This is a genomic window from Streptomyces sp. NPDC005438 (assembly GCF_040606315.1).
Lineage (GTDB): Bacteria > Actinomycetota > Actinomycetes > Streptomycetales > Streptomycetaceae > Streptomyces.
Genome location: NZ_JBEXEP010000010.1, coordinates 1 through 115343, shown reverse-complemented (window position 1 = coordinate 115343; position 115343 = coordinate 1). Strand labels below are relative to the sequence as shown.

General features: G+C 72.8%; 95 protein-coding genes and 1 pseudogene (1 of these 96 running past the window's edge). 48 read left to right on the top strand and 48 right to left on the bottom strand.

Translation table 11 applies throughout. The features are described 5' to 3' along the window. The 3 genes from ABZT14_RS20855 to ABZT14_RS20845 all read right to left on the bottom strand — a co-directional run. Positions 1–621, bottom strand: partial view of a BtrH N-terminal domain-containing protein gene (locus ABZT14_RS20855; protein ID WP_356304921.1) — the 5' portion only. It extends 417 nt beyond the left edge of the window; 621 of the gene's 1038 nt are visible here — the first part of the coding sequence; the start codon lies at positions 619–621; its stop codon lies off the left edge, out of view. Beyond that, on the bottom strand, positions 614–1138 hold the full coding sequence (locus tag ABZT14_RS20850) for a PadR family transcriptional regulator (RefSeq protein WP_356304919.1): 525 nt from the start codon (positions 1136–1138) through the stop codon (positions 614–616). Before ABZT14_RS20850 ends, ABZT14_RS20855 begins: the two co-directional genes overlap by 8 nt. Before the next feature lie 355 nt (positions 1139–1493). Then, entirely contained in the window at positions 1494–2150 is a 657-nt protein-coding gene (locus ABZT14_RS20845) for a maleylpyruvate isomerase family mycothiol-dependent enzyme (RefSeq protein WP_356304917.1), read from the bottom strand. Positions 2151–2837: 687 nt separating this feature from the next. Here ABZT14_RS20845 and ABZT14_RS20840 point away from each other — a divergent pair. Further along, positions 2838–3293, top strand: coding sequence for a VOC family protein (locus ABZT14_RS20840; RefSeq protein WP_356304915.1), 456 nt, complete (start codon positions 2838–2840; stop codon positions 3291–3293). A 565-nt stretch (positions 3294–3858) separates the two neighbouring features. Here ABZT14_RS20840 and ABZT14_RS20835 read toward each other — a convergent pair. Then, entirely contained in the window at positions 3859–4713 is an 855-nt protein-coding gene (locus ABZT14_RS20835) for a hypothetical protein (protein ID WP_356304913.1), read from the bottom strand. A gap of 782 nt (positions 4714–5495) precedes the next feature. Beyond that, entirely contained in the window at positions 5496–6404 is a 909-nt protein-coding gene (locus tag ABZT14_RS20830) for an arginase family protein (protein WP_356304911.1), read from the bottom strand. Between the two features lie 527 nt (positions 6405–6931). Between ABZT14_RS20830 and ABZT14_RS20825 the strand changes: the two genes are divergently transcribed. Together ABZT14_RS20825 and ABZT14_RS20820 are read left to right on the top strand one after the other, a co-directional pair. Continuing rightward, positions 6932–7849 carry a hypothetical protein gene (locus ABZT14_RS20825; protein WP_356304909.1) on the top strand — a complete coding sequence of 306 codons (918 nt, stop codon included), beginning with the start codon at positions 6932–6934 and terminating at the stop codon, positions 7847–7849. 680 nt (positions 7850–8529) lie between these two features. Next, on the top strand, positions 8530–10113 hold the full coding sequence (locus ABZT14_RS20820) for an adenosine deaminase (RefSeq protein ID WP_356305172.1): 1584 nt from the start codon (positions 8530–8532) through the stop codon (positions 10111–10113). A 320-nt stretch (positions 10114–10433) separates the two neighbouring features. On the opposite strand, the gene ABZT14_RS20815 is transcribed toward ABZT14_RS20820, so the two are convergent. After that, the gene (locus ABZT14_RS20815) at positions 10434–10808 is read right to left on the bottom strand and encodes a hypothetical protein (protein ID WP_356304907.1); all 375 of its coding nucleotides are present in this window, start codon (positions 10806–10808) and stop codon (positions 10434–10436) included. A gap of 656 nt (positions 10809–11464) precedes the next feature. Beyond that, the gene (locus ABZT14_RS20810; protein ID WP_356304905.1) at positions 11465–13159 is read right to left on the bottom strand and encodes an AMP-binding protein; all 1695 of its coding nucleotides are present in this window, start codon (positions 13157–13159) and stop codon (positions 11465–11467) included. A 339-nt stretch (positions 13160–13498) separates the two neighbouring features. On the opposite strand from ABZT14_RS20810, the gene ABZT14_RS20805 reads away from it, so the two are divergent. Continuing rightward, entirely contained in the window at positions 13499–14494 is a 996-nt protein-coding gene (locus ABZT14_RS20805) for an endonuclease/exonuclease/phosphatase family protein (protein WP_356304903.1), read from the top strand. A 17-nt stretch (positions 14495–14511) separates the two neighbouring features. Here the strand turns inward: ABZT14_RS20805 and ABZT14_RS20800 are convergent, their stop codons facing one another. From ABZT14_RS20800 to ABZT14_RS20785, 4 genes are read right to left on the bottom strand one after another with little or no spacing between them, the layout of a single operon-like run. After that, positions 14512–15672: an XdhC/CoxI family protein gene (locus ABZT14_RS20800; RefSeq protein WP_356304901.1), complete on the bottom strand. Its 1161-nt coding sequence runs from the start codon at positions 15670–15672 to the stop codon at positions 14512–14514. A gap of 37 nt (positions 15673–15709) precedes the next feature. Next, on the bottom strand, positions 15710–18082 hold the full coding sequence (pucD, locus tag ABZT14_RS20795) for a xanthine dehydrogenase subunit D (protein WP_356304899.1): 2373 nt from the start codon (positions 18080–18082) through the stop codon (positions 15710–15712). Continuing rightward, entirely contained in the window at positions 18079–18639 is a 561-nt protein-coding gene (locus ABZT14_RS20790) for a (2Fe-2S)-binding protein (RefSeq protein WP_356304897.1), read from the bottom strand. Before ABZT14_RS20790 ends, pucD begins: the two co-directional genes overlap by 4 nt. After that, positions 18630–19511, bottom strand: a complete 882-nt coding sequence (locus ABZT14_RS20785; RefSeq protein WP_356304895.1) for a xanthine dehydrogenase family protein subunit M — start codon at positions 19509–19511, stop codon at positions 18630–18632. Before ABZT14_RS20785 ends, ABZT14_RS20790 begins: the two co-directional genes overlap by 10 nt. A gap of 270 nt (positions 19512–19781) precedes the next feature. Between ABZT14_RS20785 and ABZT14_RS20780 the strand changes: the two genes are divergently transcribed. Together ABZT14_RS20780 and ABZT14_RS20775 are read left to right on the top strand one after the other, a co-directional pair. After that, positions 19782–21398 carry a PucR family transcriptional regulator ligand-binding domain-containing protein gene (locus ABZT14_RS20780; RefSeq protein WP_356304894.1) on the top strand — a complete coding sequence of 539 codons (1617 nt, stop codon included), beginning with the start codon at positions 19782–19784 and terminating at the stop codon, positions 21396–21398. Between the two features lie 225 nt (positions 21399–21623). Then, positions 21624–22379 (top strand): hypothetical protein, encoded by a 756-nt coding sequence (locus ABZT14_RS20775; protein WP_356304893.1) that lies wholly within the window; start codon positions 21624–21626, stop codon positions 22377–22379. Positions 22380–22924: 545 nt separating this feature from the next. Here the strand turns inward: ABZT14_RS20775 and ABZT14_RS20770 are convergent. Continuing rightward, the gene (locus ABZT14_RS20770; RefSeq protein WP_356304892.1) at positions 22925–23632 is read right to left on the bottom strand and encodes a GntR family transcriptional regulator; all 708 of its coding nucleotides are present in this window, start codon (positions 23630–23632) and stop codon (positions 22925–22927) included. 201 nt (positions 23633–23833) lie between these two features. Here ABZT14_RS20770 and ABZT14_RS20765 point away from each other — a divergent pair, with 201 nt between their 5' ends. Beyond that, positions 23834–24691, top strand: a complete 858-nt coding sequence (locus tag ABZT14_RS20765; protein WP_356304891.1) for a (2Fe-2S)-binding protein — start codon at positions 23834–23836, stop codon at positions 24689–24691. 228 nt (positions 24692–24919) lie between these two features. Then, positions 24920–26089 carry a DUF2637 domain-containing protein gene (locus ABZT14_RS20760; RefSeq protein ID WP_356304889.1) on the top strand — a complete coding sequence of 390 codons (1170 nt, stop codon included), beginning with the start codon at positions 24920–24922 and terminating at the stop codon, positions 26087–26089. Positions 26090–26208: 119 nt separating this feature from the next. Here the strand turns inward: ABZT14_RS20760 and ABZT14_RS20755 are convergent, their stop codons facing one another. The 4 genes from ABZT14_RS20755 to ABZT14_RS20740 form a co-directional block, all read right to left on the bottom strand. Beyond that, positions 26209–27984, bottom strand: a complete 1776-nt coding sequence (locus ABZT14_RS20755; protein ID WP_356304887.1) for a hypothetical protein — start codon at positions 27982–27984, stop codon at positions 26209–26211. A 126-nt stretch (positions 27985–28110) separates the two neighbouring features. Then, positions 28111–29253 (bottom strand): MFS transporter, encoded by a 1143-nt coding sequence (locus ABZT14_RS20750; protein ID WP_356304885.1) that lies wholly within the window; start codon positions 29251–29253, stop codon positions 28111–28113. A gap of 224 nt (positions 29254–29477) precedes the next feature. Next, on the bottom strand, positions 29478–30626 hold the full coding sequence (rsgA, locus tag ABZT14_RS20745) for a ribosome small subunit-dependent GTPase A (RefSeq protein ID WP_356305169.1): 1149 nt from the start codon (positions 30624–30626) through the stop codon (positions 29478–29480). Between the two features lie 302 nt (positions 30627–30928). Beyond that, entirely contained in the window at positions 30929–31420 is a 492-nt protein-coding gene (locus tag ABZT14_RS20740; RefSeq protein WP_356304883.1) for a MarR family winged helix-turn-helix transcriptional regulator, read from the bottom strand. Positions 31421–31513: 93 nt separating this feature from the next. On the opposite strand from ABZT14_RS20740, the gene ABZT14_RS20735 reads away from it, so the two are divergent. After that, positions 31514–31948, top strand: coding sequence for a MarR family transcriptional regulator (locus ABZT14_RS20735; RefSeq protein WP_356304881.1), 435 nt, complete (start codon positions 31514–31516; stop codon positions 31946–31948). A gap of 263 nt (positions 31949–32211) precedes the next feature. On the opposite strand, the gene ABZT14_RS20730 is transcribed toward ABZT14_RS20735, so the two are convergent. After that, positions 32212–33360 (bottom strand): YihY/virulence factor BrkB family protein, encoded by a 1149-nt coding sequence (locus ABZT14_RS20730; RefSeq protein ID WP_356305167.1) that lies wholly within the window; start codon positions 33358–33360, stop codon positions 32212–32214. Positions 33361–33464: 104 nt separating this feature from the next. Here ABZT14_RS20730 and ABZT14_RS20725 point away from each other — a divergent pair, with 104 nt between their 5' ends. After that, the gene (locus ABZT14_RS20725) at positions 33465–35105 is read left to right on the top strand and encodes an acyl-CoA dehydrogenase family protein (RefSeq protein WP_356304879.1); all 1641 of its coding nucleotides are present in this window, start codon (positions 33465–33467) and stop codon (positions 35103–35105) included. Between the two features lie 3 nt (positions 35106–35108). Here ABZT14_RS20725 and ABZT14_RS20720 read toward each other — a convergent pair whose 3' ends face one another. Beyond that, on the bottom strand, positions 35109–36080 hold the full coding sequence (locus ABZT14_RS20720; protein WP_356304877.1) for a carbohydrate kinase: 972 nt from the start codon (positions 36078–36080) through the stop codon (positions 35109–35111). Positions 36081–37033: 953 nt separating this feature from the next. Beyond that, the gene (locus tag ABZT14_RS20715) at positions 37034–39214 is read right to left on the bottom strand and encodes a 2Fe-2S iron-sulfur cluster-binding protein (protein WP_356304875.1); all 2181 of its coding nucleotides are present in this window, start codon (positions 39212–39214) and stop codon (positions 37034–37036) included. Between the two features lie 273 nt (positions 39215–39487). Here ABZT14_RS20715 and ABZT14_RS20710 point away from each other — a divergent pair, with 273 nt between their 5' ends. After that, positions 39488–40108 (top strand): TetR/AcrR family transcriptional regulator, encoded by a 621-nt coding sequence (locus ABZT14_RS20710; RefSeq protein WP_356304873.1) that lies wholly within the window; start codon positions 39488–39490, stop codon positions 40106–40108. Between the two features lie 196 nt (positions 40109–40304). Here ABZT14_RS20710 and ABZT14_RS20705 read toward each other — a convergent pair whose 3' ends face one another. Continuing rightward, positions 40305–41054, bottom strand: coding sequence for a hypothetical protein (locus tag ABZT14_RS20705; RefSeq protein WP_356304871.1), 750 nt, complete (start codon positions 41052–41054; stop codon positions 40305–40307). Between the two features lie 341 nt (positions 41055–41395). On the opposite strand from ABZT14_RS20705, the gene ABZT14_RS20700 reads away from it, so the two are divergent. The 13 genes from ABZT14_RS20700 to ABZT14_RS20640 all read left to right on the top strand — a co-directional run bounded on the left by ABZT14_RS20700 (position 41396) and on the right by ABZT14_RS20640 (position 53106). After that, positions 41396–42421 (top strand): LacI family DNA-binding transcriptional regulator, encoded by a 1026-nt coding sequence (locus tag ABZT14_RS20700; RefSeq protein ID WP_356304869.1) that lies wholly within the window; start codon positions 41396–41398, stop codon positions 42419–42421. 336 nt (positions 42422–42757) lie between these two features. Then, on the top strand, positions 42758–43357 hold the full coding sequence (locus tag ABZT14_RS20695) for a GNAT family N-acetyltransferase (RefSeq protein ID WP_356304867.1): 600 nt from the start codon (positions 42758–42760) through the stop codon (positions 43355–43357). A 93-nt stretch (positions 43358–43450) separates the two neighbouring features. Continuing rightward, positions 43451–43534, top strand: a complete 84-nt coding sequence (locus tag ABZT14_RS20690; RefSeq protein ID WP_356305165.1) for a putative leader peptide — start codon at positions 43451–43453, stop codon at positions 43532–43534. A 180-nt stretch (positions 43535–43714) separates the two neighbouring features. Beyond that, complete coding sequence (locus ABZT14_RS20685; protein WP_356304865.1) at positions 43715–45412, top strand: nitrite/sulfite reductase; 1698 nt, start codon at positions 43715–43717, stop codon at positions 45410–45412. Between the two features lie 57 nt (positions 45413–45469). After that, positions 45470–45685 (top strand): hypothetical protein, encoded by a 216-nt coding sequence (locus ABZT14_RS20680; RefSeq protein ID WP_356304863.1) that lies wholly within the window; start codon positions 45470–45472, stop codon positions 45683–45685. Next, on the top strand, positions 45682–46389 hold the full coding sequence (locus ABZT14_RS20675; protein WP_356304861.1) for a phosphoadenylyl-sulfate reductase: 708 nt from the start codon (positions 45682–45684) through the stop codon (positions 46387–46389). Before ABZT14_RS20680 ends, ABZT14_RS20675 begins: the two co-directional genes overlap by 4 nt. Continuing rightward, positions 46389–46964 (top strand): adenylyl-sulfate kinase, encoded by a 576-nt coding sequence (gene cysC, locus ABZT14_RS20670; protein ID WP_356304859.1) that lies wholly within the window; start codon positions 46389–46391, stop codon positions 46962–46964. Before ABZT14_RS20675 ends, cysC begins: the two co-directional genes overlap by 1 nt. Then, on the top strand, positions 46961–47908 hold the full coding sequence (cysD, locus tag ABZT14_RS20665; RefSeq protein ID WP_356304857.1) for a sulfate adenylyltransferase subunit CysD: 948 nt from the start codon (positions 46961–46963) through the stop codon (positions 47906–47908). The genes cysC and cysD overlap by 4 nt, the downstream gene beginning before the upstream one ends. Beyond that, positions 47908–49281: a GTP-binding protein gene (locus tag ABZT14_RS20660; protein WP_356304855.1), complete on the top strand. Its 1374-nt coding sequence runs from the start codon at positions 47908–47910 to the stop codon at positions 49279–49281. The genes cysD and ABZT14_RS20660 overlap by 1 nt, the downstream gene beginning before the upstream one ends. Positions 49282–49519: 238 nt before the next feature. Next, on the top strand, positions 49520–50596 hold the full coding sequence (locus tag ABZT14_RS20655) for an aliphatic sulfonate ABC transporter substrate-binding protein (protein WP_356304853.1): 1077 nt from the start codon (positions 49520–49522) through the stop codon (positions 50594–50596). Between the two features lie 37 nt (positions 50597–50633). Beyond that, positions 50634–51425, top strand: a complete 792-nt coding sequence (locus ABZT14_RS20650) for an ABC transporter ATP-binding protein (protein ID WP_356304851.1) — start codon at positions 50634–50636, stop codon at positions 51423–51425. Beyond that, a complete protein-coding gene (locus ABZT14_RS20645) occupies positions 51412–52329 on the top strand; it encodes an ABC transporter permease (RefSeq protein WP_356304849.1) in 918 nt (305 codons plus the stop codon). Before ABZT14_RS20650 ends, ABZT14_RS20645 begins: the two co-directional genes overlap by 14 nt. 12 nt (positions 52330–52341) lie before the next feature. Next, positions 52342–53106, top strand: a complete 765-nt coding sequence (locus ABZT14_RS20640) for a sirohydrochlorin chelatase (protein ID WP_356304847.1) — start codon at positions 52342–52344, stop codon at positions 53104–53106. 847 nt (positions 53107–53953) lie between these two features. Here ABZT14_RS20640 and ABZT14_RS20635 read toward each other — a convergent pair. The 6 genes from ABZT14_RS20635 to ABZT14_RS20610 form a co-directional block, all read right to left on the bottom strand. Beyond that, a complete protein-coding gene (locus ABZT14_RS20635; RefSeq protein WP_356304845.1) occupies positions 53954–55432 on the bottom strand; it encodes an FG-GAP repeat protein in 1479 nt (492 codons plus the stop codon). 195 nt (positions 55433–55627) lie between these two features. Further along, positions 55628–57091 (bottom strand): glycoside hydrolase family 30 beta sandwich domain-containing protein, encoded by a 1464-nt coding sequence (locus tag ABZT14_RS20630; protein ID WP_356304843.1) that lies wholly within the window; start codon positions 57089–57091, stop codon positions 55628–55630. A gap of 148 nt (positions 57092–57239) precedes the next feature. Beyond that, complete coding sequence (locus tag ABZT14_RS20625; RefSeq protein ID WP_356304841.1) at positions 57240–57809, bottom strand: winged helix-turn-helix domain-containing protein; 570 nt, start codon at positions 57807–57809, stop codon at positions 57240–57242. Between the two features lie 127 nt (positions 57810–57936). Further along, complete coding sequence (locus ABZT14_RS20620; protein ID WP_356304839.1) at positions 57937–58833, bottom strand: TauD/TfdA family dioxygenase; 897 nt, start codon at positions 58831–58833, stop codon at positions 57937–57939. Between the two features lie 554 nt (positions 58834–59387). Beyond that, complete coding sequence (locus tag ABZT14_RS20615) at positions 59388–59462, bottom strand: putative leader peptide (protein WP_356305163.1); 75 nt, start codon at positions 59460–59462, stop codon at positions 59388–59390. Between the two features lie 468 nt (positions 59463–59930). Then, the gene (locus ABZT14_RS20610) at positions 59931–61148 is read right to left on the bottom strand and encodes a S8 family peptidase (protein WP_356304837.1); all 1218 of its coding nucleotides are present in this window, start codon (positions 61146–61148) and stop codon (positions 59931–59933) included. A gap of 500 nt (positions 61149–61648) precedes the next feature. Between ABZT14_RS20610 and ABZT14_RS20605 the strand changes: the two genes are divergently transcribed. The 4 genes from ABZT14_RS20605 to ABZT14_RS20590 all read left to right on the top strand — a co-directional run bounded on the left by ABZT14_RS20605 (position 61649) and on the right by ABZT14_RS20590 (position 67251). Then, positions 61649–62635, top strand: a complete 987-nt coding sequence (locus ABZT14_RS20605; RefSeq protein WP_356304835.1) for a glycosyltransferase family 2 protein — start codon at positions 61649–61651, stop codon at positions 62633–62635. Then, positions 62632–63978 carry a polysialyltransferase family glycosyltransferase gene (locus ABZT14_RS20600; protein ID WP_356304833.1) on the top strand — a complete coding sequence of 449 codons (1347 nt, stop codon included), beginning with the start codon at positions 62632–62634 and terminating at the stop codon, positions 63976–63978. The genes ABZT14_RS20605 and ABZT14_RS20600 overlap by 4 nt, the downstream gene beginning before the upstream one ends. A 118-nt stretch (positions 63979–64096) precedes the next feature. Next, positions 64097–65362, top strand: coding sequence for a hypothetical protein (locus ABZT14_RS20595; RefSeq protein WP_356304831.1), 1266 nt, complete (start codon positions 64097–64099; stop codon positions 65360–65362). Then, on the top strand, positions 65359–67251 hold the full coding sequence (locus tag ABZT14_RS20590) for a tetratricopeptide repeat-containing glycosyltransferase family protein (RefSeq protein WP_356304829.1): 1893 nt from the start codon (positions 65359–65361) through the stop codon (positions 67249–67251). The genes ABZT14_RS20595 and ABZT14_RS20590 overlap by 4 nt, the downstream gene beginning before the upstream one ends. 232 nt (positions 67252–67483) lie before the next feature. On the opposite strand, the gene ABZT14_RS20585 is transcribed toward ABZT14_RS20590, so the two are convergent. Next, positions 67484–68971: an MFS transporter gene (locus tag ABZT14_RS20585; RefSeq protein ID WP_356304828.1), complete on the bottom strand. Its 1488-nt coding sequence runs from the start codon at positions 68969–68971 to the stop codon at positions 67484–67486. Beyond that, on the bottom strand, positions 68971–69387 hold the full coding sequence (locus ABZT14_RS20580) for a hypothetical protein (protein ID WP_356304826.1): 417 nt from the start codon (positions 69385–69387) through the stop codon (positions 68971–68973). Before ABZT14_RS20580 ends, ABZT14_RS20585 begins: the two co-directional genes overlap by 1 nt. Positions 69388–69480: 93 nt before the next feature. Between ABZT14_RS20580 and ABZT14_RS20575 the strand changes: the two genes are divergently transcribed. After that, positions 69481–70056 carry a TetR/AcrR family transcriptional regulator gene (locus ABZT14_RS20575; protein ID WP_356304824.1) on the top strand — a complete coding sequence of 192 codons (576 nt, stop codon included), beginning with the start codon at positions 69481–69483 and terminating at the stop codon, positions 70054–70056. Here ABZT14_RS20575 and ABZT14_RS20570 read toward each other — a convergent pair. Together ABZT14_RS20570 and ABZT14_RS20565 are read right to left on the bottom strand one after the other, a co-directional pair. Continuing rightward, entirely contained in the window at positions 70044–71135 is a 1092-nt protein-coding gene (locus ABZT14_RS20570; RefSeq protein ID WP_356304822.1) for an acyltransferase, read from the bottom strand. The genes ABZT14_RS20575 and ABZT14_RS20570 overlap by 13 nt on opposite strands. Positions 71136–71396: 261 nt before the next feature. Further along, complete coding sequence (locus ABZT14_RS20565) at positions 71397–72638, bottom strand: SAV2148 family HEPN domain-containing protein (RefSeq protein ID WP_356304820.1); 1242 nt, start codon at positions 72636–72638, stop codon at positions 71397–71399. A 193-nt stretch (positions 72639–72831) separates the two neighbouring features. Between ABZT14_RS20565 and glgX the strand changes: the two genes are divergently transcribed. After that, on the top strand, positions 72832–74964 hold the full coding sequence (gene glgX, locus ABZT14_RS20560) for a glycogen debranching protein GlgX (protein WP_356304818.1): 2133 nt from the start codon (positions 72832–72834) through the stop codon (positions 74962–74964). Between the two features lie 75 nt (positions 74965–75039). Further along, positions 75040–77448: a malto-oligosyltrehalose synthase gene (gene treY / locus ABZT14_RS20555; protein WP_356304816.1), complete on the top strand. Its 2409-nt coding sequence runs from the start codon at positions 75040–75042 to the stop codon at positions 77446–77448. Between the two features lie 88 nt (positions 77449–77536). On the opposite strand, the gene ABZT14_RS20550 is transcribed toward treY, so the two are convergent. From ABZT14_RS20550 to murC, 4 genes are all read right to left on the bottom strand, one after another. After that, positions 77537–78145, bottom strand: a complete 609-nt coding sequence (locus ABZT14_RS20550) for a DUF1707 and FHA domain-containing protein (RefSeq protein WP_356304814.1) — start codon at positions 78143–78145, stop codon at positions 77537–77539. A gap of 342 nt (positions 78146–78487) precedes the next feature. Continuing rightward, positions 78488–79114: a LysE family translocator gene (locus ABZT14_RS20545; RefSeq protein WP_356304812.1), complete on the bottom strand. Its 627-nt coding sequence runs from the start codon at positions 79112–79114 to the stop codon at positions 78488–78490. A gap of 90 nt (positions 79115–79204) precedes the next feature. Beyond that, the gene (gene msrB / locus ABZT14_RS20540) at positions 79205–79612 is read right to left on the bottom strand and encodes a peptide-methionine (R)-S-oxide reductase MsrB (RefSeq protein ID WP_356304810.1); all 408 of its coding nucleotides are present in this window, start codon (positions 79610–79612) and stop codon (positions 79205–79207) included. Positions 79613–79620: 8 nt separating this feature from the next. After that, a complete protein-coding gene (gene murC / locus ABZT14_RS20535) occupies positions 79621–81018 on the bottom strand; it encodes a UDP-N-acetylmuramate--L-alanine ligase (protein ID WP_356304808.1) in 1398 nt (465 codons plus the stop codon). A gap of 190 nt (positions 81019–81208) precedes the next feature. On the opposite strand from murC, the gene ABZT14_RS20530 reads away from it, so the two are divergent. Continuing rightward, on the top strand, positions 81209–81742 hold the full coding sequence (locus tag ABZT14_RS20530; protein ID WP_356304806.1) for a GNAT family N-acetyltransferase: 534 nt from the start codon (positions 81209–81211) through the stop codon (positions 81740–81742). A gap of 111 nt (positions 81743–81853) precedes the next feature. Next, positions 81854–82867: a hypothetical protein gene (locus tag ABZT14_RS20525; RefSeq protein ID WP_356304804.1), complete on the top strand. Its 1014-nt coding sequence runs from the start codon at positions 81854–81856 to the stop codon at positions 82865–82867. Positions 82868–82970: 103 nt separating this feature from the next. On the opposite strand, the gene ABZT14_RS20520 is transcribed toward ABZT14_RS20525, so the two are convergent. Next, on the bottom strand, positions 82971–83438 hold the full coding sequence (locus ABZT14_RS20520) for an indole-3-glycerol phosphate synthase (RefSeq protein WP_356304802.1): 468 nt from the start codon (positions 83436–83438) through the stop codon (positions 82971–82973). 118 nt (positions 83439–83556) lie between these two features. After that, positions 83557–84339 carry a pyrimidine reductase family protein gene (locus ABZT14_RS20515; protein ID WP_356304801.1) on the bottom strand — a complete coding sequence of 261 codons (783 nt, stop codon included), beginning with the start codon at positions 84337–84339 and terminating at the stop codon, positions 83557–83559. Between the two features lie 77 nt (positions 84340–84416). On the opposite strand from ABZT14_RS20515, the gene zapE reads away from it, so the two are divergent. Both zapE and ABZT14_RS20505 read left to right on the top strand, forming a co-directional pair. Beyond that, the gene (gene zapE / locus ABZT14_RS20510) at positions 84417–85514 is read left to right on the top strand and encodes a cell division protein ZapE (RefSeq protein ID WP_356304799.1); all 1098 of its coding nucleotides are present in this window, start codon (positions 84417–84419) and stop codon (positions 85512–85514) included. Positions 85515–85642: 128 nt separating this feature from the next. Beyond that, on the top strand, positions 85643–87025 hold the full coding sequence (locus ABZT14_RS20505) for an alkaline phosphatase PhoX (RefSeq protein ID WP_356304797.1): 1383 nt from the start codon (positions 85643–85645) through the stop codon (positions 87023–87025). Positions 87026–87109: 84 nt separating this feature from the next. On the opposite strand, the gene ABZT14_RS20500 is transcribed toward ABZT14_RS20505, so the two are convergent. Then, positions 87110–87778, bottom strand: coding sequence for an ABC transporter (locus ABZT14_RS20500; protein ID WP_356304794.1), 669 nt, complete (start codon positions 87776–87778; stop codon positions 87110–87112). Then, the gene (locus tag ABZT14_RS20495) at positions 87775–88641 is read right to left on the bottom strand and encodes an ATP-binding cassette domain-containing protein (RefSeq protein ID WP_356304792.1); all 867 of its coding nucleotides are present in this window, start codon (positions 88639–88641) and stop codon (positions 87775–87777) included. The genes ABZT14_RS20500 and ABZT14_RS20495 overlap by 4 nt, the downstream gene beginning before the upstream one ends. Positions 88642–88713: 72 nt before the next feature. Here ABZT14_RS20495 and ABZT14_RS20490 point away from each other — a divergent pair, with 72 nt between their 5' ends. Beyond that, complete coding sequence (locus tag ABZT14_RS20490; protein ID WP_356304790.1) at positions 88714–89433, top strand: peptidyl-tRNA hydrolase; 720 nt, start codon at positions 88714–88716, stop codon at positions 89431–89433. 643 nt (positions 89434–90076) lie between these two features. Here ABZT14_RS20490 and ABZT14_RS20485 read toward each other — a convergent pair. Continuing rightward, complete coding sequence (locus tag ABZT14_RS20485; protein WP_356304788.1) at positions 90077–91543, bottom strand: FG-GAP and VCBS repeat-containing protein; 1467 nt, start codon at positions 91541–91543, stop codon at positions 90077–90079. A gap of 134 nt (positions 91544–91677) precedes the next feature. After that, complete coding sequence (locus ABZT14_RS20480; RefSeq protein WP_356304786.1) at positions 91678–93048, bottom strand: helix-turn-helix transcriptional regulator; 1371 nt, start codon at positions 93046–93048, stop codon at positions 91678–91680. 460 nt (positions 93049–93508) lie between these two features. On the opposite strand from ABZT14_RS20480, the gene ABZT14_RS20475 reads away from it, so the two are divergent. Continuing rightward, a complete protein-coding gene (locus tag ABZT14_RS20475) occupies positions 93509–94612 on the top strand; it encodes an NAD-dependent epimerase/dehydratase family protein (RefSeq protein ID WP_356304784.1) in 1104 nt (367 codons plus the stop codon). Between the two features lies 1 nt (position 94613). Here the strand turns inward: ABZT14_RS20475 and ABZT14_RS20470 are convergent, their stop codons facing one another. After that, the gene (locus ABZT14_RS20470) at positions 94614–95489 is read right to left on the bottom strand and encodes a glycosyltransferase (RefSeq protein WP_356304782.1); all 876 of its coding nucleotides are present in this window, start codon (positions 95487–95489) and stop codon (positions 94614–94616) included. A 134-nt stretch (positions 95490–95623) separates the two neighbouring features. On the opposite strand from ABZT14_RS20470, the gene ABZT14_RS20465 reads away from it, so the two are divergent. Then, complete coding sequence (locus tag ABZT14_RS20465; RefSeq protein ID WP_356304779.1) at positions 95624–96301, top strand: transferase; 678 nt, start codon at positions 95624–95626, stop codon at positions 96299–96301. A gap of 118 nt (positions 96302–96419) precedes the next feature. Here the strand turns inward: ABZT14_RS20465 and ABZT14_RS20460 are convergent, their stop codons facing one another. From ABZT14_RS20460 to ABZT14_RS20450, 3 genes are all read right to left on the bottom strand, one after another. Next, positions 96420–97262 carry a hypothetical protein gene (locus tag ABZT14_RS20460; RefSeq protein WP_356304778.1) on the bottom strand — a complete coding sequence of 281 codons (843 nt, stop codon included), beginning with the start codon at positions 97260–97262 and terminating at the stop codon, positions 96420–96422. Positions 97263–97508: 246 nt separating this feature from the next. Continuing rightward, positions 97509–97682 carry a DUF397 domain-containing protein gene (locus ABZT14_RS20455; protein WP_356305161.1) on the bottom strand — a complete coding sequence of 58 codons (174 nt, stop codon included), beginning with the start codon at positions 97680–97682 and terminating at the stop codon, positions 97509–97511. Positions 97683–97742: 60 nt separating this feature from the next. Beyond that, positions 97743–98123 carry a MerR family transcriptional regulator gene (locus ABZT14_RS20450; RefSeq protein ID WP_356305159.1) on the bottom strand — a complete coding sequence of 127 codons (381 nt, stop codon included), beginning with the start codon at positions 98121–98123 and terminating at the stop codon, positions 97743–97745. Between the two features lie 122 nt (positions 98124–98245). Between ABZT14_RS20450 and ABZT14_RS20445 the strand changes: the two genes are divergently transcribed. The 3 genes and pseudogenes from ABZT14_RS20445 to ABZT14_RS20435 all read left to right on the top strand — a co-directional run bounded on the left by ABZT14_RS20445 (position 98246) and on the right by ABZT14_RS20435 (position 101696). Beyond that, on the top strand, positions 98246–99319 hold the full coding sequence (locus tag ABZT14_RS20445; protein WP_356304776.1) for an alkene reductase: 1074 nt from the start codon (positions 98246–98248) through the stop codon (positions 99317–99319). Between the two features lie 206 nt (positions 99320–99525). Next, positions 99526–100834 (top strand): annotated as a pseudogene (locus ABZT14_RS20440) (DUF692 family multinuclear iron-containing protein). A gap of 1 nt (position 100835) precedes the next feature. Beyond that, a complete protein-coding gene (locus ABZT14_RS20435) occupies positions 100836–101696 on the top strand; it encodes a TIGR04222 domain-containing membrane protein (RefSeq protein ID WP_356304773.1) in 861 nt (286 codons plus the stop codon). A 71-nt stretch (positions 101697–101767) separates the two neighbouring features. On the opposite strand, the gene hemQ is transcribed toward ABZT14_RS20435, so the two are convergent. From hemQ to hemG, 3 genes are all read right to left on the bottom strand, one after another. After that, complete coding sequence (gene hemQ / locus ABZT14_RS20430) at positions 101768–102508, bottom strand: hydrogen peroxide-dependent heme synthase (protein ID WP_356304771.1); 741 nt, start codon at positions 102506–102508, stop codon at positions 101768–101770. A gap of 104 nt (positions 102509–102612) precedes the next feature. Beyond that, on the bottom strand, positions 102613–103029 hold the full coding sequence (locus tag ABZT14_RS20425; RefSeq protein ID WP_356304769.1) for an NUDIX domain-containing protein: 417 nt from the start codon (positions 103027–103029) through the stop codon (positions 102613–102615). A gap of 17 nt (positions 103030–103046) precedes the next feature. After that, positions 103047–104441, bottom strand: coding sequence for a protoporphyrinogen oxidase (hemG, locus tag ABZT14_RS20420; protein WP_356304767.1), 1395 nt, complete (start codon positions 104439–104441; stop codon positions 103047–103049). 136 nt (positions 104442–104577) lie between these two features. Between hemG and ABZT14_RS20415 the strand changes: the two genes are divergently transcribed. Beyond that, entirely contained in the window at positions 104578–105711 is a 1134-nt protein-coding gene (locus ABZT14_RS20415; protein ID WP_356304765.1) for a DUF4349 domain-containing protein, read from the top strand. A gap of 407 nt (positions 105712–106118) precedes the next feature. Then, the gene (locus tag ABZT14_RS20410) at positions 106119–107489 is read left to right on the top strand and encodes an FAD-dependent oxidoreductase (RefSeq protein ID WP_356304763.1); all 1371 of its coding nucleotides are present in this window, start codon (positions 106119–106121) and stop codon (positions 107487–107489) included. 7 nt (positions 107490–107496) lie between these two features. On the opposite strand, the gene hemE is transcribed toward ABZT14_RS20410, so the two are convergent. Beyond that, complete coding sequence (gene hemE, locus ABZT14_RS20405) at positions 107497–108552, bottom strand: uroporphyrinogen decarboxylase (protein ID WP_356304761.1); 1056 nt, start codon at positions 108550–108552, stop codon at positions 107497–107499. Positions 108553–108729: 177 nt separating this feature from the next. On the opposite strand from hemE, the gene ABZT14_RS20400 reads away from it, so the two are divergent. The 5 genes from ABZT14_RS20400 to ABZT14_RS20380 all read left to right on the top strand — a co-directional run bounded on the left by ABZT14_RS20400 (position 108730) and on the right by ABZT14_RS20380 (position 115264). Next, complete coding sequence (locus ABZT14_RS20400) at positions 108730–109413, top strand: DUF3000 domain-containing protein (protein WP_356304759.1); 684 nt, start codon at positions 108730–108732, stop codon at positions 109411–109413. A 215-nt stretch (positions 109414–109628) separates the two neighbouring features. Further along, positions 109629–110294, top strand: coding sequence for a response regulator transcription factor (locus ABZT14_RS20395; RefSeq protein ID WP_356304757.1), 666 nt, complete (start codon positions 109629–109631; stop codon positions 110292–110294). 110 nt (positions 110295–110404) lie between these two features. Further along, positions 110405–111697: a ribonuclease D gene (locus ABZT14_RS20390; protein WP_356304755.1), complete on the top strand. Its 1293-nt coding sequence runs from the start codon at positions 110405–110407 to the stop codon at positions 111695–111697. 220 nt (positions 111698–111917) lie between these two features. Next, the gene (locus ABZT14_RS20385; RefSeq protein WP_356304753.1) at positions 111918–113138 is read left to right on the top strand and encodes an acetyl-CoA C-acyltransferase; all 1221 of its coding nucleotides are present in this window, start codon (positions 111918–111920) and stop codon (positions 113136–113138) included. Next, positions 113135–115264, top strand: coding sequence for a 3-hydroxyacyl-CoA dehydrogenase NAD-binding domain-containing protein (locus ABZT14_RS20380; protein ID WP_356304751.1), 2130 nt, complete (start codon positions 113135–113137; stop codon positions 115262–115264). Before ABZT14_RS20385 ends, ABZT14_RS20380 begins: the two co-directional genes overlap by 4 nt. The last annotated feature ends 79 nt before the right edge of the window (positions 115265–115343 follow it).

Below are 115343 nucleotides of genomic sequence, written 5' to 3'. Positions count from 1 at the left end.
CTCGGTGATCGCGCTGACGACGGCCGGGACGAGTTCCCCGGGACCGGTGCCGGCCGCCTCCCGCACGGTGAAGGACCTGTGGCGGGCGGCCATCGGACCCCGCGCGGCTCGCGCTCGGGCCAGGCTCTCCAGACTGGTGGACACCGCCCCGCCCTGCCGCGCGGTGTCCACCAGGTACGCCCGCTCCTGGTCGTAGCCGTACAGGGCGACGACGTGACCGGCGAAGTGCACCCGGGAGCCGAAGTACTCCAGGTCGTGACTGTCGAGTTGCAGCCCTACGGGCGTCCCCTCGTCGATCCGGGCACGCACCTGGTCCCAGGCCCTTCGCGCGGAGGTCGTCTCCCGCACGTCCAGCTCCCACCCCAGCCGCCGCGCCAGGTTCCGGGTGATCTCAAAGGGCTTCACCCTGCCACCCAGAAACGGCACCGCCTGCCGCTTGGAGTCCCAGTAGACGAAGGACAGCCCGCTCCCCAGCCCGAAGATCATGGGTTCGGACAACTCCAGCCCGGCGTGGGCCAGGAGCACACCCAGCGCCGTGGTCTCGCAGTGTGAACCACCGGAGGTGGGGAGCCCGTCGATGATCGTCCCCAGGGGCGCATCCGACTCGGTCCTGTCACTCATCGGGCAACCGGACTCGTTCGGCGAGCCACGACCTCTCCGCCTCCAGGAGGCTCAGGGAGTACGAGAAGACCTCACGCGCGGCACGCGGCAGAGGGGCCTGCGACCGTTCGGCCTCCGTCACCTCCGCGATGCGGGCCTCGACCCGCCTCAACCGGCCGCGCAGGGCCTCGTCGTAGGTCCGCTCCGAGATCAGCGGCAGGTTGGCCAGCCCCACCAGGACCGGGTGCGAGACCGCCCGGAGGTCGGCGATGAACGCGAGGGCCTGGTCCGCCGCGACCCGTTCGCCCTCCTCGGTGGCCTGGAACACCCGCCTCGACGAGCCACCGGTACGGTCGCCGTCGTCGCGGACGAGGCCACGCTTCTCCAGTTTGGCCAGCACGTAGTAGATCGACGAGAAGCCGATGTCCGTCCACCGCCGGACACCGCGCCGCTCGATCACCTGCTCCAGGTCGTAGCCGTGCCGGGGCTCCTCCACGATCAGGCCCAGCACGGTCAGTTCGGCGGGGGTCAGTTCCACGCGACTATTCTAGTGCTAGAAGTCCGGGGCGGCACCGCCAGAAACCGGAACCTCCCCCCTGTCCCCTGCCGGATGGTGCCGACGCGGACCGATGCCGGTACGTGCCCCCGCCCGAGGGTGGTGAGCCGCTGTCCGGCCCGTTCACCCCCGCCAGGGAGCCGGCCCCACATGTCCATGAACTGGGCCGAGGAGACCGCAGTCGCCCCAACCGCCCCCGGACGAGGGCGGGTTGGGGCGTGGGGCCGGGAGGGGCCGGCGACTTTCCCCTGGACGCTCACCCCTGGTCGGTACCACGGGCGTCCCCCGCGCGAGGTCCGCTCAGCCTGTTCCCGGGCTCAGCCCCTCGGCTCGTACCTCAACCTGAGCGCAGTCGGGCGCGAAGGACCTCCGCGCCGTCGCCCCCGAGGTCCTCGCAGACCGCCGCACGGCCTGCCATGGCCATCACCAGGGAGAGGGTCGGCCCCCGGAGCAGGTCACCCGAGCCGGTGGTGAACGGTCCGTCCGTGGCCTCGATCCGCAGGCCCGCGACGGCGGTCCTGCTCGCCACGGTGAAATCCCGGCTGGCGAAGAACCGGGCCACGGCGGTCGTCGTGGCCACCGGGGGTGTCCGCACCAGACCCAGTGGCCGACGGATGTCCTCGCCGTGGACGACGATCTCGCCCAGCCAGGCCGCGGTATGTCCCGTCGGCCCCGCGTGCCCGTCGACGACGTCGCGGAACCGCCGCAGGGTCTCCTCGGGTGTGGCACCACGGTGCTTCGCGAGCCGTCGGTCGTTGTGCAGACCGGGGTCGAACCGCGCGGCCACCATACTCAGCAGCCAGCGCCACATCCTCGTACGGGCACCTGCCGTCAGATGGGCCACCACCTCCTCCACGGTCCAGCGTTCACACAGCGACGTTCTCGCCCACTGGGCCTCGCTCAGCCCGGCGAGGTCCCGCGCGAGCGCGGCTCGCTCGACGTGGATCGCCCGTTCCAGAGCCTCGCGGGTTTCCAGCACGTGCGGTTCAGCCATGAGGCGCCTCCAGAGATCAGGTGTCCCCCATCAGACCCCTCTCACCGCCCAAACTCATCGACCACGCACGAGTAAGCGAGCCCCGCGCGGCCTTCCGGTAGCGAAACGGGTCCCGCCCTCGCACGGGATCGATCGCCGACCTGGGCGTTTTTCGCGACTGAGGCGGCCGTGTCTGACCACTCGGGGCGAGGGGGCTGACCGCGCCGGCGGACGCGGTGCTGTGTGCGCCAGGTGCGGTACACCCGAGCTGACGCTCCTGCCCGGGGAGACCGCCGCCGACAGGGAGGGGCGCCCCCTCTCCCGTACGACGGCTCCTCAGGCGCTCCTGAGGACGGCCACCACGAGCGGAGTGACTTGGTGGCCCGCCGAAGAAGGCTCGGGTCAGCCCAGGTCCCGGAACGCGTTGCCCTCCGGGTCAGCCGTCACCGTCCACGGCACCTCGGTCTGCCCCGGGTCGACGGTCGCCCGCCCTCAACTCCCCCAGACGCGCGACCAGTTCCCTCCGATGGGTCTCGGGGGTGGTGGCGATTCCGAGGTGTACGCGGTACCGCCTCGCCAACGGGGCCGACCCGTCGGAACCGAGCGGTTCCCGATGGGCGACCTGTCCAGAACCGGCCGAGTACCGCCTCGTCCCGGGCCCGGTGGGGAAAGGGGGCGCCTGTCCTACCCGGCTGGAATGCTCCACGGATGGAGATGACCGTGCAGCTGACCATCGACTGCTCCGATCCTCAGCGGATGGTGGCCTTCTGGGCCGAGGCCCTGGGCTACGTGCCCGAGCCTCCGCCGGACGGACACACCAGCTGGCGCGCCTACTGGGCGGCGACGGGAGTGCCCGAGGAGGAGTTGCCGGACAGCGCCGGGGACCTGCCGGAATCGATCGTCGACCCCGAGGGGCGCGGACCACGGATGTGGTTCCAGCAGGTTCCCGAACCGAAGACCACCAAGAACCGGTGGCACCTCGACCTGAAGGTGGGCGGAGGCCGTGACGTTCCCCTGGACGTCCGCGCCCAGCGGGTCAGGGACACCGTGGAGCGGCTGGTCCGAGCCGGCGCCACCGTGCTGCGGATCAACGACGACCCCGACGCGGGGTTCTACGCCACCGCCATGCGGGACCCGGAGGGCAACGAGTTCGACGTCGTCTGAGGGCGCGGGAGCGGCACGACCTCAGCCGTCCGTCGCGGGTCACGACCCGTACGGACGCTTCGCGACCGATGCGGGGCCGTGGTGTCGGGTGGTGACAACCCCGGGGGGAACGGGGGCGGTTGGGCACGCACCCCGACCGGGTGCCGTTGCTCGTGGTCGCCCTGGCCCCACTCCTGGGGTCACCCGTAGGCCGGGCCGGGCCGCCACCGGGGGCGGCCCCGGACTACGGGACCGTGGCCCGGGTTCCATGGCCCGCGCGGGTCCCGGCCGGTGGCGGCGGGGTCATACGGGGTGGCCGTCGGGCCCCGGTACGAGCCGAGTCAGGTACCCGTACCCCTTCCAGCAAGGGCACGCTCCGGGGATGCCATGCCACGGCACGTTGGGCACCACGTCCCCGACCACTAGGGCGCGCCGCTCACGGCTATGCCGCCACGGTGGGCACGAACCCCACACGCGGACGGCCGGCTCGTCGAGGTCCCCTGAGCCGGCCGCCCGTGGAACCCTCGCCACGGACGACCGGGTGCCACCGTGGGCCGGAGTGGCCCTCGGACCGGGGTGGCGGGGGCTACTTCTCCGACTTCGCGGACTCGCCGACCGTCGGGTTCTGGCCGGCCAGCAGGAGGGCGATCTTCCTGCCCAGGTCGAGGAGTTCGTACTTGTCCACGCTGTTCAGGGTCCGACCGAACTCCGCGAACGTGTGCAGCACGCTCTTGAACTCCGCCGTCCGCAGCTCCTTGGGAAGAGCGCGGAAGATCTTGGCCCCGTCCTTGCTGGCCGGGTCCAGGAGGTCGAGCACGTCGGCGACCTGCGGCAGATTCGGGCTCGCCTCGTACATGTGCAGCGCGGAGATGAGCAGGGTCAGGGTGGCCGCCCCGACCATGCCCCCGCCCTTCACCGCGTTCGCGATGCTCTCCAACCGGGGCGGCAGGTTGGCGGCACTGCTCGCGGCGATGTCGGCGATGGCCGCCGCCAGGAGGGCGCCTCCCTCGCCGAGTTGGGCGAGTTGCCTCGTGTCGAGCTTCACGGCGATGCCGGCGAGGTCGCCGATCGCGGCGGCACTCTTCTTGACCAGTTCGGGCGACAGCGAGGGGTCCTTGCTGGCGATCTGGTCCGCGATGAGCGTGGTGAGCTTCTTCTTGGATATCTGGACGTCGTCCTTCGGGGCGACGTTCGCGCCGGAGAGGAAGGTCTTGACCAGACCGTTGAGGTTCTCGGTCTCCTTCTCCAGGTTGGCGAGCGGGTTGTCGGCGTGGGCCCGGTGCGCCCGCTCGCTTCTCACCTGCTCGCTTCCCGCCTGCGCGGGCAGCGTGGTCAGCACGGTGGTCGCCCCGACACCGAGGACAAGCGAACCGGCCACGATGGCCGTGGCGCCCTTCTTCCTTATCCCCAGCCCTTTGATGTATCCGATAGTGGCCTTCATCCGAGTCCTTTCACTTCACATGGCAGGGCGGCCCCCGCCTCGACGCGAGAGAATTCGATGACCGCCCGGAGGGGGCGGCGTTCGACCACTGTTTTAGGAACGCACTCTCGTGGGATTCCGTTGAGAATTCGACGACCTCGACCCTCGGGGTTTCCGCACCTCCCAGGCGCTTCTTCCACGAGCGCGAGAAGGGAATTCCGCCCACCCTCCGCCGCCCCGAATTCCGCCCGAGACAACCGAGTTCACCTCGCCGCCGGCACGATACACGAGCGTATCGAGCAGGAACAGCCCCCGTAAGAACCACCCGTATCCACGAAAGAGAAGCACTCGCGCTTGAAAATTCCTTCCACCGGCGTAAACCAATAAAGAACGATTACGCGGCTGGCCTTCGGCGACCTTTCCCCATTCGGTTCACCAAAACCGACCGAAGAGACAAAACGGCTGATACCGCATCCGTCCATCCGCCCTCCGTGCCCTCACCCCTTCCCGACAGACGGCAGCGGACGGGCCGACCCGTCGCCAGACAAGGCCGAGGTCACGCACTCGTCATGCGTGGGTCGCCGGTTCGACTCCGGCAGGAGGCTCGGGCAAGGGTCAGGTCAGACGGTGTCTGGCCTGACCCTTTCTCGTGGAACGGGGCGACCGGGGGTGGGAGCACCACTGTCCTTCGGCGTAGAGGTAGAGGTTCTTCTCCGTTGTGCCGGCGCCTGGCCCATGGGCCAGGCGGCCACGCTCGCCAACCCGCTCACGCTCGCGATCAACGCCCCCGCCGGGCCGAGTTCCTAGGCGGGTCGCCCCAGTGCGGTGCCCAGTCGTCCCAGGCCACGGACGATGACCTCGGCGACGGTACGGGCATACAGGCCTTCCGGGTCCAGGTCCGGGTCGAACACCGTGACCGAAGCGCCGAGCGCGGCCGGAGCCAGCCGGTCCAGGAGCGCGACCAGTCCGTCCACCGGAAAGCCGCCCGGGTCCGGGCTGTCCACGGCGGGCATGACCTCAGGGTCCAGGACATCGACGTCGACCTGTAGCCAGTACCCACGGCCGACAACAGCCTGAACGCGTTGGGCGAGCCGCGCGGGAGGCTCGGCGAGGGCGTCAGCGGACGAGACGACGAGGCCGAGTAGACGTCGCGCCTCCTCCGCTCCCTCATCGTCGTCCCGGTGTCCGACATGGGCGGTGCGATCGGGGCTGAAGTAGGGCCGGTAACCGTCGACATCGGCGATCGCGTCCCAGTGCAGGCCGACGGCGGCGGCGAGGTCCTCGCCCGCGACACTCGCGCATTCGTCGCTGTTGCCGGGGTGCCGGAAGTCCGTATGGCCATCGACGTGCACCAGCCCCACACGCCCTCGACGCGACAGGGCGAGTCCGGCACCCACGAGGAGACTGCAGTCGCCGCCGATGACGAGCGGCGCGTCACCGGCATCCCACACCGCGTCGAGCCGGTCCGCGAGGAGTCGGGAGTGCGCGACGATCGCCCGCTCGTTGCGTACGTGACCCGGCCCTCGCGTGGCGTCGTCATCGACGTACCGCCCGGGGAGGACGACGCCGGCATCTCGCGCCCCCGTACGCGCGAGCCGCTCGTGAAGGCCGGCTTCTCGCAGCGCTTCCGGGGCCTTGTGGGTGCCCGGAACCGCACCGGTCTGCGGTGGACGCAAGCCGAGATTGGTCGGTGCGGAGACGAGAGCGATCATGCCGCAATGGTGGCAGAACGTCCTGGATCGTCGAAGTCCGCCGCGATGACGTCGAGTTGGCCTCCCCTCGGGCCACCACGCGTACACGCTCGGGCCCGGACGCCCACACCGGTGTCCGTCGCTGAGTATCCGTCCTTGGCCTTCGGTCGCCGCCCAGCGCCCTCACCGCCGACAGACAGGCCCCACTGGAACGCCAGGACCCAGGTCAGGACAGGTGTGCCGAGCGGGCGGGGGCGGTGGCCGTCGACTGGGTGCCGGTGAACCGTCGAGACGGGACCACGACGGACGTACCCGGTACCGGGGCCGTCTGAGACTGGGCGGACGCGCGTACGCCGGGCAGCGGGCCACGGCCCTCCGCAGAGTGGGACCTCTCCGCGAGCGACACCGGGAACGTGTCGGCATCCCCTCGTCCAACCCCGACCACGGGAACCTCCAGACCCTCAGGACTCGGGAAGCCCCCGTAGCCGTAGGGGCTGGCCTCGTGGCTCCGGGAGCGGGTTGTCAGAGGGGTGTGCCAGAGTCCCCCCATGCTCGAAATCGTGGTGAAGACGGAGAACTGGGAGCGGCACGTCCGTGTGTCCGCCGGGGAGTTGGCGGGGCTGGTCCGGCGGATCGGTGGTGGCGGAGACCGGTTCCTGGTGGTCCAGCGGATACCCGACCTGCCCGATGTCTTCGTCCAGGTGTGGCACGAGGCCGGTGGTGACTACCAGTTGGAGTACCGCGACGGTGCCCCTGACCGGCACTTCCAGGCGATGGTCGCCGGGCCGGAGACCGTGATCGCGGTCCTCACCGGTTGGGCACACCAGGAGGCCGGATGGAACGCTGGTCTGGCGTGGTCGTCGCTTAACCTGCCCCCCAACCGTGAGGCGCCGCCCCTCGACCTCGACGATGACGAGCGCGAGGAGTTGGAGGAGGAGGTCCGTGGGGCGTTGGTGGGCGGCTACGTCTCCCGTGCCGAACTGGCAGAGATCGCCGAGGAGTACCTGGTCACCAGCGACCGTCGGCCCGTCTCCCGCGAGCAGGCACAGGCGCTGGCCGACCGGCTGTGGCTGGAGCGGGTCGCGGAGCAGGCCGAGTTGGAGGGCGAGACCGACCCCGAGCGGCTGACCCGCGCGTTCGCCGCTCTGGAGGAAGCCGGTGTCACGGCCCGCGAGAACTTCGCCTGTTGCCGAAACTGTGGCCATGCCGAAATCGGCGGCGAGGCCAGGCCCGACGCACGGGGCTTCGTCTACTTCCACCGTCAGTGCACGCCCACTGCCCCGGTCGGCCAGCGACTGACGCTCCTCTACGGCAGTTTCGACGGCTCGTCCGAGACCACCGTGGCCATAGGCCACGAAGTCGTGGCCGCACTCGAAGCGGTCGGGCTCCACACCGAGTGGGACCGTGACCCCGCCCGGGCCATCACCGTCACCCCCCTGCACTGGCTACGTCGCCTGGTGGGCTAGGGACTGCCCGACAAGGACCAGACCCACGGGAAGTGAGGCGAGAGGGACGGCGCCCTTGGCACGCCCTGCCGCCCCGCCGTGTCCCGTGGCGAGGCCGCGACCTGGGATACGACCGGTGAAGGCGTCGTTCGACGACCTTCCGGCCCCTGCGGGGTTGCTCGTCGTATGACGGCGGGCGGCCACCGACAGGGACGGGTCGCAGTCGGTGAGAGGGCTGATCCGCGCGCCCGGGGAGGTCGGGGCGATGTCGCGCCGCCGTAGCCGGGTGCGGATCGCCCCGGAGCTGTCGTTCCCCTTGCCGGGTACCGAGGACGTACGGCGACTGCCGCCAACCGGCTGCCGTGGGAGGGGTGCCCGAGCCCGGACGTTCCCGTTCGCCGTGCTCACCTTCGCCGGTGGCACCGCCCGCGCCCGGACCGTCGCCGGGACCGAGGCGCGGGACCGACCCGTAGTCCTCGGGTGCCGAACTGCCGGGCCGGGTAAGGGTGGTGAGCGAGTGGACCGTAGCCCGTCGTGCCCGACCCGCTCACCTGGCTCTTACCACCGGAGGCCGGCCCACGCGCCGCTCCGACCCGGAACAATCCCACGATCGAATGACATCCTCGCGGCCTCCGTCACACAGTGCCCGGCCCGTTGATCATGTGGGGGTGACTCATCGATTCCGAATCGGCCGCCGTCGGGTGCTGTACCCGACCGGCGCCGCCGCACTCTGTCTGCTGACCGCGCTGTCCGCGCTGCCGGCCGCCGCCCAGCCCGACAGCCCCCGGTCCGACCAGGCCGGTCCCACCGCCCGGCCACCCGCCACGCCCGCCGAGGCGCGCACCGCCGCCCATCTGGAGTCCGTACGCGACGACTCCGACCGGCTGCGGGACTTCTTCCAGAAGCTGCCCAAGGGCGGCGACCTGCACAACCACCTTTCCGGTGCCGTCACCACCGAGTACCTCATCAAACTCGCCGCGCAGGACGGGCTGTGCATCGAGACGAAGACGATGACCGCGGTGCCGCCGCCGTGCGGGGACGGCACCCGCCCGGCCGCCGACGCGCGTACCGACAAGGCGTTCCACAAGGAGCTGGTGCGGGCCTGGTCCATGGAGGACTTCCCGCAGGGCGAGTCCGGGCACGACCACTTCTTCGCCACCTTCGGCAAGTTCGGCGAGGTGACCTGGCGCCACCCGGGCAAGCTCCTCGCGGAGGTGGCCGAGCACGCGGCCCAGCAGAACCAGTCCTACCTGGAGACGATGGCCACCCCCGCCTCCGACGGGGCGAAGAAGCTCGCCGCGGAGGTCGGCTGGGACCCGAACCCGGCACGGATGCACCGCAAGCTCCTCGCCGGGGGCAAGCTGGACCGGCTGGTGACGCAGGCGCGGAAGGAGGCCGACAGCACCAACGCCGAGTTCCGTGCCGAGGCACGCTGCGACACCGCGCACCCCGGCCGGGCCTGCCAACTGCCCGTCCGCTGGATCTCGCAGGTCTCGCGCGGCAGTTCACCGGAGCGCGTCTTCACCCAGATCGCCCTGGGCCTGCGGCTGGCCGAACGCGACTCCCGGTTCGTCGCGGTCAACCTCGTCCAGCCCGAGGACGGGGAGAGCGCACTGCGCGACTACCGGCTCCAGATGCGGATGCTGAACCACCTGGGCGAGCAGTACCCGAAGGCCCACATCACCCTGCACGCCGGGGAGTTGTGGCCCGGGCTGGTCAAGCCGGAGGACCTGTCCTTCCACATCGGCGAGGCGGTCAACGTCGCGAAGGCCGAGCGCATCGGCCACGGCGTCGACCTCGTCCACGAGGACGACTGGCAGCGACTGGCCCGCACCATGGCCCGCCGGGAGACGGCCGTCGAGGTGCCGCTCACCAGCAACGCGCAGATCCTCGGTGTCAAGGGCGACGACCACCCGTTCCAGACCTACCGCGCCCACGGCGTACCCGTCGTGCTGGCCACCGACGACCCGGGCGTCTCCCGCATCGACATCAGCCACGAGTACCAGTACGCGTCCACCACCTACCAGCTGCGCTACCCCGAGCTGAAGGACCTGGCGCGGGCCTCGCTGGAGTACGCCTTCCTGCCCGGCCGCAGCCTGTGGCGCGGCAACCCGACGCGCGACGGCTACCGGCCCACCTCGGCCTGTGGGAAGGAACGCCCCGGCAACGGCAGGCCCGGCGGTGCCTGTGGTCGTCTCCTGGCCGACAGTCCGAAGGCTGCCGCCCAGTGGCGTCTGGAGTCCGCCTTCACCACCTTCGAACGCGCACACTCCAGCAAGCACTGACCCCGACCCCACCACGCGCCCCGACCCCGGCCAAGGAGCCGGGGTCGGGGCCCCTCAGTCCCGACACGACAGACACCGGGGGCACCACGGGGCGGGGCCTCCACCAGGGCACGGGGCACCAGCACCTGACCGCAGCCGGGATCGAGTACCGAGGCACGGCCCGCACACTCGCCCGTGCCCACTGACCCCGGGCAACGGCGCGGTCGAACGCCCCACCACACCCGGTTCGACGCATCGGCCCCACGCCCCTCGACGCACTCGGAAGCCCTCCGCCCGTCAGCCCGTGGCCAACCGCGCGAGCCACCGCACCTGGAGGGTCCTCAGGGACCGGTCAGGCGCCGGCCCCACCACGGTCGGCGGGACCGATAGGGGTGGAGGTGGGCGAAGGGGTCGGGCAGTGTTCGGCGTTCCAGTTGCCGGTCCAACGGGGCCACGAGGGCGGCCAGTTCACGCCGTGGCCTGCGGGGCAGTCGTTCCAGTACCTGTTGGATACGGTCCCTGGCCACCGCCACGTCCTCCAGCTCACAGTCGGGGCACGAACAGTCGGACAGCGGAGTGTAGCGGTACCGCCCGGGACCGGCGAGGAACCGCCGATACGTCTGGAGTGCGGCGTGGGTGGTGCCGGGGTCGAGGGAGTCGACCGCCTTCGCCTCCCGCTCGATCCGTGCGATGGCCGCGCGGGTCCGAGCGGACACCCCGTCGATGTGCGGGCGCGGGAAACGCGTCCCGCCTCGTGGCGCACGCGGCGCGTGGGGCCGTCTACGCGGCATCGCTCCCGTGGTGGTGGGTCATGGCGCCGATGGTGCCACCGGCCCCAATCGGCCGTCCACGCCATTGTGTTGGCGGGCAGGACGCTCCCTCACTCCTGCTCCGGGTGGCCACGGCGGACCTGACCAGTGGAGAGCCCGAGGTGCCCCTGGTCGAGGTGATCCCTGTCGGCGACGACGGGGCGCGGGTCGGCGTGGGTGTCCGTGACGAGCGGAACGGGACGAACGCGACGGGCCGCCACGAGGGGGTTCGCCGAGTGCGTCGTCCCGTGCCGTGACGAACGGCGCCGGTCGCCCGTACGCCTCCGGGTGCCTGGTCGGCCTCCGCCTCCCGGGCGTGACCCGGGACGTCGCGGTACTCGACGTCCCGCCAGGGCGATCCCGGTCGCCGCCCCGTGCCACGAAGGAGCTCCCTTGGGGTCGTCCGAGCGTCCGACACAGGTGAGGTAGCCGTCGTCGTCCAGGGAACCCATGCCGCCGGTGCGCCACTACCGGCGGCATGGGCGTACGGCGGCGGACCCGCCAACCCGCCCACGCCCGGGGCGAGTTGGCGCGCCGTCGGGACCCGGTGACGCCCAGCCGGGCTACTCGCGGTACTCGGTGCTGACCGGGCCGGTCGACTCGGCGGAACGAGCCGCGTGGGCGCGCAGCTCGACCCGTCGGATCTTCCCCGAGATCGTCTTGGGCAGGTCGGCGAACTCCAGCACCCGTACCCGCTTGTACGGGGCGAGGGTCTCCCGGGAGTGGGCGAACAGGGTCCGCGCGGTCTCCTCGTTCGGCTCCCAGCCCTCGGCGAGCACCACGTAGGCCTTGGGCACGGCCAGGCGTACCGGGTCCGGGGAGGGCACCACGGCGGCCTCGGCCACCGCCTCGTGCTCCAGCAGGGCGCTCTCCAGCTCGAAGGGCGAGATCTTGTAGTCCGACGCCTTGAAGACGTCGTCCGAGCGGCCGACGTAGGTGAAGTAGCCGTCGTCGTCCAGGGAGCCGATGTCACCGGTGCGGTAGTAGCCGCCGGCCATGGCCTCGGCGGTGCGCTCCGGGTCGCCGTGGTAGCCGGTCATCAGCCCGACCGGGCGGGGGTCCAGGGCGAGGCTGACCTCGCCCTCGCGGACACCGGGCTGGCCGGTGACCGGGTCCAGCAGCACCACCTCGAAGCCGGGGGCGGGTTGGCCCATGGCGCCGACCCGGGGTTCCCGGCCGGGGAAGTTGGCGATCTGCACACTGGTCTCGGTCTGGCCGAAGCCGTCCCGGATGGTGACGCCCCACTCGCGCCGTACGTGCTCGATCACCTCGGGGTTGAGGGGCTCGCCGGCGGCCAGCAGTTCGCGCGGGGGCTGGCGCAGCTCCTTCAGGTCCGCCTGGATCAGCATCCGCCACACGGTGGGCGGGGCGCAGAAGGTGTCCACCCCGGCCCGGTCCATCTCGGCCATCAGTCGGCCGGCGTCGAAGCGGGCGTAGTTGAAGACGAACACCGTGGCCTCGGCGTTCCAGGGGGCGAAGAAGTTGGACCAGGCGTGCTTGGCCCAGCCCGGGGAGGAGATGTTGAGGTGGACGTCTCCCGGGCGCAGTCCGATCCAGTACATGGTGCTCAGGTGGCCGACCGGGTACGACAGGTGGGTGTGCTCCACCAGCTTGGGCTGCGCGGTGGTGCCGGAGGTGAAGTACAGCAGCAGGGGGTCCTCGGCACGGGTCGGCCCGTCGGGCTGGAAGCCGGCCTCCATGGCGTAGGCCTCCTCGTAGGCGAGCCAGCCCTCGGGGGGCGGGCTGGACTCCCCCACCCGGATGCGGCCGTAGTCGCCGGGGAGGTCGGCGAACTTGGCGGTGTCCTCGGCGCGCACCATCACATGGCGGGCGGCTCCGCGCTCCAGCCGGTCCCTGAGGTCGGCCGGGCCGAGCAGGGGGGTGGCCGGGATGACCACGGCGCGCAGCTTCATCAGGGCGAGGAGGGTCTCCCACAGTTCGATCTGGTTGCCCAGCATCACGATGACCCGGTCGCCGCCGGCCACTCCCCTGGCGCGGAGCCAGCCGGCCAACTGGTCGGAGCGGTGCCGGAGTTCGTCGAAGCTCAGCTCCCGGGTGGTGCCGTCCTCCTCGACGATGCGCAGCGCGACCCGGTCGTTGCCCTCGGCGATGTGGTCGAACCAGTCCAACGCCCAGTTGAAGTGGGAGGGGCGGGGCCACTCGAAGCTGGCGCGGGCGGTGTCGTAGTCCTCCCGGTGTCGCAGCAGGGTGTCCCGGGCCGCGCGGAAGGCTTCGGTACTGGCCGAGGGTGTCGACATGGCTCCTCCGTTGATCAGTGTGCTCTGCGAGCATCGTCCGTCCGGTGTGGTGTGATCCGCCACCCCGGGGACGGGGTTTCGCCCTGCCGTCACCCGGTGAGGTCCGTTCACCGGCGGGGGGTGACGGTCCGCGCCACGGCCCGCCCGGGGTGGGTCCCGCCGCCCGCCGGGGCGCCGAGTCCCTTGCCTCGCGGGCCACTTGGGGCACCGGCCCACCCCGGTCCCGACACCCTCGGCGGGGCGTTCGAGGCTCCCGCCCGGTCACCGCCGCGCACCGAACCGCTACGGTCTGGCGTACGGCAAGGCGGCGGGCGTGTGGAGCACGGGGGAGGACAGCAGGTGGTGACGGACCAGGCGGCGGGGCCGACGCGGGGGGCCGCCCGGCGGCGGGGCGGGGGCTGGCCGGTCCTGTGCGCGCTGACCCTGCTGGGGCTGAGCGCGCTGCTGGGGGTGCGGGCGGCGGACCTCGACGGGCCCACCCCGGTGCCCCAGCTGCTGGCCTTCCTGCCGTGGCTGCTGGTGCCCGGCTGGGTGGCGCTGCTGTTCGCGGTGCTGTCCCGACGCACCCTGCTGGCGTTGTGGGCGGTGGTGGTCCTGGCGTTCACCGGCTGGTACGTCCAGCCCTACGGGGACGACGCGCGGGCCCGGGACGGTGAGGAGCGGGCCCGGTTCCGGGTGCTGACCGCCAACCTCGGACGCGGGGGTGCCACCGAGGAGTTGCGCCGTTTCCTGCTGCGGGAGAAGCCCCAGGTGGTGGCGGTACAGGAGTGTGAGCGGCGCTGTGTGCGGATGCTGGCCGACTCCCGGGTGCGGGAGGTGTACCCGTATCGACTCGTCGACACCGACGGGCGCACCACGGCCGCCGGCTCGGCCCTGCTGAGCGCCTTCCCCCTGAGCGACCGGGGACAGGTGCCGGCCACCATGGCCCAACCGGGGGCCACCCTGGAGATCGGGGCGCTGACCGTACGGGTGCAGGTGGTGCACCCGATGCCGCCGATGCACGACGACGTACCGCGCTGGGAACGGGAGTTGACCACCCTGCGCAAGGTGGCCGCGAGCCGTTCGGCCGGCACCCCCACCGTGTTCGCCGGGGACTTCAACTCCTCCCAGGACCATGCCGTCTTCCGCCGGCTGCTGGACACCGGGCTGCGGGACTCGGCGCGGCTGCGGGGGCAGTCGCGGACCCCGACCTGGCCCACCCACACCGCTCCCCCGCTCGGCGCCCAGATCGACCATGTGCTGGTCAGCCGCCAACTGGAGCCCGCCGAGGCCCGGTTCGTGGACCTGGCGGGCAGCGACCACCGGGCCCTGCTGGTGGACCTCAAGCTGTACTGAGCGCGGCGCCCCGGGGCTCAGGCCACCGGGTCCAGCCGGCGGGAGGCGTGGTGGATGGGCAGTCCGCCCCCGGTCAGCGGCAGCCCGCTGCCCCCGTAGCGGTCCGCCACGATCTGCGCGGCGATGGACAGCGCGGTCTCCTCCGGGGTACGGGCCCCCAGGTCCAGTCCGATCGGGGAACGCAGTCGGGCGAGTTCGGCCTCGGTCACCCCGGCCGCCCGCAGCCGCCGCGCCCGCTCCTGGTGGGTACGGCGGGACCCCATGGCGCCCACGTAGCCGACCGGCAGGCGCAGGGCCCGTTCCAGCAACGGCAGGTCGAACTTGGCGTCGTGGGTGAGCACGCAGATCACGGTGCGCCCGTCCACCGGGGTGCGCTCCAGGTAGCGGTGCGGCCACTCCACCACGACCTCCTCGGCCTCCGGGAACCGCTCCGGGGTGGCGAACACCGGCCGGGCGTCACAGACGGTGACCCGGTAGCCGAGGAAGGCGCCGGCCCTGGTCAGGGCGGCGGCGAAGTCGATGGCGCCGAACACCAGCATCCGGGGCGGTGCCTGCCGGCACTCCACCAGCAGCGCCCGCCCGGGCGCGCACCGCTCCCCCCGGGCCCGGTCGTCCTCCGTGCCGTCGTCCCGGGTCGGCGCCTCGCCGACCAGCGGCCGGAACACCTCGGTGCGGCCCATGGCCAGCCGGGCCCGTGCCTCGGCCACCGCGAGCCGCTCCTCCTCCGGCCCCTGTCCCAGGTCACCCCGGTGGTGGCCGTCCTCGCCCACCAGCAGGGCGCCCGGGCCACCGTCCAGGGGGCGCACCAGCGCCCAGCCGGGCCCGGGCTCCGCCGCGCGGGCCAGCAGGTCCCGCAGCGAGCTGTCCCGGGGTACCGGTTGGACCAGCACCTCCAGGGTGCCGCCGCAGCTGAGGCCGACCGCCAGGGCGTCGTCCTCGCTGTAGCCGAAGCTCTCCCGACGGGGACGTCCGTCGGCCGTCGCCTCCTGGCACAGCGCGTGGACGGCCGCCTCCACACAGCCCCCGGAGACGCTGCCGAGCACCTCGCCGTCGGCGTCCACCGCCATGGAGGCGCCCGGGCCCCGGGGCGCGCTCCCGCTCACCCCGGTCACGGTGGCCACCGCGAACTCCCGCTCCTCGGCGCACCAGCGGCTCAACTCCCGCGCCAGATCCAGCATGGTGGGCCTCCTTCGCTGGGCTCCCCACGGCCACCGCTCAGGTGCCGGTGAGGTGTTCGGGACGCACCGGCACCCGCCGCAGGTCACGGCCGGTGGCCTGCCGGATGGCGGCGACCACCGCCGGGGTGGACGACAGGGTGGGCGCCTCGCCCGCGCCCCGCAAGCCGTACGGGGCGTGGGGGTCGGGCAGTTCGAGGACGTCCAGCGGCATGGTCGGGGTGTCCAGGATGGTGGGGATGAGGTAGTCGGTGAAGGAGGGGTTGCGGACCAGGCCGTCCACGACCTGGATCTCCTCCATCACCGCCAGGCCCAGCCCCTGGGCCGAGCCGCCGTGGATCTGGCCCTCCACGGCCTGGGGGTTGACGGCCTTGCCGACGTCCTGGGCGGCGGCCAGCTCGATGACCTTCACCAGGCCCAGTTCGGTGTCGACCTCCACGACCGCCCGGTGGGCGCAGAAGCTGTACTGCACATGTCCGAAGCCCTGTCCGGTGACCAGGTCGAAGGGCTCGGTGGGGCGGTGCCGGAACTCCCGGTCGGCCTCCAGGGGCTCGGGTCCCAGCACGTCCGCCAGGTCGGCCAGCACCCGCCCGTCGACGGCCACCAGCTTGCCGTCCTCCGGTCGGGGCGCCAGCCGTTCCCACTCGGCGGCCTCCACGTCCAGCGTCGTCCGGGCCCTCTCCAGCAGCTGGTCCCGTACGGCCAGGCAGGCCACCCGTACCGCGCCGCCGGTCATGTAGGTCTGGCGGGAGGCGGAGGTGGAACCGGCCGATCCCACCTCGGTGTTGGCCGGGTGGATGCTGACCTGGCTGACCCCGAGTTCGGTACGGGCGATCTGGGCGTGCACGGTCACCCCGCCCTGACCGACCTCGGCCATGGCGGTGTGGACCATCACGACCGGTTCCCCGCCCATCAGCTCCAGGCGTACCCGGGCGGTGGAGTAGTCGTCGAAGCCCTCGGAGAACCCGACGTTCTTGATGCCGACCGCGTACCCCACGCCGCGTACCACTCCCTCGCCGTGGCTGGTGTTGGACAGTCCGCCCGGCAGTTCCCGTACGTCCACCCCGTCGTCGGGGGTGGCCCACTGGCGCTCGGGGGGCAGGGGGCGTTCGCTGACCCGGCGGAGGATCTCCTCGACCGGCGCGGAGGAGTCGACAAGTTGACCGGTGGGCATGATGGTGCCCTGGCTCATGGCGTTGCGGCGGCGCAGTTCCACCGGGTCCATGCCGAGCCGTTCGGCGAGCCGGTCCATCTGCGACTCGTAGGCGAAACAGGCCTGTACCGCGCCGAAGCCGCGCATGGCCCCGCAGGGCGGGTTGTTGGTGTAGAGGGCGATCGCCTCGACGTCCACGCAGTCCACCACGTACGGGCCCACGCTCAGCGAGGCGGCGTTGCCGACCACGGCCGGCGAGGAGGAGGCGTAGGCGCCGCCGTCCAGCACGATCCGGGCGCGGACGTAGGTCAGGGTGCCGTCGGCGGTGGCGCCGTGCTCGTAGCTGAGCTTGGCGGGGTGGCGGTGGACGTGGCCGAAGAAGGACTCGTAGCGGTTGTAGACGATCTTCACCGGGCGTCCGGTGTGCAGGGCCAGCAGGCAGGCGTGCGCCTGCATCGACAGGTCCTCGCGGGCGCCGAAGGCACCGCCCACCCCGGAGAGGGTCAGTCGCACCTTCTCTTCGGGCAGCCCGAGGACCGGGGCGAGTTGGCGTTGGTCGACGTGGAGCCACTGGGTGGCGATGTACAGGTCGACGCCGCCGTCCTCGGCCGGCACCGCGAGGCCCGACTCCGGGCCCAGGAAGGCCTGGTCCTGCATCCCGACCTCGTACTCCCCGCTGACCACCACCTCGGTACGGGCCCGGGCGGCGTCCAGGTCGCCCCGCACGATGGGCTGGCGGTGCACCACGTTGGGGTGCGGGGCGTGGCCGGCGTGGTGGTCGTCGCGGCCCGGGTGCAGCAGCGGCGCGTCCGGGGCGACCGCGCTGGGCTCGTCGTGCACCAGGGGCAGCGGCCGGTAGTCCACCCGGATCTTCTCCGCCGCCCGGCGGGCGGTCTCCGGGTGGTCGGCGGCCACCAGGGCCACCGGCTCGCCCTGGAACCGCACCCGGTCCGAGGCCAGCACCGGCTGGTCCTCGATCTCCAGGCCGTAGTGGGTGGCCGCCGGCAGGTCCTGGTGGGTGAGCACCGCGTACACCCCCGGGTGCCGCAACGCCTCGGTCACGTCCACCCCGAGGATCGCCGCGTGGGCGTGCGGGCTGCGCAGGGTGTGCCCCCACAGCATGTCCTCGTGCCACAGGTCGGAGGAGTAGGCGAAGTCGCCGGTCACCTTCAGGGTGCCGTCCGGCCGGGGTGAGGAGGTGCCCACCCCGTCCCGGGTGCGCTGGGTGAGGCTGTCGGGGACCCGGGTCGGGGCGCTCACGCGTCCTCCCCCCTGCTGCGGGAGGCGGCCAGCCGCACCGCGTCCAGGATCTTCTCGTAACCGGTGCAGCGGCACAGGTTGCCCGACAGCGCCTCGCGGATGTCGGCGTCGGAGGGGTCGGGGCGCCGCTCGATCAGTTCGTCGGCGGCCACCAGCAGGCCCGGGGTGCAGAACCCGCACTGTACGGCGCCGGCGTCCAGGAACGCCCGCTGCACCGGGGCGAGCGGGGGCCCGTCCCCCTGTGGGCTGGCCTCCCAGCGGCTCTCCTCGCCGGCCGGGGTGACCGGGGCCTCCCCCTGTCCGGCCGAGGCGTGCCGCTCGGCCAGCCCCTCGACGGTGACCACCTCGCGGCCCTCGGCCTGGCCGGCGGCGACCAGGCAGGCGCACACCGACTCGCCGTCCAGGCGCACCGTGCACGAGCCGCACTCGCCCTGTTCGCAGGCGTTCTTGGAGCCGGGCAGGCCCAGCCGTTCCCGTAGTACGTACAGCAGGGACTCGCCCTCCCAGACGTCGTCCGCCTGGCGTGGGCGTCCGTTGACGGTGAGGTTCACACGCACTGTCGCTCTCCCTGTCGGTAGGCGTCCCAGGTCCAGCCGAGGGTGCGGCGGGCCATCACCGACACCGCGTGCCGGCGGTAGTCGGCACTGCCCCGTACGTCGTCGATGGGCCGGCAGTCCCGCGCGGCCAGCTCGCCGAAGCGTCGCACCAGGCTGTCGGGCAACGGGTCCAGGCGGTGCCAGGCGTCCTGTTCCTCCAGGGCGCCGGCGAGGAACTCCTCCGCCTCTCGGGCCCGGACCGGGGTGGGGGCGGCCGAGCCGATACCGGCGCGCACCGAGCGTTCGTCGGGCCGCAGGGCGACGGCGAAGGCGCAGACGGCGATCACCATGGCGTTGCGGGTGCCGACCTTGGAGAACTGCTGGGGGCCGGTCGCCCGGCGTACCCGTACCGCCCTGATCAGCTCGTCCTCGGCCAGCGCGTGCCGTTTGACGCCGGTGAAGAACTCCTCCACCGGGATCAGCCGACTGCCGCGCACCGACTCCACCTCCACCTCGGAGCCCGCCGCCAGCAGCGCCGGATGGCAGTCGCCGGCGGGTGAGGCGGCGCCCAGGTTGCCCCCGACGGTGCCCCGGTTGCGGATCTGGGGTGAGCCGACCGTGCGGGAGGCCAGGGCCAGGGCGGGCAGCGGGTCGGCCAACTCCCCGATCACCCGGGTGTAGGGGACCGTGGCGCCCAGCCGTACGGCGTCCCCGTCCTCCTCCCACTCCGCCAGCTCGGCCACCCGGCCGAGGTCGAGCAGCTGTGGGGGGCGGCGCTGGTCGAAGTTCAGTTCCACCATCACGTCGGTACCGCCCGCGAGGGGCAGGGCCTCGGGGTACTCGGCCTTGGCGGCGAGCGCCTCGGGCCAGCTGCCGGGGCGCAGAAACTCCATGGGTAACTCCCCTAGTCACGAACCGCACGTGTCACGTTACGCCCGGCCCGGGGACCCGGCGCCGTCGTACACGATCACCCGCCGGTGAGGGGCGGGCCGGATGGCCGAACCTCCAGTAGACCGCGCCCGGGGCGACCAGGGGCAGTCGCCGAAAACATGAAGCGGGCCCCCCGGGCCCGGCGCGCTTTAGTAGATTCGAACGAAGGGGGCGCTCACCCCCTGTCAGACGCCCGGCACGGCCCGCGCGGCCCACCGGAGGCGAGGGGATTCATGCGGCTGAGGACCCTGTTGGAGACCGAGGCCCTGGGGCTGCGGCTGCTCGGCGGCGAGGAGGGCCTGGACCGCGCCGTCACCGGGGTGATGACCACCGACCTGCGGGACCCCAGCCGCTACCTGGACGGTGGCGAACTGGTACTGACCGGGCTGGCCTGGCTCCGCGCCCCGGACGACAGCGAACGCTTCGTGGCCCTGCTGGCCCGGGCCGGGGTGGCCGGGCTGGCCGCCGGCGAGGCCGAGTGGGGCCGGGTACCGGAGGACCTGGTGGCGGCCTGCGCCCGCCACGGCCTGCCGCTGCTGGCGGTCTCCGAGGAGGTCGCCTTCGCCACCATCACCGAGCACGTCTCCCGGCACACCACCGGCGAGCGGGCCGGCGACCTGGCCGCCGTGGTGGCCCGCCACCGTCGTCTGCTGGGCGTCGGAGAGGGCGGCCTGGAACCGCTGCTGGACCTGCTGGCCACCGAACTGGACCTGCGGGCCTGGGTGCTCTCTCCCCTGGGACGGGTGCTGGCCGGGGGCGAACTGCCCGAACCCCGGGGCGTGTCGCTGGCCGGCGAACATCTGGCGTCGCTACGGGAACCCTCCCGCGTCACCGGTCAGCCCCGGGTGGTTCGGGTGGACGGCCTCCCCCACACCCTGTTGCCGGTGCCCGACCGGGAGGGGCTCACCCCCGGGCAACGGCTGGAGCGCGGCGGCTGGTCCCTGGCGGTACGCGGGGACGTCGCGGACTGGTCGCTCACCCACCGGACCCTGCTGTCGGACGTGACCGCCCTGGTGGAGGCGGAGCGCGAGCGCGGCGGGGCGCACCGGGCGGTGGGCCGGGAGATGGCCAGCGAGGTGGTACGGCTGCTGCGCTCGGCGGCCCCCGGCTCGGAGGTGGAGGCCCGGCTGCGGCTGGCGTCCCCGGTGTTGCGCCCCGCGCCCCGGGCGGTGACCGGCTGGCGGGTGGTGGTGGCCCGGCTGGCCGGGCTCGGCGCACCGGAGCGGGGGCCCGAACCCCTGGCCGCCGGGGCGCTGTTGGAGGAGGCGCTGACCCTGACCGGCACGCCCTCGGCGGTCACGGTGGACGGCGAGGAGGCGGTGGCCCTGGTGGCCCCGCCGGAGTCGGCCGGATCGGCGGCCGTGGGCTCGACCGCGCTGCGTACCGCGCTGGCGGCCCCACTGGAACGGGGCCTGTCCGGGGCCCGGCTGTCGGTGGGGGTCAGCGGGGTGGTGACCTCCGGGGAGGCGCTGCGCGGGGCCTGGGCCGAGGCGCGGCACGCCCGGGGTGTGGCGGCGGCGGGCGGGGGCACCGTCGCGGTGGCCAGCCACCGTGAGCTGGCCTCCCACGTACTGCTGCTGCCCTTCGTCCCCGAGGAGGTGCGGCAGGTGTTCAGCTCCCGGCTGTTGGAGCCGCTGGCGGAGTACGACCGGCAGCACCGGTCCGGTCTGGTCGAGACCCTGGAGACCTTCCTGGACTGTGACGGCTCCTGGTCGCGCTGTGCCCGACGGCTGCACCTGCACGTCAACACCCTGCGCTACCGGATCTCCCGGGTGGAGCGGCTGACCGGTCGGGACCTGTCCCGGTTGGAGGACCGGGTGGACTTCTTCCTGGCGCTCCGGCTGCGCTGAACGGGGCCCAACCCGCTTGCGCCCTCGGCTCGTTGGCGGGTGAGCGCTGGTCATCGGCCACCGACGACGGGAATCGGACGTTCCGTACGCTGGGACGACACGGTTTGTGAATTCGTTCACCCAGCCTCTTGGCGTAGCACGCGCATTCGTGCTGAGATTCCGCCACAGATCACCGGCTTCCAGCTCGATGGCGCGCTTGGGGAGGGCAAGGTGGCGGATACCGCCATGGCAGATTCGGTACAGCAGGCGGGAGAGGACCTTTTGGAACGGGACGTGTGGCGGTTGCGGTCCCGTGGCTGCTGGGAGGACGCGGCGGCACTGCTGGCCCCCCGCGCGGAGCGGGAGGCGGAGGTCGCGGTACGCCGCGTGGGGTTGCTGGTGGAGCGGTGCATGTTCACCGCGCAGGGCTGGGAGCGGGCCGAGGAGGCCCTCCGCGCCGCCGAGGCGCTCGCCTCCGACGACAAGCAACGCGGGCTGGCCGCCTGCGAACGTGGCCAACTGGCGTACGCCTCCACGGTGTTGGGCGTACGCGACCGTGCCGACGAAGCCCGGGCCGCCCTCGGCCGGGCGGCGGCACTGCTGGTGCCGGGAGCACCCGGACGGGCCCTGCTGGACTACCGCCGGGGGCTGGTCGCCGAGCACGTCTCCGAGCACCCCGAGGCGGCCGAGGCCGCCTACCGCCGCGCCCACACCGGCGCGCTGGCCCAGAAGGACGCGCTGCTGTGCTCGTTCACCTGGCGCCACCTGGCCGGGTTGGCCGTACGCAGCGGGGAGTTGGCGGAGGCCCGGCACGGGTTCGCCGAGTCGCTGCGGATCCGCGAGGAACTGGGGTACCTGATCGGCATGGCCCCGGCGCTGGTGTCCCTCGCCGAGGTGCACCAGGACCCCGAGGAGGCGGCACGGCTGCGCCAGGAGGCGCGGCGGCTGTTCCGGTCGCTGGGCGAGGTGCCCACCTGGCTGGCTCCCCAGCTGGCGGACTGAGCCGGACCGGGACCCGGGCCTGGGCCTGGGGCACCGCCCGTACCCGCCCGGGTGGTCCGGGGCCCGTCCACCCGGGGCGACCGATCCTGGCGGGTGCCCATCGGGCGCCGCCGGAGCTGCCCCCGCGGGTGCGGGTGCCGTGTCGACGACGGCCACGACGACGCTCGGTCGCAGGGGGTCAGCCGTGTCGGAAGCTGCCCACCGGGCGCGACCACAGGAGGGCGCGTGGGCGACCGCAGGAGTGCGCGGCCAGGTTGCCCACGACGTCGACAGCGCCCTTCCGCCGAGGCCATCCAGCACGGGCGCAGGGGGCGACCGCAGGAGTGCGCGGCCTCGGGCGGTGCCGGAGCGGCCCGCTGGGCGCCCGGGCTCCGTAGCGGCTTGGCGGCCCCCAACCCCCGGTGCCGTCACGGGAGTTCGGCCAGGGTGGCGGGAGTGAGCACCCGCCCGGTGCCCTGCCGGAGAACGGGAACGCACCGGGGCGCTCGCGGTCACCCGGGCCCGAGGCCGCCCGGTCACGGTCGGCGGGGCCGGTCAGGAGCCGGTCAGAAGCCCTCGGAGGTGAGGTGCTCGCGTACCAGGACCTCCACCAGTGGCAGGTCCTGACTCACCAGGGCGTCCAGCAGGTTGTGGTGCTCGTCGGCGTGCCGCAGCATCAGCGAACGGCGGGGCGCCGGGGAGCAGGCCCAGGCCAGTACCGCGCGGCGGTGCAGGGTGTCGGCCACCAGCCCGAGCTGCCGGTTGCCGGTCAGGGACAGCACCCCGCCGTGGAAGGCGCGGTCGGCCTCGGCGTAGGCGACCCGGTCACCACTGGCGGCCACCTGGCTGGCCCGGTCCGCCAGGGGACGCAGCTCCTCCCAGCGCTCGGCGGGGAGGGTACGGGCCAGCCGCAGCACCACGCTCTCCGCCAACAGGGCGCGCACCTCGCCGAGTTCGGCCAGGTCGCGGGGGGTGCGCTGGGCCACCCGGAACCCCCGGTTGGGCACCGTCTCCACGGCACCCTCCACCGCCAGCTGCTGCATGGCCTCCCGCACCGGGGTCGCGGAAACCCCGAAGTGCTCGGCGAGTTGGGGCGCGGAGTAGACCCGGCCGGGGGTCAGCTTCCCGTTGGCCAGGTTTCTGCGCAGGGCGCCCAGCACCTGGGCGCGTACCGAGTGCCGTCGGGGCGCGGGCGGCCGGTCCTCCGACCGACCCTCCTCGGCGGGCGGGTGCGCGGCGTCGACGTGCACGTGCTCGCCGCGCGCCTCCGTCACCCGGCTCCCGGACCGGGCCGACTCATGGGTGCGCGACGCGGCAGTCCCCGCTTCGGTGCGGGCTTGCGTACGGGTCCGCTCCATCTGGTCCCTCCTGGTGTGTGGAAGCACCTTAGGCGTCAGCACCCTGAGATCACACACCCCGAGAGTGAAGTAAGGTAAGCCTTCCCTAGTCATCGACCGTGGATTCGGGGCCGCACCATGCCCATGCCCGCACCCGACAGTGCGACGCTGAGCACCGAGCTCTCACCGTTCAGCACGGCCTACGCGCGGCTGCATGAGGTCTTCCCCCCGCTACGCGTCGTCGAGGGGCCGCCCCGGCAGGGCAACGGCTGGATCACACCCTCCGAACTCACCGAGGACGGCCCGGCCACCGCCGCCTTCCTCGCCCACGACGCCGAACAGGTCCGCCGCGACTACGGCCAGGAGGCCCTCCCCCACGTCGTCGCCGCCTTCGCCCTGCACCGCTACGCCTGGCCGGTCAGCCTGCTGGTGACCCTCCCGTGGTTCCTGCTGCGCCGGGTACCGCACCTGGACGCCGACGCGCTCTCCTTCCACCGGGGCTCGGGCCAACTCACCGTCGCCGTCGAGCGGTTCAGCTGTCTGCCACGGGACCCGGCGGCCGGCCTGCCCGGAGCCCTGGTGGTGGACGACGAGGAGGAGCTGCGCGCCCGGGTTCGGTCCCAGGTGGCCGACCAGTTGGCGCCGGTGCTGGATTCCTTCCGCGTCCGTACCCGCCGGGGCACCCAGGCGCTGTGGGGCATGGTCACCGACGCCATGACCGAGGGGCTGTGGTACGTGGGCGGGCTGTTGGACGAGGAGGAGCGGGCGATCCAGGACGCCGGCCGGCTGCTGCCGGGGCGCACCACCCCGTTCCGGCGCGGCGCCGCGTTCCGCGAGCTGGCCGCCCCCGACGGCCGGGCGCTGACCACCCGGGACCGGGCCAGTTGCTGCCTGTTCTACACCCTGCGCCCCGACGACGCCTGTGTCACCTGCCCCCGCACCAGGGACGGCGAGCGGCTGCGACGGCTGCTGGCCGCCACCGCCGAGGCCGGCTGAGGCCCGTCAACTCGGGGCCACTCGGGAGCCCGCCGTGAGCGGTGGAATCCCGTACCCGCTCACCGCGTTCTAAAGCGGCTCCCCGCCCTCGCACAGGCACCACGTTCGGGTGGCTTCGCGGCGAAAAACCCCTAGACACCCCCGAGTTTCGGTCAAGCTGCTCCGCGACACCCAAGTCGAGACGAGCACGGCGCCGACCATCCACGGGCCGGGCAAGGGGTATGCCCGATGAAACTGACGGAACTCTCGCTGAGCTGGCTGCTGCCGGGCGTCGGCCTTCTCGCCGTCGCGCTGATCGGCGCGGTGGTGCTGGCGAGGAGCCGCAGGGACAACGACCCGGACAAGGGCGGGCTCGCCGACTCCTGGGAACGCGCGGAGCAACGTCGCCGCCGCAAGGAGACGATGTTCGCCACCGCCTCCTACACCCTGCTGTTCTGCTGCGCCGCCGTCGCGGCGGCCTTGTCGTTCCACGGGCTGGTGGGCTTCGGTCGGCAGAACCTCGGACTGTCCGGCGGCTGGGAGTACCTGGTGCCCTTCGGACTCGACGGCGCCGCCATGTTCTGCGCGGTGCTGGCCGTACGGGAGGCCAGCCACGGCGACGCCTCCCTCAGCTCCCGGATGCTGGTGTGGGCCTTCGCCGGGGCCGCCGCCTGGTTCAACTGGGTCCACGCGCCCCGGGGGTTGGGGCACGACGGGGCACCGCAGTTCTTCGCCGGGATGTCCCTGTCGGCGGCCATCCTGTTCGACCGGGCGCTGAAGCAGACCCGCCGGGCCGCCCTCCGGGAACAGGGCCTGGTGCCGCGCCCCCTCCCCCAGATCCGGGTGGTGCGCTGGGCCCGGGCTCCCCGGGAGACCTTCGGCGCCTGGTCGTTGATGCTGCTGGAGGGCGTGCGCACCCTGGACGAGGCGGTGGACGAGGTCCGTCGGGATCGCCGGGAGCGGGAGGAGGAGCAGCAGCGGCAGCGGGAGCGCGAGCGGCTGGAGCGGGCACAGCTGAAGGCGCTGCGCCGTTCCCCCTGGCCCTGGAACCACCCCGCCGACCGCGTCCCGCCCGAGCAGCCCCGGGCCCTGCCCGCGCCCCGGACCACCGGGGCCGCCGAGGACGAGGCCTCCGGGTCCCGGCTGCCGGTGGCGGTCGACGAACCGGCGTCCCGCCGCGAGCAGCGGTGGGAGAAGCAGCCGGAGAAGCGGTCGGAGGGGGACACCGCCGGGAGCGCCGGGAGCGCTGGGAGCGGAACCTCCGGCCGGCGCTCCTCCGAGGAACGGGACGATACGGAGGCCGACCCCCGGGACAGTTGGCGTGAGGGGACGGAGTCCCCGGACGAACTGTCGGCCAGCGGCCCCCGGTTGGACTCACTGGAGGAGAAACTCGCCGCCATCGAGCGGCAGTTCGGCTGACCTTCCCCGAACCCGAACCCCGCCCGTGGGTGTCGGGCCGGGGTGGCGCGGACGGAACAGGCGGCGCACGGACTCCTTGGGGCGGGTCGCGACAGCCGGGCGCCCCGCCCCAAGGTCACTCACTCCACGGGCAGTTCCCACACCACGGCGACCGTACGGTCCCCCGGGTGCCCCTCCACCGGGGTCAGCACGTCGTCCAGGAACTTCGGCAACCTCGGCGCCCGGGGCACGTCGGCCCACCGCCCGGCCAGGTCGGAGGCGAAGTCCCGGTCGGCACGCAGGGGTTCGGCGAAGCCCGGCCCACACAGCAGCAGGGTGTCCCCCTGTCGGGCGATTGAGGCGCGGAAGCGGAACGGCTCGGTGGGGCCCGGTTCCCGGACAGGCAGCCCCGGGCTGGTGTGTCCGGGGCCCGAGGTTCCGGCGTCCGGGGCCAACGACACCTCCCCGGTGACGGCGCCCCGGGGGTCGGCGGGTCCCCTGGCGCGCCCGTCGTCGACGCTGGCCGCGTCCTGGAGGCTGGGTTCGATGTCCCGCCAGGCTCCCGCGCGGAGCCGGAAGAGTCCCCCGTCGCCGAAGCCGAAGTAGATGCGGTTGTGGCACTCGGGGTCGGCGGGCAGCAGCAGTGCGCGCAGACCGCTGGGCAACGGCACGTGGGGGCCGGCCAGTTCGGAGGTACGGGCGCGCAACCGCGCGTAGCAGCGGTTGGTCAGTCGGTGCAGCCCCGACTTCAGGGCACCGTTACGGCTGGCCCGCAGGTCCTGGGTGAGCCGCTCGTGGCTGCGGCCGATGGCGGCGGCCAGGTTGGCGCAGGCCTCCATCGGCAGCCCGACCAACCGGGGGTCCAGGCAGGAGTGGGGCGAGGCGCCGGCGACCACCGCCAGCAGCAGCCCGCTCTCCCCCTCGCCGAAACGAGCGGTGAACACCGCGTCCTGGCGCGGCTGTTGGGCCTCGTCAGCGGTACGTCCGCGCACCGAGGCGGTGCGCACCACGCTGGTGCCGCTGCGCGCGCCGTCCAGCACCGTGTGGGGCACCAGGGCGTACAGCGCGTGCGGGTCGGCCAGTGGAGCCAGGTCGAGGCCGGAGGGGTCGCCGAGGGAGGCGCCGGCGAACGGCGCGGCGGCCCCGCCACCGGACTCCGGGGCGGCGGTCGGTGCCGTGGGGGGCGGCGGGGAGGACGCCTCGGAGGACCCTGAGTGGGGCGCCGTGGGCCGGCGTACGGTCGCCAGCACCCTGGTACGGGGGGACTCGCCGGGCAGGGGCGCGTCGGGGTCGTGGGGGTCGCCGTCGGGATCGGCACCGGTGTCGGGGCCCGGGTCGGGACCAGGGTCGCCGTGGGGCTCCTCGGCCGGGGCCTGTTCCACCGGCCCGGTGGGGGGCTGGGCCGGGGGTTCGGGGACGGGCCGTTCCTCGGGCATCGCCTCGTCCGGCACCTGGCGCAGCCGCAGGGTGGCCCGGGTGGTGTGGCCCCGCTGGTCGGGGCGGTCCTCGGAGGGTGCGGGCTGGCCGTCGGGGTCGGGGTCCCCGTCCGGTGGGCCGGGCGGGTCCTCCTCCGGGGCGCCCCCGCCGGCCGTGAGGGGACCGTGGTGGACGTCCTGACGGGCGCTGTCGTCACCGCTGTCGTGGGCCCTGTCGTAGGCACCGGCTCGGTCACCACCGGTGTCCTCGGCGCTGTCGGACCGGTCGGGCCCCTCGTCGTAGGCACCGTCCCGGGCACCGTCGGGCCCGGCTATCGGGGCGCCCAACACCTCGGCGGCGGAGGCGAGATGGCCCTCCACGGTGTCCCCGGTGCGGCTGCCCCCGGTGTCCGAGGCGTCGTTCGCGTACAACTTCCCCCACCAGTCGCGTGGTTCGCCCTCGCCCTGGTTGTGGCCCTGCCGGCCCCCCTGCTCTGTCATGCGCCCCATTCTCCACGGGTACCGCAGGGCCCACCGCCTCATCGCGGTTCCCAAGTTGGTTGCGGTACGGCCACGGGTGCCCCGTCCACCGGGGCGGTCCACCGGGACACTCCACGGGGAGGAGGGTCAGGGCGAGCGGCGGGCGGTGGCCCAGCGGAGGGCCAACAGGCCGTAGGGCAGCGCGCACAGGGCCATCAGCGGGCCCGGCCCCGTCCACAGCGCGCCGAGGGTGAACCCCCCGATGATCAGCAACGACACCGTCTCGGTGCCCAGCCCGGCGAAGGACCCCAGGGTCGCCCGCGCCCGGTCGTCGACGGCGTCCTGGAGGCGGGCGTCGGCGACCACGGCGGCCCACTGGAAGATCCCGAAGGCCACCGCGACCAGCACCATGCCCGCCGGGTGGCCGCTCAGCGCGCCCAGCGCCAGGGACGCCGCACCGGCCACCAGCAGCCACGGGGCCCGGTGCTGTCCGTACTCCGCGCACCAACTCCCCACCAACCCACCCACACTGACCAGCAGCAACAACGCGGGCACCCGCGCGACGTCGACCCCGAAGGAGCGCGCCAGCAGGGGCAGGTACTCGTCCAGGGCGTCGACGGCGGCCAGTACCGACACCAGCAGCAGCGCCCGTCGCAGGGCCGGTGACCTCCGGGCCGCGTCCACTCCGCGTCGCCAGACCTCTTTCATCCCGGTCGACGTCTCCCGGGGCGCCGCCTCGGGCGGCTCGTCGGAGGTCGCATCGGCCGGCGCCCGGCCCGAGGGGGGATGGTGCCGGTGATCGGGCAGGCCGCTGGCCACCAGGGCGGCGCCCAGGCAGACCAGGACGCTCAGCGCCCCGACCGCCGGGTAGCCGGCGAGGGCGAACACCGGGCCGGCCAGCCCGGTGGCCAGCAGGATCGCGAGGTCGCCCCCGGCCTCCGCGCGCCCGACCAGCCGGGCGTAGGAGCCGCTACGCCCCAGCCGCGCCAACTCGGCGTAGACCAGGGCCTGGAGGGTGCCCGAACGCAGGGCGCTGCCGGCGCCCCAGAGCACGAAACCGGCCAGGAAGGCGCCGTAGCTCGGCCACCAGGTCCACAGCGCGAAACCCGTCGCCTTGAGCAGGGGCGCGAGGGTGACCAGCCGGCGTCGGGAGAAGACGTCCGCCCAGACTCCCGAGGGGACCTCCAGCAGCACCCCGGTCAGCGACCAGACGAGGAAAAGCGAGGAGATCTGGGCCTCGGACAGTCCGACGTCCGCGAACAGCAGGGCGTACAGCGGATAGAGGAGCACCAGCTCCTTGAGGAAGGAGTAGGCGTACAGGCGGCGGCTCAGGGAGCGCAGCGCGCGGTCGCCCTCCGGTCCACGAGGACGCGGGAGGAGCGGGAGGAACCGTGCGGGGAACAGCCGTGAGAATCAATGTCGCCAGGTCATACCGCGAGCGTACGGCGGGAAACGGCGAGCCGCCAGTGAGTTTCGCCGGCGGGGGCGGGGCCGCCGGCCCCGCCCCCGGGAACTCACGCCCAGCGCACGCCCCGCTTACGCGCCAGGTCCTCCTGGCCCTGACGTTGCCGTTGTCGGGTCTCCCTGCGGCGTTCGGCTCTGAGCCGGGCGTCGGTGCGGGCGGCCAGCCGGGCGTTCTCCCGTTGCAGCTTGCGGTGGGACTCCAGCCGGCGGGGCGCCAATTCGCCACTGTCCACGGCTTCCCGTACCGCGCACCCCGGCTCGGTACGGTGCTCGCAGTCCCCGAACCGGCACTCGGCGGCCAGTTCCTCGATCTCCGCGAAGGCCCGGCTCAGCCCGGCCTCCGCGCCCCACAGGCCCACTCCGCGCAGCCCGGGGGTGTCGATCAGCAGCCCACCGCCCGGCAGGGGGAGCAGGTCACGGGTGGTGGTCGTGTGCCGGCCCTTACCGTCCACGTCCCGGATGGCGTGCACCCGCTGGGTCGCCCTCCCGGACAGGGTGTTGGCCAGCGTGGACTTGCCGGCACCGGAGGGCCCCAGCAGCACCGAGGTGCCGCCGGCGAAGAGTTCGGCCAGTCGCTCCACCCCCGTCCCGCCCAGGGCGCTGACGGCGTGCACCGGCACCCCGGGGGCCACCTCCCGTACGTCCTCCAGCAGGTGGTCCAGGGTGCCGGGGTGGTGGATGAGGTCGGCCTTGGTGAGCAGCACCAGGGGTTGGGCGCCGCTGTTCCAGGCGAGGGAGACGAAGCGTTCCACCCGGCCCAGGTCCAGTTCGGCCGCCAGGGACACCGCGATCACCGCCCGGTCCACGTTGGCGGCCAGTACCTGGCCGTCCGACCGCTTGCTGGAGGTGGACCGTACGAAGGCGGTGCGCCGGGGCAGCAGCGCGCGGATCACCGCGTCCAGACCGGCCCGGGTCGGGCCGAGTTCGAGCGCCACCCAGTCACCGGTGCACGGCACCCGCAGGGGGTCACTGGTGGCGACCGGTCCGGTGTCGGCCAGGACGGTACGCAGTCCCGGCAGGTCGGGGTCGTGTTCACGGGTGGCGTCGGGCACCACCGCGTCGACCCGGCCACGGTCGACGCGCACCACACGGCCCGGGGTCAGGCCCCGCCGGGCGTGGGCGGCGAAGTCGGTGGCGTAGCCGTCGTCCCAGCCGTAGGGGACGAGCGGCGCGAAGGCAGGGGTTTCCTGGGACAAGATCGTGAGATCCCTTGAACGGGTGCCACGACCGGGGAGCGCGGGATGTCGGTGGCGTTCAGCCGGCGGGCACGGAAGTGAGGTCGGACTGCGTGAGACGGGTCAGCCCCGCTCCGGGAAAGGCCGTCATGGTCCCCACCTCCTTCGACGACCGGCTCCCACCGGTCGCTCGCCGTACGTCACGGCGCCTCGCGCGCCGACGCGGTCACCGTAGAGCCTCCGGTGTGGCGGGCGCCACCGTTTTCCCGACGCCGACGCGGTGGTGGGTCCTGGTGCCGCCCCGGGTGCCCGTGCCGGCCCGTCGGTCAACGGTGTTCCCTGAGCGCGGTCACCCGCGCGTAGTCCCGTACGAAGCGGGTGAGCAACTCGGCCAACGCCTCCCGGTCGGGTGAGGGCCAGCCCGCCGTCGCCTCGGAGATGACCCGGCGCCGGAAGCCCCGGACGGTCGCGAGGACGTCCACCCCGTCCTCGGTGAGGGTGAGCAGGGAACGGCGCCCGTCACGCTGGTCCGCTTCGCGCCGGAGCAGCCCCGCGTTCAGCGCCTGTGCCACCAGTCGGCTGGCCCGGGGTTGGTCCACGGCGAGTTCACCGGCGACCTCGGTCACGGTCGGCGCCGTGTCGGCGGCCTCGACCACGTCCAGGAGTTCGAAGACCGCGTCGGGCAACGTGGCGTGGGGGCCGGTCCGCTCGCCTCGCCGTTCGGACAGGCGGGCCAACGCGTGCCGCTTCCGCGCCCGCCACAGTCCGGTCAGGGCGAGTTCGACCAGTTCCTCGGGTGCCTTGGGTTCGGGCTCCACGCTCTCTCCGTACCTGCCTATGTATGGCGGAAAACAATCGCATGTTAATTTACATGCATCACGTCGAAGAGGCACGGGGTCGAAGGAGTTCCGATGGACACACCCAGGCCGATCGGCTACTGGCTCAAGCACCTGCACGATCTGCTGGAGACCCAGCTCGACACCACCCTGGCCGACCTGGACCTCAGCCGGCGCCACTGGCAGGTGCTCAACACCCTCGGCCAGGGCCGGCGGACCACACCGGAGCTGCGCGAGGCGCTGGCCCCCTTCCGGCAGGAGGGCGCACGGCACCTGGACGACGTGCTCGACGACCTGGCCACCCGGGGCTGGATCCGCGTCGAAGACGACGACCTGGCGACCCTCACCGATGCGGGCCACGCCGCCCACGCGCAGGTCGCGGCCCGCATCCACCAGACCCGGGCAACCGTGCTCGACGGTCTGACCGCCGAGCAGTACGCGGAGACGGTGCGCGTCCTGTCCGTCATGTCACGGAACGTGGAGACCGCGCTCGCCGCCCGCCCGGCGTGAGTCCCACGCCCGCTGACGTCCGCCAACGTCCGCCGCCAGGCGGGTCAGCGCCCCAGGAAGGCGGGCCAGCCTCCTCGACGTACGGGCTGGTTCGCCGGCGGTGAGCTGTCCCTGAGCCCCCGGCCCGTACGGGTTCGCCCCCTCCGACCCGGTCCCTGGCGGCGGTCTCCCCCGCTGTCCCGCGCGGCGGTGCGCCAGGGCACCCCAGCGCGTATGGGCCACCGTCCACGGGGAGCGCGCGCACCACGAGCCCCCAGCCCGGCTCACCGATCCCGGTCCGGCCGGTCCCCCTCTCCGGCTCCCGGCCCCTCCGGGTCGCCGCGGCGGTCCCAGTCGTCGCGGCGGTCCCAGTCGTCCCGTTGCCCGGAACCCCCCTGCCCGCCCTGCTGCTTGTGGAGCAGCGTCTGGAGGCGGTCCCGCAGTTCGCGCTTGTGCAGATAGCGGGTCCAGCGCTCGTGGTGGGCCTGGCCGTTCTCCTGCCGGGCCTCCTCTCCCCGCTCCTCGTGCCGGGCCGCCGCGGCGGCCAGCAGCTCGGCCGCAGCGGCCTCCTTGGCCTGCTCGTTCAGGCGGCGGGCGGCGGCGGTGGCCACCGAGGGCCACACCCGGTCCAGGGCGGCGTTCACGGCGGCCCCGACCAGTACCGCGAAGGCGGAGATGCCGATCCACAGCAGTACCGCCACCGGGGCGGCCAGTGAGCCGTACAGGGTGGGCCCCTCCACGGTGCGGCCCAGGTAGACGCGGAGCAGGAAGCTGCCCAGCACCCACATCGCCAGGGCCACCACCGCCCCGGGCAGGTCCTCCCGCCAGGGCGAACGCACCGGTACCGACACGTGGTAGAGGGTGGTCAGGAACACCACCGACAGCAGCAGCACGGTGGGCCAGTAGAAGCTGTTCACCAGCGACTCCGCCTGCGGCACCAGCCGCAGCACCGCGTCCGGGCCGGCCACCATCAGGGGCAGCACCACCGCCCCGATGGCCAGGGCGACCAGGTAGAGCACGAAGGCCAGCAGCCGGGTCTTGACGATGCCCCGGTGCCCGTCCAGCCCGTACATCACGGTGATGGTGTCGATGAAGACGTTCACCGCCCGGGACCCCGACCACAGGGCCAGGGCGAACCCTATGGAGATCACGTCCGGCCGGCCGCCCTCGATCACGTCGTCGATCAACGGCCTGGCCAGCTGGTTCACGCCCCGGTCGGAGAGCACGGTGGCCGAGGCGTCCAGGAAGTTGGTGCGGATCGAGTCGATGGTGTCGGTACCGATCCAGGCGTCCAGGTAGCCCAGCAGACCGATCAGGCCCATCAGCAGGGGCGGGATGGAGATCAGCGTGAAGAAGGCCGCCTCGGCGGCCAGACCGAGGATCCGGTACTCGATGCAGGAGTTGACGGTGTCCTTCAGCAGCAGCCAGGCCATCTTGCGCTTGGGTACGTGCTGGTAGATCACCCGGGCACGGCGGAACGCGCCACCGTCCGGTTCCGGTCTTTCCTCTGCTGGTCGCACCCGCCTAACGTATCGGCATGTCTCCCGCTACCCACACGGTGACCAACCAACCGCCTCCGCTGACCGGCGACAACGTCTTCACCTCGGATGTCGCACTCACCCAGGCGCTCCAACGTGAGCTGGCCGAAAAGCATCGGGACACGGTGCTGCCGGAGCTCACCGAGCTGGGCCGGGTCGCCGGCTCCGAGGAGGCCCGGGAGTGGGGCCGACTGGCCAACGAGCACCCGCCACAGCTGCGTACCCACGACCGTTACGGGCACCGGGTGGACGAGGTGGAGTTCCACCCCGCCTGGCACCGGCTGATGGAGCAGGGGGTGGCCGCCGGGCTCACCGACGCCTGGTCACCGGGCGGTCAGCTGCGGCGTACCGCCGGCTTCTACGTCTGGAGCCAGGTGGAGGCCGGGCACGGCTGCCCGCTGTCGATGACCCACGCGGCGGTGCCGGCCCTGCGCGCCGAACGTGAGCTGGCCGAACGCTGGGTGCCGCTGCTGACCTCCCGCTCCTACGAACCGGGGCTGACCCCGGCCGGCACGAAGGCCGGCGCGCTGGCCGGAATGGGGATGACCGAGAAGCAGGGCGGCAGCGACGTACGGGCCAACACCACGGTGGCCCGGCCCACGTCCACCCCCGGCGAGTACGTGCTGACCGGGCACAAGTGGTTCTGCTCAGCGCCGATGTGCGACGTGTTCCTGGTGCTCGCCCAGGTGCCCGACGAGGGGCTGAGCTGCTTCCTGGTACCGCGCGTCCTGCCGGACGGCGCGCGCAACACCTTCCGCATCCAGCGACTCAAGGACAAGCTCGGCAACCGCTCCAACGCCTCCAGCGAGGTCGAGTTCGAGGACACCGTGGCCTGGCGGGTGGGCGAGGTCGGGCGCGGGGTGGCGACCATCATCGAGATGGTCGCGGCCACCCGGCTGGACTGCGTGACCGGCTCGGCCGCCCTGATGCGCCAGGCACTCAGCCAGGCCCTGCACCACTGCGCGCACCGTTCCGCCTTCGGCGGACTCCTGCTGGAGAAGCCGCTGATGCGCAGCGTGCTGGCCGACCTGGCGCTGGAGTCGGAGGCGGCCACCGCCCTGGCACTGCGGCTGGCGGTGGCCCAGGACCGGGCGACGGAGGGCGACGCCCTAGAGCGGCACTTCCTGCGGCTCGCCCTGCCCACGGCAAAGTTCTGGGTCACCAAGCGCTGTACGCCCATGGTGGCCGAGGCCCTGGAGTGCCTGGGCGGCAACGGCTACGTCGAGGAGTCGGGCCTGCCCCGGCTGCTGCGCGAGTCCCCGCTGAACTCGCTGTGGGAGGGGTCGGGCAACGTCCAGGCCCTGGACGTACTGCGGGCCCTCCAGCGCGAGCCGCGCTCCCTGGAGGCGTTCCTCGCCGAGATCGGCCGTGCTCGCGGGGGCGACCACCGGCTGGACGCGGCGATCAAGCAGGTGCTCACCGAACTGTCCGACCTGGACGGCCTGGAGGCCGGCGCCCGGCGGCTGGTGGAGCGGATGGGGCTGCTGCTCCAGGCCTCGCTGCTGGTGCAGCACGCGCCGGCCGAGGTGGCCGACGCGTTCTGCGCGGCGCGGCTGGGCCCGGACGCCGGGCTGGCGTTCGGCACGCTGCCCCGGGGCCTGAACGTGGACGCGCTGGTGGAGCGGGCGCGCGGCCACTGAGCCTCACAACTGGTGCCGCCAGGGCGGGTTGGCGCCACGGACCGAGACGGTGAGGGCGGCGACCCTGGTGCCGTGCGCCAGGGCCTCGCGCAGGGTCGCCTCCTCCAGTCCGTCCAGCCGCCCGCCCAACTCGCCCGAGCGGTGCAGGGCGTCCAGCAGCCCGGCCATGAAGGAGTCGCCGGCCCCCACGGTGTCCACCACCTCGGTCCGGGGGGCCTCCACCCGCAGTCGGCTGCCCCGCAGGGAGGCCAGCACCCCGTCACCGCCGAGGGTGATGACCACCAGCGGGGCGCCCAGCCGGTGGAAGTGGTCGGCCGCCGCGTGGAGTTGGGTCTCGGAGGCACCGCCCGGCCACAGGTGCGCCAGGTCGTCGTCGGACAGCCGCAGGATGTCCGTCAGCTCGCACCACCGGTGCAGCCGTTCGCGGTAGACGGACGGGTCCACCAGCAGGGGGCGGACGTTGGGGTCCAGGGAGACGGTGGCCCGCTCGCGGATCCGCAGCAGCGCCTGTTCCACCAGGGCACCGCCCGGAGGCCGTACCAGGGCCAGCGAACCGGTGTGCAGGGCGGCCACCCGGGGGCGGGTGGCCTCGGCCAACTCCTGGGCGGTCCACTGCCAGTCGGCGGCGCCGTCGGCGTAGAAGGAGTAGTCGGCGGCGCCCTGGGGGCTGAGCGAGGCCACCGCCAGGGTGCTGGTCTGGCTGGCGGTGACCGTCCCGTCCAGGTCCACCCCGGACTTGGCGAGGTGGTCGTGGAACAGCCGCCCGAAGACGTCCCGGGACAACCGGCCCAGGAAGCGGGTGGGGGTGCCCAACCGGGCGAGGGCCACAGCGGTGTTGGCCGGACCACCCCCCGGCAGCACCTCCAGGTTGAGGGCGTCCGCCTCCCCGGAGGAGACGAAGGCGTCGGCGACACATTCGCCCAGTACGGCGAGGGGGAGGGTCTCCTCACCGGTGGGCGGGTTCGGCGGGGTCATCTACGGGGCCTTTCGGTACCGGCGCTGGGGAGCGGTGCTGGTCTCCAGACTGCCTGACGGTCACCCCCGGTGGTGCCGAGCCCACCGACGGGGCCTGGCATCACGGGAGTTGCGGGGTTCCGGCTCCCGGGAGCCGGAGGGCGGAGGCGGGCTCACGTCAGCCGGGGTTCCGGCGCCGGAGGCGCCGCCTCGGCGGCTGGCGCACCGCCCATGGAGCGCTCGTGGAGCGGTGCCGTACGCCGCGCTGGTCGGGCCGGCCTCGGCCGGCCCCGAGCGCCGGGTGCCCGGAGGTGCGGCGGCGCCCCGGGGGTGGGCGCGGTTCGGCGTACCGGGCTCACTCGGCTCGGCGGGGGCGCGACCCCGTCCGTGGGCGCTCCACGGGGTAAGGGGTCGCCCTGTTGGCCGGCCCTCGTGCCGGCCAACCTGCCGGTCCGGTCAGGGTGTTCACCGCCGGACCGGTCACCGGGGTCGCCGTACCGGGAAGCGGAGGAGAGCGGAGCATCGGTACCCGCCGGCCGGCCGGTACGGGTGGGGGCCGGCGTCGACGGCAGGGCGGGAGTTCGGTGACGGCTGATGTCGGTGACCTCCGTGTCGACCCGGTTCCGGCGCGGGGCGCTGACCTCCGTGTGCCAGGGGCCCACCATCGCGGGCATGGTATGTCAACGTTGACATCACTGTCGACGGGTCCACGCACCACTCCCCGCCAGCCCGTCCGACCTCCCGCTCCCCCGGTTCCGTACCCGTGGCCCGCCCCTTGGTGGGTGCCGCGGGGGCCGCGCGCCCGGACACACCCGCGCTCCCGGTCGGGCGGCCACCTACGGGGCGCCGCCCGACCGGAGGGGAACCCGTCGAACTGTCCGACAGCGCCGGCAGGTTGAACGGCACCCGGGGCACGGACCTCCACCGTCCCCCACGACGAGCGGCCACCGGGGAGCGCCTCCACCCGGGCACCGTCAGCCCTCCGCTCCGGGCTGGCCGATGTCGAGGGTCACCCGCGACAGCGGACCTCCCACACAGGTCAGTACATATCCCTCGGCCTCGCGCTCCGGCGTCAGACAGTGGGGTTCGGCCTGTGACACCTCGCCGCTTAGCAGGCGGACCACACACTCGCCACAACTGCCCACCGTGCAGGAGTACGGCATCGGCAGTCCGGCGGCCAAACCGGCGTCGAGGAGGGTCTGCCCCGGCTCCACGACGGCGTCGCCCACCAGGTCGCCGTTCTCCTCGATCCGCATCCGCCGGGGTCCGGTCGCCTCCGCCCCGGCACCGGGAGCATGGGAGAAACGCTCCTGGTGCAGGCACTCCTCGGGAACACCGAGTGCGTGGACCACCTCCCGGACGGTGTCCATCAACGGGCCGGGCCCGCAGACGTAGTAGTGCGCTCCGTCAGACACCGACAGCGCGGTGACCCACCGCCGAACGCCTTCCGCGTCGAGCCGCCCCGCACTCCGGGTCAGGACGTGGGTGACCGAGAGACGGTCGGGGTGCTCCGCCTCCAACCGGGACAGGTCGTCGGCGAAGATGACGTCCTCCCGGCTACGGCTGCTGTAGAGCAACGCGATCCGGTCACGGCCGCCCTGGTCGGTCAGACGGGCGCGGATCAGGCTCATCAGGGGGGTGATCCCGCTGCCGGCCGCGACGAGGACGAGGTGGGGCGGCGTCCGGTCACCCGCGTGGAAGGTACCCGAGGGGCCACGCAGCGCGAGCCGGTCACCGACCTCCAGCCCCCCGTGCACGTGGGAGGAGAAGCGCCCGCCCTCCACCTGCTTGACGGTCACCTCCAGCCGCGTAGCGCCAGGGAGGGAGGACGCGGAGTAGGCCCGTCGTACCGGGTGGCCGTCCACGTCCGCGACCAGGGTGAAGAACTGTCCGGGACGGAAGTCGAAGGGCCTGGCCTCCTCCGGGTCCTGGTCCTCCAGTACGAGGGTGCGGGCGGTCGCCGTCTCCTGGCGTACCTCCACCACACGCACCGGGCGGAGTCCGCCGCCGGTCACGTCCTGAGGCGCGGTACCGCCCTGTCGGGAGGCGGTCGGCGGCCTGACGTCCTGGTAGCCCTCCTTACGCAGGGCGGTGCCGTAGGCGCGGTCCATCACCCGACGCATCAGGCGGTGTATCCCCGGGATCGAGGTGAGGGCCCGCAGCAACCGGGCCGAACCACCGGTGGAGTCGGGGGACTCGGCGGTCAGGTGCGCGCTGCCCAGGGCCATCATGTCCGGCGCCTCACCGCCCGGCGGTCGGCCGGCCACGGACCACAGGCGGGCGTTCGCCAGCGCGGCGTTGGCGGCCAGTTCCGCGTACTCGACATCGACGACCAGGGCCAGGTGAGGTGGTACCCCTCGGAGCGCCAGGGTCTCCAGCAGCGCGGCGTCGTCGGTGATCACGGCACGCCCACGGACGTGCAGCACCCCGCTACGGCCGGGTACGAGGGCGGCGAGGGAGAGCCGGTCGTCCCGGAGCAGGTTGTACAGGGTGTCCGCACGCCTGTTGCCCCTGCGGTCGGCCATCACCAGTGTGCGGCCGTCCACGATCCGGGCCACCGCTCCCCGTTCACCGCGCGGACTGGTGTCGCCGCCACCACTGGCGTCCCCGCTGGAGACGGCCAGGAAGGGGGAGGCGGCCAGGAAGTCGGCCACCCCGGGGCCGGCCAACGGACCCTCGCCCACCACCGGTTCGGCAGTCGGCACCGGGGGCGGGGGTTGCCACAGACGGGAGCGCATGACGGCCTGGGCGCAGTGGACGTACGCCTCCGCCACCTGCACCAGTGTCTCCCCGCCCTTGCGGCCGGCCACAGTCCCGTTGACGCGGAGCACCTCCCCCACCCCGGGGAGCAGGAAGAACAGGGAGGCGGGGCCACGGGCGACGTCCGGTTCCGGTACGGCGAAGGAAATCCGCGTCGGGGTGTGCGGCCGGGCGAAGCCGGGGGCGCCCCCGACGAAGGTCGTCCGCGTGGCGCCGGAGCCGTCCCGGTAGCCGAAGGCCGCGACCGGGCTGTAGGCCAGGACCCGGCGACAGCCCTCGTCCAGGGCGCCGACCTGCTTGCGGAGGATCATCGCGGCCGGTCGGCCGATGATCTCCTCGACCTCCTGAGTCGTGGTGAGCCGGTGGAGGGCGTCCGAGGAGGACTCGTGCCGCATGGGGTTCCCTTTCCGAGATCGGCCAGGCGTGGAACGGACGGGACACCCGGGACCGTTGGCGGACGCGTCCCGGCCGGACATGGCGGGTGTCGACGCGGTTGCCGTTGCCCGCGCGGACGGGAGGTCCCGGCCAGCCCCGACAGGACCGGCCGGCAGCCTCACCGCTCGACCCCCGGATCACAGAGGACTGCGTTTGCGCAGCTCATGGCACCATTGTGAGCAAAAGCTCAGCTCCTTGGCTACTCGCCTTTCCCGCGCCGGAAGGACCACCGGATGGCATCGGCCGACCGTCGTCTCACCCCACGTCGCAAGCCCCGACAAGTGCGCGCCGAACTCACCCGTGACCGCATCCTCGTCGCCGCTGCTCACGTTTTCGCCGAGTACGGCTACGCCGCCGGCACCACCAACCGCATCGCCGAGCGGGCCCGCCTCTCCATCGGCTCGCTGTACCAGTACTTCCCGAACAAGGACTCCATCCTCGCCGAGTTGCTGTTGCGCCACATCGACCGGGGACCCTGGGTCGAGGCCGACCAACTCCCGTTGTCCCCGGGCAGTCTCGGGGAAACGGTGCGCTCCCTGGTGCGTGACGCGATCGACCACCACCGGGACGACCCGCAGCTGCTGCGGATCATGTTCGAGCAGGCGCCGATCTCCGGGGAACTGGTCGAGGCGATCGACCGACATGGCCGGGAACGGGTCGCCCACCTGCGCGACCTGCTCGCCCGCCACCCGGACGTCCGGGTGCGGGACCTGGACATGGCCGCCCAACTCATCGTGGGAACCATCGAGTTGAACACCCACCAGCTGATGGCGGCGCCCGGGCCCGTAGAGGTCGAACGACTGGAAGGGGAACTTGTCGACATGGTCACGCGCTATCTGCGCGCCGACCGGTAGCCCAGCCGGTGACCGTACCCCCTACGGAGCCGGACCCTCCGATGCCGGCCCGCCCACGAGTGGGGCGGAGGACCGAGGGCGGTCCCGTCGACGCGGCGACAGGCCGGGGCCGGCCCCGCCAGCGCAACCGTGCCGGTTCCCTCGCCCACGCGTCGAGGAACACCTCGGTTGCCTCAGGGAGAACCGCCAGGGAGCGTCAGGCTCCCCGGCGTCGCCGCGTCCACGGGTAACCGAGCTGTCTGGCGTACTCCCACGACCCACCGCAGACCTCGGCCGACTGCCGTGGGTCCCCCGCCAGCAGTCGTTCGGCGAGCCTCTCGGCCTGCTCGTCAGGAGGGTCGCCCGAGACGTCGAGCACCATGCGGAACTGGAGCCAGGCACCCTCCGTCCTCATGTCTGAGTGACCTGGGTGGAGGAGGAACAGGTTGATCCGCTCGGGCTCCCAAACCCAGGCGGCCACACCTTCCAGTTCACAGTCCCACCGTGCGGGCCAGTCGGGCCGGCTCCTGAGCCTCGACTCCAACAGCCGGGCGACCGTGTGGGCCGGCCACTCCCAACTGTGGTCCGCGACGGCCCGCTCGACCTCGGCCTGGTACTCCCGGGCGTCGAACCGGAACTCCGGCAGATCCGGGCCGGCTTCGGCGGGGTTACGCCACGCGCTCCAGACCACCTGGTCGTCGTCCCTGCGGACCGTCACGTAGAGCGCGCCGCAACACCCCTCGGTACACCCCGCCTCGGCCAGCCGCACCTCGTGCGGCTCGGTGGCGGCCAGGAGCGGGCTCTCTCCCCGCAGGAGGTCACGGGGCTCTCCGGCCGGCCCCCTGGGGAACGCCCCAGCCAGGATGTCCGCACCGTCGACCAGCGGGCGAACCTCCACGGTGGCGCCCCTTCGGGGAGCGTCGGGAACGACAACGCGGAGGGTGAGGCGGCTCGTCCTGGCAGTCATCGCACGATTGTCGGCCTGGCGGACCGGGGTGTCACACCCTTACTCGGTACGGGTCCCCGGACACCACCTCAACTCGACGTACCCGTCGACCCGTAGCCGGGGGCGGGCCGGCGGCGTACCGCCCCACGGGGCGGGTGGGCCTGACCGTACGCGGGCCGGCGCGGTGTCCCTTCCAGAGGCGGCCCTTCGGGAGCCGTCGGGGGTGGGGTGCCCCACGGGTGGAGCGGAGGGTCGGGAACGGTACCGTCGACGCGGCGGGAGCACGGCCCGGTGTACGGACCGGAGCCGCAGGTGAGGGACCGACCCCGGGCAGGGTGACGGTCGGCGGGAAAGCGAGGACCATGGCCAGCTCGCGGCGACCCACACTGACCGACGTGGCGAAGAGGGTCGGGGTCAGCGCCAAGACCGTCTCGCGCGTCCTCAACGAGGACGGGCCGGTCTCCGCCGCGACCCGGGACCGGGTGCGGGAGGCGGTCGCCGAACTCGGCTTCCAGCCCAACCTCATGGCCCGCAACATGCGGGTGGGCGCCCGGGACTCCACGGTCGGCCTGGTGGTGCCGGAGATCGGCAACCCCTTCTTCGGTTCGGTGGCCGGCGGGGTGGAGTCCGCCCTCGGGGACCGGGGGCTGACCCTGCTGCTGGGCTCCTCGGACGAGTCGGTGACCAAGGAACGCGCCCTGGTGGCCGCGTTCCTGGCCCGGCGGGTGTCCGCGTTGATGGTGGTACCGGCGACCGGGGGCGACCACCGGGCGCTGCGCAAGGAACGGGGCAGCGGGCTGCCGGTGGTGTTCGTGGACCGGCCGGGCGCGGGGATCACCGCCGACGCGGTGGTCAGCGCCAACCTGGAGGGCGCCCGGCGAGGCGTGGCCCACCTGATCGCCGGGGGACACCGACGCGTCGCCTTCGTCGGTGACCGCCCCGCGAGTCTCTACACCCGCAAGCAACGGTTCCGGGGCTACCGGCAGGCTCTGGACGAGGCCGGGCTGCCGTTGGACCGCTCCCTGGTGGCCGACGCCCACACCCCGGACGCGGCCGGCCGCGCGGTACGGCGCCTGCTGTCCGGCGGTGATCCGCCGACGGCGGTGTTCACCGCCAACAACTTCGCCTCCCAGGGGGTGATGGAGGCGCTGTCCGAGGACGGGGTACGGGACCGGGTGGCCATGGTCGGCTTCGACGACATGCCGTTGGCCGACCTGGTGCGGCCCGGGCTGACGGTGATCGCCCAGGACCCCCGGCAGGTCGGGGTGGAGGCGGCGCGGATCGCCCTGGCCCGGCTGGACGGTGACCGCGCGGCGGCGGCCACCACCACGGTGCCGGTACGGCTGCTGCCCCGGGGATCGGGCGAACTGCCCGGTCCGGGTCGGTAGTTCGGCCGTTACGGCGTACCGGGGGTGACCCGTGCGGGAGACCCGTACGCGCGGCGGGGCCGCGCACGTCTCGCGGGTACCCACGCGCCCCCTTGCGGCGGCGCCCGGTGGGCGGTTTCCGGCTGCGGCTGGTTTCTTGGTGACCGGGCGCCGTCGTGGCCGTTGTCGTTGCCGTGGCCGCTGTTGTCCGCCGTCGTCGCCCCCTTCGGGAACCTCGCGCCCTCGACGCCGCACCCGCGTCTGGACGTGGCCCGTGGCGGAAAGCCCTGGTCCAGGGGGCGTTCCAGTCGGTGAGACGCTGGGCCGGAGGGCGGCGGGTGTGGTGCACTGAGCGCCATGGAGACCGTCACCGTCACCACCTGGTACCTGGAGCAGACCGATCCCGCCCAGTTGAGGACGGACGAGCCCGCCGAGCGGTCGGCCCCGGCGCCCACCGGGCTGAGGATCGCCCGCGCCGAGGTGCCCTCCCCCGAGTTCAGCCGGTTCCTCTACACCGCCGTCGGGCAGGACGTGACCTGGACCGACCGCCTGGACTGGAGCCGGGAGCGGTGGCGGGAGTTTGTGGAGCGTCCCGGAGTGGAGACCTGGGTCGCCTTCGTACGGGACACCCCGGCCGGTTTCTGCGAGTTGGACGGCTCCCAGCCCGAGGGGACCGTGGAGATCAGCTACTTCGGACTGCTGCCCGCCTTCCGTGGCCGGGGCGTCGGGGGACGGCTGCTGTCGGTGGCCACCGCGCGGGCCTGGGACCTGGCCGAACGGTGGGAGGGCCGGGTGCCGACCCGGCGGGTGTGGGTGCACACCTGCAGCAAGGACGGGCCGCACGCGTTGGACAACTACCGGGCCCGGGGCTTCCGGCTCTACGACACCACCACGGCCGAGGAGTCATGGCGGCCGACACCGGGCCCCTGGCCGGACGCCGATCTCACGGAGCGGTGACCCAGACCACCCCGTCTCACCCAGCGAGCCACTCTCGTCCGCATTCTGGAAGCTCATGGACGCCACGGATCGGCACATGGGATTCTCTGCCTCATGCCTGCCGCTGGAATCGCCTTGGTGAGTCGACGCCACGTCGACCTCGGTCGCCTGTCCAGCTCCTTCTGTCCGGTGAGCTGACACCGCCGCAGCACCGCCCAGCCTCTTAGCAGCCCTCACCGTCGCGGGCCCGCGCCCCCTGTCGTACGCACCCCCTCCAGCCCCCAACGGGCCCTCGTGTCATGCCCGTTGAGGTGCAGGTCAGAGCTGTACCAGCCAGGACGAGCCGCCCATCCCCGTCAGCCCGAAGGACGAACCGCCATGGCCGACACCCCAGCCCCGACCCCTCGCACCCCCGCGCGCCGCAAGGCGGGCCGGCATCGTGGCGAGGGGCAGTGGGCAGCGGGACACCTGACGCCGCTGAACGCCAACGAGCAGACCAAGAAGGACGATGACGGTCTCAATGTGCGGACGCGTATTGAGACGATCTACTCCCAGCGGGGGTTCGACTCCATCGACGGGGCCGACCTCCGGGGGCGGATGCGTTGGTGGGGCCTGTACACCCAGCGCAAGCCCGGCATCAGTGGCGGCAAGACCGGAGTGCTGGAACCGGAGGAGCTGGACGACGAGTACTTCATGCTCCGCGTCCGCGTCGACGGCGGCCAACTCACCACCCAGCAGCTGCGGGTGATCGCCGAGGTCTCCCAGGAGTTCGCCCGGGGCACCGCCGACATCACCGACCGGCAGAACATCCAGTACCACTGGATCCGCATCGAGGACGTACCGGAGATCTGGCGCCGGCTGGAGGGCGTGGGCCTGTCCACCACCGAGGCCTGCGGGGACACCCCCCGGGTGGTGCTGGGCTCCCCGGTCGCCGGCATCGCCGCCGACGAGATCGTCGACGGCACTCCCGCCGTGGAGGAGATCCAGCGGCGGGTGGTCGGCAACAAGGCGTATTCCAACCTGCCGAGGAAGTTCAAGTCGGCGGTCTCCGGTTCGCCCCTGCTGGACGTCGCGCACGAGATCAACGACGTGGCCTTCGTCGGCGTCCACCACCCCGAACTCGGGCCCGGCTTCGACGTGTGGGTGGGCGGCGGACTGTCCACCAACCCCAAGATCGGGGTACGGCTGGGCGCCTGGGTGCCGGTGGAGGAGGTCGCCGACGTCCACGAGGCCGTGGTGTCCATCTTCCGCGACTACGGCTACCGGCGACTGCGGAACCGCGCCCGGCTGAAGTTCCTGGTCGCCGACTGGGGACCGGAGAGGTTCCGGCGGGTGCTGGAGGAGGAGTACCTGCTGCGCCGGCTGCACGACGGCCCCGCGCCCGAGGCCCCCCTTGAACGGTGGCGGGACCACGTCGGCGTACACCCCCAGCGGGACGGCCGCTTCTACGTGGGCTTCGCCCCCCGGGTCGGCCGGGTCGACGGCACCACCCTCGGCAAGATCGCCGACCTCGCCGAACAGCACGGCTCACGCCGGGTCAGGACCACCGTCGAGCAGAAGATGCTCATCCTGGACGTCACCGAGGACCAGGTCACCCCGCTCACCGAGGGCCTGCACGCCCTGGACCTGACCACCACCCCCTCGGTGTTCCGGCGCGGCACCATGGCCTGCACCGGTATCGAGTTCTGCAAGCTGGCCATCGTCGAGACCAAGGCGCGCGGCTCGCACCTGATCGACGAACTGGAGCGCCGGCTCCCGGACTTCGACGAACCGTTGACCATCAACATCAACGGCTGCCCCAACTCCTGCGCCCGCATCCAGGTCGCGGACATCGGGCTCAAGGGCCAGCTGGTCACCGACGACCGGGGCGAACAGGTCGAGGGCTACCAGGTCCACCTGGGCGGCTCGCTCGGACTGGAACCCGGCTTCGGCCGCAAGGTACGCGGACTCAAGGTCACCTCCCGGGAGCTGCCCGACTACATCGAGCGGGTCCTGCGCGCCTACCAGGAGGACCGCGAGGAGGGCGAACGCTTCTCCCAGTGGGCCGCCCGCGCCGACGAGGGGGCCCTCAAGTGACCGCCCACCAGCGCCCGTCGAGCCCCCCGAACCCGTCGAACCCTACGGGGGCCCGCCATGAGTGAACGCGCCGCGCCCTTCTACTGCCCGTACTGCGGCGACGAGGACCTGCGTCCCTCCGAGGCCGCCCCGGCCGCCAAGGGCACCGGAGCGGCCTGGGAGTGCGCCGCCTGCAACCGCGCCTTCCGGCTGGCCTTCCTCGGACTGCTGGCCTCGGGGCTGACTCCGACCCCGGGAGCGACCCCGGGAGCGGCGCCGGAGGAGGAACGATGACCACCACCGTGCGACGGGACGCCCGGACCCTGCGCGCCCTCGCCGAGGAGGCCGGCCGGGAGCTGGAGGACGCCCCGGCGCTGGACGTCCTGCGCTGGGCGGCCGACACCTTCGGGTCCCGCTTCTGCGTCACCTCCTCCATGGAGGACGCGGTGGTCGCCCACCTGGCCTCGCGGGTGTTCCCCGGGGTGCCGGTGGTGTTCCTGGACACCGGCTACCACTTCCCCGAGACCCTGGGCACCCGGGACGCGGTCGAGGCGGTCATGGACGTCACCGTGGTCACCCTGCGGCCCGAACTGACCGTGGCCGAGCAGGACGCCCGCCACGGCCCCCGCCTGCACGACCGGGACCCCGACCTGTGCTGCGCGCTGCGCAAGGTGCGGCCCCTGGAACAGGGCCTGGCCGGGTACGACGCCTGGGCCACCGGGCTGCGGCGGGACGAGTCCCCCACCCGTGCCGGTACCCCGGTGGTGGGCTGGGACGAGCGCCGGGGCAAGGTCAAGGTGTCCCCGATCGCCCGCTGGACCCAGGCGGACGTGGACGCCTACGTGGCCGAGCACCAGGTGCTCACCAACCCGCTGCTGGAGGACGGTTACGCCTCCGTGGGCTGTGCCCCCTGCACCCGTCGGGTGCGGGCCGGGGAGGACGCCCGCGCCGGACGGTGGGCCGGTACCGGCAAGACCGAGTGCGGACTGCACGGCTGATGACCGATCACGACCGAACGACCCACCGGGAGCGGGAGATGGAGCAGGGAGCCACCGTGTGGCTGACCGGGTTGCCCAGCGCCGGGAAGACCACCCTGGCCAGGGAGTTGGCCTCACGACTGACCGCACGCGGACGGCGCGTGGAGGTGCTGGACGGGGACGAGGTACGCGAGTTCCTCTCCGCCGGACTGGGGTTCAGCCGGGAGGACCGGCACACCAACGTCCGCCGCGTCGGCTTCGTGTCCCGGCTGCTGGCCTCCCACGGGGTGGTCACCCTGGTGCCGGTGATCGCCCCCTACGCCGACTCCCGGGAGGCGGTGCGCAAGCACCACCAGGCCGGCGGGGTCGGCTACCTGGAGGTGCACGTGGCCACCCCGGTCGAGGTCTGCGCCGCCCGGGACGTCAAGGGGCTGTACGCGCGGCAGGCGGCCGGGGAGTTGAGCGGGCTGACCGGGGTGGACGACCCGTACGAGCCGCCCGCCCACCCGGATCTGAGGATCGAGACCCACACCCAGAGCGTGTCGGAGTCCGCCGCCGCGCTGGAGTCACTGCTCGTCGAGAGGGGACTGGCATGACCACGGCCGCCGAACGCAGGGACCCCGGCCCAGCGGTGCCGGAGAGCCCGTACGCGCTGTCGCACCTGGACGCCCTGGAGTCGGAGGCGGTGCACGTCTTCCGTGAGGTCGCCGGCGAGTTCGAACGTCCGGTGATCCTCTTCTCCGGGGGCAAGGACTCCATCGTGATGCTGCACCTGGCGCTCAAGGCCTTCCGCCCGGCGCCGGTGCCCTTCGCGCTGCTGCACGTGGACACCGGCCACAACTTCCCCGAGGTGATCGACTACCGGGACCGTACGGTGGCCCGCCACGGGCTGCGGCTGCACGTGGCCTCGGTACAGGAGTACATCGACGACGGGCGGCTGCGCGAACGCCCCGACGGCACCCGCAACCCGCTCCAGACGGTGCCGCTGCTGGAGGCCATCGAGGGCAACCGTTTCGACGCGGTGTTCGGCGGCGGGCGGCGGGACGAGGAGAAGGCCCGGGCGAAGGAGCGGGTGTTCTCCCTGCGTGACGAGTTCGGCGGCTGGGACCCCCGCAGGCAGCGACCGGAGCTGTGGCAGCTGTACAACGGGCGCCACTCCCCCGGCGAACACGTGCGGGTCTTCCCGCTGTCCAACTGGACCGAACTGGACGTGTGGCAGTACATCGCCCGCGAGGGCGTCGAACTGCCCGCCATCTACTACGCCCACCACCGCGAGGTCTTCTCCCGGGACGGCATGTGGCTGGCCCCCGGTGACTGGGGCGGCCCCCGCCGGGACGAGCCGGTACACCGCCGCCTGGTGCGCTACCGCACGGTCGGCGACATGTCCTGCACCGGGGCGGTGGACTCCGACGCCACCACCATCGACCAGGTCATCGCCGAGATCGCCGCCTCCCGGCTCACCGAGCGCGGAGCCACCCGGGCCGACGACAAGCTGTCCGAGGCCGCCATGGAGGACCGCAAGAGGGAGGGGTACTTCTGATGGGCACCCCCGCGTCCGGTACGCCCGCCTCGGGCGCCCTCGGCACCGACCCGCTGGCGCTGTCCGCCACCTCTCTGCTGCGCTTCGCCACCGCCGGATCGGTGGACGACGGCAAGTCGACCCTGGTGGGCCGGCTGCTGCACGACTCCAAGTCGGTGCTGGCCGACCAGTTGGAGGCCGTCGAGCACGCGTCCCGTTCCCGGGGTCAACAAGCCCCGGACCTGGCCCTGTTGACCGACGGACTGCGTGCCGAGCGGGAGCAGGGCATCACCATCGACGTGGCCTACCGCTACTTCGCCACCCCGCGTCGCCGTTTCATCCTGGCCGACACCCCCGGCCACGTGCAGTACACCCGCAACATGGTGACCGGGGCCTCCACCGCCGAACTGGCCGTGGTGCTGGTGGACGCCCGCAACGGGGTGGTCGAGCAGACCCGGCGGCACGCGGCGGTGGCCGCGCTGCTGCGGGTGCCGCACGTGGTGCTGGCGGTCAACAAGATGGACCTGGTGGACTACCACGAGGAGGTGTTCGCCGCCATCGCCGAGGAGTTCACCGCCTACGCGACCTCCCTGGGCGTACCAGAGGTCACCACCATCCCCATCTCCGCCCTGGTCGGCGACAACGTGGTGACCGCCTCGGCCCACATGGACTGGTACGGCGGCCCGACCGTGCTGGAACACCTGGAGACCGTCCCGGTCACCCTGGACCCCGCCCGGGATCCGGCCCGGTTCCCCGTGCAGTACGTCATCCGTCCCCAGACCGCCGAGCACCCCGACTACCGGGGGTACGCCGGCCAGGTCGCCTCCGGGGTGCTGCGGGTCGGACAGCGGGTCACCGTCCACCCCTCGGGCCTCGGCTCCACCATCGAGGCCATCGACCGGCTCGGCGAGCCGGTCGACGTGGCCTGGGCCCCGCAGTCGGTGACCGTACGGCTGGCGGACGACCTGGACGTCTCCCGGGGCGACCTGATCGCCCCCGCCGACGCCGAGCTGACGTCCAGCCAGGACCTGACGGCCACCGTCTGCCACCTGCACGACACCCCGCTGACCCCCGGTGCCCGGGTACTGCTCAAGCACGCCACCCGCACCGTGAAGGCCATCGTCCGGGGCATCCCCTCCCGGCTGACCCTGGGCGACCTCTCCCAGCACCCCGAGCCGGGGCGGCTGGAGGCCAACGACATCGGCCGGGTGGTGATCCGTACCTCCGAGCCCCTGCCGGTGGACGACTACGCCCGCTCCCGACGTACCGGCTCCTTCCTGCTGATCGACCCGGTGGACGGCACCACCCTGACCGCCGGGATGGCCGGTGAGGCCTTCGACCGCCCCGACCAGGACGCCAAGTCCCCCACCGACGACGACGGGTGGGACTTCTGACCATGCGACCCACCGTGGTGGCCTACGCCACCTTCGACCAGCGCGGCGGCCGTATCGGCTCCGGCGCGCGCGGCAGTGGCCAGGGAGGTGTCGACCGATGCCGGCGTTGATCCCGCCCACCGCCGTGGCACCGCCCCGGCGCTCCCCCGCCCACCAGCCGTAGCCCCGAACGTCCGGGGCGCCACACCGTCGAAAAGGAACCGCCTCCGTGTTCACCGCCCCCGTCAGACGTTCCCGCGTGACCGCTACCGCCCTGGCCGTACTGCCCCTGCTGCTCGCCGTCGGCTGCGGCTACGGCTCCCAGGCCGAGGAGTCCTCCGGTGAGGACACCAAGGCCGAGGGTGAGAAGCTGTCCGCCGCCAAGGTCAACATCGGCTACTTCGCCAACACCACCCACGCCTCCGCCCTGGTCGGCAAGGAGAAGGGCTTCTTCCAGAAGGAGCTGAAGGGCACCCAGGCCGACTACAAGGTGTTCAACGCCGGCCCCTCGGAGATCGAGGCGCTCAACGCGGGCGCCATCGACATCGGCTGGATCGGCCCCTCCCCAGCCATCAACGGCTGGTCCCAGTCCAAGGGCAAGGGGCTGAAAATCATCTCCGGCTCCGCCTCCGGGGGCGTGGCCCTGGTAGTCAACCCCAAGAAGATCAAGAGCCTGGACGACCTGAAGGGCAAGCGGATCGCCACCCCGCAACTGGGCAACACCCAGGACGTGGCCCTGCTCAACTACCTCGCCGACAAGGGCTTCAAGGTCGACGCCAAGACCGGCAAGGGCGACGTGACCGTACAGCGCACCGAGAACAAGGTGACCCCGCTCGCCTTCGAACAGGGCGAGATCGACGGCGCCTGGGTGCCCGAGCCCACCGCCTCCAAGCTGGTGGACGTCGGGGGCAAGCGGCTGTTGGACGAACGCAAGCTGTGGAAGGACGGCAAGTTCGTCATCACCAACGTGATCGTCTCCCAGAAGTTCCTGCGCCAGCACCCGGACGTGGTCCAGGCCGTGCTACGCGGCTCGGTGAAGGCCAACGACTGGATCGGCGGGAACCCCGCCGACGCCGCCACCACCATCAACGCGGCGCTGAAGAAGGACACCGGCGAGGCCCTGCCCGACAAGATCATCAAGCCGGCGGTGAAGGAGGTGGACGTCACCGACGACCCACTGGCCTCCACCCTCCGCGAGGAGGCCGAACACGCCGTCACCGCCGGCCTGTTGAAGAAGCCCGACCTGGACGGCATCTACGACCTGCGCCCCCTCAACAAGGTGCTCAGGGCGGAGGGCAAGAAGCCCGTGGACGCCGCCGGACTGGGCCAGCAGTGATCCCGTGCCGACCCCGACCACACCGGAGGTGACCCCGATGGCCTCGACACTCGTCAAGCCCACGACCGAGGAACCCACCGTGGCCCACGCGGCACGGCTGCAGAAGGTGTCCAAGTCCTTCGGCCGGCCGGGCTCCGCCCAGTCGGTACTGGAGGACATCACCCTCGACGTCCGGCCGGGTGAGTTCGTGTGCCTGCTGGGCGCCTCCGGCTGCGGCAAGTCGACCCTGCTCAACCTGGTGGCCGGCCTCGACCGGCCCACCAGGGGCAGTATCGACACCCCCCACGGCCGGCCGGCGCTGATGTTCCAGGAGCACGCGCTGTTCCCCTGGCTGACCGCCGGCCGCAACATCGAGCTGGCCCTCAGGCTGCGCGGACTGCCCAAGTCCGAGCGGCGTACCGAGTCCGAACGGCTGCTGGAACTCGTACGGCTGAAGGGGGCGCACCGCAAGCGGGTGCACGAGCTGTCCGGGGGGATGCGGCAACGGGTGGCGCTGGCCCGGGCGTTGGCGCAGAACAGCCCGCTGCTGCTGATGGACGAACCGTTCGCGGCCCTGGACGCCATCACCCGGGACGTGCTGCACGACGAACTCACCCGGGTGTGGGAGGAGACCGGACTGTCGGTGCTGTTCGTCACCCACAACGTCCGGGAGGCGGTACGACTCGCCCAGCGGGTCGTCCTGCTCTCCTCCCGGCCGGGCCGGATCGCCCGGGAGTGGGAGGTCGACATCCCCCAGCCCCGCCGTATCGAGGACGCGGCGGTCGCCGACCTGTCCGTGGAGATCACCGAACAACTCCGGGGGGAGATCCGCCGCCATGGCCAGCACTGACACCACCTCCCGGCCGGACACCCCCGACCGTCCGAAGGGCGACAGCGGCGACCAACTCGCCGGCCTGGAGGCCGGGTTGGACGCCCTGGAGTCCCGGACCACCGACCGCCCGCCGTTGGGCCGGGTACTGCTGGACAAGGCGGTGCCCCCACTGGTGGCCGTGCTCCTGGTGCTGGCCCTGTGGCAGCTCGCCTACGTCCTGGAGGTCAAGCCCCACCACCTGCTGCCCGGCCCCGCCGACGTCGCCGCCTCCCTGCGGGAGAAGTGGCTGGACGGCACCCTGCTGGGCTATGTGTGGACCAGCCTGTCCCGGGGGGCGCTCGGCTTCGCCGTCTCGGTGGTGATCGGCGCCCCGCTGGGGCTGCTGGTGGCCCGGGTGCGCTGGGTCCGGGCGGCCATCGGGCCCATCCTGTCCGGGCTCCAGTCGCTGCCCTCGGTGGCCTGGGTACCGGCGGCGATCATCTGGTTCGGGCTCAGCGAGGCCACCATCTACGCGGTGGTGCTGCTGGGCGCCGTACCGTCCATCGCCAACGGGCTGATCGCCGGGGTGGACCAGATCTCGCCGCTGTACCTGAGGGCCGGCCGCACCCTGGGCGCCACCGGCTGGGCCGGGATACGGCACGTACTGCTGCCGGCCGCCCTCCCGGGCTTCCTGGCCGGGCTGAAACAGGGCTGGGCGTTCTCCTGGCGTTCCCTGATGGCCGCCGAACTGATCGTCAACGTCGCCTCGCTGGGCACCGGCCTGGGCCAACTGCTGGAGCAGAGCCGGGAGTTGCAGGACATGTCCTCGGTGCTGGCGAGCATCCTGCTGATCCTGTTCGTCGGGATCTTCGTCGAGCTGCTGTTGTTCGCACCCGTCGAGCGCCGCGTCCTGCGTGGTCGCGGCCTGCTGGTCAGCCGCTGAGAGCCGGTACCCATGAACCGACCCACCCTGCTGCTGATCGCCCACGGCAGCCGCGACCCCCGACACGCCGCCACCGCCTGGTCGCTGCGTGAACAGCTCCGGGCCCGACCCGACGCGCCCCGCGTGGAGTTGGGCTTCCTGGAGTTCAACGCCCCCTCGGTGCCCGGGCTGCTGGAGCGGCTCTGGCACGAGGGGGAACGGGAGGTGGTCGCCCTGCCGTGGCTGCTCACCCACGCCTACCACTCCAAGACCGACATCCCCGGGGTGCTGCGCCAGTCCTGTGCCCGGCTCCCCGGACTCACGGTCACCCGGGCCGGCGTGCTGGGCCCGCACCCGCTGCTGGTCTCGGCCCTGGAACGGCGGCTGGGCGAGGCCGGCCACGGTCACGACCGGTCCGGTACCGGGGTGGTGCTGGCCGCCGCCGGCACCAGCGACCCCCGGGCCGCCGCCGTGATCGGTGAGGTGGCCGAGGACTGGGCCCGCTCCGGTGGCTGGTACGCGGTACGGCCGGCCTTCGCCACCGGCTCCCCGCCCTACGGCGCCCCGGAGGAGGCGGTGACCGCCCTGCGGGCCCGGGGCGCCTCCCGGGTGGTGGTCGCCCCGTACGTCCTGGCCCCGGGCCGGTTGCCGGACCGCATCGTGGCCTCGGCACGGCGGGCCGGCGCGGACGGGGTGGCCGAAGTGCTGGGCGCCGGCCCGGAGTTGGTGGACCTGACCCTGCACCGCTACACCGCAGCCCGAGCCAGCCGGCGGGTCGGGACGGCGGCCTCCGCCTGAGCCCCGAGGCACCAGGGGTCCCGCCCCGGCGCCTCGAACACGCGGGACCGAGCGCACGGGGGCACCCCGACACGACCGTCCACTGAACCCACATCCCACCCCCGGCCTTGCCCCGGCACAACCGGCCGGCGCGGACCGGATGCCCGACGCCCTCGGCGCCGCACCGGAGTTGGTACGTCTCGCCCAACACTGCTACACCGCCGCCCAAGCCAGCCGGCGGGTCGGGACGGCGGCCTCCGCCTGAGCCCCGAGGCACCAGGGGTCCCGCCCCGGCGCCTCGAACACGCGGGACCGAGCGCACGGGGCCGCCCTGACACGGCTGTCCACTGAACCCACCGCCCACCCCTGGCCCTTCCCCTCGCCCCTCCCACCACGGGCGCCCCTCCCACCACGGGCGAACCCCGGTCGGTCGAAGAGGGCCGCATGGCCGGGTGGTCGGAGCAACGCCGGGCGCGCGCCCCGCATGGAGGCAACCTCTCGGCCCCCGATGCTGGACAGGGTCACCGGCTCGCCCCGTACGCGGTCACCGCGCACCAGTCCCGTTGGCCCCGGTCGCGGCCCTCCACGGGTGCGGCCCGGTGGTGGGCCCGAGCCCGTCGTAAGGGGCCTGGTGGCGAGGGCGCCACCACCGGGGAGAGGCCCGAACAGGGCGGGTACGCCCAGGCGGCTCGCTCCCCGGCCGGGGTCGAGCCGGCAACTGGGGCTGCGTGACGCCCTGGTGAGTCCCCCCCCACGCGGGACCACGCGACACCCACCCCGACAGCGGTCGGCGACCGCGCCGAACCGGAGCCCGGCCCTCAGGCCGGGTGGTGGGCGCGATGCCCGACCACCCGGCCGAGTGGTGGCGTCAGCCGGCCAGTACCTCGCCGAAGCGGGACACACCGGCACCGGGGCGCAGAGCCACCGAGCCCTCGGAGCGTGGGCCCTCGGCGCCACCCGGCAGCACCCAGACACCGCCGGTGTCCTCGTTCTCCCCCGGGGCCCCGACCAGCAGTTCGGGCGCGCCGTCCTGGTTCAGGTCACGCAGTTCCACCGCCGCGCCGAACACGTCCTCGGCCTCGGCGTTCCCGGGCACCGGGTGGGTGTCCTGGTGGAAGAAGGTGGACCGGGCCCTGCCGGAGGAGTCCAGCAACCCGTTCCCGCCTCCGTACAACACGAAGACCTGGCCGGCCTCCCGTTGGCTGCCGACGGCCTTGCCGGGGCTTCCCACGGCCAGTTCGGCCCTGCCGTCACCGTCGGTGTCGCGGGCGGCGAGGGAGGCGCCGAAGGCGTCGTCCCGCGTCGCCCCACCGGGCAGGCCGGGGGTGTCCTGGTCCACGGTCTGGGTCCGGTCGCCCAGCTCGTCCCTGGAGCCGAACAGCAGGTGCACCCGGCCGCCCAGCGACTCGCCCTCTCCGCAACGGCCCGGCTCCTCGGTCACCCGGCATCCGCCCACCGCCAGGTCGTCCAGTCCGTCGCCGTCGAAGTCCCCGGCCGCCACCGAGCTGCCGTGGTTGGCCATGCCCCAGAGGTGTTCGGGCTTGCCCTTGACCCAGTCGTAGACCCCGGTGCTGGGGACGTCCATGGCCCCGGCGGTGGCGGCCAGTTCCGGGGTGCCGTCGCCGTTGAAGTCCCCGGCGGCGAGCCGCGCCACCTCTCCGCCCATCGACAGTCGGGCGATCTTCCTCGCCGGCTGCGGCTTCCCCCCGGGCTTCAACGGGCCGGAGACGTAGGCCAGTCCACCGGACTCCTCGGTGTGGGAGTCGAAGGCCACGTCCACCGCGCCGTCGCCGTCGAAGTCGCGGGCGATCACCGCGCCACCCAGGTGCCCGTACGGTGCGACGTCCTTGGTGACGGTGGTCGCCCCGTCCAGTCCGCCGTCTCCGCCCCACACGACGGTGACGATGCCCCGTCCCTCGGCACCGTGTTCCTCGCCGGGGCTGCCCACGACCAGGTCGGTGTAGCCGTCGCCGTTGACGTCGGCGGTGTCCACCGAGGCGCCGAACCGGTCACCCTTCTCGGCGGTGCCGGGCACTCCGGCACGGCCCTGTCGTACGGCCTCCCGCTGTCCGTTGCCGGGGCCGTCCGGGCCGCCCCAGTGGACGGTGACCTGGCCGGCCTCCTTCGCTCCCGCGACGGTGGTCTCCGGTGCTCCGACGGCCAGGTCGCCGTATCCGTCGCCGTTGAAGTCGGGTGCGTCGGCCGTGGGCGCCTTCCGGCCGTCGTCGGCCGAGGCGACGGTCACCACACCGGTGGTGGCCCCGCTCACGACCACCAGGGTGGCGGCGCCCCACAGGGTCCATCGGCGGGGTCGTCGTCGGCTGTGCTGGGGTGCTGTACCTGCCAAGGGGGATCTGCTCCTCGTGCCTCGGGTGCGCGGGGGTAAGCGGCCCCGGACGGGGCCGTCTCCGGTGTCCGCGCGCTCGCCCCGACCGTGGTCGACCGGCCCGGGGGAACGCCTACGCACAGAGGACAACGTTGCCGGGGCGGAGGTTGTGCGGCACCCCTACGGCATCTCCGAACACCTGGAGGGCGGGTGCCGTCAACCGGTGGGCGGGCCGGGCCACTTGAGGGTGGCGACGCCCCCGGGAGGCAGCTCGTAGCGGGCCGAGGCGCCGTTCTCGGTCACCGAGAAGGTGCGGGCCTCCTCGCCCTTGTTGAGGACCAGCAGTACCCGGGAGCCGTCGGGGTTGCGGAAGGCGACGCTGTGCGGCGCGTGCGGGCCCCGACCGTCGGAGGCGATCCGCCGGGCGCCGGGGCGTACGAACCTGCCGAGGTGGCCCAGGGCGTAGTACTCGGCGTTGCGGTGCACCTTCTCGCCCCGGACCTCGACCACGCCGTTGCAGTCCTGGCAGTACCCCGCGTGGGGTCCGCCGTCCTGGTCGAGGGCGAGGTTCCACAGCACCACCGTCTCCGCCCCGGCCCGGAGCGGGCGGATCACCCAGTTCTCGGTCTGCCAGCGCAGGGCGGCGGCCAGGTCCTGGGTACCGTCCTCCCCGTCGGTGCCGCTGCACTCGGTGAACAGCACCGGATAGCCGGCCCGACGGACCTCCGACTGCCGCTCGGGTTCGCCCTTGTAGCAGTGGAAGGCGGCTCCGCGTACCCGGGACAGGTCGGAGGTCTTCCGCAGGACATCCAGCGGGTACTCCGGGTGGTCCCAGTTGTGCTCGAAGACGTAGAGGGTGGTGTCCAGGCCGGCGGCGGTCAGCTTCTCGTCCACCACCCGCAGCAGCCGGGCCTGTTGGCCGGAGGACATCGCCATGGAGGGGTAGATCGCCTCGAACATCGGCTCGTTGGCGACGCTCAGGTCCTGCACCGGCACCCCGGCCTTGGCGTAGGCGCGCAGGGAGCGGACCAGGTAGTCCGCGAAGTCGTCGTAGTGGTCAGGGCTCAGCCGGCCGCCGGAGAGGGTCCCGTTCTCCTTCATCCAGGCCGGGGCGGACCAGGGGGAGGCCATGATCCGCAGCCCGGGGTTGACCCTCCGGGCCTCGCGCAACAGGGGGAGGATCGCCTTCTCGTCCCTGGCCACGGAGAACGTCCCGCGCTCGTCCTCGTAGGTGTAGTACGGCAGTCGGGCCACGAAGTCGCTGGCGCCCAGCGGTTGGCGCAGGTAGCTGAGGCCGAGGCCCTCGGTGGTGAACAGCTCGGTCACCAGTTTCCGGCGCCGTTCCTCGGGGAGCCGGCCCAGCAGTTCGGCGGAGGACTCGGTCACCGAGGCCCCGGCGCCCTGGAACCGTTGCCCGCGTCGGGCCGGGTCGACCAGTACGTCGTCGTCCAGGCGCTCGGCGTCGAAGTCGGTGGGCGGGGCGGGGCTCAGCGCCCGGGTGCCCTCACCGTCGGTCACCCAGGACCGTACGGTGACCTCGGAGGCACCGGCCTGCGAGCCGGACAGCAGGGCGGCCACCAGCGCCAGCACCAGCAGCCGGGCCAGGGGTCGCACCACCCTCGCCGCCCCGGGGTGGGCGCCGCCCACCAACGACCTCGGCCCCTTCGCCGGCCACGGCACGGCAACCCCTCTCCGCTGTCCCTACGGTCACGAGGCCCCCGGGTGGTGTCCGACGGCCTGGGGCCATCGGACACCCTCGCTGTTGCCCGTGGATCACGTGGTGGTGAAACCCCGGTGGCTTCACGGGAGTTGGGTCCCTGGAGGGGGCCTACGGGACGTACTTGTACCCCACTCTGCGCACCGTAACGATGCGATCGCGGAAGGAGGGGCCCAACTTGCGCCGCAGCCGGGCCACATGGACGTCCACGGTGCGGCCGTCCCCGATGTGCCCGTAGCCCCAGACGGTGCTGACCAGCTGTTCCCGGGAGTGGACCCGGTGGGGGTGGCGCACCAGGTGCTCCAGCAACTGGAACTCCAGGTAGGTCAGGTCCAGGGGGCGGCCGTCGACCTCGGCGAGGTGCCGGCCGCTGTCGACCCGGACCGGGTCACCTCCTCCCCCCGCCGGCTCCTCGGGGCCGGTGTCGGGGGCGGTGTCGGCCTCGTTCCCGGTGGCGCCGGTATCGGGCGAGGTCGGTCGTCCTCCGAGGCCGACCGGCCGGATCTCGACGGGCACCCCACCGGGGTCCAGCAGGCTGCGGGGGTCGACGCCCTCGGGGACCAGGATCAGGTAACCGGACAGCCCTCCTGCCGGGGCGGCCTGGGCGGCCCGCTCCCGCACCACCCGGAGTCGGGGTGAACGGGCAGCCAGCGCGGGCGGTTCGGACAACGGAACGGTCATGACTACTCCTTGGGACGGGGCCCACCTCGGGGCCGCGGTGTCGGAACGAACGGGCGTGACAGGAGGTGACGGGGTGTGAGGGGGTGTGGGGTTCGGACGTCGGCGGCCGTCCCCCGAGGGGCGCGGTTCAGGCCGCGACCGGGGTGTAGTGGACGGCGTCGTCGCCCTCGACCAGGTGGCTGTGCCGCCCGTCGACGCCCACCGGGACGTCGCCGGCCACGGTGACCCGGTGCAGCTCGCGCGGCAGGTCGCCGAAGTCGTCGGGCGCGTAGTGCTGGGTGATCCGGTTGTCGAACAGCACCAGGTCGCCCGGCCGCCAGGAGATCCGTACGACGTTCTCCGGCCGGGTCACGTACGCCTGGAGGAGACGCAGCACGTCCCGGGACTCGGAGTGGCTCAGCCCCACCACGGTCTGGGCGAACCCCCCGATGAACAGGCCGCGTTCACCGCTGACCGGGTGCACCCGCACCACCGGGTGGGCGGTCTTCCAGGTGCGGGAGGTGAAGATCCGCCGTTGCTCGGCGGCCTTGGCGCTCCGGGGCTCGGCGTAGTCGTGGTCGTTGGTGTGCACCGCCCACAGCCGGTCCGCGAGGTCCCGCAGCGGTTCGGGCAGGTCCTGGTAGGCGGTCGCCGCGTTGGCGACGAGGGTGTCGCCGCCGTACGGAGGCACCACGAGGGCGCGCAGGGTGCTGACCCGGGGCGGGGTGCGTAGGAAGGTGACGTCGGTGTGCCAGTGGTTGGAGCGCACGCCCTCCTCGGCGTCCACCGGCAGGACGTGCGGCTGGCCCTCCACCGAGGGCACCGTGGGATGGGCGGTGGTCAACTCGCCGAACAGGCGGGCGAAACGGAGCTGGTCCTCGTCCTCCAGCCGCTGGTCGCGGAAGACCAGGGCCTTGTGTGCCAGCAGGGCGGAGTCGATCTCCGCCACGGTTCCGGGCTCCAGTCGACCGGAGAGGTCGACGCCCAGGACCTCCGCTCCGATACGGCCGCCGATGCGGCGGACCTCAAGTCGGTTCTCGGACATGGTGGTTCCCCTTCTGTGGCTGCTCGTGTGGCTGCTCTTACGGCTGCGGTGCGGGTCGCTCGGTGGCAGGCGGTACGCCATCCCGCGCGGCACGCGGTGCCGGTCCCGGGCCGTCACCGGCGGGTCGGGGGCCGTGGTGCGCCGGGGTGCTGCGCCGGGGTCGCGAGGTCCGCGACGGGCGCTCAGGCTCCGGGCGTGCGCGCCGACTTCGGCGTACACCCCGGACAGCGGGGCCGACAGCGGCCGTCGTTCTCCCACGGGGCGCGGAGACCCATGGCGGGGGAAACGGCGACAGACACGAGGAACTCCCAGGAGAGGGCGGAGGGGGTGGAGATCCGACCGGGACGGGGTGCCCGGATGTTCGGGAAGCGTTCCCGAACGTCAGCGGGCGGCCCTGGTCAGGCTGGGTGACCGGCGAAGGAGGGGCGCGGAACCCGCATCGCCCTCCGCGTCAGCGCGTGGCCGTAGACCGGGAAACACGGCGCCGGGTGCGGCGGCGTGGACTACGGGGCTACGGGCCTACGAGAAACAGTGAGCGGGATTCGCGCGCCGGCTCAGAGGGCGCGCGCACAGAGGGCGCTGGCATGACGTCGAAGATCGACGTGCCGACGCGTCACAAGAATCTCCACCAGGCTCACGCTTCCGAGCGTGCCAGCCGGCTCCGGCGTTCGTCAATGACGGCCGGAGGGCGTCTCGCATGGCGGAAGGACGGATGGCTCACGGCGACCGCCACCCGGTTGTCTGACGAACCGTCACCGTACGAGCGAGGACCCGCCGGGCCCCGGAGGCCGCCCCGGAACGTACGGCCCACCGCACGCGCACCCGTGTCCCGGGGGAACCCCCGCGCCGAGGGCCAGCGGGTGGGACGGGCCGGCCCCGAACAGTCCCCGGAGAACCGGAGGTTGACGACGGCACCGGAGGCGGGGTGCTCCGGCAAAGCTGTGCCCCACCTCCCACGGACCGGCCCCGGTACCGCGTGGGAGCGCGGGTCCGGGGCCGAACAGCCGTCGGCCCGGCTTCCCCCCGAGAGGATGCCGGGCCGACGTGTTTCCTTATGAAGTTGTACGAGCCAAGGCTCTACCGAAGGGAGGCGGTGGTCACTCGCCAGCCACGTTCAGCAGCTTGTTCGGGGTGCCCTCGCTCGGGTTGGTGATGGCGTCCGGGGTGGCGTTGTCCACCAGGCCCTTGGCCACGTCGTCCGGGGTGGCGTCCGGGTTGTCGCCCAGGTACAGGGCGGCGCCGCCCGCGACGTGCGGGGAGGCCATCGAGGTGCCGGACAGGGTGGCGGTGGCGTCGTCACCGGTGTTGGTGGCCGAGACGATGTCCACGCCCGGGGCGTAGATGTCCACGCCCTCACCGAAGTTGGAGAAGTCCGCCTGAGCGTCCTGGTCGTCGCTGGCCGCGACGGTCAGGGCCTCGGGCACACGGGCCGGCGAGGTGGTGCTGGCGTCCGAGCTCTCGTTGCCCGCGGCGACCGCGTAGGTCACGCCGGCTTCGATGGACTTCTGGACGGCGGCGTCAAGCGCCTCGTCCTGCGGGCCACCGAGGCTCATGTTGGCCACGGAGGGGCCCTCGTGGTTCTCGGTCACCCAGTCGATGCCCTTGACGACGCCCTCGGTGGTGCCGGAGCCGTTGTCGTCCAGGACACGGACGGCGACGATGTTGGCCTTCTTGGCGACACCGTGCTCGGCACCGGCGATGGTGCCGGCCACGTGGGTGCCGTGACCCTGGCCGTCGTCCGCCTCGTCGTCGTCGTCCACGGCGTCGTAGCCGTAGGTGGCGCGGTCCTCGAAGTCGCTGTGGCTGATGCGCACACCGGTGTCGATGACGTAGGCGTTCACGCCCTCACCCGCGGTGTCGGGGTAGTTGTAGGCGTCGTCACCTTCGGTCTCAGCCTGGTCGATACGGTCCAGGCCCCAGGACGGCGGGCTGTCCTGGGTCTCGCTGATCTTGACCGTCTTGTTCTGGACGACCTTCTCGACCTTGCTGTCGGCGGCCAGCTGCTTGGCCTCGGTCTCGCTGAGACCCTTCACGGCGAAGCCGTTGACGGCGGACTTGTAGGTGCTGGTGACCTTGCCACCGAACTCCTTGGCCAGGTCCTTGCTCTCAGCGGAGGCCTTGATGCCCTTGGCGTCCTTCAGCAGAACGATGTAGCTACCGTCGATAGCGGTCTTGGCGTTGGTGCCGTAGACGGTGCCCTCGGCGGGGGCGGCGCCAGCCGCTCCGGCCATCACGGTCACACCGGCGGTCATCGCCGCGGCTGCCGCGACTGCGACGCCTATACGAACCTTGTTGCTCCGCTTGCGAGTTGCCATGACGAGGGATCCTCTCCTCGTGTTGGTTGTGGGGGGAAGCTCGCACCAGGTGCGAGCGACCCGAACGGCCAGCGAAAGATCCGCTCGGGTTGGTTCGAAACCATGTCGGATTGGCGCGCTCAGCTCAAGCGCTTGAGAGTTGTGTGAGATACACAACACTTGCCACGCCAGCTATGTCGGGATACGTACGGGCGAACGGACGGTTCCGCTGCAACGTGCCGGCAACGTTCGAGGTCCGGGGGGTATATAGCCCCGGGCGATAGCTTCGCGGACCGAGTGTCCGCATGACGGCGTGGACCGTCCGCCTCACGACTCGTGGTATACGCACTGCCCACCCCGGGTGAGCGGTACGGGCCGGTCCGGTTCGGGGGCCGTACGCGCAGAGTTCACCGCCACGTTCCCTCAGCGGCATCCGCCGTGGTGAACGGCTGGTTACGCTCCAGCACGGAGCCGGGTCACGCCCGACTGCTCCCGCTCTGTCCGCAGCGTCTGGAAGACCCGTGCCCAAGCTCTCTGTCATCATCCCCTGCCGCAACGTCCAGGAGTTCGCGCCGGACGCCCTCCGCGGACTGGCCAACAACGTCGGCCCCGACGTGGAGTTCCTCCTCGTGGACGACCGCTCCACGGACGCCACGCCCCAACTCTTCGAACGGGCGGCAGCCGAGCTGCCGCGTACCCGGGTCCTCCACCACCGCACCAACCTGGGCATCTCCGCCGCGCGCAACACCGGTATCGAGGCCGCGCGGGGCGAGTACCTCACCTTCCTCGACGGGGACGACTGGTACGCCCCCGGCTACCTGCCCCGACTCCTGCGCACCGTCGAGGAGTTGGACTGCGACTTCCTGCGCGTGGACCACGTGCGCTGCACGGGCTCGGAACGGGTGGTGCGCCGCGCCCCCGCCCCCCGTCGGGGCGTGGTGCTGGACCCGCTCGACTCCGTCGCGCCCGCCCACCGGGAGACGATGGTGGACTACCCCTTCGTCTGGGCCGGCGTCTACCACCGGCGGCTGTTCGAGGACGACCACCCCGGCGGGGCGCTGCGCTTCCACCCCTCGTTGCGTACCGCCGAGGACCGGGTGTTCGTGTGGCAACTGCACCTGCGGGCCCGCACCTTCGCGGCGGCCGGACTGCTGGGCGTCTTCTACCGCAGGGGCGTGACCACCTCGCTCACCCAGATCCGGGACGCCCGACAGCTGGACTTCATCCCCGCCCACGACCTGATCCTGCGTGAGGTGGAGCGGCACCCCCAGGCCGAGCGGTTCCTGCCCAAGATCGTCCGCACCTACTGCGCCATGATCGCCTTCCACGCCCAGAGCGCGGAACGGTACGAGCCGGCCGCCGCCCGCACCCTGCGCCGGGAGTCCGCCGCCGCGCTGCGGCGGATGCCCCGGGCGGTGCTGGAACGGACCCTCGCCGAACTCAACCCGGAGCGCCGCGGAACCCTACGGCGACTGATGGGCGGTACCCGGAAGGTGGTGGGGGCGTGAACGCCCGTACCGGCGAGCGTATCCAGCTGTTCGAGGTCTCCACCCTCTACGGCGCCGCCACCCTCGCGGCGGCCCTGGACGCCGGCCTGTTCGGCCCGCCCGACTCCGGCCGACGGGTGCTGCTGGTGTCCCAGAACGCCGCGGTGCCCGAGACCGCCGGCCACCTGTCCGACATGGCCGGCTGGTCCCGCGTCGCGGCCCGTTTCGACCAGGTGGTCGACTGGAACGAGACCATCCGGCCCCACCACCCCAGCGGTTGGCACCCCTCCCCCAACGACTCCCCGGTGTGGGAACGGCTGTTGCGGCTGGCCTGGGACCTGGGTGACGGACCGGTCGAACTGGTCGTGGAGTCGGTCCACGTCAGCCCGGCCAGGACGCTGTGCGCGCTGTTCGCCGAGGCGGACATCCACGTCTACGCGGACGGGCTGATGAGCTACGGACCCACCCGGGACAAGCTCCCCCCGGCCACGGCCTGCCGCGTCCAACGGCTGCTGCACCTGGACCTGGTGCCCGGGCTGCGTCCACTGCTGCTGTCGGAGTTCGACGTACCCGCCGTACTGGTGCCCACCGCCGCCTTCCGCGAGGTGCTCCGGGAACTGTCCGAGGGCGAGGAGCTGCACCACGACCCCGCCCCCACCGCCGTACTGCTGGGCCAGTACCTGGCGGCCCTGGGCATCCTCAGCGTGGCCGAGGAGGAGGAACTGCACGCCCGGATGGTGCGCGGAGCCGCCGCCGACGGGCACGAGGTGCTGCTGTTCAAGCCGCACCCCACCGCCCCGGCCAGCTACTCCAGGGTGTTGGAGAAGGCCGCCGCCGACGCGGGCGTCCAACTGACGGTGCTGGAGCGGCCGATGCTCGCCGAGACCGTGTTCGCCCAGCTGCGCCCCCGACTGGTGGTCGGCTGCTTCTCCACCGCGATGATGACCGCCGCCGCCTGCTACGACATCCCCGTCGCCCGGGTGGGTACCGAACTGCTGCTGGACCGGCTCGCCCCCTACCAGAACAGCAACCGCGTGCCGGTGACCCTGGTCGACGCCCTGGTGCCGCCGGTGGAACGGGGCGGTGCCCTGGTCACCGAGGACCCGGGAGTCGGCGAGCGGGTGGCCCCACTGGTGCGCACGGTCGGCTTCTGTATGCAGTCCGAGCGGTACCCCTGGCTGCGTACCGAGGCCGAACACTGGCTCCGGGAACGGCTGGACGAGCGGACCGCCCGCTACTTCAAACGGCGCCGGCTCACCGCCCTGGGCCTCCCCGGAGGGTTCGCGCCCGGTCCGCTGCGCCAACTCCCCGGCAGTGGCGCGGCCCTGCGCGCGGCCCGCAAGGTACGGCGCAAGCTGCGCTGAGCCGCCCGGGCCGGTCCGGGTGCCGTTCGCGAGGAGTTCACCCGCCCCTCGGGTCCGGGTCACCCGCCCGGGCCCGGCAGGCGGGAGGGTGGACGTTCGTCCGTCACGAGTGGGAGCGATGTCAGCCAGAACCACCGCACGAGCAGTGCTCCGGCGCGCCACCCCCGGCACGGGCCGCCGAAGGTCCACCGACCACACCGGGGCGGCCCTGGCCGAGGGGGCCGACCGCTGTACGGCGTACTTGTCCGGGCTGCCCACCCGGCCGAGCCCCCAGCAGGCCGGGCTGGTCGCGGTGTTCGGCCGGTGGCTGTCGGCACACCGGACCCGGGAGGCCGGCACGGACGAGCCGGTGAGCGCCGAGCTGTTCGACCTGACCCTCCAGGCCGGCTGGACCGCCCTGGAGGTGGACGCCGCGACGGAACGGGCACTCGCCCTCGCACTCGCCGATGTCGCGCTCGCCTGCCGGCGGCGTTCCCGGGGTGCCTGGCGGCTGAGGGCCCACGCGCTGGACGCCCTCGGCCGCGCCGGGGAGGCCGAGGAGGCCTGGGCGCGCCACCTGGAGCTGGCCGACGGCCCCTCCCCCGCCCGCGCCGCCGAGGAGGCCCGGCTGGCCGTGACCCGGGAGAAGCGCCGGCTGCTGGCCGAGGCGGTGGACCTGCTGCCCGAACAGGGCGAGCGGGCCCGGGAGTTCACCCGGCTCGTACGGGAGGAGGCACCCGGCGAGGAGGTCCGCGCCGCCTTCACCGCCGGGCTCCGGGAGGTGCTGGCGGCACGGGGCGCGGCCCGGCCGGAGGTACGGCGGCTCGCCGAGTCGTACGCGACCTACTGCCGGCTGCTGGCCCACGGGCGGCTGCCCGACCCCTCACTGGGCGGGGTGCGGCCGATGGGCGTACCGGAGCTGCGGGAGCTGGTGAGCGGACGGGTGGTGCGCGTGGTCGTCGGGCCGGCGCCGGCCGAGGCGCTGACCGACGAGGCGGTGGTGGTGCGCTGCGGTGACTTCCCCGCCCGGGACCGGGCCGACCTGCACGCGGTGTCGTACCGCTCCACCACCTGCTGGGACCGCCCGGTCACCGCCCGGCTGGTGTGCGGCGGCCCCCTGGCCGAGTGGCGGGAGGCGCTACGGCGGGTGGTGCCCGGTGCCCAACAGTGGCTGGGCGACGACTCCTTGCGGCATCCGGTGACCGATCCCCTGCTGCTGGCCGAGCAGCCGCCCGAGGACGGGGACGAACCGGGGGTGGCCTACTCCGTACTGCGGTTGCTGTGCTTCCTCGACGTGAGCCCCCGGGTCGAGCTGTGGGGCGAACCCCGGCTCGCGGCACGGGAGCGGGAGTGGGTGGCCGCGCACCGGGTCGAGGGCCACGGGCCGGGGGTGACCGTCCGATGAGCGGGCACCGACACGACACCGGGGGCACCGGCCGGGGGCGGGCCTTCTGGTGCCCCACCGACCGGGCCGGGGTGGAGCGGCTGCCGGAGCTGTTGCGGAGCATGGCGCTGACCAACCCCACGGTGTGCGAGGACCTGCTGCTGCCGGACCTGGACCTGCCGCCCGAGGGGTGGGCGGCCCTGCACCGGCTGCACCCCCGGATCGTGGTGGGCGGCGAGGTGACGGCGTACGCCGAGGTGGTGCCGCTGGAGCCGCACTGGTTGATGGCCCCCGGGCGGGCCGTCGTCCGGGACCCGGAGGTCGACCAGCGGAAGCCGTACCAGCTGGGCGACACCGCGTTCTGGTCCCGCTACTGCGCCCTGCCCGGGGCGCGGCACCCGGAGTTGCTGTGGCACTTCGCCCGGCCCCTGCTGGAACACCGGCCCACGGTCGACCTGGCCCGGGCCGCCGCCCTGGTACTGCGGGAGCGGGGCCGCTACGAGGAGGCCGTGGAGGTGCTGGAACGGGTCACCCCCGGGGTCGACCAACCGCGCTTCCACGAGACCCTGGGCAGCGCTCTGATGGCCCTCTCCCGTCACGAGGAGGCCGAGACCCATCTGCTGCTGGCCTCCGCCTCCCCGCAGGTGGCGCCCCGGGCGTTCAGCCAACTCGCCCGGCTGGCCTGGCTGCGCGGCGAGGACGAGCGGGCCCGCCACTACGCCGGGGAGGGGCTGGACGCCGAGCCGGTGAACCGCACCTGCCGGGCGCTGTACGTCCGGGAGGCGGCCCCGAAGTGGGCGCCCGAGGGGGACCAACCGGCCGCCGGTGCGGGGCGGTTGACCCATGTGGCGCTGTACGCCGGTGGACAGGAGAACGCCGGGGACAAGGTGCTGCCCCAGGCGGTGCGGCACTGTCTGGAGCACCGGTTGGGGGAACGGGACTGGTCCTCGGTGCAGGCGCACCGGCTGTTCGACGGGGCCGCCCTGGAACGTGCCAACGCCGGCGCCGGGGTGGTGGTCGGCGGGGGCGGACTGTTCCTGCCCGACACCTGGCCCAACGGCAACAGCGCCTGGCAGTGGAACGTACCGGACCGGGCACTGCGCGCGCTGCGGGTGCCGTTGGTGGTGTTCGCGGTGGGGTTCAACCTCTTCCCCGGGCAGCGCTACCACCGGGACCGCTTCCGGGACTCGCTCACCACCCTGGTGGAGCGGGCCACCTTCGTGGGGCTGCGCAACCACGGTTCGGTGGAGCGGGTACGGGAGCTGCTCCCGGAGGAGCTGCGGGACCGGGTGGTCTACCAGCCCTGCCCCACCACCGTCACCCGGCGGATCACCCCGGGCTGGACCGATGTCACCGAACGCGCGGACCACGTCCTGCTCAACTGCGCCTACGACCGCGCCGGTTCACGCTTCCAGGGGGACTACGCCGGCTTCCTGGCCCGGATGGCCCGGGCGGTCAGGACGCTGCGCCGGCACACCGAGGTCCGGTACGCGCCCCACATGGTGGCCGACGAGCGGTTCGTCCACGACCTGCGACGCGAACACGGGCTGACCCTGCCGGTGGAACCGCTGTACGACCGGGACAACGACCAGGTGCGGGACGTCTTCCGCAGGGCCCGGCTGGTGATCGGGATGCGCGGTCACGCCGGCATGATCCCCTTCGGCTGCGGCACCCCGATCCTGAGCCTGGTCTCGCACCCCAAGCTGGGGTACTTCCTCGACGACATCGACCGCCCCGAGTGGGGGCTGTCGGTGCACGACCCCCGGCTGGCGGAGCGGCTGTGCGAGCGGGCGCTGGCCGTGCTGCGGGACCAGGACGCGGCGGTCGCCGACGTACGGGACCGGCAGGAGCTGCTCTGGCAGGTGACCCGGGCCAACCTGGCCGCCCTGCACGGCCCACTGGGAACGTAGGGCGGGGACGGTCCCGCCCGGGAGGGGCCGACCGGTGTGTTCCTCGCGCCGGATCACGGTCGGCGCCAGGACGCCGCGCGGGATCGGGACCGGTCCGACCACCCTCGGGCGTAGGACCACAGTGGCACCCCGGACCGGGCCGGCCCGGCGGTCGGGGCCGGCCGTACGTCCGGGGCGTGTCCGGCCCCCGTGAACTGGGGCGGCGGAACGGCGAGTTGACGCCGCCCGTGGTTCAGCGGCCCCCGCCGAGTTCCGCGTGGTGGGCCTCGGGGTCGGGCTGGGTGGTGCCACGGCGCCAGGTCACGGCAGCCGCGCAGAGGGCGATCGCGCCGGCGACGAGGAATCCCGTCGTGTAGCCCGACTCCCGGGGCGGCTGTCCGGGCGCACTCGCGGACGACGCCACGACGACGGCGGCGAGTACGGAGCCGAGAGCACCGCCGACGGTGCGCAGGATGGTGTTGACCCCGGTGGCCGAGCCCGTCTGCTCCCGCTTGACGGCACCGACGACCAGGCCGCCGAGCGAGGCGAAGACCAGACCGTAGGACAGCCCCAGAAGGGCACCCCAGACCAGCACCTCCGGGAGGTGCTGGTGGAGGAGACCGAGCCCGCTCAGGGCGAGCGTCGCGAGGACGGCACCCGAGCGGAAGGTGGTCTTCGGCCCCCGGGCGCGCGACATCCGTGCCGCCAGCGGCGCGGCGAGAAGCATCCCGACGGCGATGGGGGCCATCAACAGCCCGGTGCGGGCCGGGGAGTAACCGAAGCCGTAGCCGAGGGCGGTGGGGGTCTGGACGAACAGCGGTAGGAGCGTCACCGCCGCGAACATCCCCGCGCTGACCACCAGGGTGGCGACGTTGGTGGTGAGCAGTCGTGGCCCGGTCAGGAGGCGCGGATCGACCAGCGGTGCCGCCACGCGCCGTTCCACGAACCCGAACGCGGCGGCGAGTACGGCCGAGGTGACGAACAACGTGACGATCACCGGCGAGGACCAACCCCACGCGCGGCCCTGACTGAGGGCCAGCAGAAGGGCGACCAGTGTGCCCGCGAGCAGGAGCGCGCCGGTCAGGTCGACCCGGCCCGTGGACGGGACGGGACCCCGGGGCGGCGGCACCCGGAGCACCCCCGCCAAGGCCAGCAGGGCCAGCACCGCGAGCGACCAGAAGAGCGCGGCGGGGCCGGCGACATCGACGAGCGGACCGGCGACGACCATGCCGAACGCCCCACCGACCCCGAACATCGCGGAGAGCGCCGCGATGACACCTCCCAGCCGTGCGGCGGGGACGGTCTGACGGGCCAGCCCGAAGGCGCAGGGGAAGACGCCCCCGGAGAGCCCCTGGAGCACCCGGCCCGCCACCACTCCGGCGTACAGGTCCAGTTGGGTGCCCACCGCCGCCACCAGGGAGCCGACCAGCAGCAGTGCGAGACCGGTGACGATGATCCGCCGGTGGCCGAACAGGTCTCCGAGCCGCCCCGCCACCGGTGTCGCCACAGCGGAGGCGAGCATGAAGGCGGTCAGGAGCCAGGTCGCACCGGTCGCGGAGACGTCGAGTTGGCGGGCGAACACCGCCAGCGCGGCGAGCACGATCGTCTGCGCGATCGCCACCGCGAAGGCCGCGAGCAACAGCGCCACCGCGCCGTGGCCGGCGGCCCGCCCCGAGCGGCTCCGCCCGAACCTGTCGGAGACGAACACCACGGCGGCCGTCAGGCCGGCCAGGACCCACATCAGTACTCCTCACCAGTGCCCGGCGTCAGCGGGGCCAGTCGCCGTCGCGCCCAGGCCAGGGCGGCGGCCGGGTCGTCGGTGGCCGTGGTCGGGCAGCCCCACACCTTCGCGCCGGCCCTGATCGTCTTGGCGTTGGCCCGCTGCGCCTCGGGCGAGAGCACGAACGCGAGACCGGCGCAGCGTTCCCGTAGGCCGGGGCGGAGGGTCTTCAGCAGCCGCACCCGCTCGCCGGCGCCGGCCATCCCGCGCGGCCTGTCCTCGGGCATACGGATCACGGCGCTGAAGGGTTCACGGCGCTCCAGTGCGGCGGTCAGGACCTCGCCCACCTGGCGGGCCCCGGTCACGGGGTCGAGTTGCCCCACGTCCAGTGTGACCAGGGGCCACCGGGCGAGCGCGGTGTCGGTGACGCGGCTCATCCTCACTCCTCCTCGATGCTAGGTGAGGTGACCCTAACCCATTAGAGACCAACGGTCACTAAATAGCCTGACCGGATTCGTAGACTGGCGTGCGTGAAGGCGAGAACCCCCAAGCCCGGCCGCCCGGCACGGCTGAGTCGAGAGCGGATCGTGGACGCCACCCTGAGCAGCGACCTGCGGACCGTGACCATGCGCGACATCGCGGAGCGGCTCGGCGTCTCCCACTCGGCGCTCTACCGCTGGGTCGGCAACCGCGACGAACTCCTCGACCTCGTCGGCGAGGTCATCGTCGAACGCATCCTGCCGACCGCCGAGCCGACGGCCGACACCTGGCGGCAGTGGCTGGCGGACCTCGCCTGGCGGATGCATGACCAGTTCCTCGCCGTACCCGGGTACGCGACCCACGTGGCGATGCCGCACCGGCACAACGCGCAGGCGTTCGGCCGCCTACGCGACCGCGCGGTCTCGGCGTTCCGACTCGCGGGCGCGTCCGACGAGTTGGCGGAACAGAGCTGGTACGTCTTCGGGCTGGGCGTCGTGCAGTGGCTGGGCGCCCAGCAGAGGGGCCACGACCTCGGCCCGGACGCGCCCCGCTTCGACCTGTTCCTGGACGTCCTGCTGCGCGGGCTGCCGGCGCGGGAGCCGGGGTGGGCGGCTCAGCCCAGGTAGCGGCGCAGCTTCAGGGCGCCCCAGGCGAGGCTGGCGGCGTAGGACAGCACCATGGTCAGGGACAGGCCGACCACCAGCACCAGTGCCGCGAGCGGGGCGCTGAGGTCGGGGCTGACCATGCGGCGTACCAGTTCCTCCACGAAGAACACGTGCACCAGGTAGGCGCCCAGGGCGGCGTTGGCCAGTTTCGCCAGGGTGGGGCGCAGGCGGACGGGGATCGGCAGCCGGTGCACCATCAGCAGGACGGCCACGGTCATCGCGGCCACGAACACGTGGGCGTTGGCGATGACGTAGTGGATCTGGGTGTCGTACCACACGCATCCGGCGACCGCGCCCAGCCACACCAGCGGCAGCGCCAGCCGCACCCGGCGCGGCATCCGTTCCGGGAGGCCGAACAGCAGGGCACCGCCGACGGCGTAGACGACCGCGTAGGTACCGAAGCCCCAGCCCACCTCGGGGACGTGCCAGCCGGTCAACTCCCCCAGCGTGCCCAGGACCTGGGGGGCGAGGGCGACCGCGAGCAGCGCGGCGCCCAGGCGCCAGGGGCGTTGGCCGGCCCGTACCAGTACGGCGAAGGCCAGCATGACGATGATGGGGATGTAGCTGTACATGAACCACAGGTGGTACGCCGGCCGCACCGAGCCGAACAGCGCGTCCACGCCCAGCCGGGTCATCGGCTCCTCGTTGCGGTCCCGCACCCAGGCCCACACCAGGTACAGGGCGGTCCACACGAACAGCGGGACCGTGTTGCGCACCACCCGCCGCCACATCCGGGCGCCGTCCGCCGGCGGTGCCCCGACCAGCACGGCCCAGCCGGCGATGGCGAAGTACATCGGTACCGCGAAGGCGTTGAAGCCCTCGGCGACGTGCCCGACCCAGTAGGCGCCGGAGCCGTTGTCCGGCTGGCCGTCGGTGGCCGCGATGAAGGTGGCGCCGACGTGTCCCAGCATCACCGCGCAGGAACACAGCAGCCGCATCAGGTCCACGTCGTAGCGGTGCTCCCGGGCGGGCCTGGACGGCGGCTCCCCGGTGACCTGGGCGGACTGCTGCTGGGGTTGGGCGACTGCTTCGTTGACCACCCGCACACTGTTGGCCAGCCGGATGGACGGAAGGAGAACGGCGGGGCAACACCACGGAGCGGGCAGACGGGTTTTGCCCCCGGCCGGGGCGGACTGTGCGGTTCCCGACAGCCACGGCCGGACGGTACGCGGATCGTCGGCGGTTGCGTACCCTACGCCCCGGGCCCCTTAGGGGATGGCTTGGCACAGGGTCATCCCATGGATTGGCCCTCCGGTGCCGGGCTTCACGGAGGGGAGCCCGGCACCCCCCGTTCAGGGCGCTCAGGACACCGGCCGGGAGTCCTGCCAGCTCGCCTCGAACTCCTCGCGGTAGGTCTCCAGCAGCCCGTGCTGCTCCTCGTCCGCCGGCCGCCCGTCGCTGGACTGCCGCAGGGGGCCACGGCTGCCGCCGCGCAGCACCAGCACCGGCGCCTCCATCCCCCGCACCCTCCGCAGGTACGACTGCACCACGGCCAGTCCGTCCACGCTGTCCCCGTCCACCAGGTAGGCGGTGAACCGGGGCGTCTCGTCGAACACGTGGATCTCGAAGGCCCCCGGGTCCCGCAGCCGGGCGCGCACCCGCCGTACGTGCAGGATGTTGTTCTCCACCGAGCGGCTCAACTCGCCCTTCTTCATGCCCAGTTCGCGTTCCCGTCGGCGCACCGCCGAACTGGCCGGGTTGAGGAACAGCAACCGCACGCGGGCGCCCGCCTCCGCCAGCCGCAGCAGCCGGCGGCCGGAGTAGTTCTGCACCAGCAGGTTGAGGCCTATCCCGATGGCGTCCAGACGCCGGGCCCCACCGAACAACTCCTCGGCCGGCAACCGGCGTTGCAGCCGCACCCGGTCCGGGTGCACCCCTATGACGTCGGCGAACCGGTCCCCCACCAGTTCCTCCACCGCGTCCACCGGCACCCGCCGGTCCCGTTCGGAACCCCGGCCCAGCAGTTCCAGCAGCCGTTCACAGGTCCGCTCCGCCTGGGCCAGCACCGTGGTGGACAGCGCCCGGTTGCGGGCCACCGCGCTGCGGGCGACCTCCAGCTCGTCCAGGGCCAGTTCCATCTCCCGGCGCTCGGCGAAGTGCGGCTCGAAACAGGGCCAGTGCTGCACCATCAGCTCCCGTAGCTGGGGCAGCGTCAGGAAGGACAGCAGGTTGTCGTCGGCCGGGTCCAGCAGGTAGCCCTTGCGCCGGCTCACCTCACGGACGGCCACCGCGCGCTGCACCCACTCCTGGCCGGCCGGCCCGGCCGCGGCGATCACCCACTCGTCCCCGTGCACCGGCTCGTACACCGGGCGCAGCACGGCGGAGATCACCGCCCGCAGGCGCTGTTCGACCAGGTTCAGCCAGATGTAGGCGCGGCCGGCCCGCTGGGCCCGGGTGCGCACCTCGGCCCAGGTCTCGGCGCCCCACTCCAGCTCCGCGCCGACCTCCAGGGGCTGGGCGAGGGAGACGGCCGCGGGACCGGGCGTGCCCGCGTCGCCCCCGTCCGCTTCACCTGGGGGCAGCTCAAGCCCTCCCGAGCCCACCTACGCACCGCCTTTCGGAGCCTGGGATTCGATCAAGGAAGGGTACTGCGGCGGTGTGAACCCCGTGACGGCAGCCCCCCGGGCCCGCGTCCGTACGGGCGAACCCGCGCCGACACCGCCACCGTGGACGCCGCCCTGAGCGAGGATCGGACCGGTCGCCCACCCCGGGTGACCAGCAACCGAGAGGGGTCGTATGCAGGTCTGGCCGGGGCGCGGCTATCCGCTGGGCGCCACCTTCGACGGTGCGGGCACCAACTTCGCGGTGTTCTCCGAGGTGGCCGAACGCGTCGAGCTGTGCCTGCTGGACGAGGACGGCGTGGAGACCTCGGTGGAGCTGCGGGAGTCCGACGCCCTGGTCCGGCACGCCTACGTGCCGGGGGTGATGCCCGGTCAGCGGTACGGGTTCCGGGTGCACGGGCCCTACGACCCGGGGCGCGGCCACCGCTGCCAGCACGCCAAGCTGCTGCTGGACCCCTACGCCAAGGCGGTCAGCGGACGGCCGCGCTGGCACGAGGCGCTGTACGGGCACCGCCTGGACGACCCGGACCAGCCCAACGACCTGGACTCGGGCCCGCACACCATGGCCTCGGTGGTGGTCAACCCGTACTTCGACTGGGGCGACGACCGGCCCCCGCGCACCGACTACCACCACACGGTGCTGTACGAGGCCCATGTGAAGGGCCTGACCATGACCCACCCCGCGCTGCCCGAGGAGCTGCGCGGCACCTACGCGGGGCTGGCACACCCGGCGATCCTGGAGCACCTGACCGAACTGGGCGTGACCGCGCTGGAGTTGATGCCGGTGCACCAGTTCGTCACCGACCACCGGCTGGCCAGCGCCGGGCTGACCAACTACTGGGGCTACAACACCATCGGCTTCTTCGCTCCACACAACTCCTACGCTTCCTGGGGGGACCGCGGGGAGCAGGTGCTGGAGTTCAAGCACGCCGTACGGGCCCTCCACAAGGCCGGGATCGAGGTGATCCTGGACGTGGTCTACAACCACACCGCGGAGGGTAACCACCTCGGGCCCACCCTCTCCTTCCGTGGCCTGGACAACGCCTCGTACTACCGCCTCACGGACGACCCGCGCTACTACATGGATACCACTGGCACCGGTAATTCACTGCTGATGCGCAATCCCCACGTGCTCCAGCTCATCATGGACTCGCTGCGCTACTGGGTCACCGAGATGCGGGTGGACGGCTTCCGGTTCGATCTGGCGGCCACCCTGGCACGCCAGTTCCACGAGGTGGACCGGCTCTCCTCGTTCTTCGACCTGGTGCAGCAGGACCCCGTGGTCAGCCAGGTCAAGCTGATCGCCGAACCCTGGGACCTGGGCGAGGGCGGCTACCAGGTGGGCAACTTCCCCCCGCTGTGGACCGAGTGGAACGGCCGCTACCGGGACGCGGTACGGGACGTGTGGCGCGGCGAACCCGGCTCGCTGTCCGAGTTCGCCTCCCGGCTGACCGGCTCCTCCGACCTCTACCAGCACGACGGTCGGCGCCCCCTGGCCTCGGTCAACTTCGTCACCTGCCACGACGGGTTCACCCTCCACGACCTGGTCGCCTACCACCACAAGCGCAACCAGGACAACGGCGAGGACAACCGCGACGGCGAGAACCACAACCGCTCCTGGAACTGCGGCGCCGAGGGCGAGACCAACGATCCACGCGTCCTGACGCTGCGCCGGCGTCAGATGCGCAACCTGCTGGCCACCCTGATGCTCTCCCAGGGCGTGCCGATGCTCAGCCACGGCGACGAGTTCGCCCGCACCCAGCACGGCAACAACAACGCCTACTGCCAGGACGGCCCGCTGTCCTGGGTGCACTGGCCCAAGGAGGGCGACGAACGGCTCCGCCAACGGGACTTCGTACGGTCGCTGGTACGGCTGCGGCAGGCGCACCCGGTCTTCCGGCGGCGCCGCTTCTTCCGGGGCGGGCCACCCGACGACCGGGCCGGCCAGCTGGCCGACATCGCCTGGTTCACCCCCGAGGGCCCGCCCATGAGCCCCGAGGACTGGGACCGCCAGGCCAACGCGCTCACCGTCTTCCTGGGGGGCGGGGCCATCTCCGAGCCCGGCCCCCGGGGGGAACGGGTGGTGGACGACTCCTTCCTGCTGCTGTTCAACGCCCACGGCCGGGCCCGGGAGTTCACGGTGCCGCCCGGACTGGGGCCCGGCTGGCGGCCGGCGCTGGACACCGTCAGCGAGACCGGGCACCCGGACCGGGAACGGGAGCTGGCCTCCGGCCAGTCACTGGTCCTGGTGGAACACAGCCTGACCGTGCTGCACCGGCCCTCGGGAGCCGATGGCGCCATCGGGTGAACTACCGCCCCCGGCTTGGCGGTTCGCCTCGCCGGCCGGCTCTGGGAAGGGGCGAAGCGGGGTACGTACCCTTGTATGACGTTTGCCCCGCCCGAGGTGCCCACGGCGACCTATCGCGTTCAGCTCTCTCCCCGTCTGCCGTTCGCCGCCGTGGAGCGGACGGTCCCCTACCTGGCCGACCTCGGTGTCAGCCACCTGCACCTGTCCCCCCTCCTCACCGCCCAGCCCGGCTCCAGCCACGGTTACGACGTGACCGACCACCAGCGGGTACGGGAGGAACTCGGCGGCGAGGAGGGTCTGCGGTCCCTGGCCCGCGCCGTACAGGACCGGCGGATGGGCCTGGTGGTGGACATCGTCCCCAACCACATGGCCCTCCCCCGCGACACCCGCCTCAACCGTCCCCTGTGGGAGGTCCTCCGCGAGGGCCCCCACTCCCCCTACGCCCGCTGGTTCGACATCGACTGGTCCGCCCAGGACGGCCGGGTGCTGCTGCCCGTGCTCGCCGGCCCGCTGCGCGGCGAACTCCCCCAGCTCCAGGTGCGCGGCGACACCCTGCGCTACGGCACCCATGTCTTCCCGCTGCGCGAGGGCACCGAGATCCTGCCGCTGCCCCGGCTCCTGGACGCCCAGCACTACCGCCTGGCCTGGTGGCGGCTGGCCCGCACCGAGCTGAACTACCGCCGCTTCTTCACCGTCTCGGACCTGATCGCCCTACGGGTGGAGGATCCGGGCGTCTTCGAGGAGACCCACCGCACCATCCTCCGCCTGGTACGGGAGGGGATCATCCAGGGGCTGAGAGTGGACCACCCGGACGGACTGGCCCAACCCCGCGCCTACCTGGAGCGGCTGCACAAGGCCACCGAGGGGTGCTGGGTGGTGGCCGAGAAGATCCTCGCCGACCAGGAACGGCTGCCCCTGGGCTGGCCGGTGGCCGGCACCACCGGCTACGACACCCTCCGCCGGGTGGACGCGGTGCTCACCGACGGCCAGGGAGCGGCCCAACTGGAGCGGCGGTACCGCGACTTCACCCGACTCGCCGACCAGCTCGGCGGGGACTGGCCCAGCACCGCGCACACCGCCGCCCACCAGCTGCTGAACGGCGAACTGGCCGCCGAGACCGAGAGGTTGGCCCGGCTGGCGGCCCGGATCTGCGCCCGCTCCTGGGCCCTGGGACTGCGCGACCACGCGCCCTGGGCCCTGCGCACCGCACTGGTCGAACTGCTGGTACGGCTCCCGGTCTACCGCCCGTACGCGGTCCCCGGCGCCCCCGCCCGCGAGGTCGACACCCGGATGCTGGCCCGCGCGGCCAGCGGCGCCCGGGCGGAGTTCGCCGTGCCGGCCGAGTCCGAGGCGGTGGACGTGGTGCGCGACCTGGCCCTGGGACGGCTGGGCGAGGGCCGCGAGGAGGCGGAGTTCCTCACCAGGTTCGCCCAGCTCTCCTCCGCTCTACGCGCGAAGTCCGTGGAGGACACCGCCTTCTACCGCTACACCCCGCTGCTGAGCGCCAACGAGGTCGGCGGGGATCCCAGCCGCCCCGCGCTGTCCACCGAGGAGTTCCACCGGCACGCGACCCGACTGCAACGGGACTGGCCCCTCACCGGAACCCTGGCCAGCACCCACGACACCAAGCGCAGCGGCGACGTACGGGCGGCGATGGCCGTGCTGTCCCAGTGCCCGGACCGCTGGTCGGCGCTGCTGGAGGAACTGAGCCCGAGATACCCGGCCCCGGAACGCCGACTGGAGTGGTGCGCCTGGCAGACCGCCTGGGCCATGGGCCCGCACTCCGGCCAGCGGCTCACCCAGGCGATGGTGAAGTCCGAACGGGAGGCCGGGCTGCGCACCTGTTGGTCCGACCCGGACGAGGAGTACGAACGGGACCTGCGCAGGTTCTGCGAGAGCGGGCCGGCCGCCGACTGGCCGCCCCAACTGGCCCGGCTGGCGGCCGAGTTGGCGCCCCACCTGCGCGCCAACGTACTGGGCCAGACCCTGCTGCACCTGCTGTCCCCCGGAGTGCCCGACCTCTACCAGGGGGACGAGCTGCACACCCGCGCCCTGGTCGACCCGGACAACCGCCGCCCCTTCACCCCACGCCCCGAACTGCTCCGGTCCCTGGACGAGGGCGAACCCCCCGCCTCCCTGGAGGCGGAGAAACTCCGGTGGACGGCACAGGCCCTCCGGCTGCGGCGCGACCACCGCGAGTGGTTCGGTGCCCGGGCGCACTACGAGCCGCTCACCGCCCGCGGCCCCGGGGCCGCGCACTGCCTGGCCTTCGTCCGCTCGGACGCGGTGGTGGCGGTCACCACCCGGCTGTCGGTACGGCTGGCGGAGTCCGGGGGCTGGCGCGACACCCACCTGCCGCTGCCCGAGGGCCACTGGCGCGACCTCGCCTCGGGCGACCCGGTGCCGGAGGGGGCACCCCTCGCCGCACTGCTGGGCTCCTGTCCGGTGACCCTGCTGGTGCGCGAGGACGTCCCGGGGGCCTGACGGGCCCGGGGTCCGGCGTGCCGCGAGGTCGCGGGCGGCTCGCGGCACCGGGAGCCTCACTGAACCGCCGCGCGAACCCGCCGATGTCTCAGCGGGAGGAGGAGAGTTGGCGTAGGTCGTCGGGGGGCGGGGCCACCAGACGGAACGCCATGTCGCCGAAGCGCACCAGGTCGCCGGGGCGCACCACCACCTTGCCGGTGACCCGTCTGCCGTTGACCCAGGTGCCGTTGCTGGAGCCGAGATCGCGCAACGTCCACCCCTGGCGGGTGGCCCTCATCTGGGCGTGGTTGCGGGAGACGGTGTAGTGGTTGAGCCGGAGCATCGAGCCCGAGGAGCGCCCGATCGACAGAGGCTGGGGGGCGGGGGCCGGCAGCAGCAGCTCCGGGGCCGAGGCCCCGTTGCGCCAGGCCCGGCGGATGCGGGACGGCAACCCCGAGACCGCACCCACCATGCGGAACAGCAGCCGCCCGTCCGGTTCGACCTCGGCACGCGGCTGGTAGGGCAGCCGCAGGTCGTTGACGGCGTCCTCCAACTGCTCGTACTGCTGGGCCTGGAGGACCGCCTCGGTGCGCTGGACAAAGGTGTCCTGGGAGATCCGGCCGGCGGTGACGCCTTCCCGAAGCATCTCCAGCGCGCCTTCCCGGTCCGCGTCGGAGACGCGCGGCGCGAAGGAACCCTCAAGTTCGGAAGACATCATGGCGACCATCTTCGGAGAACGGTGACGGAGCTGTCCAGCGCTCGTCAGGGCCCATGGCAGGGCTGTGACATGCGCGCCCGCCCACCACGGGTGGACAGCGCGCCGGCTCCCGGACCGGAGGGGCCGGTTCCCCCGCCCCGTACGGGAAGATCACGCCAACTCTCCCGCGCGGTGCGGGTGTTGGCGCTTCCGGGACGGACACCCGCCGTCCTCACCGAGGGTGGGCCGACCACCGTCTCCGGTGGTCACGGCCGTACCTCGTGGGCGTACCTCCCGAAGCAGCCGCCTCACGAGCCACGGGCCGACACCGGGTACGGGGCGTCCCGCGCGCCGACCGTGGGGTCAGCCCTGGAGCGCGAGGCGGGCGCCGAGGGCCACCAGCACCCCGCCGGAGACCCGCTCCAGCCACCTGCGGGCACCCGCCCGGGACAGCACGCCCCGCAGCAGGCCCACCCCCCACACGTAGGTGCTGTAGTAGGCCGTCTCGAACACCGCCCACAGCGCGGCCAGCGCCACCATGGTGGGCAGTTGGGGCGCCCCGGCCGGTACGAACTGCGGCAGGAACGACAGGGCGAACAGCGCGGCCTTGGGGTTGGCGAGGTTCATCAGCAGCCCGGACCGGTAGCAGCGCCAACCGGACAGCGGGGCCTGGTCCAGGGGTACGCCCAGCCGCTCCCGCTCCTTGGACCGGCGGGCCGACCACAGCGCCTGTACGCCGAACACCACCAGCACCCCGGCCCCGACGAACCGCATCACGGTGTACGCCAGTTGGGAGGCCGCCAGCAGCGCGGTCAGCCCGAGGGCCGCTACCACGCCCCAGACGAACACCCCGGTCTCGTTGCCCAGCACGGTGAGCATCCCCGGACGCCGGCCCCGCAACGAGTTCCGCAGGATCAGCACGGTGCTGGGCCCCGGTGACAGGGCGATCAGCAGGCAGGCACCGAGGAAGGGCAGGAGGGTGTGGTTCATGCCGCCATGATGCGGCCCCCGTCTCGGCGGGCGTCAAACGGATACCGCCACCCGGACAGGGGCCCACAGCTCGGCTCAGCTCAGCGCCCCTCAGCCCTCGACGGGCACCAGACGCAGGGAGACGGAGTTGATGCAGTACCGCTGGTCGGTCGGGGTCGGGTAGCCCTCGCCCTCGAAGACGTGGCCCAGATGCGAGCCGCAGCGGGCGCAGCGGACCTCGATCCGGGTCATGCCGAACGAGTGGTCCGGGATCAGCTCCACCGCCTGGGAGTCGGCCGGGTCGTAGAAGCTGGGCCAGCCGCAGTGCGAGGAGAACTTGGTGTCGGAGCGGAACAGCTCGGCCCCACAGCCCCGGCACTCGTAGACGCCCTCGGTCTTGGTGTCGGTGTACTCACCGGTGAACGCCGGCTCGGTGCCCGAGCGGCGCAGCACCTGGTACTCGGCCTCGCTCAGGTCCGCCCGCCACTGGTCGTCGGACTTCTCCACCTCGTAACCCATGGGAATCCTCACCTCTCCAACGCGGTCAGAACCAGTGGGCCCAGCTCGGTGACGTCGCCGGCGCCCATGGTCAGAACGAGGTCACCGGGCCTGGTCATTCCCGCCAGCAGTCCGGGCACCTCCTCCGCCGAGGCCACCGGGGTCACCACGGCCCCGGCGCCCCGGGCGGCCTGGACGATCAGTTCGCTGGTCACCCCGGGGATGGGGTCCTCCCGCGCGGGATAGATCTCCAGCACCCAGGAGGCGTCGGCCAGGGCCAGGGCGTGGCCCATCTCCACGCCCAGCTCCTGGGTACGGCTGAACAGATGGGGCTGGAAGACCACCAGCACCCGGCCCTCCCCCACCCCGGCCCGTACCGCTTCCAGGTCGGCGGCCATCTCGGTGGGGTGGTGGGCGTAGGAGTCGATCACCCGCACCCCCCGGGCCTCCCCCTTGAGCTGGAGCCGGCGCCCCACCCCGGTGTAGGCGCCCAGGCCGATGGCCAGCTCCTTCGGCGGCACCCCCATGGCGTCCCCGGCCGCGAGGGCGGCCATCGCGTTGAGGGCGTTGTGGCGGCCGGGGACCTGGAGGTTGAAGCTCAGCCGCTGGCCCTCCCACTCCACGGTCACCTCGCTGGCCATGCCACGGGGCTCCACCTCGACCAGGCGGAGGTCGGCGTCCGGGGCCTCGCCGTAGGTGAGCACCCTCAGGTCGGAGGCCGCCCGCACCCTGCGGGTCAGCTCCCGGGCCCCCTCGTGGTCGGCGCAGATCACCAGGGTGCCGCCGGGGCGGACCCGGTCCACGAAGGTGAGGAACGACTCGTAGATCTCCTCCATGGACGCGTAGTTGGCGTGGTGGTCCAACTCCACGTTGAGGATGATGGCGACCTCGGGCGCGTAGGCGTGGAAGCTGCGGTCGCTCTCGTCCGCCTCGGCCACGAAGATCTCGCCCGCCCCCTCGTGGGCGTTGGTGCCCGGCCCCTTGAGGTCGCCGCCGATGGCGTACGAGGGGTCCAGGTCCAGCACCCCCAGGGCGACGGCCAGCATCGAGGTGGTGGTGGTCTTGCCGTGGGTGCCGGCCACGGCCAGGGTTCGGCGGGCCTCCATCACGGCGGCCAGCGCCGCCGAGCGGTGCACCACCGGCAACCCCCGGCGGCGGGCCTCGGCCAGCTCCGGGTTGTCCGGGCGGATGGCGCTGGAGACCACCACCGCGCTGGCGTCCGGCGCCAGGTGTTCGGTGGCGTGGCCGATGTGGACGGCGGCGCCCAGCGAACGCAGGGCCCGTACCGCGTCGGACTCCCTGGCGTCGCTGCCCGCGACGGTGGCCCCGCGCTGGGCGAGGATCTTGGCGATACCGGACATCCCGGCACCACCGATGCCGAGGAAGTGCGGCCGTTCCAGGGGGGACGGTACGGGGGCGGCAGGCATGACGGTACTCCTGGATCTGCGGTGCTGAGGGTGGCCGCGACCGGGGCGCGGCACCCGCCCAGCCTATGCGCTGGGCGCCCCACCGGGTGCCGTACCGTCCCGTGCGCCCCGTACGTCGACGGCCGTCCTCGGCGGGTACGGCGCGGACCGTTCCGAGGCGGCGCCCTTCACCCGTGAGAAGGTTGCGGCCATGAAGGCTGGGGCGCCGGACAGCGAGGTCGCACTGGAGACGAACCGCCTGCTGCTGCGACCTTGGCGGGTGGCCGAGGCTGTCGTCCAGCGTCAGCTGTGGGCCGAACGTGATCCCCGAGTGCCACCGCACCGCCGCATCGACGGGGACGGACGCCCGACCGTCGGGGAACTCGCGGACTCGATCCGTACCGACAGGGTGTGGTCGACCGGGTTGCTGGCGGTCGAACGGAAGGCGTCCCGTGACGTCATCGGCTACTGCGGTCTGGTGGACAGCGGGCGGGGACCGGTGGGCGAACCTGAACTCGCGTTCGAGCTGCTACGCCGGGTATGGCGTCAGGGATACGCCACCGAGGCGTCGTGGGCCGTGTCGGCGTGGGCGCGATCCTCCGGGTACGCACGTCTGTGGGCCACGGTCTGGGACTGGAACACCGCGTCGCGCCGGGTACTGGCCAAGGTCGGGTTCACCGAGACCGACCGGAAGGAAGTGGACCCGGCGCACGGGACCACGCTGTTCACCGTGAAGCACCTCTGACGTGTCCCGAGTCAGCGTTCGCTGTCGTATCCGGCTCCTGGGCCCCCAACCCCTCTGGATCGACCGGGAGTTCCCGTGCGACGCTGAGGCGGAGCGAACAGAATCGGGGCGGTGCCGTACATGGTCTCGGACAGTGACGTATCCCAGCAGTCCCGCCCGGTGGTCGACCGGGTCGGGCGGTTCGACACCCGGCCGTTGACGAACCGTCCGCCGCGCCGGAGCGCCCGGCGCTTCCGGGCGGAGACGGCGGCCGGGCTGCACGGCGACGATCTGACCGAGCCCCGGTGGTGGTGGCGGGCCGAGCGGACCTGGCTCGCCCTGCTGCTCGGCCCGCTCGCGGTGGGCCTGCCGGCGGTGCTCCTCCCGGCCGAGGGGATCACCTCGTTCACGGTCGCCGTGTCCCTGCTGTGGTGCGTGGCCTGGGCCCTCGTCCTGGCCACGCTGCTGTGGTTGCTCCGTGACGACCACTGGGGGCCCCGCGTCGGCCGCCGCCACCGGCTGACGGAGTTCGCCCGCGTCAACGGCCTGGGCTACGAGGCCACGCCCTCGGTGTCCCGGCCCGCCGCCCACCTCTTCGCCTCCGCCCCGAAGCGTCGGCACCTGGACCGGTTCGAGGTACCCGGGCCGCGAGGCTTCGTCGTCGCGAACTACGAGGAGACCTGGGACGACGGTGTCGGGGAGGCCAGCGGCTACGAAGCCGGGTACGCGATCCTGCGCCTGCGCGAGTCCTACCCCCGCACCCTGGTCGCGCGGAAGACGCCCGTCAGGGTCAAGGCGCTGCGCGAGGTCACCCCGGTCCCGGGCCCGGGGAAACTGCTGATCCGGTCCACCAAGCCGGAGTACCCGCTGCTGCGGCAACTGCTGGAGAGCGGGGTCGTGGAGCAGGCCATGGCGTTCGGCCGGTCGACCCAGATCGAGATCGTGGGCGACGAACTGTTCGTTCTTCGCGGCGCCTTCTGGAAGCTGACGTCGGAGCGGTTCTGGACGCGCATGGCGGCGCTCGCCGAGACAGTGGCCCCGTTCCTCGACACCTCCACCGAGCCCACGCCCACCGCCACCCTGGCGCTCCGCCCAGCCGAGGAGGGCGCCCCGAACCGGTACGTCAGCGACGCCGGCACGGGGTGACCGTGGCCGATCGGCCGTTGTGACCCCGGTGAGGGGGCGGCGCCCCGAACCGGTACGGCGCCGGGGAACGGGGCTCCTCTTCGAGACGGGCGGCCACCGCCGCTCACTCGCTGTGGGCGAACAGCTTCAGCACCGGCACCCCGACCTTGTGGCGGGCCCGGGAGGCCCAGTCCCGGTGGAAGAACTCCTCCACCAGGTGGGGCGCGGTGAGCACGATGACCTCGTCCGCCCCGACCTCCTCCACCACGGAGCCGAGCAGCCGCAGGGGGTGGTCCTCCACCAGCCGGCCCACGGCCTCGGCCCCGGTCTTCCGCAGCACGTTCAGCGAGTGCTGGAGGGCCCGCTCGGCGAGCTGGCGGGCCTCGCCGCCCTCGGGCTCCTCCCCCTCCCGTACCGCGTCACTCAGTTCTCCCAGGGCTACGTCGTCCAGGGCCCGGAGCAACACGTCCTGGTCGCCCCGGGGTTGGAGCAGCACCACGAACGACAGCGGTTCGTCGCCGTGCAGGGTGGTGACCGTCTCCACGTCGGGGGCGGACAGTGGCTTCTCGATCATCAGAACGGTGGTAAACACGGAGGGCGTCCTTCGGCTCGGCGGATGCGACGGCTGCTTCCTGCTACGCGGCTACTGCCCCGCCTCGGGGCGACGAAGCCTGCCGTTGCCGTGATCTCCGGCCGGGGTCGACCGGAGATCAACTACGACGGTAGCGGCTGAACAGGAAACCGGCCTCCTCCAGCAGGGACACCAGGGTGAGGTCCACCGGAACGTCGACCGACGGACCGTCCATGATCCGGGGGGCGTCCCCCAGTGCGAGCCGGGGCGCCCAGGTCAGGCAGGCCTCGTCCAGGGCGCCGGCCGCGCTCAGTTGCCCCAGCAGTCGGGGGCCGCCCTCGGACAGTTGCCGCCACAGGCCCCGTTCGGCGAGCAGGCCCGGGACGCGGGCGGGGTCCACCCCGGTGCCCTCGCCGGCGAGCAGTACCTCGGCCCCGGCCGCCCGCGCGGCCCGTACCCGGTCCTGGGGTGCCCCGGCCCCGGTGAGGACCAGGGTGGGGGTGACCGGTGTGGTGAACAGGGGCGAGGAGAAGTCGAGTTCCATGCTGGCGGTGACCACCGCCATGGCCGCCGCCGGGGTCTGGCCGGCCGCCCGGCGCCGTTCGGCGAAGGCCCGGCGTGCCTTGGCCCCCCGGTAGCCCTCCTGGCGCACCGTCTCCGCGCCGACCACGATCACGTCGGCCAGGGCACGGAGCACCCCGAAGATCCTCATGTCCCCCTCGCCGGACAGGGGTTGGGACCGCCCCTCGTGGTGGGCGGCACCGTCGAGGGAGCTGACCATGTTGGCCCGCAGCCATCCGCGCCCCTCGCCGGGGTACGGGGGGTAGGCGTACAGGTCGGCCAGTTCGTCCAGGCTCCACTGGCGGTCGGTGAGGTCGCCGGGGTCCGTGTCGGCCCCCGGCGGGGGGAACAGGCGTCGCATGGCCGGCAGTGTGGCATGGCCCACCTCGGCGGCACGCGGTGCCGTCCCCGGAGACGGCCACTCCTACACTGGGCGCCGTGTCCCTCACCTCCACCAGTGACCCCGGCCCGGTTCCCCCCAGCGACGACGGGCGTTCGGCGCCGCTGTCCCTGTGCGAGCGGGACCCCCAGGTGGCCCCGGAACGCCTGGTCGCCGAGATGGTGCCGCCCCCGCGCTTCGACGCGGTGCGCTTCGACACCTACGTACCGGACCCGGCCCAGCCCAGTCAGGCGGAGGCGGTGACGGTCCTGAGCCGGTTCGCCGACTCCTTGGGTGGGGAGGGCGGTTCCGCCACGGGTCCCCGCAAGTGGTTCCGGCGTCCGGCCAAGGCGACCGGCGCTCCCCGGGGCGTGTACCTGGACGGCGGCTACGGGGTGGGCAAGACCCATCTGCTGGCCTCGCTGTGGCACGCCACCGACGCCCCACCCGAGCGGAAGGCGTTCGGCACCTTCGTGGAACTCACCAACCTGGTGGGGGCGTTGGGCTTCCAACAGGCGGTGAGCACCCTGTCCGGCCACCGGCTGCTGTGCATCGACGAGTTCGAGCTGGACGACCCCGGGGACACCGTGCTGGTGTCCTCGCTGCTGGGCCGGCTGGTGGAGGCCGGGGTGGCACTGGCCGCCACCTCCAACACCCTGCCCGGCAAGCTGGGTGAGGGACGGTTCGCCGCCGCCGACTTCCTGCGGGAGATCCAGGGGCTGAGCGCCCACTTCCGCCCGCTGCGCATCGACGGTGAGGACTACCGCCACCGGGGGCTGCCCGAGGCGCCGGAGCCCGCCGACGAGGAGTCGGTCACCGCCTGGGCGCACGGTGTGCCGGGGGCCTCCCTGGACGCCTTCCCCGCGCTGCTGGAGCACCTGTCGCGGGTGCACCCCAGCCGGTACGGGGCGTTGACCGAGAACGTACGCGCGGTGTGTCTGACCGGGGTGGAGCAGGTCACCGACGAGTCCACCGCGCTGCGGCTGGTGGTGCTGGCGGACCGGCTGTACGACCGTGAGGTGCCGGTGCTGGCCTCCGGCGAGCCCTTCGACCGGCTGTTCAGTGAGGCGATGCTGCGCGGTGGTTACCGTAAGAAGTACTTCCGGGCCGTCTCCCGGCTGACCGCCCTGGCGCGGGACGCGGCGCACCTGTCCTGACGCGGCGGTCACCCCATCGACGTGCCGCCGCCGGGCGGTGAAGCCGGCGGGTCGGCGTCGTTCCCGCGTCGCCCACCGCGTGGTAGACACCTGGGACACGCACCTGTCCGCCAACAGGGAGTAACCAGATGTCCACTTCACGACGTCAACTGTTCCAACGCGCGGGGGCTATGGGGGCCGGGATCGCCTTCGCCGGCAGCATCTCCGAGGTCTTCGCCGGTACCGCCCAGGCCCAGTCCACCGGTGGCCGCTCCGGGTACGGCCCCCTGGTCCCCGACCCGGACGGCCTGCTGGACCTGCCCAAGGGCTTCCGTTACCGGGTGCTCTCCCGTACCGGGGACGACCTGCTGTCGGGCGAGGGCAAGGTGCCCAGCAACGCCGACGGCATGGCGGCCTTCGCGGCACACGGCGACCGTACCCGCGGCGGGGTGTGGCTGGTCCGCAACCACGAGAACCGGGCCGACGGCAAGGTGCCGGTCCCGGTGGTGGAGGGCCGCACCTACGACCCGGAGGGCAAGGGTGGCTGCACCCTGCTGCGGCTGGACCGGCACAACAAGGTGCTGGAGGAGCGGGTGGGGATCGCCGGTACGGCGGTCAACTGCGCGGGCGGGCCCACCCCTTGGGGCACCTGGCTGACCTGCGAGGAGACCGAGGACAAGGCCGGCACCAACGGCTACACCAAGGACCACGGCTTCATCTTCGAGGTGCCCTTCGGCGACCGGCGGGAGATCATCCCCGAGCCGCTGGAGGCGATGGGCCGCTTCCAGCACGAGGCGATCGCCATCGATCCGCGTACCGGGATCGTGTACGAGACCGAGGACGCCTTCGACAAGCCCTTCGGGCTGTTCTACCGCTTCCTGCCGAAGAAGCCCGAGGGCGGGTTCGACTCGCTGCGGGCCGGCGGCACCCTGGAGGCGATGCGGGTGCCGGGCGTACCGGACCTGTCGGTGGTGCAGGAACCGGGCACCACCTTCGACCGGGTGGAGTGGGTGGAGGTACCCGATCCGCTCGCCCGGGAGACCGCGATCCGCTTCCAGGACTTCGGCAAGGGCGGCATCACCCACGCCCAGAAGCTGGAGGGCTGTTACTGGGGCGGGCGCTGCGTGTACTTCGTGTCCAGCTTCGCCAAGAGCGAGGAGGGCTCGGCCGCCGACCACTACGGCCAGATCTGGCGCTACGAGCCCCGCAGCGGAAAGCTGACCCTGGTGGTGGTCTTCGGACCGGACACCGACCTGGAACTGCCGGGCGAGGAGCCGGACAACATCTGCCTGGCGCCCAGCGGCGGGCTGATGGTCTGCGAGGACGGCGAGGGCGCCCAGCACGTGTTCGGGCTGACCCGGCACGGCGACGTGTACCCGATGGCCCGCAACCGGCAGGACGTGGGCGAGGACGGCGAACCGGCCTGGGGCGAGTTCGCCGGAGTCACCTTCTCCCCCGACCAGCGCACCATGTACGTCAACGTCTACGACCCGGGCACCACCTTCGCCATCACCGGCCCCTGGCACCACTGAGGGTCGTACCGAGGCGCCGCTCCGCACGGGGTGGCGCCTCGGCGCGTACCGGGGGCTCCGGTACGGGGCGGGCGGAGGCCCGGCTCACCCCCGCCGGGTGACCAGGGCCGCCACCCCGGCCGTCACGGCGCCGGCCGCCCCCAGGGCGATCAGCAGGGGCAGCCAGGGAAGGTCGACCGTGCCGTCCCGGGAGCCGGTGACCAGACCGGTCACGGCGGCGTTGGCCGGTGACCCGCTGGGCACCAGTACCAGCAGCGCCGCCAGCATGGTGGCCGGCACCGGCCACCCCGGGCCACGGAGCACCGGCCGGTTGCACAGCGCCCCGACGGCCAACCCCAGCAGTACGCAGACCAGGGTGGCCAGCACCCCGGCGGGCAGGGCGGTGAGGGGGCGTACCGGTACCTGTCCCACGGTGCTGTGCGGGTCGCTGACCGCCACCGTGGCCAGCACCCCGGCCAGTCCGAGGACGACACCGGCCTGTCCGGCGACCAACAGGCCCGCCAGATGGGCCCGTTGACCTCCCCGGGCGGCGGCCACGCAGTGGCGGGCCCCGACCGGTTCCATGGTCACCACGGCCCTCACCAACCAGGCGGTCACCGGGAGCACGGCGGCGGCGGTGTAGCCCAGTCCGTCCAGTACCGGCTGTCCGTACTGCACGCCGATGGCCAGGAACACCGCGTAGAGGATCAGCGGGGGCAGCCAGCGGTAGGAGCGCAGCAACAGCGCCCAGTGGTAACGCAGCAGCGCGTTCACGATCCCAGGTCCTCCTCGGGCCGCTCGGGAGCGGGTGGACGTACCGCGTGGACGTGCCAGGGCGGTCGGGCGGTCAGCAGGGTCCGCAGCAGTTCGTCGGACCGGGCGGAGGCAACCGTGAAGGCGTACCGGCCTCCCGGCAGGGGGCGCGAGGGCCAGGGCAGGCGCTCCGGGGGTGGGGCGCCGTGCGGTGGGGCGGCCTCCACGGTGGTGCGCGGCTCGGGTCGCGTGGTGTCGCCGTGGCACTGGTCGAGCTGGCCCCGGCGCACCCGGTAGGCGGTGTGGACGACGCCGGAGAGCCGTCGCGGTTCGTGGTCGACGAACACCACGGCGGCCCGGGCGGCCAACCGTTCGGTCACCGCCTCCTCCAGCACCGCCCGGGCCTCCTGGTCCAGGCCCGTCCACGCCTCGTCCAGCACCAGCAACTCCGGTGCGGCCAGCAGCGCCTGGGCCACGGCCACCTTCTGCCGGCTGCCCTTGGACAGCTCCGTCAGGGGGGTGCCGGCGTGCTGGCCGGCACCCAGCCGCTCCAGCCACTCCCGGGCGGTCGGCTCCACCACGGCCCGGCCCAGCCCGTGCACCCGCCCGAGGTGGGTGAGGTATTCCAGGGCGGTGAACGGCAGGGAGGCGGGGAAGCGCTCGGGTACGTAGGCGCTGCGCCGTGGCCGGCCGAGGACCCGGCCGGCGTTGGGGGCGTCGATACCGGCGATCAGCCGCAGCAGGGTGGACTTGCCGCTGCCGTTGTCGCCCTCGATCCGCAGCAGCCGTCCGGGCGGCACCGTCAGGTCGACGTCCCGCAGCACCCAGGGCCCCCGCAGGCCGTAGCGGCGCCCCACGCCCTCCAGCCGTGTCCCGTCACTCATGGCGACGAAGGGTAGTCGACCTGGTGGGGCCGACGGCGGGGGTCCTCGGGGGCGGCTGGCAGACTGTGCCGGGTGAGCACTCCCGCCCCCGACGACCCGTTCCAGGTGCGCCCTTCCGTCCGTGACCAGGAGCTTCAGTACGTACTGCCGCTGGTCCTGCGGAGGGAGAAGGCCGACCCCCCGGCGTTGACCGACGCCCTGGAGACCTCGGCCCGCGCGGTACTGACCCTGCTGGGGGACGAACGCTCCCAACCGGGCGGCCCCTGGGCCCCGTTGGTGCGGGCGTGGGAGGACGCCCGGATCCGCAAGGTGGTACGCCGGGCCCGGGGCGCGGCCTGGGCCCGGGCGGAGGCCCTGGAGGGGGTGACGGTCCGGGGGCGCGAGGCCCTGGTGCGGGTGTACCCCCCGGTGCCGCTGGACGGTTGGCCGCCCGAGCTGGCGGCGCTCCAGGTGTCCGGTACCGAGCTGTCCGACCCCGAGCCGGTGGGCCCGCCCCCGGAGGGCGTACCGGTGTGCTGGCTGAACCCCGAGGTGGAGATGTCGGCCGGCAAGGCCATGGCGCAGACCGGTCACGCGGCCCAGCTGGCCTGGTGGGAGCTGTCCGCCCCGGACCGCGAGCGGTGGCGGGCGGACGGCTACCCCCTGGCCGTACGGTCGGCCGCACCCGGCCGGTGGGACCAACTGCTCACCTCCGGGCTGCCGTTGGTGCGGGACGCCGGCTTCACCGAGGTCGCCCCCGGTTCGAGCACGGCGCTGATGGAGCATCCCGCCCTGGCCGGAGGGCGGCGGTAGGCGGTACCGGCCCGCGCCCCGGGGCGGTGACCGCCGCGCGGCGGCGAGCAGGCTGGCGGACACCGGACGGTCCGTGGCGGACCGGGACCATCCCGGGCGTGCTGGAAGACCACGTCGCCCACGGACCATCCCCACGCGCCCGAGCGGTACTCCCCGTGACCCGACCCGGCCAGTGACCGGGGAGGACCATCCCCGTGCCCGAGCGGTACGGCGCGGATCGGACGGGCCCTCGAAGGCGGCGTCCGGCGGTGACCGTGGTGGAGCGCCGGCGCTCATCCCCCGGGCCACGCGCCCACGGCGTCCCCGTCGACGGAACCACGCGGGGCCCCAACCTCCTGACCTCGCCGGGGTGTTGGGGCCACGTTGGCCCCGCCAGCCAGGACGACCGAGTGGCGGGGTAACGCGGCCGGGGCCGCCGTACCGGTACGGCGGGAGTCCCGCAGGCCGCGAACTCTTGGCGGGTGCCCACGCGCCTGTTGTGGCTGGCCCCGGCGGGCAGCTGCCGGACACGGGTGGCGCCCTATGCGACCGAGCGTCGTCGTGGCTGTCGTCGACGTCGTCGGGACCTCGCGCCATCGACGCTGCACCTGCATCTGGACGTGGCCGTCCCGCAGGCGGCCCGTCGACGCCCGGACGAGCGCCGTCAGTCCTGGCGCAGGTCCAGCACCGGGGAACCGCTCCCCTCCTGGAGCCCCAGCCCGAAGGCCTTCGGCCGGGGCACGCTCCGCCCGGGTCGGAGGACCAGAGCCCGCCCCTGGTCGGGGTGTCCGGCCCGGTGGGGGAAGACCCAGACCGCGCCGGCGCCGTCGTCAGCTCCGGGGGCGCTGTTCACCAGTTCGGCACGTTGGTCGTCGTCGAGGTCCAGCAACCGCACGGCACCCCCGAAGAGGGCCCTGGCCTCCGGCTGGCCCTTCGCCCCCGGGCGGCCGAGGGCGAAGGTGCGGGCCCCGGCGCTGGTGAGTCCGCGCGCCGACCCCCGCAGCAGTACGGTCGCGCCCGCCCTGTCCACTCCGGCGACCGTCCTGCCGGGCACCCCGACGGCCAGGTCGTCCCGGCCGTCGCCGTCCACGTCGCCGACGGCGAGGGAACCGCCGAACCAGTCGCCCTTCTGACCGCTCCCGGGGATTCCGGGGCTGTTCTGGGTGACGGTGGCGGTACGGCCGCTCAGCCCCCGCCGGTCGCCGTAGATCACCCGGACCGCGCCGGGGTCGCCCAGCGGGTCCCCCTCCAGGGAGTCCTCCAGCGGCCGGTACGCCAGGTCACCGTGGCCGTCGCCGTCGAAGTCGCCGATCACCGGGGAACCGGTCCTGGGCCCCTTCCACTTCCGCTGGGTCGGTCCGTTCCCGCCGCCCATGAGCAGCGTGGCGTTCCCGTCGACCTCCTCGAAGTCCTGGCGGGCCACCACGTCGTCGGTGCCATCGCCGTCGATGTCACCGACGGCGAAGTCCCCCACCCCGTCCTCGGAGTCCCGCAGCGGGATCCTCCGCTTCTTCGTCGGCGTACCGTCGCGGGAGAACGGCCCCCGGTGCCAGGTGACCTCGAACCGGCCGCTGACCAGCAGGTCACGGTGTCCGTCACCGTCGAAGTCACCGGCCACCGCGCGCCGGCCGGAGTGCACGGTCGACGCCCTGGTCTCGCTGAGCCGCTTCCCCCTGGCTCCCCACAGGGCGATGCCGGCATCGTGCTTCCAGCCCGCCTGCACCACCAGGTCGGTCACCCCGTCACCGTCCAGGTCCCCGACCGTGAGCGGGGCGCCGATCCCCTCCACGGAGTGCCGCGCCCGCAACCGGTCCGGCCGGAGGGTCTGCCGGGTACGCGGGTCCAGCCCCCGCGCGGAGCCGTACACCACGACGACCGCCGCCCCGGAGTCGCCCCGGGTGGAGGAGGTCACGGCGAGGTCGTTGTAACCGTCGCCGTTGAAGTCCTCGCGGACGCGGCCGTCCTTCGAGGTGACCTGCTGGACGGGGTTCGCCCGGAAACCGGGGGACTTCGACGCGTCGGGCCCCTGGCCGTCGGCCTCACCGGAGCCGGTGCATCCCGCCGCGAGGACCACCCCGGCCGTCACCACACCCAGTCCGGCCACCACGGGCCCCCTGGCACGCTTGGGCACAACTCACTCCCACCGTCGGGTACCGCCTACGACTCTGGGACCGGCGAAGCCCACCCCTGGTTGCGCGCGTTCGGCAACTCCTCGGGGGCGGTGCCAGTCCGGTGCCGGATGCCCTTCGGACTGCGCGAGTTCGCCTACGCCAAAGCGTCAATACGGTGAGCGAAGGCTCGTACTCCCGGAAGAGTGCGGTCGTGCCGCATGAGCCCCACGGCGACGGAACGGACGGAACCGCGACGGACCTCCTGGGGAGCCGCCTGTTCGGCCGCCAGCAACGCCCGGTAACAACGGTCGTGTTTTCCCCACTGCTGGAAGGCCCGGGCGACATCGATCCAGTAGCGGGCCTGGCGCTCGGTGGTGGGCAGGGTGGCAGGACGGATATGCCGAGCCTGCTCCACAGCTTGGCCCGCGTCGCCCAGGAGGTGGCTGATCGAGATCTTGTGGAGGAGAACCTGGCTGGGGCCGAAGACGGTGCCGCGGAGCAACGCGTCACGCCCCATACGGCTGGCGGTGCCCTCCGCCTCGGCGATGAGAACGCACGCGGTGTGTCGGTCCCCCTGTTTCGCGGCGGTGTAGGCGGCGGTGGCGTACAGGTTGCCCTGAGCGGACAGCCGTTCCGTCTGATCCGAGGCGCGGTCGGCACTCAGTTGCTGGGCAGCGGTGACGGCGATGTCCGTGGCTCTGTCGTAGTGCCCCTGGCGGCGCCAGGCCGAGGAGACCATGCGGTGGGCTTCCGCGACGATGAGCGCGTCCGCGCCGCCTGACGCTGCGGTGAGCGCCCGGTCAGCGGTAACGATGGCCAGGCCGTCCTCCCCGAGTTTGATGCACAGACGGGTGGCGATGATGTAGAGCTCGGCGACCGCGGCGGCCCCTTGCTCCCTCTCACCCTCGTGCCCAAAGGCGTGGGCGAGCGCGACCCGAGCCGGGAGAGCACGAGCGAGGGTGTCGTAGCGACAGGTGCTGAACTCCTGACGGGAGGCGTTCACCGCGGCGGCGACCGTGGATCGGGTGGGGTCTGAGCGGAGGGCAGGAGGGCGGTGACGATGGAGGAGTAGGTCCTCCAGACCGGACAGGTCCGGTTTCCGTGACTCGTGAGCCGCCGCGGGAGTTCCAAGGGCCACGCTGGTGGTGGCTCCCGCCAGGACTGCCAGGAGTTCTCGGCGCTGCACCGGATCGTCCCCCTCATCGCCGAAAGAGGTGTGCGTGGCCACCCTAGTAGCGTCACGTCGTTTCTCGGGGCCCTGCCGTTGGCACGGCGCGAGGCCCAGCACGTGCGGAGGAATGTCGAGGCAGGCTGCCAGGTTCTGGAGCAGCAGCACGTCACGCAGGGGCTGCTTGCCTCGTTCCATCCGGGACAGGGAAGCAGCGGTGTAGCCCACCCGCTTGCCCAGGTCGGCCAACGTAACGTCGGCCGCACGACGGGCTAACCGGACGATGGTGCCGGTGTCTCGGCGGGCCAAGGCATCTCGCATCGTCGACGAGTGCCAGATCGGGTGGAAGCCATCCACGGTTCACCTCCTGCCGATTCCATTGTCCGTCAAATCCCCCTCCAGCACGAGGAGTTGTAAGGCGTTTACGCCCGGTGCAAACCCCGTGCGCGCCGAAGCGCCACACCTCCTCCCTCCTGGGCGACTGCGATGTCCTGTCGGTACGGACGGCACGTCACAAAGCGAGCCGCAAGCCCTTCCCGGAGAGGTGAGTACATGGACAGGAGACCGGTTATCCGAAGCGGCTGGGCATCAGCCACCGACGCGAGGTCGGTCAAAGAAAAAGCGGTGCATGGCGATCCCGCCCAGCGGATCTCTGGCTGGGGAACTCACGACTCTGACGACTCGGCCAGGGCAGCAGAGCCGGTTCTGATTCCACGCCAGCTCAGGCCCTACGCGGTCCAGTTCGCGAAGTCCTTCGCCAGGCGGGAGCAAGCGCACCGGGTCGGCGCCCCTTACCGATGCATGGAGGCGTCCTGACGTGCACGACACACAGTTGAAGGAACTCTCTGGCCGGACCGTACTCGTCACCGGCGGAGCCGGACTCATCGGCAGCCGAATCACCAGATGCCTACGCGGTGTGGGTGCGCGGCCCCTATCGCTGTGCATGTTGGACGCCTACCCCCGGCGCACTTACCGCGACCTGTTCGGCGTTGACCCGGACGACCCCGACGTCATCGTCGGTGACATCCAGAAACCAGATCTGGTCAGAGAGGCAGTTGCCGGAAGTGACTACGTGATCCACGCCGCTGCTCTCGCGGACGTGGCCGCCTGTACCCGCAAACCCATGACAGCCATCCACACGAACATCACCGGCACTCAGGTGGTTCTCGACGCGGTGGCCAGGTCTGAGCGAGTCCGGCGGCTGATCTTCGTCTCGTCAGCGAGCGTCTATGGGAACGGCGCCCCCGAGGACCGGGCACAGCAAGATGGTGAGTGCCGCGCTCTGCGCGGGTTACTCGAAGCGGTCTACGGACGCCTACCTTCACAGCTCCACGAAAACGCCCGACTGCGACCGACGTCCGTCTACGCCAACACCAAAGCGTGGGGCGAGAGACAGACCGCTCTCACGCTGGGGGGCGTGGGCACCTCCTACACAGTGGTGCGGTACTTCTCCGTCTACGGTGAGCCACAGGTCATCAAACGGAACAGCCACTCATGGGTGGTCGCCTGGTTCGCCACCCGCGCCGCCCTGGGGCTGCCCCTCAATCTCAACGGCGGCGGACACCAGGTCCGAGACCTAGTCCACGTGGACGACATCGCCAGTGCCACCGTACGGGCCCTCGTCGCTCCACGAGCCCACAACGAGACACTCAACATCGGTACCGGTGTTCCCACTCGCGTACGCACAGTGGCCCAGTTGGTCGCCGAACGATTCCCCAACTCGCGATTCAGGGAGACCCCATTACCGCCTGACGATCCGCTCGGTGGCTATGCCGCCACCCATCGCATGGAAACAGTGCTCGGCTGGCGACCAACCATCACGGTCGAAGAGGGAATCGCCCGCTACACGGACTGGCTCACCAGGACTCCGGAAGCGATTCCGGCATGGCTGCGGACCGAATCCAAAGCCGCGTCGACTTGATTCAGATGATCGGCGGTCGGCCCAGTCGGGTCATCCTCCACACGGTGGGCCATTTCATCGGACGACGAGGCGCACACGGGGTGCGCAGCCCCTCGGCAAATCCGCCGAACCACGCCCTGAGACCTGCCGTGGACCGGGTACGGGCTACGGCAAGCACGGTCCAGTTGCCGAGATAGAAGGGAACGAGAAGGGCGGGAAGGTGCCTCTTGGCGAGCCAGACTCGGTTGCGAGCGACCATGCGGTGGAAGACCGCGTGCCTCGTCGGTGAAGTCCACGGATGCTGGAGCACGAGTTCCGGTTCGTAGAGCACTTTCCAGCCCGCATCCAGAGCCCTCCAAGCCAGATCGGTTTCCTCGTGCGCGTAGAAGAACTCCTCGGGCCAGTCCCCGATCTGGTCGAGCATCCGCAACGACAGCCCGTGTCCCCCACCGAGGAACGTGGTCACCTGCCCGCCTCGCATCGGGTCCGCCGCGCGCAGTCGTGGAACGTGGCGCCGCTGGGTACGACCGCGCTCATCGGCAATGCGGAAACTGACGATGCCCAGTTGATGGTCCGCCGCATACAGCTTCGTGAGCCGAGTGAAGACGTCTGGACTGATCAGCAGGCCATCATCGTCCAGATCCACCACCACATCGACATCCCCGAACTCCCGGAGCCGAGCCAAGGCCGCGTTGCGGCCACCGGATACCCCCAGGTTCTCGGGTAGTTCGACGCCAGTCACCCACTCGGGCAGCGTCGGCAGCGGGGTTCCGTTGCCGACGACCACGACCCGCGTGGCAGGTGTTTCCTGACCGGCGACCGACTCAAGGAGGAGGGCCAACTCCGTGGGTCGCGTACCCAGGGTCAAGATGGCGACGCCAACGCGTGGGTGACGCACAGCTGAACTCTCCGTTTCCTCAGTTCCGGTGGGCCGATGCTAACCGCCCCGGAACCAGCGACCGACCACTTACCGGAAGGCCACCCATGCCAGCCCTTCACATCGGTGACTACGTCACCGTGTCCCCCAGCGGAATGTTGGACGGCACTCCATATGAGCACCTGGAGGAGACAGACCTGGCACACTTCCTCGCGCACTGGGAGAGCTGGCACCGGCAAGCCCTCTCGCGCATTCCGCACCGCATCCACCCGACCGCACGCATCCACCCGACCGCGATCATCGGAGACGACGTGATCATCGGGCCCCGTGTGCGGGTATGGGAGTTCTCCACGGTCCGCGCAGGATCCGTACTGTGCTCCGATGTGTCAGTCGGCTTCAACTGTGAGGTCACCCGATCATTCTTGGGCGAGCGAGCCGTCCTTGGTCACCGCATCGGGATCAACCGCACCCTCGTCGGCACGGACGCCCACCTGTCCGCCAACCTGGTTGTCGCGGCCATCAGTATGTGGAGCCCTCACATGGGCAGACCGGAGCGGGAGATCATTCTGCGTACAGCCGCCGGTCTCTACCGCTGCGGCACACCACAGTTCGGTGCTCTGATCGGCGACGGAGTCCAGACCGGTAACAGCATCAGCCTCGGCCCCGGTCTCGCGATCGGCCGTGGCTGTCGCATCGCCAGCGGTGTGACTCTCGCCGCCCGGGCCATCCCGAGCCACAGCGTCCTCACCGCACCGCACACGGCAAACACCCACATCCGCCAACGGCCCGCACCGGGCACGAACCCGCCGGCTCCCGACACCACTGCCCCCTGAACAGGCTCGGGCCACGGCGTCAGCTGGTGAAGCCAACTTCGCACAGCGACACGGGACTTGCTGCTCTCGCAGCCAGGCTGCTGGAGAGCTAAGCATGTGTTCGGGTACAACCAGACCCCTACTGCGCCCAGTCGAAGACGTCCGACTCCAGGTCGATCTGCGCGTTGCCGCCGCCGAAGTTGGCCCCACCCACCTCGTCCTCCAGCTCAAGGACGTAGGGGGTCAGCCCGTCCGGTATCCCCTGGCAGGGAGCGATGGTCCCGCCGAGGTGGGAACGCAGGTGGACGGCGTCACGGAACTCCCGCAGGGTCGGGTCCTCCGAGAGCCAGACGTCGACATACGCGTCGTCGTCCTCGGACGGCGCGACACCGGTGTTCGGATCGTTGACACGTTCGCCGGTCCAGACGGTCATTTCGGGGGCGCTGTGGTCCCAGGCGTTGCGGCCGAAGCGGTACGGTTCGGCGTCCTTGGCGAGGCGGACGTCCGCCGGGGGTTCGGTGCGCGGGGCACGGAACTCCGCCTCGGTCAACCAGATCAGCGCGTGTGCCCCACCGATCAGGTCCTCAAGGTCCCGCTGTCGGGGATGGCCTGCCTGGTGGGCGGACGCCACCGAGGCGAGGAACGGGTCAGTGGCCTGCTCGGGGGTGAGAGGAGAGCCGGCCAGCAGGTCAGCGACCCCGGGGACCTCCTCGGCGACATGGTCATCGGCCTGGAAGAAGGAGACGGCCACCAGGTCCTGGCCCTTGCGGCGGTATTCCGGGGGCAGTTCGAGGGTGATCACATGGGTCATCGGCAGGCCGGTGACCGGACCGCGAGGCCAGGCCGCCGGGCCGATACCGGGTGCCCTGCCGCCGCACCACCCGGCCACCCGGGCATCGGGCAGGTCGATGCCGGCATCCCGGTCGGGATGTACCAGCAGCGCGTCGGCCGACTCACCGAACCCCAGGTCGTACGCCTTCACCCTGAACGCCTTCCTCCGAAAGTGCGAGACGGCGTTCAACCTACGCGCGCCCACTGACAACGCTCCGACAGGGATGCCTCAAAGCGCACCAGCACGGGGGCACCGTCAAACGGCGCCTCACCCCACCCGGTTGGCGACGTGCCCTGCCCCCAGCCACAGCGCGCACGCGTCCGCCCACCTCGCCGTGCTCCCCATCGCGGCCAGCCGCACCCGGCCAGCCCCGCACTCCCGGGAACGGGCCTGGGCTCACCCCTTCAGGTCCTCCACGAAGGCCGCCCCAGCGGAAGACCCCACCCACAGAGCAGGCCCAGCCGGCTCCTTACTGTCCCGCACCGGAACAGCGGCAAAGTGACGATCAGCAACCTCCACACAGCCGCCGTGATCACCGTTGCGGTAGCTGCTCTCACGCCGACCACCCAGAGCGGAGGCGTCAGGAGTCGTACTCGCCGCCCTCCGCTCCGCCCGGCCGGGCCCGGTGGGTCAGCCCCGGGCGGCGGCCGTGGTCGGGCGTCCCTGTTGGGAGAGGGCCGCCGAGATCAGCTCCTCCAGGGACTCGCGGGTGCGCAACAGTTCGTCGATGTGGGTGGAGAGGCGGTCGCGCTCCTGTTCCATCCGCTCCAGGGCGACGAGGGAGTGGTCCTGACTGGGGGCGTCCACGCAGGGCATCAGCTCGGCGATGGTACGGCTGGAGAGGCCGGCGGCGAGCAGCCGTTGGACGAAGGTCACCCGCTCCAGGTCGGCCTGGCCGTAACGGCGTTGGCCTCCCGAGGTGCGGGTGGGGGTGAGCAGGCCCTGCTCCTCGTAGTAGCGCAGTGACCGCACGCTGACCCCCGCCGCCGACGCCAGTTCCCCGATGCGCATCCGCTCTCCCTTCACGGCCACGGATGTGAGCTGGGACACACACACTTGAAGCTCACACCGATGTCAGGTTCTAGCGTAACCAGTGCGCCCGGACAACCGGGCCGAGGACGTGAGGAGCCCGTATGACCGCCCTGTTCACCCCCCACCGGCTCGGCGAACTGACGCTGCCCAACCGCGTGGTGATGGCGCCGATGACCAGGAGCCGGGCCACGCCCGACGGGCTGGCCACCCCGTCGATGGCGACCTACTACGCGCAGCGGGCCACCGCCGGACTGATCGTCACCGAGGGCGTGCAGCCCAGCCTGGTCGGCCAGTCCAACCCGGGAACCCCCGGGCTGCACAACGACGAACAGGTCGCCTCCTGGCGACAGGTGACCGACGCGGTACATGCCAACGGCGGGCGGATCTTCGCCCAACTCATGCACGGGGGACGGGTCTCGCACCCCGACACCATCGGCCAGACACCGGTGGGCCCCTCGGCGGTGGCGGCCGTCGGGGAGGTGTTCACCCGCCGGGGACGGCTGCCGGCACCGGTGCCGCGCGCCCTGGAGACCGAGGAGGTGCCGGTACACGCGCGGGCCTACGCGGAGGCCGCCCGCCGGGCCGTCGACGCCGGGTTCGACGGGGTGGAGCTGCACGGCGCCAACGGGTATCTGATCTCCCAGTTCCTCTCCAGCAACGCCAACCTGCGCACCGACGCCTACGGTGGCTCGCCCGCCCACCGCACGCGCTTCGCCGTCGAGGCCGCGACCGCCACCGTGGAGGCCGTGGGCGCCGCACGCGTGGGCATCCGCCTCTCTCCCGGCGGCACCCTCTGGGGCGTACGGGAGACCGGGGTGCCCGAGCTGTACGGGCTCCTGTTGGAGCGGCTGGCGCCTCTCGGCCTGGCCTACGTCCACCTGGAGGCCACCACCGAGGACGAGGTACTGGACAGCCTGCGGGCGGCCTGGCCCGGGACCCTGGTCATGAACCCGACCGACCCCACGGGGCCACGGTGGACCGAACGCGCGGACGCCGACCGCTGGCTGGCCCGGGGCGCGGACCTCGTCAGCTTCGGCCGCGCCTACCTCGCCAACCCCGACCTGGTCGAACGTCTGAGGCTGGGCCTCCCGCTGGCCGGCGCGGAGACGGAGACCTACTTCCAGGGCGGCGACCGGGGTTACCTCACCTACCCCGCGTACCAGCACGTGGCCTGATCGCCCCCCACCCACGGCGCCGGAAGGCGCACCGTCCCCCGTTCACCTAGGCTGAGGCCAGCTCCGTGCCCTGACCGTGGACGTCGGCGCCCGGCGCGGTTCACCCTGGCGAGGAAGCTCAAATCCTCCTCTGAACCGGGGCGAAGGGGGATTCGTCCCCCCGCCGCGCGGTCAGAAAGTGCACAGGGGTGTGAAAGGGGGACACGGTGGGGCCACTGGGGATCGGTATCGGCTGGCGACCGGAGATCGCGGAGGGCATCGCCCGGCTACCGGATCTGGACTGGGTGGAAGTGGTCGCGGAGAACGTCTGCCCCGACCATCCGCCCACCGACCTGATGGCGTTGCGGGAACGGGGCACCACGGTCATCCCGCACGGGGTGAGCCTCGGCCTGGGAGGCGCCGACCGCCCCGACCCCGGCCGGCTGGCCGCACTGGCCGCGCGTGCCGAGGCCTTGGGGTCTCCCCTGGTCACCGAACACCTCGCGTTCGTGCGCTCCGGCGGCCCCCTGCTGGGCACCGACACCATCGAGGCGGGACACCTGCTGCCGGTGCCCCGTACCCGGGATGCCCTGGCGGTGCTGTGCGAGAACGTACGGGTGGCCCAGGACTCCCTGCCGGTGCCGTTGGCCGTGGAGAACATCGCCGCCCTGGTCAACTGGCCCGACGAGGAGCTGACCGAGGGGCAGTTCCTCCACGAACTGGTGGAGCGCACCGGGGTCCGCCTGCTGGTGGACGTCGCCAACCTGCACACCAACCGCGTCAACCGGGCCGAGGACCCCGGGCGCACCCTGGACGCCCTGCCCCTGGAGGCGCTGGCCTACGTGCACGTGGCCGGTGGCGTGGAGCGGGACGGCGTGTGGCACGACAGTCACGCGCACGCCGTCAGCGAGCCGGTCTGGGAGGTGCTGGACGCCCTGTGCGCGCGCACCGTACCGCCCGGGGTGATGCTGGAACGCGACGAGGACTTCCCCGAGTTCGACGAGCTGGCCGGGGAGTTGGCCGGTATCCGGGCCGTGCTGGACCGGCACCGGGAGGGGGTGACCCGTGTCTGAGCCGGACACCCTGGACCCGGCGTCCGGGGCGGACGTCGAGGCGGCCCGCCGACGGCTGGCCGCCGCCCAACACGCCCTGCTGTCCTCCCTGGTGGACGGCGCCCCCGTGCCGAGCGGCTTCGACCGCGAACGCTGGGAGGTGCAGCGCCGGGCGCTGCTCGCCAAGCGGACCTCGGTGGTCGCCACGGTGGCCCCGGAGTTGCCGGAGATCCTGGGCCCCGAACGGTTCCGTAAGGCCTTCCGCCGTTACGCCGACGGGCGGGCCATGACCGGCGGGTACCGCCTGGACGCCATGCGCTTCGCCGCCTGGATGCTGGAGCACGGCCAGCCGAAGGAGAACGCCCGCGCCCGGCGGCGACTGCGCCGCTGGTGGAAGGACCGCGCCCGGCCCACTCCCCCACGTCGTCCGGTACGCCGTGCCCTGCGGTGGATGCGGGACGCCCTCACCACCTCGGAGGGCTGAGATGAACCTCGCCATGTGGCTGACCCTCGCCGCCGTCACCGGGTCCCTGGTCTCGGTGTGGTGGGCCCACCACCGCGCCCTGGCGTCGGTACCCCGGGTCGACGCCGCGCCGCCGCGCAACGTACGGGAGGCCGCGTTCCTGGGGGGCGGCCCCGGCCGGGTCGCCGACACCGTGTTCTGCCTGCTGCTGGAGGACGGTCGGCTCCGCGCCGACCACGGGCGGGTGACCGCCGTCGAGGGCGCCCACGGGCGGGAGCCGGTGGAGCGGGAACTCCTCCACCTGTGCGCGGCCGACGGCGGCTCCTCGTCCTGGAAGTCGCTGCGGCCACGGCTGATGTCCTCGGCGCCGGTGCAGCGCATCGGTGACGAACTGGCCGAGCGGGGGCTGCTGTTCCGGCCGGAGATCCACCGGCCCTGGCGACGGGCGACCCGCCGCCATCTGTGGATCTGCCTGCTGGGCTACCTGTGCTGTCTGATCCTCGGGGACGTCTCCCTGCTGGTACGGCTGCTGGTGCTCCCCCTCGCCGCGCTGCTCCTGGCGGGGCTGGGCCTGCTGGGGGCACCGGACCGCCGTCGCCGTACCCCCCGGGGGCGGCTGGAGACCGAGGTGCTGCGGATCACCAAGCCGTTCGCGGTCACCGGGGTGGGCGCCGCCTCCACGGCGGTCGCGGTGGGCGGGCTGCTGGCGGTGGGCGACGCGGAGTTGAAGGGCGAACTGGTCCAGGGCCTGGCCGGTACCGAACTCGCCGCCGCCCACAGCACCACCAGCGCGGTGAGCGGCTCCGCCGAGGGCGCCTGGTGCGGTGGCGACGGCGGAGGCTGCTCTGGCGGGTGCGGCGGCTGTGGAGGGTGCGGCGGCTGAGCCGCGCGGGCGGTCACCGGGGGGCGCCGGCCCCCGTACGCGAGGGCGGGCGCCCGGTCACCCGGTGAGGGTCAGGGCAGGTCGGCCAGGAGGTCCCCGACCGGGCGGCGGCGCCCGGTGTAGAAGGGCACCTCCTCCCGTACGTGCATCCGCGCCTCGGAGCCGCGCAGGTGGCGCATCAGGTCCACGATGCGGTGGAGTTCGTCCGCCTCGAAGGCGAGGATCCACTCGTAGTCCCCGAGGGAGAACGAGGGCACCGTGTTGGCCCGTACGTCGGGGAAGCCGCGCGCCATCTTGCCGTGGTCGGCGAGCATCCGGCGACGGTCCTCGTCGGGCAGCAGGTACCACTCGTAGGAGCGCACGAAGGGGTAGACGCTCACGTAGTCACGGGCCCGCTCGTCGGCCAGGAAGGCCGGGATGTGGGACTTGTTGAACTCCGCTGGGCGGTGCAGCGCCATGTTGGACCACACCGGCTCCAGGTGCGCACCGAAGGCGGTGCGCCGCAGCCGGTTGTAGGCGGACTGGAGGGCGTCGGAGTCGCCGGAGTGCCACCAGACCATCACGTCCGCGTCGGCCCGCAGGCCGGACAGGTCGTAGATCCCGCGTACGGTCACGTCCTCGGTGCCCAGGTCGGCGAACAGTTTCTCCACCTCGCCGGCGAGGGTGGCCCGGTCCGCCGGCAGCGGGGGGCGGACCCGGAAGACCGACCACAGGGTGTAGCGGATCACCTCGTTGAGGTCCTTGGCGCGCTTGCCGGGCGACCGGTCGTCCGGGACCTCGGGGGCGTGGGTGGCGTCGTTGCTCGCAGTCATGGCCCCATTGTCGCCCGCATTGTCGCCCACCCCGAAGCCGGCCCCGCCCACGGGGGCGGCCGTCACCGACACGGTGCCCGGGCGGTCCGCGTGCCCGGCCGGGTTCAGCCCTCGGCGCGGGGCGGGATGACGCCGCCCCGACGCAGATAGCCGGCGAGGTCGTCGGTCAGCGGCAGCGCGTCGATCTCCTCGGGGGCGACCCACCGGACCTCGTCGGCGTCGTCGCCGGCCACCAGGGTGCCGCCGAGGACGGTGGCGGCGAAGTCGTGGATCTCGTACACCCGGCCGTCGCCGACCGGTACCCGCAGGTTCCACAGTTCCCGGCCGACCCGGACCCGTAGACCGGTCTCCTCCAGCGCCTCACGGGCCGCCGCCTCCCGGAGGCTCTCCCCGGCCTCCACCGAACCGCCGGGCACCGACCACAGTCCGCGCCCCGGTTCGGTGCCCCGCCGGACCAGCAGCACCCGGCCGGCCTCGTCCGTGACGACCACGCTGGCCGCCCACACCACCTGTTGGGACATGCCCCGACCGTACCGGGTCAGCCCTGCCCCTCCGAGGGGAGCACCGCGTCGGCGGCCGACTCCCCGCTGGCCACACAGGCGGGGATGCCCACCCCGTCGTAGGCGGCCCCGCACAGGGCCAGCCCCGGGAGCGCGGCCACCTCCCGGCGTACCGCCGCCACCCGGTCCAGGTGCCCGACCGGGTACTGCGGCAGCCCGCCCGGCCAGCGGGTCACCAGCGAGCGCACCGGACGGGCCCGCAGCCCCACGGCGGCCTCCAGGTCCCGCAGCGAGACCCGGACCAGTTCCTCGTCCTCCCAGGACAGGGGCCGCGCGTCCCCCAGCCGCCCGAGCGAGGTACGCAGGAGGTACAGCTCCTCGTCCCCCTCGCCCACCCACTCCCACTTGGTGCCCGAGAAGGTCGCCGCCTTGATGCCCCGCCCCTCCACCGGAGGCACCAGGAAGCCGCTGACCTCGGGCAGTCCGGCCACCTCGGTACGGCGGAAGGCGAGCGTGACCAGGGCCATCGGGGCGTACTCCACGGCTTCCAACTCCCCCGCCACCCGGGGCAGTCGCCCCGCCAACAGCCGGCCCGCCACCGGAGCCGGCACCGCCAGCACCACCGCGTCCGCCGACAGTGCCTCACCGCCCCCGAGCGCGACCCGCCACTCCTGACCGACCCTCAGCACCTCCCGTACCTCCGCGCCGTGACGCAGCTCGGCACCCCGCTCCCGGCAGGACCGGGCCACCTCCTGCGGCAGCCGCCCCACCCCGCCCCGGACGCCGTGGAACACCGGCCCGCCCGCCACGCCGACCGCCGCGCCCCGCACCCGACGCACCGCGTCGGCCAGGGAGCTCTCGTGGCGGGCCGCCTCGAACAGGGCCGGTACGGCGGCCCGCAACGAGATGCGGTAGGGGTCGCCCGCGTAGACGCCGCCCAGCAGCGGCTCCACCAGCCGGTCCACCACCTCCGGCCCCAGCCGCTCGGCGACCAGCTCCCCGATGGCCACGTCGTCGGGCCCGCCGGGCCGGCCCAACTCCAGGGCCGGAAGGCCCACTTCGGCCGCGATACGCCGCCGCCCCTCGGGGGAGATCACCTCAGCCACCTGGGCCGGGTCGTCGGGCACCCCCATCACCTGGCCCCTGGGCAGCGGGCGCAGCGCCCCCCGGGACCACAACGCCGAGCCCACCGCGCGCGGGGCGCACAGGTCGGGGCCCAGCCCCACCGCCTCGGCCAGCCGTGACCCCTCCGGGCGGCGGGCCAACATCGCCTCCGCGCCCAGGTCCACCGGCTGGCCGGCGATCTCCCCCACCCGCAGTTTTCCGCCCACCCGGGAGTCGGCCTCCAGCACGGTCACCCGTGCTCCCCGGTCCAGCAGACGGTGGGCGGCGGCAAGCCCGGAGATCCCCGCACCGATGACGATCACGCGCATGTGCCCACTGTCCCAGACCGTGGGACGTGGCCCGCACGCACCCGTTCCGTGACGAGATCGCGACCGGGTGACGGCAACCGGTCACCGCGCGTCGCCCGTCCAACCTGCCACAGGACAGGGGACCTTGGGGGATCGCGTGAGGAACACACGGCACGACGGATGGGGCCGACCCGACGGCGGGGCGGGAAACGGGTCACGGTTCGCCCGGGCCCGGGCGGCGGTGGTGGCGCCGACGGCGCGCAGGGCCGTACTGGCGGTACTGGTCGCCACCCTGGCGGTGACCGGGTGCAGCGCCTCCGACGACGACAGCGCGGGCGCGTCGGACCAACGGCCGTCCGCCGGTGAACAGGGGAAGCGCTCACCAGAGCGGGACGGTACCGCGGAGACCCGGCAACCGGGCTCTGACCCGAGCCCGGGCGCCTCCGACGGGACCGACCAGAGTCCGGGGCGGCAGAAGTACCCGGCCGCCTCCCGGGAGTTGGTGCGCACCGCACAGCTCACCGTGGTCGCCAAGGACGTGCCCGGGAAGCTGGAGCGGGCCCGCGAGACGGCCGAGAAGGCCGGCGGCTACACCGCCAGCGAGACCACCGACCGGGACCCCGAGGGGCACGAGCGCTCCCGCATCACGCTCAAGGTGCCGCCCCGGAAGCACTCCTCGGTCCTGGCCGACCTCTCCGACCTGGGCACCCTGGAACGCCGCAACGTCTCCACCCAGGACGTGACCGACCGGGTGGTGGACCTCAAGAGCCAGATCTCCTCCCAGCGGGCCAGCGTCCGCAGGGTGCGCGAACTGATGGACGAGGCCGACGACCTGAGCGAGGTCGTCCGCCTGGAGGGCCAGCTCACCAGCCGGCAGACCACCCTGGAGACCCTGCTGGCCGAGCAGAAGAACCTCTCGGACAGCACCGACATGGCCACCGTCATCCTCTCCCTGAGGGAACCCGACGGGACCCTCGGTGGCGGTGACCGGGACGAGAGCCCCGGCTTCGTCGACGCGCTGGCCGGGGGCTGGGGCGCGCTGCTGTTCACCATGCGCTGGTTCGCCGTGGTGCTGGGCGCCCTGCTGCCCTTCGTACTCGCCGGAGCACTGCTGACCCTGCTGTGGCGGGTGCTGGAACCGCGCCGGCCCCGCTGGCTGCGCCGCCGTCCCCGGGTGGTACCGGTCAGCCCCTGGGGCCCGCCGGCCGCCCCGGCCCCCGCTCCGGTGGGCGCCGACGGCGCGACGACGGACACCGGCGACCCCGACCCGGGAGCTGAGGGCACCAGGTGACCGGTCGGCGCCCGGGCCGGCCGGTCACGGCACCGGAACCTCCCCTGCCCGACACCACTCCACGGTGACTCCACGGCGCGCCGTTTGGACCGGGGAAGATCCGTGAACACGTTCCGGTGCCACACCTCGTGGGGGTGGGAACAGGAGGCGCCGCCGTGGCACGCGCGGATCCTGGGGAGGGTCGGTGAGCGTGTCACGCGCCGTGGGACAGCGCCGGGCGGAAGGGAGTCCGGTGCGTCGGTGCCCCGGCCGCCCCGGCGGCAAGGGGCGACCCCCGGCGACGACGGAGCGACAACCCGGCGCTGTACGGCGCCAGGGCACGCGAGCCTCTCGGTGTTCCGAACGAGGCGCCCTAGCGTGGTGGGCGCACGGCGCCGGGCGGCGCGACCCGACGGAGAGGAACCGGTATGGCTACCACCCGACGGATTCTGGTGATCGGCGGCGACGCCGCCGGAATGGCGGCGGCCTCCCGGGCGCGCCGACTGTGCGGCGAGGAGTGCGAGGTCGTGGCCCTGGAGCGGGGCGAGTTCACCTCGTACTCGGCCTGCGGTATCCCGTACTGGGTGGGCGGACAGGTCGAGGACCGCGACCAGCTGATCGCCCGGGACCCGGCCGAGCACCGTCGGCGCGGGGTCGACGTACGCACCCGCACCGAGGCCACCGCCCTGGACCTGGACCGGGGCCAGGTACGCGCCCGCCGACTGGACTCCGGCGAGGAACTGTGGCTGGACTACGACGAGTTGGTCCTCGCCACCGGCGCCCACCCGGTGCGTCCCCGGCTGCCCGGCATCGACGCCGACGGCGTCCACGGAGTGCAGAGCCTGGAGGACGGCCAGGCCCTGCTGGACACCCTGGCCCGCACCGAGGGCGACCGGGCGGTGGTGGTCGGCGCCGGCTACATCGGCGTGGAGATGGCCGAGGCCCTGATCCGCCGGGGCTACCGGGTGACCGTGGTGGACCAGGCCGAGCAGCCGATGACCACCCTGGACCCGGACATGGGCGCCCTGGTGCACGAGGCCATGTGCGGTATGGGCATCGAGACGGTACGTGGGGCCACGGTCAGCGAGATCGCCACCGAGGACGGCAGGGCGGTCGGGGTGGTCACCGACCGGGACCGGTACCCGGCCGACGTGGTGGTGCTGGGCCTGGGAGTCCGGCCGGCGACCGAGCTGGCCCGGGAGGCGGAACTGCCCCTCGGCGCCTCCGGCGGGCTGCTCACCGACGTCACCCAGCGGGTGCGCGGGCACGAGAACGTGTGGGCCGGCGGCGACTGCGTGGAGGTGTACGACCTGGTGTCCGGCGAGCACCGGTACGTCCCGCTGGGCACCCACGCCAACAAGCACGGCCAGGTGATCGGCTCCAACCTCGGCGGCGTCCACGCCACCTTCCCCGGGGTGGTGGGTACGGCCGTGAGCAAGGTCTGCGACCTAGAGATCGGACGTACCGGCCTGCTGGAACGCCAGGCCACCGAGGCCGGACTGGACTTCCACACGGTGACCGTGGAGGCCACCAGCCGGGCCGGCTACTACCCCGGGGCCAGCCCGATGCACGTCAAGATGCTCGCCGAACGGCACACCGGGCGCCTGCTGGGCACCCAGATCGTGGGGCGTGAGGGGGCGGCGAAGCGGGTGGACATCGCCGCCGTGGCCCTGACCGCCCGGATGACGGTGGAGCAGATGACCCAGCTCGACCTGGGTTACGCGCCGCCGTTCTCCCCGGTGTGGGACCCGGTACTGGTGGCCGCGCGCCGAGCGCTGGCGGCCGTACGGGGCGACTGACCCGGACTCAGCGGGCGGTGCGCTGGTGGACGTACTCCACCAGCGCGGTCAGCGCTCCGGGGTCGGTGTCCGGCAGCACCCCGTGCCCGAGGTTGAACACGTGCCCCTCCAGGCCACGGGCCGACTCCAGCACCCGGCCGGCCTGTTCCTCCACCGCCTCACGCGGGGCGAACAGCACGGCCGGGTCGAGGTTGCCCTGCACGGCCTTGCCCGGTCCGATCCGGCGGGCCGCCTCGTCCAGCGGCACCCGCCAGTCCACGCCCACCACGTCGGCACCCGCCTCGCCGAGCAGCCCGAGCAGTTCGCCGGTACCCACCCCGAAGTGGATGCGGGGTACGCCGTACCCGGCGACCGCCTCGAAGACGCTGGCCGAGGCGGGCATGACCCGCCGGCGGTAGTCCTCGGGAGCCAGGGCGCCCACCCAGGAGTCGAACAGCTGGACCGCGCTGGCCCCGGCCTCGATCTGCACCTGTAGGAAGGTGGAGGTGATCCGCGCCAGCCGCTCCAACAGGGCGGCCCACAGCCGGGGTTGGCCGTACATCATGGCCTTGGTGCGCTCGTGGTTGCGGGACGGGCCGCCCTCCACCAGATAGCTGGCCAGGGTGAACGGAGCACCGGCGAAGCCGATCAGCGGGGTGTCCCCCAGCTCCTTGACCAGCATCCCGATGGCCTCGGACACATAGGACACGTCGTCCGGCTCCAGGGGCCGCAGCCGGGCGAGGTCGGCCTCGGACCGGACGGGCTCGGCCACCACCGGCCCGACCCCGGGCTTGATGTCCAGGTCCAGGCCGAGCGCCTTGAGCGGGACCACGATGTCGCTGAAGTAGATGGCGGCGTCGACCCCGTGCCGGCGCACCGGCTGGAGGGTGATCTCGGTGACCATCTCCGGGCGCGTGCAGGACTCCAACATCCCGGTGCCCTGCCGCAGTTGGCGGTACTCGGGCAGGGAACGGCCCGCCTGGCGCATGAACCACACCGGGGTGTGCGGCACCGGTTCACGGCGGCAGGCGCGGAGGAAGGGGGAGTCCTGGAGGGGGCCCTGGGGGCGGTGCTCGACGCTCACCCGGGCAGTCTCCCACGCGTGGCGGGTGCCCCCGAACCGGGCGCCGGACGGCACCGGGCCCGCCGGCCGGGGTGACGGAGTGGCCGGCGCGCCCCGGGCGGCACCGCCAATCGGGCGACCCGCCGTCGGCGGCCCGCTCCCGGACCACCGCGCCGGCGCCCTCTACTCTTTCCGCCCATGACAGCGGTGGGAATTCCAGTGACCGACAGCGACGGTGGACCCGACGAGGCGGAGGCGCCGGTACCCCCGGCCTTCACCGCCGCGTTGGCCGCCCTCCGCGCGTACCGCCCCCGGGAGGACGTGCGGCTGCGCCCGATGCCCGCTCCCCGACGGTTGGCGCCGCACGCCTGCGCCTGGACCGCGACCGTGGAGGAGCCGGCCGGAGCGCCCTCGGCGCGGTCCGAGCAGGAGCCGGCCGAGCTGGCCGACGGGCGCTTCGTGCTGCTGTACGACCCGGACCAGGAGTCCACCTGGCAGGGACCGTTCCGGGTGGTCACCCTCGCCCGGGCGAACGTGGAACCCGAGATGGGCCAGGACCCCCTGCTCCCCGAGGTCACCTGGTCCTGGCTGCTGGGAGCCCAGCGGGCCCACGGGCTGTCGGTACGGGAACTGTCCGGGACAGTGACCCGGGCCGGCTCGCACTACTTCGGGGGGATGGCCGACCGGGAACCGCACGCCGAGCTGGAGCTGCGCGCGAGCTGGACCCCCGAGGCGGAGGACCCCGGGGAGGTGGCCTCCCATCTGGCGGCCTGGTGCGAGCTGCTGTGCCAGTGCGCGGGGCTGCCCCCGGTCGGTGGGGAGGGGGAATCGGTGGAGGGCGAGGCCCGGGTGGTAGCACTTCGGAACCGGTTCGAGGGGTAACCGCGCCGGTGCGCCGGCCGGCCACCACCCGGCCGGGCAGCCGGATCGAGCGGCCGTCCGAATCCGGGACGGCCTCGGTCACCGATTCGTGATCATTCTCTAAAGCTGGGCCTCCGTGCTGCCGAAGGAAGCTATGACCCTTCCACACGGAACGTCCATCACTATCCGGTTTGTCCGGGATGGGCGTACCGCCTCGCCACTCCCCAGGAGGCCCGGTGTCTGTTCTGCTTGAGCACCCCACAAGCCTCGGCGCCTACCGCCCCAACAAGCCGACCGCCATGGTCGTCGTAGCCGACCCTCGTGTCCGTTCCACCGTGACCCGCCACCTGTGGGCCCTCGGGGTACGCGACGTGATCGAGGCGTCGTCCATCGCGGAGGCACGACCCCGAGTCACCAACCCGCGCGACATCTGCGTCGCCGACGTCCACCTGCCGGACGGTTCCGGCCTCACCCTGCTGTCCGAGACCCGCGCGGCGGGCTGGCCCAACGGGCTCGCCCTGTCGGCCGCCGACGACATCGGCGCCGTACGCAACGCCCTGGCCGGCGGCGTCAAGGGCTACGTCGTCACCGGCACCCGCGCCGCGCTGGGCCTGCCCAACCGCCCCGGCGCCGCACCCGTCGGGGCCGCCGCCGCCCGGATGCACCGCCGCCCCGGCCCCGGTGGCCCCGGCCACCCCGGCGGCTACCGCGAACTGTCCGGCCGCGAGGTCGAGGTGCTCCGACTGGTGGCGGAGGGCCAGTCCAACAAGGCCATCGGCGTCTCCATGGGGCTGTCCGCCCTCACCGTCAAGAGCCACCTCGCCCGCATCGCCCGCAAGTTGGGCACCGGAGACCGGGCCGGCATGGTCGCGGTCGCCCTGCGCACCGGCATCATCCACTGACCCACCCGTCACCCCGCCACCCCGAGGGCGCCCACACCCGTGGGCGCCCTCGCGCGTGCCGTGTGAGCGGGCCGACGGTCCGCGCCGAGGGGCGCGGCTACCCTTGTCGGGTGACCGACGCCGAAGACACCGAACCGAAGGCCCCCCAGTCCACCAGCTCCTCCGCGGCCCCACCCGTCACCGAACCGACGGGTCCGGCGCCGGTCCCCCTGCTGGAACCCCGGGAGGGCATCCCGCCGGTCACCGCTACCGAGGAGGACCTCGACAAGGTCGTCCAGCGCTTCGCCGAGGGCTCCGGCCCGGTCGCGGTGGACGCCGAACGGGCCTCCGGCTACCGCTACGGGCAGCGCGCCTACCTCATCCAGCTCCGCCGCGAGGGCGCCGGCAGCGCCCTGATCGACCCGGTGGGCTGCCCCGACCTCACCACCCTGGGCGACGCCCTCGCCGACACCGAGTGGGTGCTGCACGCCGCCACCCAGGACCTGCCCTGCCTCCGGGAGATAGGGATGGTGCCCCGCCAGCTGTTCGACACCGAGCTGGCCGGGCGGCTCGCCGGCTTCGCCCGCGTGGGACTGGGACCGATGGTGGAGCACGTCCTGGGCTACGCCCTGGAGAAGGGGCACTCGGCCGTCGACTGGTCCACCCGCCCGCTGCCCGAGCCGTGGCTGCGGTACGCGGCCCTGGACGTGGAACTGCTGGTCGACCTGCGGGACGCCCTGGAGGCCGAACTCGGCGAACAGGGCAAGGGCGAGTGGGCCCGCCAGGAGTTCGAGGCGATCTGCTCCGCTCCCCCGGCCCCGCCCCGCAAGGAGCCCTGGCGCCGTACGTCGGGGATGCACAAGGTGCGCCGTCGCCGCCAGATGGCGGCGGTACGGGAGCTGTGGACCGCCCGCGACCACATCGCCCAGCGACGTGACATCTCCCCCGGCAAGGTCCTCAGCGACGCGGCGATCGTGGCCGCCGCCCTGGCCATGCCCACCGACGTACGGGCGCTGTGCGCGCTGCCCGGCTTCGGGCACCGGATGGGCCGGCGTCAACTGACCCAGTGGCAGGAGGCGGTGGAGCGGGCCCGGCACCTGCCGGACCGGGAGCTGCCGACGCCCAGCCAGGCGTCCAACGGCCCGCCGCCCCCGCGCGCCTGGGCCGACAAGGACCCGGTGGCGGCGGCCCGGCTGACGGCGGCCCGGTCCGCGGTGACCGCCCGGGCCGAGGAGCTGAGGTTGCCCCAGGAGAACCTGCTGACCCCGGACACCGTGCGCCGGCTCTGCTGGGAACCCCCGGAGGAGCCCACCCGGGAGGCGGTGGCCGCGTCGCTGCGGGAACGCGGGGCGCGCCCCTGGCAGGTGGAGCAGACCGTGGACCTGCTGGTGGAGGCGTTGGACCAGCCCGCCCCCGCCAGCTGAGCGGGTACCGCCTGACGGTGGTGCGACCCGGGCGCGCGAACGGTGCGCCCGGGCCCGCCGGGCCGGGAGCGCGGGCACCGGGGAATGTGATCCACGCCCCTGTGGGGGGACCGGCCTTGCCCATCAGTTACCGACAAGTAGCATGGTGCGTAAAGCCACCCCGGCCCCTCGCGGACCCGGGGGCGAACCCCCGCACCGGCGCACATGGAGGAGAGCCAACGTGCCTCGTACCGCTAGGGACGTCGTCTTCGTCGACGGCGTCCGCACCCCGTTCGGCAAAGCGGGCCCGAAGGGTATCTACCACGAGACCCGCGCTGACGACCTGGTCGTCAAGTGCATCCGGGAGTTGCTGCGCCGGAACCCCAACCTGCCGCCCGAGCGCGTCGACGAGGTCGCCGTCGCCGCCACCACCCAGATCGGTGACCAGGGCCTGACCATCGGCCGTACCGCCGGCATCCTCGCCGGCCTGCCCAGCTCCGTACCGGGCTACTCCATCGACCGGATGTGCGCCGGCGCCATGACCGCCGTCACCACCACCGCCGGCTCCGTCTCCTTCGGCGCCTACGACGTGGTCGTGGCCGGCGGCGTGGAGCACATGGGCCGCCACCCGATGGGCGAGGGCGTCGACCCCAACCCCCGGTTCGTGTCGGAGAAGCTGGTCGACCAGTCCGCGCTGTTCATGGGCATGACCGCGGAGAACCTCCACGACCGTTTCCCCCACCTGACCAAGGCCCGCGCCGACGAGTTCGCGGTGCGCAGTCAGGAGAAGGCCGCCAAGGCGTACGCCGACGGCAGGATCCAGCAGGACCTGGTGCCGATCTCGGTCCGCCGCACCGACCCGGAGGCCGGCGAGACCGGCTGGGGTCTGGCCACCGCCGACGAGCCGATGCGCCCCGGCACCACCCTGGAGAGCCTCGCCGGGCTCAAGACCCCGTTCCGCCCGCACGGCCGGGTCACCCCGGGCAACGCCGCCGGACTCAACGACGGCGCCACCGCCTCGCTGATCGCCGCCGAGGACGTGGCCCGGGACCTGGAACTGCCGGTACGGATGCGGCTGGTGTCCTACGCCTTCGCCGGGGTCGAGCCCGAGGTGATGGGCATCGGCCCGGTGCCCTCCACCGAGAAGGCACTCGCCAAGGCGGGCCTGGGCATCGACGACATCGGCCTGTTCGAGATCAACGAGGCCTTCGCGGTACAGGTCCTGGCCCTGCTGGACCACTACGGCATCGCCGACGACGACCCACGCGTCAACCAGTACGGCGGGGCCATCGCCTTCGGCCACCCGCTGGCCTCCTCCGGCGTACGGCTGATGACCCAGCTGGCCCGACAGTTCGAGGACCAGCCGCACGTCCGCTACGGCATCACCACCATGTGCGTGGGCTTCGGCATGGGCGGCACCGTGATCTGGGAGAACCCGCACTACGAGGGAGCAGGCAAGTGACGTCCACCACCGAGCTGTTGAAGGGCGCGGCCTCCCTGTTCCCGGACGAGGTCGTCACCCAGGCGCACGTACGCCACCTCGAACTCCCCTCCCAGGCGGGCCGGTTCGCCCTGATCACCCTGGACAACGGGTTCGACCACTCCAAGCCCACCACCTTCGGCCCCGGCTCGCTCGCCCACCTCAACGAGGCCCTGGACCAGGTCGAGCGAGAGGCCGCGAACGGCGAGATCGTCGGCGTCGGGATCACCGGCAAGCCGTTCATCTTCGCGGTCGGCGCCGACCTCAAGGGCGTGGAGGTCATCAAGGAGCACCAGGACGCCCTGGCCATCGGCAAGGGCGGCCACGACGTGTTCCGGCGGCTGTCCCAGCTGGCCGTACCCACCTTCGCCTACTACAACGGCGCGGCCATGGGCGGCGGTGTGGAGGTGGGCCTGCACTGCACCTACCGCACCATCTCCCAGGCCGTACCCGCCTTCTCCCTACCCGAGGTCTTCCTCGGACTGGTCCCCGGCTGGGGCGGCTGTGTGCTGCTGCCCAACCTGATCGGACCCGACCGGGCCATCTCGATGATCATCGAGAACTCCCTCAACCAGAACCGACAGCTCAAGGGCCCCCAGGTCCACGAACTCGGCGTCGCCGACGCCCTGTTCGAGGGCGCCGACTTCCTGGAGCAGTCCCTGCACTGGACCTCCGCCGTACTGCGCGGCGAGATCGAGGTGGCCCGCCCCGAGGTGGACCGCGGCGAGGCCTGGGACCAGGCGGTGGCACGCGGCCGGGAGATCGCGGACGGCAAGGTGCACGGCGCCGCCCCCGCCGCCTACCGCGCCCTGGACATCATCGCCGCCGCCAAGGACGGTGACCTGGACGCCGGCTTCCAGGCCGAGGACCAGGCGCTGGCCGACCTGATCATGGGCAGCGAACTCCGCAGCGGCATCTACGCGTTCAACCTGGTGCAGAAGCGGGCCAAGCGTCCGGCCGGCGCCCCCGACAAGTCCCTGGCCAGGCCGGTGACCAAGGTCGGTGTGGTCGGTGCCGGGCTGATGGCCTCCCAGCTGGCGCTGCTGTTCGCCCGGCGGCTGGAGGTGCCGGTGGTGCTCACCGACATCGACCAGGAGCGGGTGGACAAGGGCGTGGGCTACGTCCACGAGGAGATCGACAAGCTGCTCCTCAAGGGCCGGGTCAACCAGGACAAGGCGAACCGCCTCAAGGCCCTGGTCACCGGTTCCCTGGACAAGGCCACCGCCTTCGCCGACGCGGACTTCGTCATCGAGGCCGTGTTCGAGGAGATGGGCGTCAAGCAGAAGGTGTTCGCCGAGGTCGAGGCGGTGGTGCCCGAGCACGCCATCCTCGCCACCAACACCTCCTCGCTGTCGGTGACCGAGATGGCCTCCCAGCTCCGGCACCCGGAGCGGGTGGTGGGCTTCCACTTCTTCAACCCGGTGGCCGTCCTGCCCCTGCTGGAGATCGTGCGCGGCGAGCGCACCGACGACGCCTCCCTGGCGACCGCGTTCGCCGTGGCCAAGTCCCTCAAGAAGACCTCGGTGCTGGTCAAGGACGCCCCGGCCTTCGTGGTCAACCGCATCCTCACCCGCTTCCTCGGCGAGGTGCTGCGCGCCATCGACGAGGGCACCCCGGTGGAGGTCGCCGACCGCGCGCTGGCCCCGATGGGCCTGCCGATGTCGCCGATCGTGCTGCTGGAGCTGGTGGGCCCGGCGGTGGCCCACCACGTGGCGGGCACCCTGCACCAGGCATTCCCGGACCGCTTCGGCGTCTCGGACAACCTGGGCCGGGTGGTCGAGGCCGGCAAGCGCAACCTGTACGTCTACGACTCCGGCAAGCCGGAGCTGGACCCCGAGGTGGCGGCGCTGTTCCAGACCGGCGACGTGGCCCTCACCGAGGAGCAGGTCCGCGACCGTGCCCTGGACGCCATCGCCCAGGAGGTCCGGCTGATGCTGGACGAGGGTGTGGTGGCCGAGGCGCAGGACATCGACCTGTGTCTGATCACCGGCGCCGGCTGGCCCTTCCACCTGGGCGGGATCACCCCGTACCTGGACCGTGAGGGGGTCAGCGAGCGCGCCGCCGGAGGCAGGTTCCTCGCCCCCGGGGTGGCCAGCGTCCCGGAATGACCCGGACGAGCGAACGGTGAAGTGGGGGGGCGGCGCCGGGGGGGGCGCCCCCCCCGGTTGGGGTAGGGTCCCGAAGGGG

What these genes read in the sequence shown, in the direction of transcription:
- ABZT14_RS20845 (WP_356304917.1), bottom strand. Translation starts at nt 2,150, where the DNA reads ATGGCTGAACCGCACGTGCTGGAAACCCGCGAGGCTCTGGAACGGGCG.
- ABZT14_RS20840 (WP_356304915.1), top strand. Translation starts at nt 2,838, where the DNA reads ATGGAGATGACCGTGCAGCTGACCATCGACTGCTCCGATCCTCAGCGG.
- ABZT14_RS20835 (WP_356304913.1), bottom strand. Translation starts at nt 4,713, where the DNA reads ATGAAGGCCACTATCGGATACATCAAAGGGCTGGGGATAAGGAAGAAG.
- ABZT14_RS20830 (WP_356304911.1), bottom strand. Translation starts at nt 6,404, where the DNA reads ATGATCGCTCTCGTCTCCGCACCGACCAATCTCGGCTTGCGTCCACCG.
- ABZT14_RS20825 (WP_356304909.1), top strand. Translation starts at nt 6,932, where the DNA reads ATGCTCGAAATCGTGGTGAAGACGGAGAACTGGGAGCGGCACGTCCGT.
- ABZT14_RS20810 (WP_356304905.1), bottom strand. Translation starts at nt 13,159, where the DNA reads ATGTCGACACCCTCGGCCAGTACCGAAGCCTTCCGCGCGGCCCGGGAC.
- ABZT14_RS20800 (WP_356304901.1), bottom strand. Translation starts at nt 15,672, where the DNA reads ATGCTGGATCTGGCGCGGGAGTTGAGCCGCTGGTGCGCCGAGGAGCGG.
- ABZT14_RS20785 (WP_356304895.1), bottom strand. Translation starts at nt 19,511, where the DNA reads ATGGAGTTTCTGCGCCCCGGCAGCTGGCCCGAGGCGCTCGCCGCCAAG.
- ABZT14_RS20780 (WP_356304894.1), top strand. Translation starts at nt 19,782, where the DNA reads ATGCGGCTGAGGACCCTGTTGGAGACCGAGGCCCTGGGGCTGCGGCTG.
- ABZT14_RS20775 (WP_356304893.1), top strand. Translation starts at nt 21,624, where the DNA reads ATGGCAGATTCGGTACAGCAGGCGGGAGAGGACCTTTTGGAACGGGAC.
- ABZT14_RS20765 (WP_356304891.1), top strand. Translation starts at nt 23,834, where the DNA reads ATGCCCATGCCCGCACCCGACAGTGCGACGCTGAGCACCGAGCTCTCA.
- ABZT14_RS20760 (WP_356304889.1), top strand. Translation starts at nt 24,920, where the DNA reads ATGAAACTGACGGAACTCTCGCTGAGCTGGCTGCTGCCGGGCGTCGGC.
- ABZT14_RS20755 (WP_356304887.1), bottom strand. Translation starts at nt 27,984, where the DNA reads ATGACAGAGCAGGGGGGCCGGCAGGGCCACAACCAGGGCGAGGGCGAA.
- ABZT14_RS20735 (WP_356304881.1), top strand. Translation starts at nt 31,514, where the DNA reads ATGGACACACCCAGGCCGATCGGCTACTGGCTCAAGCACCTGCACGAT.
- ABZT14_RS20730 (WP_356305167.1), bottom strand. Translation starts at nt 33,360, where the DNA reads ATGGCCTGGCTGCTGCTGAAGGACACCGTCAACTCCTGCATCGAGTAC.
- ABZT14_RS20725 (WP_356304879.1), top strand. Translation starts at nt 33,465, where the DNA reads ATGTCTCCCGCTACCCACACGGTGACCAACCAACCGCCTCCGCTGACC.
- ABZT14_RS20720 (WP_356304877.1), bottom strand. Translation starts at nt 36,080, where the DNA reads ATGACCCCGCCGAACCCGCCCACCGGTGAGGAGACCCTCCCCCTCGCC.
- ABZT14_RS20715 (WP_356304875.1), bottom strand. Translation starts at nt 39,214, where the DNA reads ATGCGGCACGAGTCCTCCTCGGACGCCCTCCACCGGCTCACCACGACT.
- ABZT14_RS20710 (WP_356304873.1), top strand. Translation starts at nt 39,488, where the DNA reads ATGGCATCGGCCGACCGTCGTCTCACCCCACGTCGCAAGCCCCGACAA.
- ABZT14_RS20705 (WP_356304871.1), bottom strand. Translation starts at nt 41,054, where the DNA reads ATGACTGCCAGGACGAGCCGCCTCACCCTCCGCGTTGTCGTTCCCGAC.
- ABZT14_RS20700 (WP_356304869.1), top strand. Translation starts at nt 41,396, where the DNA reads ATGGCCAGCTCGCGGCGACCCACACTGACCGACGTGGCGAAGAGGGTC.
- ABZT14_RS20695 (WP_356304867.1), top strand. Translation starts at nt 42,758, where the DNA reads ATGGAGACCGTCACCGTCACCACCTGGTACCTGGAGCAGACCGATCCC.
- ABZT14_RS20690 (WP_356305165.1), top strand. Translation starts at nt 43,451, where the DNA reads ATGCCTGCCGCTGGAATCGCCTTGGTGAGTCGACGCCACGTCGACCTC.
- ABZT14_RS20685 (WP_356304865.1), top strand. Translation starts at nt 43,715, where the DNA reads ATGGCCGACACCCCAGCCCCGACCCCTCGCACCCCCGCGCGCCGCAAG.
- ABZT14_RS20680 (WP_356304863.1), top strand. Translation starts at nt 45,470, where the DNA reads ATGAGTGAACGCGCCGCGCCCTTCTACTGCCCGTACTGCGGCGACGAG.
- ABZT14_RS20675 (WP_356304861.1), top strand. Translation starts at nt 45,682, where the DNA reads ATGACCACCACCGTGCGACGGGACGCCCGGACCCTGCGCGCCCTCGCC.
- cysC (WP_356304859.1), top strand. Translation starts at nt 46,389, where the DNA reads ATGACCGATCACGACCGAACGACCCACCGGGAGCGGGAGATGGAGCAG.
- cysD (WP_356304857.1), top strand. Translation starts at nt 46,961, where the DNA reads ATGACCACGGCCGCCGAACGCAGGGACCCCGGCCCAGCGGTGCCGGAG.
- ABZT14_RS20660 (WP_356304855.1), top strand. Translation starts at nt 47,908, where the DNA reads ATGGGCACCCCCGCGTCCGGTACGCCCGCCTCGGGCGCCCTCGGCACC.
- ABZT14_RS20650 (WP_356304851.1), top strand. Translation starts at nt 50,634, where the DNA reads ATGGCCTCGACACTCGTCAAGCCCACGACCGAGGAACCCACCGTGGCC.
- ABZT14_RS20645 (WP_356304849.1), top strand. Translation starts at nt 51,412, where the DNA reads ATGGCCAGCACTGACACCACCTCCCGGCCGGACACCCCCGACCGTCCG.
- ABZT14_RS20640 (WP_356304847.1), top strand. Translation starts at nt 52,342, where the DNA reads ATGAACCGACCCACCCTGCTGCTGATCGCCCACGGCAGCCGCGACCCC.
- ABZT14_RS20625 (WP_356304841.1), bottom strand. Translation starts at nt 57,809, where the DNA reads ATGACCGTTCCGTTGTCCGAACCGCCCGCGCTGGCTGCCCGTTCACCC.
- ABZT14_RS20620 (WP_356304839.1), bottom strand. Translation starts at nt 58,833, where the DNA reads ATGTCCGAGAACCGACTTGAGGTCCGCCGCATCGGCGGCCGTATCGGA.
- ABZT14_RS20610 (WP_356304837.1), bottom strand. Translation starts at nt 61,148, where the DNA reads ATGGCAACTCGCAAGCGGAGCAACAAGGTTCGTATAGGCGTCGCAGTC.
- ABZT14_RS20595 (WP_356304831.1), top strand. Translation starts at nt 64,097, where the DNA reads ATGTCAGCCAGAACCACCGCACGAGCAGTGCTCCGGCGCGCCACCCCC.
- ABZT14_RS20590 (WP_356304829.1), top strand. Translation starts at nt 65,359, where the DNA reads ATGAGCGGGCACCGACACGACACCGGGGGCACCGGCCGGGGGCGGGCC.
- ABZT14_RS20585 (WP_356304828.1), bottom strand. Translation starts at nt 68,971, where the DNA reads ATGTGGGTCCTGGCCGGCCTGACGGCCGCCGTGGTGTTCGTCTCCGAC.
- ABZT14_RS20580 (WP_356304826.1), bottom strand. Translation starts at nt 69,387, where the DNA reads ATGAGCCGCGTCACCGACACCGCGCTCGCCCGGTGGCCCCTGGTCACA.
- glgX (WP_356304818.1), top strand. Translation starts at nt 72,832, where the DNA reads ATGCAGGTCTGGCCGGGGCGCGGCTATCCGCTGGGCGCCACCTTCGAC.
- treY (WP_356304816.1), top strand. Translation starts at nt 75,040, where the DNA reads ATGACGTTTGCCCCGCCCGAGGTGCCCACGGCGACCTATCGCGTTCAG.
- ABZT14_RS20550 (WP_356304814.1), bottom strand. Translation starts at nt 78,145, where the DNA reads ATGATGTCTTCCGAACTTGAGGGTTCCTTCGCGCCGCGCGTCTCCGAC.
- ABZT14_RS20545 (WP_356304812.1), bottom strand. Translation starts at nt 79,114, where the DNA reads ATGAACCACACCCTCCTGCCCTTCCTCGGTGCCTGCCTGCTGATCGCC.
- msrB (WP_356304810.1), bottom strand. Translation starts at nt 79,612, where the DNA reads ATGGGTTACGAGGTGGAGAAGTCCGACGACCAGTGGCGGGCGGACCTG.
- murC (WP_356304808.1), bottom strand. Translation starts at nt 81,018, where the DNA reads ATGCCTGCCGCCCCCGTACCGTCCCCCCTGGAACGGCCGCACTTCCTC.
- ABZT14_RS20530 (WP_356304806.1), top strand. Translation starts at nt 81,209, where the DNA reads ATGAAGGCTGGGGCGCCGGACAGCGAGGTCGCACTGGAGACGAACCGC.
- ABZT14_RS20515 (WP_356304801.1), bottom strand. Translation starts at nt 84,339, where the DNA reads ATGCGACGCCTGTTCCCCCCGCCGGGGGCCGACACGGACCCCGGCGAC.
- ABZT14_RS20505 (WP_356304797.1), top strand. Translation starts at nt 85,643, where the DNA reads ATGTCCACTTCACGACGTCAACTGTTCCAACGCGCGGGGGCTATGGGG.
- ABZT14_RS20495 (WP_356304792.1), bottom strand. Translation starts at nt 88,641, where the DNA reads ATGAGTGACGGGACACGGCTGGAGGGCGTGGGGCGCCGCTACGGCCTG.
- ABZT14_RS20465 (WP_356304779.1), top strand. Translation starts at nt 95,624, where the DNA reads ATGTTGGACGGCACTCCATATGAGCACCTGGAGGAGACAGACCTGGCA.
- ABZT14_RS20450 (WP_356305159.1), bottom strand. Translation starts at nt 98,123, where the DNA reads ATGCGCATCGGGGAACTGGCGTCGGCGGCGGGGGTCAGCGTGCGGTCA.
- ABZT14_RS20445 (WP_356304776.1), top strand. Translation starts at nt 98,246, where the DNA reads ATGACCGCCCTGTTCACCCCCCACCGGCTCGGCGAACTGACGCTGCCC.
- ABZT14_RS20435 (WP_356304773.1), top strand. Translation starts at nt 100,836, where the DNA reads ATGAACCTCGCCATGTGGCTGACCCTCGCCGCCGTCACCGGGTCCCTG.
- hemQ (WP_356304771.1), bottom strand. Translation starts at nt 102,508, where the DNA reads ATGACTGCGAGCAACGACGCCACCCACGCCCCCGAGGTCCCGGACGAC.
- ABZT14_RS20425 (WP_356304769.1), bottom strand. Translation starts at nt 103,029, where the DNA reads ATGTCCCAACAGGTGGTGTGGGCGGCCAGCGTGGTCGTCACGGACGAG.
- hemG (WP_356304767.1), bottom strand. Translation starts at nt 104,441, where the DNA reads ATGCGCGTGATCGTCATCGGTGCGGGGATCTCCGGGCTTGCCGCCGCC.
- ABZT14_RS20410 (WP_356304763.1), top strand. Translation starts at nt 106,119, where the DNA reads ATGGCTACCACCCGACGGATTCTGGTGATCGGCGGCGACGCCGCCGGA.
- ABZT14_RS20400 (WP_356304759.1), top strand. Translation starts at nt 108,730, where the DNA reads ATGACAGCGGTGGGAATTCCAGTGACCGACAGCGACGGTGGACCCGAC.